This is a genomic window from Proteus sp. G2669 (assembly GCF_009915245.1).
Taxonomy (GTDB): domain Bacteria; phylum Pseudomonadota; class Gammaproteobacteria; order Enterobacterales; family Enterobacteriaceae; genus Proteus.
The window spans coordinates 57,672-173,014 of the sequence record NZ_JAABLX010000017.1 but is presented as its reverse complement, the minus strand read 5'-3'; the positions used below and the strand labels follow the sequence as shown (position 1 = coordinate 173,014).

Here is a 115,343-nt window from a genome sequence, read left to right as displayed (position 1 = left end):
CTGATGCCTGGTTTTCTGGTTGACTATAAATAATCAACGGCTCAGATTTTCCATTGATGACACCTTCATCAATAACAACTTTCTCTGCATTTTCAAATGAAGGAAGGTCATACATCGTATCAAGTAATGCAGCTTCAACAATTGAGCGTAAACCACGAGCACCTGTTTTACGCACCATGGCTTTTTTCGCGATTGCAGTCAGCGCTTCTTTACGGAATTCTAAATCCACTCCTTCTAACTTAAATAATGCCTGATATTGTTTTGTCAGTGCATTTTTAGGTTCTTGTAAGATTTGGATCAGTGCATCTTCGTTTAACTCACCTAATGTCGCAACAACAGGTAAACGTCCAATAAATTCGGGAATAAGTCCAAATTTAATCAGATCTTCTGGTTCAACTTGGGCTAATAATTCACCTTCGCTGGCTTTTTCTTTTTGGCTTTTGACTTCTGCACCAAAACCAATACCAGAGTGTGTATTTAAACGTTGTGCAACAACTTTATCAAGGCCAGCAAATGCACCACCACAAATAAAGAGGATTTTAGAGGTATCAACCTGTAAAAACTCTTGTTGTGGGTGCTTACGTCCACCTTGTGGAGGAACTGAAGCCACCGTTCCTTCAACTAGTTTCAATAATGCTTGCTGTACACCTTCACCAGACACATCGCGTGTGATTGATGGGTTTTCAGATTTACGAGTGATCTTGTCAATTTCATCAATATAAACAATACCACGTTGTGCTTTTTGCACATCGTAATCACATTTTTGTAGCAGTTTTTGAATAATGTTTTCAACATCTTCGCCCACATAGCCTGCTTCTGTCAGCGTAGTGGCATCTGCCATAGTAAAAGGAACATCTAGGTAGCGTGCTAATGTTTCTGCTAATAGCGTTTTACCACTACCAGTAGGTCCAATCAGCAAAATATTACTTTTTCCTAGCTCAACACCATTGGCTTTATCGCCATTACGCAGGCGTTTATAGTGATTATAAACGGCAACAGCCAGAACTTTTTTAGCCAATTCTTGACCGATAACATAGTCATCAAGGTGCTTACGAATTTCATGTGGCGTCGGCAATTCACTGCGTTCATGATGAGGCGCCAGTTCTTTTATTTCTTCACGAATGATATCGACACAAAGATCAACACATTCATCACAGATATAAACCGACGGACCAGCAATCAATTTCTTTACTTCATGCTGGCTTTTACCGCAGAAAGAGCAATACAGAAGCTTCCCTGAGCTATCTTTGCGCTTATCTGTCATCAGTCAACCTCACTTAGTTATTCTTCTTATCAGGTTATAAGAAGAAGAAAGACTTTTTTACATAGATATTGCTAGCCGTTTCCTTTGGATTAAAGGCTAACAAAGAAAACGTATTAATTCATTTGCTATTACAACGTGCTGTAATTAACTACGTTGTGTATAGACTTTGTCCACTAATCCGTATTCTAACGCTTCGTTAGCGGATAAGAAACGATCGCGCTCAGTGTCTCTTTCTATTTCTTCAATAGATTTACCCGTATGCTGAGCCATTAATTCATTCATACGCGATTTTACTTTCAAAATTTCTTGCGCATGAATTTGAATATCTGTTGCCTGACCTTGGTAACCACCTAATGGTTGGTGGATCATCACACGAGAGTTAGGTAAGCAAATACGTTTACCCTTTGCACCAGCTGATAATAAGAAAGCGCCCATTGAACACGCTTGTCCCATACAAATCGTGCTGACATCCGCTTTGATGTACTGCATGGTGTCATAGATGGACATACCCGCAGTAATCACACCACCTGGTGAATTAATATATAAATTGATGTCTTTTTCTGGGTTTTCTGCTTCTAAAAACAGCATTTGAGCGACGATCAGATTAGCCATGTGATCTTCAACTTGGCCAGTCAGGAAAATGATACGTTCTTTTAATAAACGTGAATAAATGTCGTAAGAACGCTCTCCTCGCGAAGTTTGCTCTATAACCATCGGCACCAGAGCCATATTAGGTGCGAATTGTTCCTGTGTGTCGTTAAATGACATGTCTGTCTCCTATTGCATTCTTATTGGTGCCAATGACAACAATTTTACTTGAGATAATTGATCATGACCATTTCTAATGATCTAATCTCTCACAAGACATTCAAGGCGCCTCGCGAGGAGTGATAAAGAGAATATAGAATTATCTGGAGATAATCGCTCAGATTTCAAGGCTAATTTTGATAAATATATACAAACTGAAAAAAACCCGTGGTAAAAACCACGGGTTTTTGCTTAAAACCGATATCGCGGTTAAAAATTAACCCATTTGAACTTCGTTCATCAGTTCAGTGAAGTTAGTCTCTTTTTCAGTTACTTTAGCATTTGCTAAGATTTTTTCTACCGCTTGCTCTTCTAATGCAAGATTACGGATGTTATTCATCAGTTGTTCGTTCTTGTTGTAGAACTCAACAACTTCTGATGGATCTTCGTAAGCTGAAGCCATTTCGTCGATCAGTGTATTAACACGCTCGTCTTCTGCTTTCAGTTCATTACTATTGATCACTTCACCTAACAATAATCCAACGATTACACGACGTTTAGCTTGTTCTTCGAACAGTTCACGTGGTAATTGCAGAGCTTGTTTCTCGTCGCCACCAAAGCGTTGAGCTGCTTGACGTTGCAGAACTTCAATTTCGCTGTCTACAGCGGCTGCTGGTACGTCAACTTCGTTTGCTTTAACTAAGCCATCAATAACTTGTGTTTTAACACGAGTACGGATTGCATTTTTCAGTTCACGTTCCATGTTTTTACGTACTTCTGCACGTAAACCATCAACAGAACCATCAGCAATACCAAAACGCTTGATGAACTCTTCAGTTAATTCTGGCAGTTCACGCTCTTCAACTTTTTTCAGGTTGATAGCGAATTGTGCTTTTTTACCTTTCAGGTTTTCAGCGTGGTAATCTTCTGGGAAAGTCACATCGACTGTGAATTCTTCGCCAGCTTTATGACCGATAACGCCTTCTTCAAAACCTGGGATCATACGACCTTGACCCATTGCCAGTACGAAATCTTCAGCTTTTCCGCCTTCGAATTCTTCACCGTCAATAGAACCATTGAAATCAACAGTTACACGATCTTCTGCTGCAACTTCGCCGTCTTTGTCTTTCCACTCTGCTTGTTGCTTACGCAGTGTTTCTAACATGTTATCAACGTCTTCGTCTTTAACTGTGACAACGGGTTTTACAACTTCAATGCTTTCCAGACCTTTCAGTTCGATTTCTGGGAAAACTTCGAATTCCACAGAGTAAACAAAGTCTTCACCTTCTTTGTATTGCTCTGGTTTGTAGTCAGGCGCGCCAACTGGGTTTACTTTGTTTTCGATGATAGCGTTAATGAAATTACGCGACATTAAATCACCAAGAACATCATTCAGTACAGACATACCGTAACGCTGTTTAACCATAGACATTGGAACGTGACCTTTACGGAAACCATCAATGCGAACAGTTTTAGCAGCTTTTTTCAGTTCACTGTCTACAGCAGTTTGGATATCAGCGGCTGGTACGGTGATTGTGACACGACGCCCTAGGCCTTGAGTCGTTTCAACAGAAACTTGCATCTTGTTACCTCAAAATAAGTTTTAGTGCTCGGTCTACTTTAAAGGAAACTAATATGACATTGGCATATTTAGATTTATTTTCCTTTCAGAACCGGGGCCGCCACATTTAAAAAAACGAGGATCCCTGATATCAGAAGCATCCCGAAACCTTACTGAAAATTAGACGCGACATTATAACGATCTAGAGGGGTTGAGTCGAGAAAGAGCCGTTTTATTCCTCAATTTTTTCATAAAATCGAGTAAGTCGCCCCTTTTTCCCTCTATAAAGAACAAAAAATACGCATCTTAGGATCTATTTATTCACGATTAACGATAACATTGTTAATCTTCTTGGCTCCCACCACGACATCCAGGAGAGCGTAATGCTTTATCCTGTTGTTCATTCCATTCACTCAACGTAAAAGTATGCAATGCGAGAGCATGAACACCATTTTCCATTTCATGAGCTAAGGTTTGATACACACCACGATGGCGTGAGACGCTGCGCTTGTCATTAAATTCATCACTAACAATAATGACTTTAAAGTGACTTTCAGAGCCTTCAGGCACATTATGGCGATGGCTTTCGTTTATTACTTGTAAAAAATGCGGTGAAAAGCGTGAAATCAGCTTATTCTCAATATCATCACGGATCATTTCTGCCCCTAATACTCTGCCTTTATATCATGGCGAACAAAAAATAAGTCGACCAGATTATATTGATTAAGTCTTTATCAATACAAAATGATGAACTCATTCTTTTTTATTTTGCTGATGATAATCGCTTATTTTTCATCTTGAGTAAAACCATTGGCCGAATATTGTCAAATTCACGAGCAAAAATGAGGTTAATTTGAAATAAAATCAATTGATAAAATCAGATAATTTCGTTCGTTAAAGGGATATTAGCAACTTATCAGCAGTGGTATGATAGGCTAAAGTTTGAAGCCTATTCTACTTGTTAACACAACAGACATATTTAACCGAGATTACCTCATGATTAAAAATTTACTCTGTGCTGTTTTTGCATTAACACTGCTTTCAGGTTGTGCAACTCCTAGTAATAAACTCTCTATTGAGCCTGTAATGTCAGTCCCTGCGGCCGATCCAACCATGCGCCCAATTTCACTGAATATTTCAAGCCAAGACAAACGTACATCCAAAAACCTAGCGGAGATTAACCGTAATGGAAAACTGGAAATACTTGTTCCAACTCGTGATATTGCATTTTTAATGCAAGAAGTATTGCAAAAACAAATGACAGCTCGTGGTTTTATGGTGGGTTCTCCTGCTAGCGCTGATGTAATTATTGTTATCAATAAACTCAACGCTGATGTAGGTGAAGGAAGTGTTCGCCATAATATTAGTGCGAAAGCAGATATCTCAGTTATTGTTACCTTGCCAAATGGCAGTTCTAATACCAAAACATTCCGTACTAGCTACAATGTTCAAGGGCCATTTGGTGCAACTAATGAGAAAATTGCGGCTGCAATTAATAATGTCTTAAGTGAGCTCGTTAGCGATATGGCAAAAGACGCTTCAGTCAGTCAATTTATCAAATCTAACGCCCGTTAATTTATTAGAATAAACGACCTGTTATCTTAAACAGGTCGTCGAAAGGAATTCTTGCATGGTTCAGCCTGCCTTCAAACAAACCACTTGGTACAAATCATTTATTTTACTGTTACTTGGCTTTACTTCTGGATTACCACTTGCATTAACCGCAGGTACATTACAAGCATGGATGACAGTAGAAAACATTGATTTAAAAACCATTGGTTTCTTCTCATTGGTGGGGCAAGCTTATGTCTTTAAATTCCTCTGGTCACCCTTTATGGATCGCTATACGCCCTCTTTTCTTGGGCGTCGTCGAGGATGGATGTTACTTACCCAAATAGGGTTGGTAATGGGTATTGCAGGAATGGGGTTTTTAAACCCTAATGATCATTTATGGTGGCTTGCTTCTTTAGCTGTCATTGTCGCTTTTTGTTCAGCTTCACAAGATATTGTCTTTGATGCTTATAAAACAGATATTTTAAAGGCCGATGAACGTGGTACTGGGGCGGCAGTTTCTGTATTAGGCTATCGCATTGCAATGCTTGTTTCTGGTGGTATGGCACTTTGGCTCGCTGATAAATATATTGGCTGGCAAAATATGTACTGGTTAATGGCTGCTTTAATGGGAATTGGTATTATTGCCACACTACTCGCCCAAGAGCCAGAAACTGCGGTAAAACCCCCTCGTACACTCTATGAAGCCGTAATTGAACCCTTAGCTGAATTCTTCTCTCGTAATAATGCTTGGCTTATTTTACTCCTCATTGTTCTCTATAAAATGGGCGATGCTTTTGCACTGAGTTTAAGTACCACATTCCTTATTCGTGGCGCAGGCTTTGATGCTGGAGAAGTTGGTTTAGTCAACAAAACATTAGGACTTGCTGCCACGATTATCGGTGCCTTATTAGGTGGCTTATTAATGCGCCGTTGGAGCTTATTTAAAGCACTAATGATTTTTGGAATAATGCAAGGTGGCTCAAATATTGGCTATTGGTATCTCGCTATCTCAGAACAAAACATTTATAGCATGGGTGCCGTAGTCGCTTTTGAGAATATCTGTGGAGGAATGGGTACGGCTGCATTCGTTGCACTTTTAATGACTCTTTGTCATCTTTCTTTTTCAGCAACACAATTCGCACTTCTTTCAGCGCTATCCGCCATTGGTCGTGTTTATGTAGGCCCTGTTGCGGGTTGGTATGTCGAAAGTCATGGCTGGGAGGCGTTTTATCTTTTCTCTATCGTAGCTTCAGTTCCTGGCCTTATTTTGCTGATGATTTCAAAAAATACGCTTATGTACACGCAAAAAACAGGCGAATTTCTGAGAAGAACACAATTTATAAAACAATACCGCTTTGCTCTCTATGGTTTGGTACTCGCCGTTTTCTTCTTTATTTGTAGCTTAATTCTCGTTATTACCAATTCATTATCTAGTTTAGAGATGTTCCAATCTATTGATTTTATTCAATCAATAAATAATAAATTATTAGGCCATTGGGCTTCATCACTGTTTTTATATGGTGTTGTTGTTGGTGCAATAAGCCTCGTTGTAGGCACAATATTAGATTATTTAGCACTCAGAATAACAACACATTAATTTTGTTATATTTAGTGCAGTTAACGAAAAAAGGACAGTCTAAACTGTCCTTTTTCTTTATATTTATATTAATTTTGGTATTAGTAAAAAAAGTTACTGATTATTTAAATTATCTAAATAGTCTGACTTTGACCGATTTACCTTTAATTTTACCTTGTTGTAACTGTTTCCAAGCTTGCTTAGCAATTGATTGTTTTACTGCAACATAAGCATGTGTCTGATTAATCATAATTTTGCCAATATCAGCACCATTAAGACCCATATCTCCGGTTAATGCGCCTAAAATATCGCCTGGGCGCATCTTGGCTTTTTTACCACCATCGATACATAATGTTGCCATCGTTGCTTCAAGTGGCGCAATTTGTAGACCTGTAGGAACAGGTAACCAATTTATCTTCATATGAAGCATTTCTTCTAAAGCATTAGCACGCTGAATTTCTTCTGGTGCGCAAAAGCTAATAGCCAACCCACTTTCACCCGCTCTAGCTGTTCGACCAATTCGGTGAACATGCACTTCAGGATCCCACGATAATTCGTAGTTAATCACCATTTCTAACGCTTTAATATCAAGTCCACGAGCCGCAACATCCGTTGCAACTAACACACGACAACTCCCATTAGAAAAACGAATTAAAGTTTGGTCACGTTCCCTTTGTTCCATATCACCATGTAAAGCAAGCACACTTTGATTGCTTTCTGTCAGTGTTTCATACACATCTTGGCAATCTCTTTTTGTATTGCAGAACACCACGCAGGAAGCTGGTTGTTCACGACTTAACAATTTTTGCAACAATCCGATCTTGCCATGACGAGATATTTCATAAAATTGCTGTTCAACAGCTGGGAGCTCATCAACTGAATTTATTTCAATAGTGATAGGGTTTTGCTGTATTTTACGACTGATTGCAGCGATTTCATTTGGCCATGTTGCGGAAAAAAGCAGAGTTTGGCGAATCGTTGGCATACGAGAAATAATATCATTGATATCATCAAAAAATCCCATATCCAGCATTCTGTCAGCTTCATCAAGCACTAACGTTTTTATATCATCTAAATTGACAGTCTCTTTTTTCAGATGATCAAGTAATCTACCTGGTGTTGCCACAATAATATGTGCAGCGTGAATTAATGAATCACGTTGAATACTAAAGGGAACTCCGCCACATAGAGTTAATACTTTAATATTAGGCAAATAACGAGCAAGGCGACGTAATTCATTTGCAACTTGATCGGCAAGCTCTCTTGTTGGGCATAAAATTAATGATTGGGTATTAAATTGTTTTGCATCAATATGTTGTAATACCCCCAAACCAAAAGCAGCCGTTTTACCACTACCTGTTTTTGCCTGAGCACGGACGTCTTTTCCTGCAAGAATAGCGGGTAAAGCGGCTTCTTGAACAGGAGTCATAGTTAAATAACCCAGTTCATTAAGGTTAGCGAGTTGTTCTGCAGGAAGGGCGTTAAGTTCAGCAAATGAGGTCACAATGAAAATTCCAAGTAAAGTAAAAACAAATATGGGCTAATGATACTATCCCTTTATTCTTGTGTCGTGAGGTATTTTTGCACTGTTTATATTACTTTTTCATCTAAGTGCCATTTTCTACCATTATCTCCTTAAATTTCCTCTTCTTATCAAAAATTTCTTTTTTATTTTTACTATTAACTCGAAAAAACAAATAAAAAATACAAAATTTCCTATTTTTTAAACTAATATCAAAATTCTAGAAATAGATCTTATTTAAAGCTCAAATTCCTACAAAATGGATTTTTATAGTTTATTATTCCAATAAAAAAGAAAAACTGAACATTCACCGCAACTATAATCGGCCATAAAACATCGAGATAATTTATGATCAAAAAACCATTTTTGTTTGTCATCGCAACTACATTCTCTTTATCTTCTCAAGCAACTTATTTAGGGGGATTTGCAAGCACAAGTATTAACTACTTGGATTGGACAACACATACAACACACAAAACAGGCAAAACTTCCCATAAAGATGACTTTGCCTATTTAGAACTTGAAGGTGCAGCTAATTTTTCATGGGGGGAGTTTTATGGCTTTTTCGATTTAGAGAATCCTTTTAATAAAAGAGAAACTCATCCGGGAGATAATCAACGCTATACCATTAAAAGTACTGCTCGTATTTATTTAGGCGAAAGTAACTTTAATTTATATGGACATGTTTATGGTACATGGTCTCTCCCCGGTAAAAAATATGGTGGTAACTTCCATGAAGTAAATACACTTTATGGCTTTGGCTATAACACACAAATTGCTAATTTATGGTTTAAACCTTTTATTGCCCTTCATTATGTCGATCAATCTAAATATTCAGGTAACAACGGTTATGTCGCTGGTTGGGTTGCTGGATATGATTTTAATATAAAAAATCAAAAATTTAGCCTAACAAACTGGCATGAAATGGAATTTCAACGACACAAGCGTTATGGCAATGGAGGTAAAAATGGCATTAATGGCGCTTTAGCCATTTGGTGGCATCCAACAACATCTATCACCACAGGAATTCAATATCGTTATGCTTATAAAAAGCTAGGAGAGAGTTTTCTGCAAGATGGCATTGTATATAGCTTGAAATATAACTTCTGATAGCAAATTGTTAATTTTTATTACAGCGGATCGATTTTTATCCGCTGTAATCCTTTTTTCTTGTTTTAATGAAAAAATTCTCATTGAATATAAATATTCAACAAATGATCTATTATCAACATTAAAAATCACATAGAAGGTAAATTAAGATATTAAACATCAGAATAAAAAGAATTTAGCTCATAAATTCTCCTCTGACCTCCCTACTGTCACTTTTTTAATCAAAATACGTTTTCTTACATTTTTTATTGCATTTTTATTTGTAAAAATATGTATTTATTTTAGAAATATGGTACTTTATGAAATTATCGTTAATATCCAACAATTAAATTAACAATTATTTAATACTTTAATTACTTGTGATCACATTAACACAAAAGAACAACCAATCACCCACTTACCATTACAATTGTTTACACTGTCGCAACCTTACCGTAAAATGTCCTTACTGATACTGATGAAACAACAATAGAACCTTTGTCATTTAGGTCGTTGGATGAGACTTATGAAATACATAAAAAGTATTGGGACACTCTCGCTATTAGCCGCCGCTCTCTTATTAAGTGGCTGTGACATGGCGTTAATGGATCCCAAAGGCGCTATCGGCGCTGAGCAAAAAACATTAATCCTTATTGCACTTGGTTTAATGTTAATTGTTGTGATACCGGTAATACTGATGGTGATTGTTTTCGCTTATCGCTACCGCGAATCCAATACAAAAGCCACCTACCGCCCAAACTGGGCTCACTCAAATAAAATTGAACTCGTTGTTTGGACCGTGCCAATTATCATTATTGTGATTTTGGCAAGCATCACATGGAAAACAACCCATGAGCTTGATCCTTACAAACCCTTAGAGTCCTCAGAAAAACCGGTCACCATTGAAGTTGTTTCAATGGATTGGAAATGGTTATTTATCTATCCAGAGCAAGGTATTGCGACAGTCAATGAATTGGCTTTCCCTGCTAATGTGCCTGTTAATTTCAAAATCACGTCTGACTCAGTCATGAACTCATTCTTTATCCCTCGTTTAGGTGGACAAATCTATGCGATGGCTGGAATGCAAACTAAGCTGCACTTAATTGCTAATGAACCTGGTGAATATCCTGGGATGTCAGCAAGTTATAGTGGACACGGTTTTTCTGATATGAAATTTACAGCGATTGCGACACCTGATCGCGCCGGTTTCGACGCATGGGTTGAAAAAGTCAAACAATCGTCAGATACGTTAAATACGACCGCTGCATTTAATGAACTTGCTAAACCAAGCCAAAAAAATCCAGTGACCTACTATTCAAGCGTGAAGCCAATGTTATTCCAAGAGACCATTTCTAAATTTGGTCACACAGGTCATGGCGCTCACACCAGTGGCAATCAGACAGCACATACTGATGCAACAATGAATATGAACATGAGCCATGCGGCGCATGCAGGAGCAGAGGAATAAAGGCATGTTCGGAAAATTAACTCTTGATGCAATCCCGTTACATGAACCTATTATCGTAGTAACTTTACTCGGTATCGTTCTGGGCGGACTTGCTGTTGTTGGCGCACTAACTTATTTTCGTAAATGGAAATGGTTATGGAGCGAATGGTTAACCAGTGTTGACCATAAAAAAATTGGTATTATGTATATCATCGTTGCAATGGTCATGATGTTCCGTGGCTTTGCCGATGCCATTATGATGAGAAGCCAACAGGCGCTAGCATCAGCAGGTGAAGCGGGCTTCTTACCTCCTCATCACTATGATCAGATTTTTACCGCACACGGCGTTATCATGATTTTCTTCATGGCAACCCCTTTCGTTGTGGGTCTGATGAACCTCGTTGTGCCTTTACAGATTGGTGCTCGTGATGTGGCCTTCCCTTTCCTAAACTCGCTGAGCTTCTGGTTCTTCGTCGTTGGTGTGATACTTATCAACCTTTCTTTAGGTATTGGTGAATTCGCACAAACAGGTTGGTTAGCTTACCCGCCACTTTCTGGCTTGGAATACAACCCAGGAGTCGGGGTCGATTATTGGATATGGAGTTTACAGATATCCGGTATTGGTACGCTTCTAACGGGAGTTAACTTCTTTGCGACTATCCTGCGTATGCGTGCGCCGGGTATGAGTATGATGAAAATGCCAGTATTCTCTTGGGCTGCTTTATGTACTAACGTCCTGATTATCGCTGCATTCCCAATTTTAACCGTTACGATTACATTGTTAACATTAGACCGCTATCTTGGTACGCATTTCTTTACCAATGATATGGGCGGTAACATGATGATGTACATCAACCTCGTATGGGCTTGGGGTCATCCAGAAGTTTATATCCTTGTTTTGCCTGTATTTGGTGTGTTCTCGGAAGTCACCGCAACATTCTCTAAAAAACGGTTATTTGGTTACACCTCATTAGTTGGTGCAACTGTTGTTATTACCGTATTGTCATTTATCGTTTGGTTACACCACTTCTTTACTATGGGTTCAGGGGCTAACGTAAACGCCTTCTTTGGTATCGCCACCATGATCATCGCCATACCGACAGGGGTTAAGATCTTTAACTGGCTGTTTACGATGTATCAAGGCCGTATCGAGTACAAAAGCCCAATGCTATGGACTATCGGTTTCCTGATCACTTTCTCTGTAGGGGGAATGACCGGGGTTCTGCTGGCAGTTCCGGGTGCTAACTTTGTTTTACATAACAGCTTATTCTTAATTGCTCACTTCCATAACGTTATTATCGGTGGTGTGGTATTTGGCTGTTTCGCAGGTATGACTTACTGGTTCCCTAAAGCATTCGGTTTCACACTGAATGAAAAATGGGGTATTCGTGCATTCTGGTTCTGGTTTATCGGCTTCTTTATGGCCTTTATGCCACTGTATATTCTTGGCTTTATGGGTATGACTCGTCGTTTAAGCCAAAATATCAATCCAGAGTTTAACCCAATGCTGCTAGTTGCCGCGGGCGGTGCTGCACTGATTGCTATCGGTATTGCTTGCCAAGTTATCCAAATTTACGTGAGTATTCGCGACCGTGACCAAAATCGTGATTTAACAGGCGATCCATGGGGCGGACGTACTCTCGAGTGGTCAATTTCTTCACCTGCACCTTTCTACAACTTCGCTGTTGAACCGAATGTTCAAACTCGTGATGAGTGGTGGGATCAGAAAGAAAAAGGCACTGCTTATCAGCGCCCAACCAAATACGAACCAATCCACATGCCTAAAAATACAGGCGCTGGTGTGATTATTTCAGCATTCAGTTTAGTCCTTGGTTTTGCCATGATCTGGCATATCTGGTGGTTAGCTATCGTTGGTTTCGCTGGCATGATTGTCACTTGGATCGTGAAAAGCTTTGATACAGATGTGGATTACTATGTCCAAGTACCTGAAATTGAAGCTCTCGAGAATAAGCATTATGAAGAACTGAAAAAAGCAGGTGTGAAATAATGTCTACTCAAACTGTAAATAACACAAACGCCCATGAGCATCATGGGCACCACGATGCAGGAGCGACGAAAGTTTTCGGCTTCTGGATCTACCTAATGAGCGACCTTATCCTGTTTGCCAGCTTATTCGCCACTTATGCGGTGCTTGTTAACGGGATTGCTGATGGTCCTTCTGGTAAAGAAATCTTTAGCTTACCTTTTGTTTTAGTTGAAACCTTCTTATTACTATTTAGTAGTATCACTTTTGGTTTCGCTATGCTGAGCATGAATAAAGGTAGCGTTAGCCAAGTTAATCTGTGGTTATTTGTTACTTTCTTATTCGGCTTAGGTTTCGTCATCATGGAAGTTTACGAATTCCATGAGCTAATCGCAGAAGGTTATGGCCCAGATCGCAGTGCATTCTTATCTGCATTCTTTGCTTTAGTGTCAACGCACGGTCTTCACGTAACAGCGGGTTTAATTTGGATTGTGATCCTAATGATCCAAGTATCACGCCGTGGTTTAACCGAAGTTAACCGTACTCGCTTAAGCTGTTTAAGTCTGTTCTGGCACTTCCTTGACGTTGTCTGGATTTGTGTGTTCACCGTAGTTTATCTGATGGGAGCGATGTAATGAGTCATCCAAATACTTCTCCTTCAGGCGCAAGCCACGGCAGCATGAAGTCTTACCTGATTGGCTTTATTCTGTCTGTTATCCTCACCGTTATTCCATTTTGGATGGTGATGGAAGGAACCGCGACACCAGCAACTATTCTATGGACTGTTGTCGGTATGGCAGTTGTGCAGATTGTTGTTCATTTAGTCTGCTTCTTACATATGAATACGTCATCAGAAGAGCGCTGGAACGTCGTTGCATTCCTGTTCACACTGCTTATTATCGGCATTGTTGTCGTAGGCTCGTTGTGGATTATGTACAACCTGAACATCAATATGATGATGGATTAAGAGTTGTCGCTATGATTAAGCAATACCTACAAGTCACCAAACCAGGAATTATTTTCGGAAATTTAATTTCTGTAATAGGTGGTTTCCTTCTCGCCTCCAAAGGTGAGATTGACTACCCCCTATTTGTCTCGACTCTACTTGGGGTGTCTCTGGTCGTTGCTTCTGGTTGTGTTTTTAACAACTATATTGACCGTGATATTGACCGTATCATGGAAAGAACGAAGAACCGCCCATTAGTTAAAGGATTAATTGACCCTCGAATTAGCCTGATTTATGCCTCAGTATTAGGTATTGCAGGTGTTGTGCTGCTCTATGTAGCAGCCAACCCGCTTGCAATGTTTATCGCTGTATTTGGTTTTATTATTTATGTTGGGGTTTATAGCCTCTATATGAAGCGTAAATCTGTTTATGGCACACTGATTGGAAGTTTATCTGGCTCTGCCCCTCCTGTTATCGGTTATTGTGCCGTTAGCGGTGAATTTGATGCGGGCGCGGCAATCCTATTACTTATCTTTAGTTTATGGCAGATGCCTCACTCTTATGCCATTGCTATTTTCCGTTTTAAAGACTATCAAGCTGCTAATATTCCGGTATTACCCGTTATTAAAGGGATCTCAGTCGCTAAACGCCATATCATTCTTTATATTCTGGCATTTATGATTGCAACCTTAATGCTGACGTTAGTTGGATATGCGGGCTATAAATATCTAATAGTTGCTTCTGCCGTCAGTATTTGGTGGTTGGGCATGGCTTTATCCGGTTATAAAGCAACCAATGATAAAGTGTGGGCACGAAAATTATTTATTTTCTCTATTGTGGCAATCACTTCATTAAGTGTAATGATGTCGGTTGATCCAACAAGCTCAACAGAAACTGTCTTTGCTTATTTAAGATAATGTATTTACTAAAGTAACCGAAAGACCAGTCAGTCTCCTGACTGGTCTTTTTTTATCCTGTTTTGCGACTAAAGAAGATATCAGTACAGTTTTGACTTTTTTGCATCCCATTTATTGATTAACCTCGTTATAAAATGCCATTACAATGGGGTATCAGTAATACGAGGTAATCCATGAATGATAATAAAATGACCCCATTAGAGCGCAAAGCAACATGGGGACTAGGCACTGTTTTTTCTCTTCGCATGCTTGGCATGTTTATGGTACTCCCTGTTTTAACCACTTATGGGCTTCAACTACAACATGCAACAGAATCTCTCATTGGATTAGCCATCGGTATTTATGGATTAACACAAGCGGTATTCCAAATTCCTTTTGGTATTTTCTCTGATAAGTTTGGTCGAAAACCTATGATTGTTTTCGGCCTAATAATTTTTATTGTCGGGAGCCTTATTGCAGCTCTTAGTGACAATATTTACGGCATTATTATTGGTCGAGCACTACAAGGTGCTGGAGCTATATCTGCCGCAGTTATGGCTTTACTCTCCGATCTAACTCGAGAGCAAAATAGAACAAAAGCAATGGCCTTTATTGGTATTAGCTTTGGGATAACCTTTGCTTTAGCCCTCGTTTTGGGGCCAGTCTTAACACATATTTTTGGTTTACATGGGCTCTTTTGGGGGATCGCCCTACTTGCCTTTGGTGGAATTATTATTACGCTTTTTACCGTTCCCAATAGTGAACATCATATTCTTAATCGAGAATCTGGTTTTGTCCGTGGCAGTGTAAAAAAAGTCTTATTTGATGCACAACTTCTTAAGTTGAATACGGGTATTTTTTCACTACATACTTTATTAATGGCGGCATTTGTTGCACTTCCTCTGGTTATGAGTAGCGCAGGTTTAGCAAAAGAAAAGCACTGGATTGTTTATCTTGTCACTATGCTTATCGCCTTTATTACCGTATTACCCTTTATTATCTACGCAGAAAAAAAACGTAAAATGAAACAGGTTTTCTTATTCTGTATCTTTTTACTGATTATCGCTCAAATTATTTTAATAAGCTCAGGCTCTAGTTTATGGCTGATTATTGCTGGCATTCAGGTCTTTTTTATTGGCTTTAATATTATGGAAGCACTACTACCTTCATTAATTAGTAAAGAAGCACCTGCTGGCTATAAAGGTACTGCAATGGGAATTTATTCCACTAGCCAATTTTTAGGTGTGGCATTAGGCGGTATTTTAGGTGGATGGCTTTATCAGCATTATGATGCACAAATCGTATTTCTGGGCTGTTTAGTGATTGGCATTATTTGGTTTTTGATTAGCTTAACTTTACGTCAACCCGCTTATGTGAGTAGTTTACGTATTGAATTACCATCTAATCTGTCTTTAGATCAGCAACAAAAACTACAACAAATATTTAAACAACAACCAGGTGTTAATGAAGTTGTGATTATTGCTGATGAGCAAAGCGCCTATATCAAAGTGGACACCAAACAAACACCGAGAGCAATATTAGAGTCTTTAATCCCTTCTGTTTAACTCACAATCAGTTTGCCTAATGAAAACAAAAATGCGCTGTTTATTCAGCGCATTTTTTATGACTAAATGAATAAATTGTTAGTCACGGAAGTTATTAAATTGGAATGGCTGTCCTAGCTCACCTTCTCGGACTAATTTCATTACAGCTTGTAAGTCATCACGGGATTTACCTGTAACACGAACTTGTTCGCCTTGAATTTGAGCTTGTACTTTTAATTTACTGTCTTTAATTAGCTTAACAATTTTCTTCGCTAATGCAGTATCAATCCCTTGTTTCAAGGTTGCTTCCACACTGTACATTTTTCCGCTGTGAGTCATTTCTTCAGGGATATTTAATACTGCACCATCGATCCCTCTTTTTGCCATTTTCTCACGCAGAATATCTAATAATTGCTGAACCTGAAATTCAGATACGCTGGTCGTTTTCACTGACTCTGCTTTTTCGTTTAATTCAAAACTGGCTTCGACATTACGAAAATCCCAACGAGTAGTCAGTTCACGTTGTGCGTTTTCAACCGCATTACGCACTTCATGTAAGTCAACTTCAGATACGATATCAAAAGATGGCATTCTTTCTTCCTCAATAAATAAATACAACCCAAATAATAGCTTCTTTTAAGGTTGCAAAAAAGCATTGCACATTCAATAACGGCTTTAACACTCAAATTCATACTGATAGTAAAGAGCAAACATACTTTAAACAGAGAAGCACAATCAATGTTATAATTTCAGAAAGATAGTCTAGTAACAGCAAGTCACCGCCTTACTCTATTACGATTTTCAAAAGAAGAGGCACAATGAAAATTACCGTTTTAGGATGTGGTTCAATAGGTAAACTTTGGATCGCCGCATTAACACTTCAAACTCATGAAGTACAAGGCTGGCTAAGAGTGCCACAACCTTTTTTAGATGTGAGTGTCGATAATATTAATGGTGAGCCTTTTTATCAGCGCATTATCGCGAATCAGCTTGAATGGTTAAAACAAAGCGAATTACTTATTGTTTGCTTAAAATCGTGGCAAGTCTCAGATGCTGTAAATGCACTTCTACCTTATTTATCTGCACAATGTCCTATCTTATTAATTCATAATGGTATGGGAACTGCTGATGAATTAACAGCAACACAACACTCTATCACTAGACCAATTTTGCAAGGCATTATTACTCACGGCGCTTATCAACAAGGCCAGAACGTTATTCATACAGCTACAGGTATAACACATATTGGCCCATTAAATGGTATTGCTCAGCAATATAGTCATTTAGCAGAAATACTGCATCATGCATTACCTGATGTTGCTTGGCACAATGATATTCATACCATTAGTTGGCTAAAATTAGCTGTAAATTGTGTTATTAATCCATTAACTGTTTATTATCAATGTCGTAATGGGGATTTATTGCGCTACCCTGAGCATATTCACAAAATTTGTGATGAAGTTTATCAAGTGATGGAGCGTGAAGGTGTTGTCCCTACATCTAAAACACATCTGCATGGCTACATTATTGATACCATAGAACAAACAGCAAATAATTATTCATCTATGTATCAAGATGTGAAATATCAACGCCACACAGAGATTGACTATATTACTGGTTATTTATTGCGTCGAGCGTCAGCACAAGGCCTTGTTTTACCAGAAAATAACCACCTTTTTCAATTTATCAAACAACAGGAAGGCAATTATGACCATATCAGCGATCATCTGCCTAGCTAATGGAAGTGAAGAAACCGAAGTCGTGACCACGGCAGATTTATTAGTTAGGGCCGGTATTCATGTTGTTCTTGCTAGTGCAGAAGATGATGTTGATGATCTTGTTATCACATGTTCTCGTGGTATTAAACTTGTCGCCGATGCGCCTCTAGTTCGTGTTGTTGATCATCACTATGACGTTATTATTCTCCCTGGTGGATTACAAGGTACTGAAACCTTAAGAGACAGCCCTTTAGTGGTTGAAAAAGTCCGCCGTATGCACAGTGAAAATAAACTTGTCGCAGCCATCTGTGCGGCACCTGCCATTATTCTTGAATCTCACAATATTTTCCCCATTGGCAATATGACGGGTTTTCCTGCATTAAAAGATAAAATATCACCGAAAAAATGGGTTGATTATCGAGTCTATTTTGATGAAAGAGTGAATTTAATTACTAGCCAAGCACCTGCAACATCTATCGATTTTGCACTAAAAATTATCGAGCGCTTAAAAGGCAAAGAAGTCGCTGCTGATGTTGCCAAACAACTCGTATTGCCACCCGGTATTTATAATTACCAAGATGAATTTACAGGCTTTGGGGATAGGTAATTTATTATAACCACTGATGTATATTTTTACTTTAGTGGTTATAAGTTACTAGTTAATCAATCTCAAGTATTGTTCTTTTTTTATAATAATTTGTAAGTGCCCTTTATATTCTTCTATCTTACCAAACCCGCATATTCTTTTATTCTTCAAAAAAAACAATGAACCAAATTTCTTATTAAAGATATTTAGATCACTATCCCAAATTAAAAAAGTAATATTTTGATTTGGATAATTATCATCTAAATTTATTATCACTCGTTTATTTAATTTTTTTATTTCTAAAGCAACACCACAAACTAACAATGATTCATTCAGATGAAACGGTGCTTTATTAGCATTAATAGATGAGCTAGCAAAAGCCATCGGTATTAATATAAAAAAAACAAGTGTTATTTTACAAAAACTCATATTATCTTATCCTCTTAACTGTTTTTTTTCTTTCAAAATAATTCTTGGGACTCCGTTATACTCACTAATAATACCATTAATACATATTGGTTTACCCAATTTCAAATTAATACCCATAAATTTCTTTGCATTATCATCCCATATAACCGCATTAAATAATATATTAGGGTAATGACTATCAATATTTAAAAAGGTCATTTTATTAAATGATTTTATTTGTTCTAACTTTCCACAAACTATTTTTTCTTCATCAATGTAATTATAGGCTTCACTCGCTGATATCGTCTCCTCTATTACTTTAGGAAGATATGTTTTTTTTTCGTCTATAACAATTTCTTGAGTTTCTTTGCCTTCAGAAAATAAAAAAGAATTCTTAATAGGTTCTATTTTATTTACTATATTTTTATTATCATAGAGGTATATTACAAAAACACTCACAATGAATAATGCTAAAAAAGAGAAAATAAGAGCTATTCTATTTTGTTTCAGTGATTTTTCTTTATTTTCATCTAATAACTTTATTATGTTATTTTTAATTTCATTGTTTTTTTCTTGACTTAACATGTCTAGCGCTTCTTTGGTTTCTATTCCTATTAGTTTGCCAAGAGCCACACTGGTTATTCTATCTTTTTCTATTTCACATGAAACTTCATTCCCTTCTATTAAATTAGTTATTTGATTAGTTGTTAAATACTGCTCTGTATCCATATTATTTAATTTATTTTTAAATAACGTTAAATCATGTAATATTTCCTCTCTTAATGACTGAGTCATTGAGGTGATTTTTTTCTGTTCTTCTAATTTTAACTTTAATTTATTATTAAAATTAAGTATTTTATTTTTCTCTATCAAAAGTTCATCTGTTTTTTCTTTATGTTCTTTTAATTTTGATACTTCTAATGTTTTTTCATTTAATTTTAATTCTAAATATGCCTTATAGTCTATTTCTTTAATTTTATCTTCCATTGATTTCGAAAAATCAATTTCTTGCTTTAATAGTTCATTTCTAATTTCATTAATAACAAAATTAGACTGATAACGCCATTGCTGATTTGAGTATCTTAATAACATACAACCTACATTTTTAAGCAATGCATTTTGCCTTTTTAATAAATCCCCCCAACTAGAATAATCAATTATATTATTATGTGACTGTATTTTGGATAATCCATCAATCTCAATAGCCAAACAAATTCCTTTGGTTTCATCTAAAACCATAAAATCTATTCGGCGAGATCGATTATCTTGGTCTTTAAATGGAAACTGTGCGTGTAAATAATAAGTATTTAGTTCTGGTATTTGGCTAAGAATTTTTTCTACAAATAAAACTTCATAGTTAGCAGGATGCGTCATTAAATGACTATTTTTATTAATCCATTCTTGCCATTCACTCGATATAGTCATATTTACATATTGCTCACATACTAAAATAATTTGTTAATTTTACTTATGTTGAATTTAAAGTCCACACCAATTAAATATTTTCAAAAATGACTAGTCCTAATATAAGTTGACAACTTTTCAGGCATAAAACGCCCAATGAACTTCATCGGGCGTTTTATAATTTAATCATAAGTGTAGTCGTTTTTTATTATAGAGCAGGATTGATTCTTCTACTAATTTTCTTGCTTGTTCGAGATTTCTCGGTTTTATCAGAAGATACTCCATTTTTAACATTTCATTAACTCATTCAGCTAAGACATTTTGATAACAATCATATCCATCAGCTATAGCGCATTGAATATTATGCTCTTTATGTATTTTCTGATATTCCTAAGAACAATACGGTATCCCTCTATTTGAATGATGGATTAACAAGATTGTCTAAGTTCGTTTTTTAAAGCCTAAACCAAAATGGTAGAGCGGCCTTGTATGCCATATTGATATTGAGCATGTTTATAGGTGAATTCATCTTTTTCTACTTGGTCAACAACCGCTAATTTAAAGGCAAGAAAATAATCTCATTGAATTCGTTTAGTGATTGGTTTCATTACACTCTCCAATTTCAGATTGGAAAGTGTCAACCTTATTTAGGACGGGTCACATCCTTGTATACCATAGTGATCTTGAGCTTGTTTATAGGTTAATTCGCCTTTTTCAACTTGGTCAACAAGCTGTAATTTAAAAGCGAGAGAATAATCGCGTTGAGTTCGTTTAGTGATTGGTTTCATTACATTCTCCAATTTCAGATTGGAAAAGTGTCAACCTTATTCAGGACGGGTCAGTATAATTAAAAAAAACCACTTTATAGTGGCTTTTTTATCAACAATATAAACGTTAAATATTATTTTTTACGGTAGACTTTAACGTTCTCAAAACCTTGTTCACGTAAATAAAGTGCTTGTAAACGGCTCATCATTCCGCGATCACAATAGAGCAAATAGGTTTTTGCTTTATCTAAATCACCAAACTGTGTGCTGAGTTTATAGAATGGTAATTCTTTAACATCAATGCCATCCATTTTTAATGGTGATGTTTCTTGCTCTTCGGGGGAGCGAATATCAAGAATAACGTCATTTGTACCGAATTCAGAGACCATTTCAACTTCTGTGACTTGCTGTACAGTTTCTTCGGCTATACGGCGAATATCCATATTCTTGGCATTTTCAACAACGTTATCAAGAATAGAAAAATCAAACTTCTCTTCTTCAGCTTCAATTTTCGCTTTAACGGCTTTCACTGTTGGGCTTTTTGAGATCACCCCACAGAATTCTGGCATTGTGCGAGCAAAATCTTCTGTGCCAATTTGACGAGCAATATTGATAATGTTCTCTTTATCATGAGTGATAAGAGGACGTAAAATTAACGTATCTGTCGCATTATCAATTAAACGCAAATTAGTTAAGGTCTGGCTAGAAACTTGGCCTAATGCTTCGCCCGTTACAATCGCTTGAACACCATAACGCTCTGCCACTCTTGATGCTGCGCGTACCATCATACGTTTTAGCACAACACCCATTTGCCCGTCATCGACCTTTTCTAAAATTTCTGCGACAACAGGTTCAAAATCAACTGCAACGAAATGCACTTTATGTGAACGGCCAAAACGGTTCCATAAATAATGTGCAACTTGTTTAACACCAATTTCGTGCGCAGAACCACCTAAGTTAAAGAAACAATAGTGAACTCGGCTACCTCGACGCATTAACATATAGCTTGATACACCTGAGTCATAGCCACCAGAGATCAGTGATAAGACATCTTCTTGTGTACCAATTGGAAAACCACCAATACCTTCATAGCGCGCATTGACTAAAATAAGTTTATCGTCTTCAATTTCTAAATTAATGGTGACATCAGGACGCGTTAACTTCACTTTTGCGCTTTCAACGTGTTGGTTAAAACCACCACCTACATAACGCTCAACTTCATTAGAAGTAAAACTGTGTTTACCACGACGTTTTGCACGAACACAGAATGTTTTGTTTTCAACTAAATGCTTAAATGCTGCAAAAGTTTGCTCAAAAATATTATGTAAGTCGGTATAAGGATGTTCTTCGACTTGTAAAAAGTGATGAATACCAGGAATACGTGTTAAAGCATCACATACAGCTTCGCTTTTACTTTCGTCTTTACTCACCACCACAATGTTATCCCAATTACGGACAACTGTGATTTCATCGCCTAATGTATTAAGTACATTACGAATATTGCTAGTGAGGATCTTGATAAAACGTATACGAACGGATTGGCTTTTGATCGTAATTTCAGGGAATAATTTAATAATAAACTTCATAGTCAATGGTCATAGGTTATTAAGTAGAAACATAAACTACAGTGATGTAAATTGACTGGAGTTTATAAAAGTCACAAAGTATATCACCAATATTTAGGGCTCACCCGCAAAAATCATCGACTGAATAAGAAATTTTCTTCTTAATTGTAGTAAGATGATCGCTATTATTCAGCGCTAACATGCTTTATTATCAAAAATATTATGGCTAAGAAAACGACACCAATTAACGAAGACATCGCACAAACACCAAGTTTCGAAGCATCTATGCAAGAACTTGAGCAAATCGTAAACCGTTTAGAATCCGGTGAACTCCCTTTAGAAGAAGCGCTTAATGAGTTTGAACATGGCGTTCGTCTAGCCCGTGTTGGACAAAAAACATTACAAGACGCAGAACAGCGTGTTCGTATTCTTCTTAAAGAAGATGATAATGCAACTCCTGATGATTTTATCCAAGAGGCAGAATAATTGAGTAACGCAACTTCAAGTACGGATGCGTTCCGTCATAAATTAGATTCCGCCCACCAGCGTGTTGATGATGCATTAAACCAAGCGCTATCCGCCTTACCATTTACTGACATGCCACTAGGTAAAGCCATGCATTATGGCGCCCTTTTAGGTGGAAAACGCTTACGCCCTTTCCTTGTTTATGCTGTTGGTGAAATGTTTAAAGTCCCTGCGCTAAACCTTGATGCTCCGGCAGCTGCTGTGGAATGTATTCATGCTTACTCCCTTATTCATGACGATTTACCTGCAATGGATGATGATGATCTGCGTCGCGGTAAACCAACATGTCATATCGAATTCGGTGAAGCCAACGCTATTTTAGCAGGTGATGCACTACAAACTCTGGCTTTTGAGATCTTAGCAAAAAATCCAATGCCTGATGTTTCTATGGCTGATCGCGTTGCAATGATTGCTGAATTAGCCACAGCGAGTGGTCTTTCAGGTATGTGTGGTGGTCAAGCACTTGATCTGGAAGCAGAAGATAAATCCATTGATCTCGCCTCTCTTGAAAAAATCCATTTACACAAAACAGGTGCATTAATTCGTGCAGCTGTTCGTTTAGGTGCATATAGTGCAGGCTCTAAAGGCCATGATGTATTACCTGCATTAGATAAATATGCTCACTCCATTGGCCTTGCCTTTCAAGTGCAAGATGACATTTTAGATGTCATCGGAAGTACCGAAGAAACTGGAAAACGCCAAGGTAGTGACCAAGAGTCAGGAAAAAGCACATATCCTGCACTCCTTGGATTAGAACAAGCTCAAAAGAAAGCACAGGAATTGTATAACGAAGCACTGGATGCCTTAGCGTTTCTTGAGCAATACGAGTACGATACGACCACGCTTAAACAATTAGCGAGTTTTATCGTCGAACGGAAAAACTAATAAAAAATAAAGAGAGCAGCTTACCTGTTCTTTCCCTATTACAAGTGATTAATTAATAGGCATCACATGAGCATTGATATCGAAAAATATCCCACATTGGCGTTGGTTGAAACACCAGAAGATTTGCGCCTATTACCAAAAGAGAGTTTACCTAAACTCTGTGATGAGCTAAGGCTATTTCTTCTTAACAGTGTCAGCCGCTCAAGTGGTCACTTCGCCTCAGGTTTAGGTGCTATTGAGTTAACGGTTGCTCTCCATTACGTCTATAAAACCCCTTTTGATAACCTTATATGGGATGTGGGGCATCAAGCCTATCCCCATAAAATCTTAACAGGTCGCCGTGACCGTATTGATACAATTCGCCAAAAAAATGGATTACATCCCTTCCCTTGGCGTGAAGAGAGCGAATACGACAAACTTTGTGTCGGTCACTCTTCAACCTCTATCAGTGCAGGTTTAGGTATGGCTGTTGCCGCTGAACAAGAAAAACTGAATAGAAAAACAGTTTGTGTCATTGGTGATGGTGCAATTACTGCGGGTATGGCTTTTGAAGCGATGAACCACGCAGGTGATATTGAACCAGATATGCTCGTTGTTCTTAATGATAACGAAATGTCGATTTCAGAAAACGTTGGTGCGTTGAATAATCATCTTGCACAATTGTTATCTGGCAAACTGTATACCACTTTGCGTGAAGGTGGAAAAAAGGTCTTTTCTGGTATTCCACCAATTAAAGAATTACTGAAAAAGACTGAAGAACATATCAAAGGCATGGTCGTTCCTGGCACCATGTTTGAAGAGTTAGGATTTAACTATATTGGTCCTGTTGATGGTCATGATGTTATTGCGTTAGTACAGACTCTCGCTAATATGCGTGATCTAAAAGGTCCTCAACTTCTGCATATTATGACCAAAAAAGGTCGTGGATATGCCCCTGCTGAACGTGATCCGATTAGCTGGCACGCTGTACCTAAATTTGATCCACAAGCAGGTACATTACCTAAAAGCCCTAATGCACGACCTACCTTTTCCAAAATTTTTGGTGACTGGCTATGTGAAGAAGCCTCAACCGATCCAAAATTGATGGCAATTACTCCAGCTATGCGTGAAGGCTCGGGTATGGTGCGCTTCTCAAAAGAATACCCATCACAATACTTTGATGTTGCTATCGCAGAACAACACGCCGTTACCTTTGCAGCAGGTTTAGCCATTGGTGGCTATAAGCCGATTGTTGCTATTTACTCAACATTCTTACAACGCGCTTATGACCAAGTGATCCACGATATTGCCATTCAAAAACTGCCTGTTTTATTTGCTATTGATCGTGGTGGTATTGTGGGAGCAGATGGTCAAACTCACCAAGGTGCTTTTGATCTCTCATTCTTACGCTGTATTCCTAATATGGTCATTATGGCGCCAAGTGACGAAAATGAGTGTCGCCAAATGCTTCACACCGGTTATCACTATCAAGATGGCCCTGTTGCTGTACGCTATCCAAGAGGCTCTAGTATTGGTGCGCAATTGCAACCACTTGATCCACTGCCTATGGGTAAAGGTATTATTCGTCGTCAAGGCAAAGGTATTGCTATTCTAAACTTTGGTACATTACTACCAGAAGCGTTAGAAGTCGCTGAAAAACTTGATGCAACGGTAGCCGATATGCGTTTTATCAAGCCTCTTGATAAATCACTTATCCTTTCTCTGGCTGAACAGCATGATATGTTGGTAACACTAGAAGAAAATGCCATTATGGGTGGCGCGGGCAGTGGTGTTAATGAATTACTCATGCAAGAGCGTTGCTTAGTACCTGTTTTAAATCTAGGCATTCCTGATTTGTTTGTACCACAAGGTGGACAAGAAGAGATCCGAGCAGACTTAGGACTTGATGCTGTTGGTATTGAGAAATCTATTACGGATTATCAAGCTAAATAACGTCTTAAATGCCCGTTTTAAACGGGCATTTTTCTATGCTAATCACTTACCAAAACGACTATTAAATCTTTGATTACTAATTCTTTTATTCATTTTTGAATTACAATTTGGGCATAAGTGTTGTTTTTTACCATCGATAGTCCATGTGTAATATTTCCTTTTAAAACTAAGGTTACAAACATCACAATGGCTAGGTTTAAAAATAGCGGACACCAAAGCAAAAAAAATAATAATACCAATTATCCATCCCATACAGCCCCCTTGCATAAGGAAAACTTAATAATAAATTAAACCTAGTACTATTATTACTCAAACTCCTCTATGTAATATGTCGTCTATAACTCATATTTTATGAAAATCACTGCAAATAAAACATTCTCTTATTGAATCCATTCAGCATTAATTTATTCAATCAGTTAGATTTTTCTTTCTTTTTGCTTGTCAACGAAACGTTTCGATCATGCTCACAATCTGAATAAATCAAACTTGTTTTCCCCCTTTTCTTTTCTACTATATAAGCAGCGAAACGTTTCGCTGAGGAGGAAATATGAAAAAAGGCGTATTACTAAATAGTCCTATTTCTAGCGTAATTTCACGTTTAGGACACACTGACAAAATCACTATTGCAGATGCCGGATTACCCATTCCCTCTTCTGTTGAACGTATTGATCTCGCTCTAACACAGGGTATTCCTGACTTTATGTCAGTATTGCAAACAATCACTCATGAAATGCAAGTTGAAGCAGTGATGCTGGCGGAAGAAATTAAGACCATTAATCCCCTCCTTTTTAATGAGATAGTCTCTTACCTCTATTTATTAGAGCAAGAACAGAAGAAACCCATTCAAATAATGTATGTTTCACATGAAGCATTCAAAAGACAACTTACTGAAAATAAAGCTGTTATTAGAACAGGTGAATGTACACCTTATGCCAATATTGTGTTGTTTTCTGGTGTGACTTTCTGAGGACAATATGAAACCTTTACTCGAACTTAAAGATATTGATAAGTCATTCCCGGGTGTAAAAGCACTATCAGGCGCTACATTGCGCATTTATCCCGGTCGAGTGATGGCCTTAGTGGGTGAAAATGGTGCTGGCAAATCAACGCTGATGAAAGTACTTACTGGCATTTATAAAAAAGATGCTGGCGAGGTAATTTATCAAGGTGAAAGTTGTGCTTTTAATGGCCCCAAATCTTCCCAAGAAGCAGGAATAGGCATTATTCACCAAGAGCTTAACCTTATTCCTGAATTAACCATTGCAGAAAATATCTTCCTAGGTCGTGAGTTTACGCGTGCTTTTGGCGCCATTGACTGGAAGAAAATGTATGCAGAGGCTGATAAGTTATTAGCCCGATTAAACCTTGCATACAGTAGTCACCGTTTAGTGTCTGAATTATCGATTGGTGATCAGCAAATGGTAGAAATTGCCAAGGTACTTAGTTTTGGTTCCAAAGTGATTATTATGGATGAGCCAACGGATGCATTAACTGACACCGAAACGGAATCGCTATTTAGTGTTATTCGAGAACTAAGAGATCAAGGTTGTGGCATTGTTTATATCTCACATCGCTTAAAAGAGATCTTTGAGATTTGCGATGACGTGACCGTACTTCGAGATGGTCAATTTATTGGTGAAAAACCCGTTAGCACATTACAAGAAGATACGCTCATTGAAATGATGGTTGGCCGTAAGTTAGAAGACCAATATCCTCGTATCAACATCCCCCAAGGCAAAACCAAACTCAATGTCATTAACCTCAGTGGTGAAGATGTTCACGATGTCAGTTTCTCATTACATGAAAGTGAAATTCTCGGTATTTCAGGTTTAATGGGTGCTGGTCGTACAGAATTAATGAAAATTATCTACGGCGCATTACCCAAAACCAATGGCACCGTAGAGCTAGATGGCAAACCCTGTCAAATCAAAAAACCGGTTGAAGGATTGGAACACGGCATTGTTTATATCTCTGAAGACAGAAAACGAGATGGCTTAGTGCTAGGTATGTCAGTGAAAGAAAATATGTCACTGACCGCACTTCGTTATTTTAGCCGTGGCATGGGAGTACTCAATCATAAAGAAGAGCAACTCACTGTCGGTGATTTTATTAAATTATTCAATATAAAAACCCCTTCAATGGATCAAACAATTGGCTTTTTATCAGGGGGAAATCAACAAAAAGTGGCTATCGCAAGAGGCCTGATGACTCGCCCTAAAGTGCTTATTCTTGATGAACCCACTCGTGGTGTAGACGTTGGTGCTAAAAAAGAAATTTATCAGCTAATTAATAAATTTAAACAAGAAGGATTAAGCATCATATTAATTTCTTCTGAAATGCCTGAGGTAATGGGAATGAGTGACCGTATTTTGGTGATGCATGAAGGTCGTATTAGCGGTGAGTTTTCAGCTCACAATGTCACACAAGAAATGCTAATGGCAGCCGCTGTTGGTAAACAATATGACGCTAAGGTAGGAGTTTGATATGAGCACGAATTCAATTCCAGCGTCAAAACGTTGGTTTTCAAAAGCATGGCTATTAGAGCAAAAATCACTGATAGCATTACTACTTCTGATTGTTGTCGTTTCCACACTCAGCCCTAATTTCTTTACCTTAAACAATATATTCAACATTCTTCAGCAAACATCGGTTAACGCCATTATGGCGGTTGGCATGACGCTGGTCATTTTAACCTCTGGTATCGACTTATCTGTTGGTTCATTGCTTGCATTAACCGGTGCTGTTGCTGCTTCTATGGTTGGCGCTGATATTAATGCCCTTGTTGCGGTTATCGGTGCATTAGCACTTGGTGCAGCTATTGGTGGTGTTACAGGGATTATCGTGGCAAAAGGTAAAGTTCAAGCCTTTATTGCTACATTAGTCATGATGTTATTACTGCGCGGTGTTACCCGTGTTTATACCGACGGCAGCCCAATTAATACTGGATTTAGCGATAATGCCGATCTCTTTAGCTGGTTTGGTATTGGTCGTCCATTTGGGATCCCAACTCCAATCTGGCTCATGATGATTGTCTTTTTAAGTGCATGGTATTTATTACATCACACCCGTTTAGGTCGTTATATTTATGCGCTTGGGGGAAATGAATCAGCAACACGTTTATCTGGTATTAGCGTCGATAAAATAAAAATTATTGTTTATGCACTGTGTGGTTTGTTAGCTGCCCTTGCTAGCGTAATTGAAGTTGCTCGCCTTTCATCAGCACAACCGATGGCTGGTAATGGTTATGAGTTAGATGCCATTGCTGCGGTTGTTCTGGGTGGTACCAGCCTTGCGGGTGGTAAAGGCCGTATTATCGGTACGTTAATTGGTGCACTTATTCTAGGCTTCTTAAATAACGCACTGAATTTATTAGGAATATCATCAAACTATCAAATGATAGTAAAAGCGGTGGTCATCTTACTTGCTGTTTTGGTAGATAACAAAAAATAACTCTCTATTCTCTTAATCCGAACCCCAACAGGAACTTATATTATGAAACTCAAAAAAATGGCGACACTTCTTTCTGTTGTTGCGTTAAGTGCCACAATCAGCGCTAACGCGTTTGCAAAAGAATCTATCGCACTTGTTATCTCTACACTCAATAATCCATTCTTTGTCACCATGAAAGACAGTGCACAGAAAGAAGCAAATCGTTTAGGTTACGATTTAGTTGTGCTTGACTCGATGGATAACCCAGCTAAAGAGCTTGCTAACGTGCAAGATTTAACCGTAAAAGGCACACGCTTAATGCTCATTAACCCAACAGACTCAGATGCTGTAGGTAATGCGGTTATTTTAGCGAATAAAGCTAAGATCCCAGTTATCACCTTAGATCGTGTTGCAAACAAAGGTGAAGTTGTCAGCCATGTTGCTTCTGATAACCGCCTTGGTGGTAAAATGGCGGGTGACTATATTGCTGAAAAAGTGGCCAATGATGCCAAAGTTATTCAACTAGAAGGGATCACTGGAACCTCTGCATCTCGTGAACGTGGTGAAGGTTTTAAACAAGCGGTTGATGCTCACAAACTGAATATACTTGCCAGCCAACCTGCTGATTTTGACCGCACAAAAGGTCTTAACGTGATGCAAAATCTATTAACTGCTTATCCTGCGGTTCAAGCTGTTTTTGCACAAAATGATGAAATGGCATTAGGTGCATTACGTGCATTGCAAACCGCGGGTCGTAGCGATGTATTAGTGATTGGTTTCGATGGTACAGATGATGGGATCAAAGCGGTAAACCGTGGCATGTTAGGCGCAACCATTGCTCAACGCCCAGACCAAATTGGTATTATCGGCATCCAAACTGCAGATAAAATTCTCAAAGGCGAAAAAGTGGATGCAACAATCCCAGTCGAACTTGAGTTAGTTATTAAAAAATAACAACAAATGCCACGGAGTGATGTTGCTCCGTGGTGGCTTTGATCATTAAAACACGTTTTCACAAGGATAAAGGCTATGACAACACCTCGCCTTGCTGTTCTAGGTAGCATTAATGTTGACCACATTATGAATATTTCAAAATTTCCAAAACCAGGTGAAACCATTATTGGTCATCAATACAAAATAGCCTTCGGTGGTAAAGGTGCAAACCAAGCTGTTGCTTGTGGTCGCAGTGGCGCCGATATTACCTTTATTGCTTGTGTCGGTGATGATGCGATTGGCAGTGAGATAATCTCACAATTTAAAACAGATAATATTCATATTGATGCAATTAGTATTATTCCGCAAACACCAACAGGTGTTGCGATGATCCTTGTTAATGAGCAAGGTGAAAACGTAATTAGCATCATTGCAGGTGCTAACGGCGCACTAACACCTATACATCTTGAGCAATATCATCATGTTATTGAACACGCTGATGCCTTATTAATGCAGTTAGAATCACCGTTAGATACCGTATTTGAAGCAGCTAAACTGGCAAAATCACATCATACAAAAGTTATTTTAAACCCAGCTCCAGCTCAACCTTTATCTGATGAATTTCTGAGTTTTATTGATGTTATCACCCCAAATGAGACAGAAGCCGAAATATTAACTGGCGTTTCTGTGCATGATGAAGCGGGTGCTGCAAAAGCAGCCGATATTTTACATCGTAAAGGTATCAAACAAGTGCTTATCACTTTAGGTAGCCGTGGTGTATGGTTTAGTGAGCAAGGAAAAGGGATGATAATTCCTGGATTTCGTGTCGATGCTGTTGATACCATTGCCGCAGGTGATACATTTAACGGTGCATTTGTCACAGCAATATTAGAAGGCAAACCTTCTGTTGAGGCTATTCGTTTTGCCCATGCAGCGGCTGCCATTGCAGTTACACGTCATGGTGCGCAATCTTCAGTCCCTTGGCGTCATGAAATCGAATCATTTTTAGCAGAGCGAGCATAGTACTTTGGCAACAATGAAAGATGTCGCCCGTTTAGCGGGCGTTTCAACATCAACTGTTTCTCACGTTATCAATAACAATCGCTATGTTAGCGAAGGTATTCGTAAAAAGGTTAACGATGCTATCGAAACCTTAAATTACGCACCTTCAGCTTTAGCGCGCAGTTTAAAAATGAACTGTACTCACACCATAGGTATGTTAGTAACAGCAAGTAGCAACCCTTTTTATGCCGAGGTTGTGCGGGGTGTTGAACGCAGTTGTTATGAAAAAGGCTATAGTTTGATTCTATGTAATACCGAAGGTGATTATGAACGCATGGATAGTAGCCTTGAAACCTTGCTACAAAAGCGTGTTGATGGCCTATTGTTGATGTGTACGGAAGCCAGAGCGCCCTCTCATGAAGTGCTAAATCGTTATCCTCGTTTGCCTATGGTCATGATGGATTGGTCCCCATTTGAATATGGTGGAGATATTATTCAAGATAACTCCCTGCTTGGGGGAGAAATTGCTACCAATTATCTGATTGAAAAAGGCTTTACTGAAATTGCCTGTATTGCAGGTCCACAAGATAAACTCCCAGCAAAACATCGTTTGCAAGGCTATTACAATGCGATGCAAAAAGCAGGACTCGCTATTCGAGAAGAGTTTGTGTTAACCAGTGATTTTGAATTTGCTGGTGGATTTAGCGCAATGCAAAAATTACTCTCACATTCTGTCTTACCACAAGCGGTTTTTACCTGTAATGACGCAATGGCAGTTGGTGCTTATCAAGCTATTTATCAAAAAGGTTTGCGTGTACCTGATGATATCTCAGTGATGGGCTATGATGATATAGATCTAGCCTCTTATATGATCCCTCCTCTTTCTACTATCCACCAACCCAAAGATGAATTGGGTAAACTGGCTGTCAGCCAATTATTACATCGTATGGAAAATATCGATGCTGATGACAATGTTTTGGTTCTTACTCCCAAACTTATAGAGCGTGGCTCGGTAATAGAAAATAAAAAATAATCTATTAACATTAATGAGTTAAAACTTTTCGTATAGATTTTATACAACTCATTTGGTATCCTTTCTAAACTGCTATATACTTATGCTATATAGCAGTTATTGAAAGGAGGCTATCATTATGATCCAGCATGGCAAAGTATTTATGAGCAATAGAACACAAAATGTTCGTTTACCTGCTGATACTCGTTTTCCTGATGATGTAAAAGACGTTGTGGTTCGTGTAAAAGGAAAAGAGAGAATTATTACACCGATACAGAATGCATGGGATAGCTTTTTCTTATCTGAAAAGTCTGTAACAGATGATTTTTTATCTGAAAGACCAGATCAAGTCACAAGCGAAAGAGAATCCTTTGATGATTAAATATCTGCTAGATACGAATATTGTTATATTTACAATTAAACGTAGACCTGAATTTCTGTTACCAAAATTTAATCAGTATGTTGAACAGCTAGCTATTTCAACAATAACACTTGCTGAACTACTATATGGTGCTGAAAAAAGCTCAAATTCAGCAAAAAATTTAGCTACTGTTAATGATTTCGTTTCTAGACTAAATGTTTTACCTTATGACGAACTTGCAGCCTTTCACTATGGTGATATAAGAGCAACTCTCGAAAAGCAAGGTAAACGCATTGGTGATAATGACTTGCATATAGCAGCACATGCCAGAAGCAAAGGATTAATCGTCGTTACAAATAATACCAAAGAGTTTGAGAGAGTTGATGGTTTAAGGATTGAAGATTGGACTCATCATTAACTCAAATACCAAACTTATAGAGCGTGGCTCGGTGAGTTATTTTGTAAAGTCATAACAAGAAGATTAACACTATTAATAATGATGCTCTCTTTTAAGATGAGGGCATTTATTTTTAGTTATATTTGTTAAATAATTACTTAAATATCATAAGATTAAGAAATATTTAAAACTACTTTTATTTATATTTATTTTCTATTTAACTCTCTATATCTAACCTACTTTTTCTCACTCCTCACGCCATAACCTATGAAAGGTGCAAATTTCCATCAAATCCATTATACTATCGCCCTTTCGCATTATCTGATGCCAGATCATTTAGGGCATTACTTTAAATTTTTCATGCTTAAACGATAATGTGTCCTTTAATTTATGGGGCAAGTGTTATCCTCATTTTGACGATTAATCACTTCCCATTTTGATAAAATTTGAGAGTATTATTATGTCATTACCTTCTTGTCCTAAGTGCAATTCAGAATACACCTATGAAGATGGTGCAATGTATGTTTGCCCTGAATGTGCGCACGAGTGGAACGATGCTGAACCTGTCGTTGATACCGATGAGCTAATCGTTAAAGATGCTAACGGCAATTTATTAGCTGATGGTGATTCAGTAACCGTGATTAAAGATCTAAAAGTTAAAGGTAGCTCAACCATGCTAAAAATCGGTACTAAAGTAAAAGGTATCCGTTTAGTGGAAGGCGACCATAATATTGATTGTAAAATTGATGGCTTTGGGCCAATGAAGTTGAAATCTGAATTTGTGAAAAAGAACTAAAATAAGAGATTATTAATAATCTTTTTAAATATAAATTTAGATATTATCAAGATCACCAAAGGCGCTAATAAAGCGCCTTTTGATTAAAGTAAGGTTACTCGTTAGCATCACTAAAGTGATCAAACCCTTTAAGATTAGGGTGTACATCTTTACCATCACGTAAGTAACGGATCCCTTCAGCAATCGGCATAATTTGCCCAATACAATGAAAATCGGCTCCAGTATGCGCTAATGCAATCTCTAGCGCGCCACGGTTGATTTCAGGTACCGTAAAGCATAATTCGTAATCTTCACCGCCACTTAATGCCCAAATCTCCGCTTGTTCTTCGCTTACTTCCGCTTTCATCGCTGGTGAGTAAGGTAATGCGTCTAAATTTAAGCGCGCACCACAACCACTTGCCGTAAGAATATGGTTCAAATCAGAAATAAGTCCATCAGAAATATCAATCGCAGATGTTGCTAAATGGCGCAATGCTTGGCCTTGTAATAAACGAGGCTGAGGACGCAAATGCCTTGCGACAAAATAATCGCTATGTTCTTTTTCTGCTGGTTGTAATCTATTTTGTAGGACGGCAAGCCCTGCTGCACTATCACCTAAAAATCCAGTAACGTAAATCCAATCACCTATTTTAGCACCTGAACGTAATAATGCCGTTCCTTGAGGAACTAGTCCTTGTATTGTGATTGTTAAACTTAAAGGTCCACGAGTCGTATCACCGCCAATTAACTGGATTGCATAATAATCTGCTAATGCAAAGAAAGAACGACTAAAAGCCTCAAGCCATTCACTGTTTGTATCAGGTAATGTTAATGCCAAAGATGCCCAAGAAGGATCAGCGCCCACAGCGGCTAAATCACTAATATTTACAGCCAGCGCTTTATAGGCTAAATCTTCAGGTGAGATAGAAGGAAGGAAGTGAATGCCACTGACTAAAGTATCGGTACTAATCGCAACTTGCTGCTTTTCGGGTACTGTCAATATTGCGCAGTCATCACCAATACCTGTACTTACGTCTTTTCGTTTTACAGGCTGTGACGTGAAATATTGTTTGATAAGGGAGAATTCACCACAAGGCATTATCAATTTCCTATTTAGCTGTGCCTACTAAACTCGTTTTATTAAACAAAAGGCCGGAAATACCGGCCTTGAATTATTTACCATAGAGGAAACGTGAAAAACGTTATTTTTTACGTCGTACTATTGGTGCTGCTTTATCAAGCACGCCATTAACAAACTTATGGCTATCATCAGCACCAAATACCTTAGCCAGTTCAATCGCTTCGTTAATCGCAACTTTGTAAGGAACATCTTCGCGGAAGCTGAGTTCAAACATTGCTAAACGTAAAATTGCTTTTTCAACTTGACCAAGTTCTTCAAGTTGGCGGGATAAATAAGGCTCCATTGCCTTATCTAAACGTGTTGCATTAATGGCAACACCCACTAAAAGCTCACGAAAATAAGCAATATCTACACCTTGGGTATCCTGCTCGGATAAAAACTCCAATTCCACATCCGCGATGTCATTTCCGGATAATTGCCATGAGTAGATAGCCTGAACAGCACACTCACGAGCACGACGACGAGCAGCAGGTTTCACAAAATTCCCCTTTAGTTAAAACAGATGATTAGCCTTTTATGGCTTTAAGTACATTGATCATTTCAAGTGCTGTCATTGCAGCTTCAGCACCTTTGTTGCCCGCTTTGGTTCCAGCGCGTTCAATAGCCTGCTCAATATTTTCAGTGGTTAAAACACCAAAAGTCACAGGGATCTCACTTTGCATTGCAACTTGAGATAAACCAGAGCTACATTCGCCAGCAACGTATTCAAAATGTGCGGTTCCACCACGGATAACAGTACCTAACGCGATAACTGCATCGTATTTGTCGCTTTCAGCTAAAGCTTTAACTGTTAACGGTAGCTCGTAAGCACCAGGAACCCAAACGACGGTAATATTTTCAGAGGAAACTTGTCCAATACGTTCTAATGCATCAACCGCACCTTCTAATAAGCTGTCGTTGATGAAATTATTAAAACGGGCAATTGCAATTGCTACGCGTGCGTTTGGCGCCGCGACAACACCTTTGATTACGTTCATAGGTTACCTTTTTCTCCTATCCGCGGGGCGCGGATTTTATCATATTCTTTCCCTTACTGCGCTCTGTTTTATTATTACACAGCAAAGGAGCCAAAAACCCTTGATAAATCAAGGCATTTAGTTGGCTGATAACGATGTCGTAACGACAGGAAATAACACACACGGCGCTATTTTACTACAAATAGCGCCGTAGACACACTTATTTGCGTCTATTAATAACGGGGTTTTAAACAAACTCTGATATCAGAGCCAATCTGTTGAAGAGAATCTACTGTAAATTCAGGTGCTTCGGATAATGATGAAAGGGGCGAAAGTGCAAATAAACCTCGTGCATCATTCCCTAAAATTTTAGGTGCGATATAGATAATAAGTTCATCAACAAGCCCAGCTTCTAATAATGCGCCAGCAAAATGTGCCCCACTTTCAACCCATACAGTATTGATATTGCGTTTACCCAATTGCATCATTAATAAAACTAAATCTACACCACTGTTTTTACCATTCGTTGGTAATAGAATTTCTGAAACATTGCCTTGCCAATCACTTGGCTGTGATTTTGTACGCGCTAACCAGCATTCGCCTTCGATTTGAGTAATTTTATGATTGTCTGTTACTCTATTTTGGCTATCAGTGACAATACGAATAGGTTGGCGTAATGTTTCTTTAGGATAAACAGCTTTGATTTCATCTGAAAGCTCATCCCAACGCACATTCATGGAGGGATCATCTGCTAATACTGTCGCACTAGTAGTCAAGATAGCACTTGCTTGTGCTCTGAAATTTTGTACATCACGGCGGGATGCTTTAGACGTTATCCATTGGCTTTCTCCCGATGCTAATGCTGTTTTACCATCTAAAGACGCGCCAAGTTTTAACTGAACGTAAGGAAAGCCGGTTCTCATTCGTTTGAAAAAACCAACATTCAGTTTTTCAGCTTCTTGCATTAATACGCCATGTGAGACATCAATTCCCGCTGATAGTAATTTGTGCAATCCACGACCTGCAACTTGAGGATTAGGATCTTGCATCGCAGCAACAACTCGTTTTACCCCGGCATTAATCAAAGCATCAGCGCAAGGTGGTGTTTTACCGAAATGGCTACAAGGCTCAAGCGTAACATAAGCTGTTGCCCCTTTTGCTTTATCACCAGCCATTTTCAACGCATTAACTTCTGCATGTGGGCCACCAGCATGATGATGATAACCTTCGCCAACAATGTCGCCTTCTTTAACAATCACACAGCCTACATTCGGATTAGGTGATGTTGTAAAGCGACCTAATGCAGCAAGCTCAATCGCTCGACGCATGTAGTATTCATCGTTCAGGCTTTCATTTTCGTGTTGGTTGTTGCTGTTGTTATTTGTCATAATAATTACATTTAATTTTATTATTTATCGTTATTTTTCAAATTATTAAATAAGGCACAGTATTAATATATTAATCCTGTAATTTTGCGATTTCTTCACCAAAATCACGGATATCCTCAAAACTACGATAAACAGAAGCAAAGCGAATGTAAGCCACTTTATCGAGTTTTTTTAGTTGTTCCATTACAAAATTGCCAATTTCTTTTGAAGGTATTTCCCTTTCACCTGTTGCTCTTAATTGTGATTTGATATGGCTTATCGCAGCTTCAACATCATCCGAACTAACAGGACGTTTTTCTAATGCTTTAAGCATACCTCGACGAAGTTTCTCTTCATCAAAAGGCTCACGAATTTCATCACTTTTCACAACACGAGGCATCACTAACTCTGCTACTTCAAAGGTAGTAAAACGTTCATGACAAACAAGACATTGGCGACGACGGCGCACTTGTGAACCATCACCAACAAGTCTGGAATCAATTACCTTGGTATCTACGGCTCCACAAAATGGGCAATGCATAGTTATTCCTACTTTTGACAATACTCATAAACAGTGTACCTGTTCAGTGAACAAAAAACACCCTGTCAGTATACACTGGCAGGGTGTTTGCGATGTTTTATCAGAAAAACGCTCTATTATGGTAAGAGAGTTGTCTGATCGGCACCCTCTTTTTCCACTTTCTGTACAATCAGGTGTTCACGTTTCATTCCCATTTTCAGGGCTAATGCAGAAGCCACATAAATGGAAGAAATAGTACCAATTGAAACACCGATCAACATGACTAAAGAGAAACCTTCTAGCATTGAACCACCAAAGATATACAGCATTAATACAACCAGTAATGTTGTTGCTGATGTCATGATGGTACGGCTTAATGTCTGTGTCAGAGAAACGTTCATAATTTCATATGATGTTCCTCGACGAATTTTACGGAAGTTCTCACGAATACGGTCTGATACAACGATACTATCATTCAGTGAGTAACCTATAACAGACATCAATGACGCTACAATGGTTAAGTCAACCTCTATGTGGAACAGTGAAAGAACACCTAGTGTTATCACCACGTCATGCGCAAGTGCGATAACAGCACCTAACGCCAAACGCCATTCAAAACGGAATCCAACATAGATAAGAATACAGATAAGTGCGGATAATAACGCCATTGCACCTGTTTGAGCCAATTCACTTCCCACACTTGGCCCAACAAATTCAATACGTTTTACCACAGCATCGTTATCAACTTTAGCATTGATAACATCGATAACTTTCTTACCTAATTCTTGACCAGCCTGTCCTTCAACAGGAGGCATACGCACCATAATATCGCGGCTGCTACCAAAGTTTTGTAACAGAGGGTCTTTAAAGCCCGCTGCATCTAGGCTATCACGCATTTTATCAAGGTCGGCTGGTTGACTGAGATTGATCTCAATTACTGTACCACCTGTAAAATCCAGTCCCCAGTTAAATCCTTTCACGGAAATGATAGCAATTGATGCTATCAAAAGCAGAAACGAAATACTAAAGGCGACGTTGTCCCAACGCATAAAGTCAATGACTCTACGACCATGGTTTAATTGTTCAACAGTATAATCCTGTGCCACAACGTGCTCCTTAAATAGACAGTTTCTTAACGCGTTTACCACCATACAGCAGGTTTACAATCGCACGAGTACCGACGATAGCGGTAAACATGGATGTTGCAACCCCGATTGCAGTTGTGATAGCAAAGCCTTTGATTGAGCCGGTACCGACTGCATAAAGGATCACCGCTGTAATTAATGTGGTTAAGTTCGCATCAATAATACTGGAGAAGGCACCTTTATAACCTTCATGGATTGCTTGTTGTACTGATCGACCATTACGTAACTCTTCTTTGATACGTTCGTTTATCAGTACGTTGGCATCGACGGCGACGGCAAGTGTTAATACGATACCCGCAATACCCGGCATGGTCAGTGTTGCACCCGGTAATAGTGACATTACCCCAACGATTAACACCAAGTTTGCCATTAATGCAGTACTCGCAATCACACCAAATTTACGATAATAAATTATCATAAAGGCAACTGACGCAATCAGACCCCATAAACACGCTTCTAAACCTTGGGTAATATTTTGCAGACCCAAAGTTGGACCAATCGTTCTTTCTTCAACGATTTGAATAGGTGCAATCAACGCACCAGCACGTAATAACAGTGATAATTGACGTGCTTCATTCGCATTTGAAATACCTGTAATACGGAAGCTATTCCCTAAACGACTTTGAATATTCGCAACGTTGATAACTTCTTCACTTTTAACCAATACAGCGCGATCGTTCTCATCACGTTTACCGCTGTCTTTATACTCTACAAAAAGAGTTGCCATCGGTTTACCGACGTTATCTTTTGTAAAGTTAGACATGATAGAACCACCCGCACTATCAAGTGAAATATTCACTTGAGGTTGACCATATTCATCAGCCTGAGAGGTTGAATCAGTAATGTGGTCACCGGTTAAAATAACGCGTTTATAAAGAATAGTTGGTCTACCTTCACGGGTATATTTCACTTCGGAGTCACCCGGAATACGGCCAGTCTCTAAAGCAGAAGGATCAACGGTAGTATTGACTAAGCGGAATTCTAATGTTGCTGTCGCACCTAAAATTTCTTTAGCACGTGCGGTATCTTGGATACCCGGTAATTCAACAACAATTCGGTCAGCGCCTTGGCGTTGAACTAATGGCTCAGCAACCCCTAACTGGTTAACACGATTACGTAAAATGGTAATGTTTTGCTGTACTGCATAAGTACGCGCATCACGTAAACGTTCATCAGTAAAAATAGCTCTTAATGAGTTATTAGCACCATCTCTAAAAATGAGATCTTGGTTACGACGAGTCAGGTAATCTGAAGCTTTAGAGCGATCATCCGAGTTACGGAAACGGATTTCAACGCCATAGTTATCCGTTTTACGAATAGAAGAATACGGAATGCCTTCGTCGCGTAATAATGTACGCAGACTTTCAACATTTTGTTCTTGAAGTTTACCTAGCGCAGTTTCCATATCAACTTCCATTAGGAAGTGAACACCACCACGTAAGTCTAACCCTAGTTTCATCGGTTCACCGCCAATGGCTTCTAGCCATTTAGGTGTTGCCGGTGCAAGGTTAAGCGCAACAATGAACTGGTCGCCTAATGCAGGCAACAACACTTCACGAGCACGTAATTGAATGTCAGGGTTACCGAAACGAGCCAAGATTGCACCATTTTCAAGTGCAATAGATTTCGCTTCAATTTTTTCTTTATCTAATAAAGATCGAACTTGATCCAGTGTTTGCTCATTGGCGGCGGTTCCCCGCGCGCCAGTGATTTGAACAGCCGGATCCTCACCATATAGGTTAGGAAGTGCGTAAAGCAGACCGATGAGGATAGCGGCTATCAACATCAGGTACTTCCACAAAGGATAACGGTTTAGCACGGCAGTTCCCTTTTCCCTTTGGGGAAATGTAATTAAATAGCTTTCATTGTGCCTTTAGGTAATACAGCGGCAACAAAGTCACGTTTGATAGTTACTTCAGTTGTTTCATTCAGAGCAACAACGATATAGCCGTTATCTGAAACCTTAACAACACGACCGATTAAACCACCCGTTGTTAAAACTTCATCACCTTTACCGATAGAATCCATCAGTTTACGATGTTCTTTAGTACGTTTTTGCTGTGGACGTAGGATCATAAAATAGAAAATCAGAATAAAGATCACTAACATCGGTAAAATAGACATAAAGCTAGCTTCAGGTGCTGCTTGTCCAGCAGAAGCTACAGCATCAGAAATGAAAAAACTCATTCACTTTTCCTCATTGTTGTCGATATCGACGATATTCAAGTTATAAGCCCAATATCATACACAGAATTGGGCTTTCTCGTATACATTAATCACACTTACTCGCACTGCCATTTAGCGGTGGTACGGGTTTTCCAATACGTTCGTAGAATTCATGTACAAACTCTTCAAAACGCGAGTCTTCAATAGACTGACGAATTTCAGCCATCAAACGCTGATAATAACGCAAGTTGTGGATAGTGTTCAGCCTTGCGCCTAAAATTTCGTTACAACGATCAAGGTGATGTAAATAAGCGCGGCTATAATTTTTACAAGTATAGCAATCACAATGTTCATCTAATGTTGATGTATCTGAACGATGTTTTGCATTACGAATTTTTATCACACCATCAGTTACAAATAGATGACCATTTCGTGCATTTCGTGTCGGCATAACGCAGTCAAACATATCAATACCGCGACGCACACCTTCAACTAAATCTTCTGGTTTACCAACCCCCATTAAATAACGCGGTTTATTCGCAGGAATTTGAGGGCAAACATGCTCTAAAATACGATGCATATCTTCTTTAGGTTCACCGACAGCAAGGCCGCCGACAGCGTAACCGTCAAAACCAATTTCGACTAGCCCTTTTACGGAGATATCACGTAAATCTTCGTAAACACCGCCTTGAATAATACCGAATAATGAATTTTTGTTATTGAGTTCATCAAAGCGTTCACGACTACGTTTAGCCCAACGTAATGACATTTCCATTGAATTTTTTGCGTAATCCCAGTCTGAAGGATATGGCGTACATTCATCAAAAATCATCACAATATCAGAACCTAAGTCGTATTGGATTTCCATTGATTTTTCTGGGCTTAAGAAAATCTTTTCACCGTTAATAGGGTTACGAAAGTGAACACCTTCTTCTTTAATTTTACGCATTGCGCCTAAACTAAAGACTTGGAAACCACCTGAATCCGTTAAGATAGGGCCTTGCCATTGCATGAAATCATGTAAATCACCATGTAATTTCATGATTTCTTGACCTGGGCGTAACCATAAGTGGAAGGTATTACCTAAAAGAATTTGCGCGCCTGTCGCTTTAACTTCTTCAGGCGTCATTCCTTTTACAGTACCGTAAGTACCCACTGGCATAAATGCAGGTGTTTCAACAACACCACGTTCAAAAATAAGGCGACCACGACGAGCATTACCGTCGGTTTTATCTAATTCGTATTTCACTCATCCTCCAAGCATCAGAAAAACAGTCCAATGCACAATAAAAAACAGCACATTCTAATCATTTGTTAGACGGCTGTATATGTTACTTCAACAAAAACCCATGCTTAGCCAAAGGGATTAAGCCATAAAATTGAAATAACACTTCATAAAATGAAGAAAATCGTTAAAAAGAATAATAAATCTTTATTCTTGTCCGACTTTTTCATTGATAGCTAAAGGATTACGCGTAATAAACATCGCATCACCATAGCTGAAAAAACGATACTCTTGCTCAACAGCTTCTTTATAAGCATTCATGGTATTTTTATACCCAGCAAAAGCAGAAACCAGCATGATTAATGTTGATTCTGGTAAATGGAAATTAGTAATCAACGCATCAATAACTTGGTATTGGTAACCAGGATAAATAAAGATTTGAGTATCATCAAAGAAAGGAGCAATTAACGCATCGTTTGTTGCTTTCGCTGCACTTTCTAATGAACGAACAGAAGTTGTGCCTACAGCAATCACACGATTACCGCGCGCTTTACACGCTAATACAGCATCAACCACGTCTTGTGGCACTTCTGCGTATTCAGAATGCATTGTGTGTTCTTCAATATTATCAACACGTACAGGTTGGAAAGTTCCTGCGCCAACATGCAGTGTGACAAATGCCATCTCAACCCCTTTTTCTTTTAAGGCTTGAAGTAATGGTTCATCAAAGTGCAATCCTGCAGTAGGTGCAGCAACGGCACCTGGGCGCTCGTTATAGACCGTTTGATAAAGCTCTTTATCCGATTCTTCATCAGGACGATCAATATAAGGAGGTAAAGGCATATGCCCAATACTATTCAGAATGGTGAGAATATCTCTTTCATCATCAAAGCGAATTTCAAAAAGCGTATCATGACGCGCAACCATAGTTGCTTGTACACTTTCATCCTCGCCTAACACAAGAACTGCACCTTCTTTCGGCGATTTAGAGGCTCTAACATGAGCAAGCACACGATGCTCATCGAGCATACGCTCAACTAACACTTCGATTTTACCGCCTGACGCTTTGCGGCCATAAATACGCGCAGGGATCACGCGAGTATTATTAAAAACCAGCAGATCACCAGCATTTATTTTATCTAACACATCGGTAAAAATACCGTGTGATAAAGCACCAGTCTCACCCTCTAAAGAGAGCAAACGACAACCGCTGCGTTGAGGTTGTGGATAGTGAGCAATCAAGGCTTCTGGCAATTCAAATGTAAAGTCTGATACACGCATAATTAAACGACTACTTTCATAAAAAACAGGCGGACTAGTCTAGTGCTGCCAGCTTATCAGTGCAACAAAGAAGCCCTTTTTTATTCAAAAAGCGCTATGATGATCCAATGAATTATCTCGCTCACCTACATCTGGCCTTTAGAGCAAAAAGCTCTCTATTAGGTAATATGATGGCAGATTACGTCAAAGGCACGCCTAGCTCTGATTACAGCCAAGCTGTTATTGAGGGCATTCGCATGCATAGACGCATCGATGTACTCACAGACACTCACCCGTTAGTTAAACAAGCTCGTTTGTTGTTCCCTGCTGAATATCGTCGAGTCGCCCCTATAACTTTAGATGTCTTTTGGGACCATTTTCTCTCCTTAAATTGGCCTCAATTCGAACCAAACATGTCTTTAACTGAATTCGTCACTAAAACACGAAATATTATTGAGCCAGATTTATGGCAAACACCTGAAAAATTTCAAGAACTCAACGAATATTTGTGGTCACAATCTTGGTTAATTCGTTACGCTGATAAAACGTATATAGCTCAAACATTAAAAGGAATGGCGAGAAGAAGGCCACGATTAAGTGCGCTAGCTGGCTCTTATATTGCACTTGAAACCCATTATGATGAATTAAGTGAGATTTTCTGGCAATTTTATCCACAATTGCTAGAAAGAGCACAACATCATCAACTGGATAACTGATACATTTAACCGCTATTTTGAGTTTCATCTTGTTGTCATATCGTAGGATTACATTTGTGATATCAAAGAGATGCTAAGTCAATTTATCATATTATTCGTAACGATTTGTTAACAAGCATAGTATTCATTTTCAAAGTTGATTAGAATGAATGGTTATACAAGGAGTCATAAATAATCCTACTTTGTTGTATTAAGTTGATAGTTATAATCTATCAAATAGATTGTTTTGTTTTACTTTATCAATAGCGATTGATTATTTATGCTGTAGTCATTATTTAAAAACAGGGTATACACCCTGAATTTGCTCTAAATAGTTCAAGATGTGGCTAGGCGACAAGTAAATGAGCCGCTAGGAGCATACAAAAGTATGTGACTAGTGCGACAAGTAAATGAGTCGCTAGGAGCATACAAAAGTATGTGACTAGTGCGAATGAACGTAGTCAACAACGCTACAACTTGAAATATGACGAGTATAAACTCTTTCAATTTACAGGAGTACATTATGGTTCTGGTTACTCGCAAAGCCCCTGATTTCACAGCTGCTGCCGTTTTAGGTAATGGCGAAATTGTTAACGATTTCAACCTGCATTCATTTATCAAAGGCAAACCTGCCGTTATTTTCTTCTGGCCAATGGATTTTACTTTTGTTTGCCCTTCAGAACTGATTGCATTTGATCACCGTTTTGAAGAATTCAAAAAACGCGGTGTTGAAATCATCGGTGTTTCTATGGACTCAGAATTCGTTCATAACGCATGGCGTAAAACTCCTATTGATGACGGTGGTATTGGTGAAGTTAAATATCCAATGGTTGCTGATATCAAACATGACATCATCAAAGCTTACGGTATTGAACACCCAGAAGCTGGCGTTGCACTGCGTGGTTCATTCCTGATTGACAAAGAAGGTATTGTTCGTCACCAAGTCGTTAACGATCTGCCATTAGGTCGTAACATTGATGAAATGATCCGTATGGTTGACGCTCTGCAATTCCACGAAGAACACGGCGAAGTTTGCCCTGCTCAGTGGGAAAAAGGTCAAGAAGGTATGGGCGCATCTCCAGACGGCGTTGCTAAATATCTAAAAGCAAACTCTGGCAAACTGTAATTTAACAGTAAGCTAAAGCATTTCTAAAAGCCTGTGAAAACAGGCTTTTTTTATTGTTTATCGCCACATTTAGCTATTCTTAGCTCATCCCCTTATTACCATTATTAATTATCCATAATCTTATTATTTTCCAGCTTAAAGAGAATTTTGTGATCATCACATCAAAAAAAATTCTCCTCAACAATAACCTCTCTCTATACTTATTGTTACGCAATTGTTAATTAATATTAATAACAGCGTATACCACTCCTATTTTATTTGTCTTTATTCAAGATAACTCACTGTTATTAATGGAGATAATAATGATTATTATAAAAAGAACTCACCTGCTGTTACTCACTACCCTTTTTTCACACTCACTTTATGCAGCCTATGAGCCTGCTGTTGAAGCACAACATGGTATGGTTGTCTCTTCTCAACATTTAGCATCCCAAGTAGGGAATGATATTTTACAAAAAGGAGGGAATGCCATTGATGCGGCTGTTGCTGTTGGTTATGCCCAAGCTGTAGTAAATGCCTGCTGTGGTAACATTGGTGGTGGTGGTTTTATGACCATACACCTTGCTGATGGCACAAATACCTTTATTAATTTTAGGGAAACAGCACCCACTGCGGCTTCTAAAAATATGTATTTAGATAAAGAAGGTAATTTAATTAAAGATGCCAGTTTATACGGTTATCTCGCATCAGGTGTACCTGGTACAGTCAAAGGTCTTGATTCTGCGTTAGAAAAATACGGTACACTTTCACGCAAAGATGTCATGGCGCCAGCCATTAAGCTTGCAAGAGAAGGCTATATTTTAACGCGTGCTGATATGGATGTATTAGAAACAACAACAGAACGCTTTAAGCAAGATCCTGAATCGGCAAAAATTTTCTTAAAACCAGATGGAACGCCATGGCAACCGGGTGATCGTCTCATTCAAACTGACTTAGCCAATACACTTGAACTAATTGCAAACCAAGGTGCTGATGCATTTTATCAAGGTGAAATCCCTAAAAAAGTTGAAGAAGCATCGAAACAACATAATGGCCTGTTAACTCAAGAAGATTTTGCTAACTTCACGATTACAGAAACCAAACCTATCACCTGCACTTATCGAGGTTATGAGTTTATTTCTGCACCACCGCCAAGTTCAGGGGGGGTCACTATCTGTCAAACGTTGAATATTTTAGAAGGTTACGATCTTAAATCGATGGGCTTTAACTCGGCTGAATATGTTCATACTCTGACAGAAGCAATGCGCCATGCTTATATGGACAGAAATACGTTTCTTGGTGACCCTCAATTTATTAAAAACCCAACAGAAAAGTTATTAAGTAAAGCTTACGCCACCGAACTTCGCCAACAAATTCAATCGAATAAAGCAACGCCATCAGAAAATGTACAACCCGGCATAGCTCCTCATGAAAGTCCTGAAACAACACACTACTCAGTAATGGATAAAGACGGCAATGCAGTTTCGACCACTTACACCATTAATGGTCGCTTTGGTGCCGTTGTTATTGCCCCTGGCACTGGCTTTTTCCTCAATAATGAGATGGATGATTTTACAACCAAAGTTGGTGAAAAAAATCTCTATGGTTTAGTGCAAGGTGAACGCAATAGTATTGCGCCATTAAAACGCCCACTATCATCAATGAGCCCAACAATTGTGACTAAAGAAGGCAAACCTTTCCTTATTTTAGGATCGCCAGGAGGTTCACGTATTATCTCGATCACCTTACAAACGGCACTTAATATCATTGAGTTTGGAATGCCCCCACAAGAAGCAGTTAATAGCCCTCGCATTCACCATCAATGGTTACCGGATGAGGTTTATTATGAGCAACGAGGATTATCAAAAGACACTTTAGAAAAACTCTCTGCCATGGGATATAAAATGGTAGAACAAACCCCATGGGGAGCCGCTGAACTCATTATGGTTGGGCTTCCTGGAGAAGAAGGTGTTATCCCTGCATCATCAGGCAATGATTCTGCTGTTTCTGGTGCAGTACGTGAAGGTTATCTTTATGGATCAAATGATGTTCGTCGCCCGGCGGGGAAAGCTGTAGGTTACTAGTCCCTAAACCACATAATGATATTAATATAAGAAACCTTCTCTCAATTAGAAAAGGTTTCTTTTTTTATAAAAATGATCTAGTCATGGTTTTACAATTTATTCATATATTATTCTATTAATAATAATCAATATCAATTTTTGACTAAATAAACAATTAATATCAAATATCAATTTATTATTAAAACAATAATATTAGATAGAATATAAGAGCAAATCACCTTTAATTTAATTTCAATAATAGAATATATATAAATGGTATTTATTCTCTTTCTTAATTACAGATAAAAATAATAATCATTTAATTAAATAAAATTAATAGTATGCGCTATTTTTATTTCTATGATAGCAGTCACAGTATTAATTTATTAATACCCACACTATCAAAGAGGATAATAAAAATACGTAAAAAATGGAGATAACACATTGTAAACACAAATATTTAACATTTCATCACAATGTATTTTTATCATAAAAGAGTTGAAATTTATAATATATCCCTTAACGATAGCGTTATTATATTTTTTATATAACGGTAAAGCAAGCGGATAAATAAATAATTTATCATCACAACTTATTTCTTATTAAATTAGTTAAGCGGAGATAAATATTAATGTCTGATACACATCATCGTCCAATATTAGATATTGGGCTATCAAGACTAGAGTTTCTGCGAATATCCGGTAAAGGGCTTGCAGGGATCACTATAGCACCCGCATTGCTTTCTCTTTTAGGTTGTAAGCAAGAAGAAATAGACAGCGGCATCATTCAATTAACCACAACACCTAAAGGCGTTTTAGTTACTAATCGAGCACGTTGCACTGGCTGTCACCGTTGTGAAACAGCATGTACAACATGGAACGATGGAAGTGTTGGTTCCTTCTTTTCTCGAACAAAAATTCATCGCCATTTCTATTTTGGTGATAAAGGTATTGGCTCCGGTGGTGGGCTTTATGGCGATTTAAACTTTACAACGGATACTTGTCGTCAATGTAAAGATCCAGAATGTATGAAGGTGTGTCCTGTAAAAGCTATCCGTTATCAAGAAGAGTTTGGTTGTATTGTCGTAGATACACGCCGCTGCATTGGTTGTGCTGCCTGTACAACGGCTTGCCCGTGGATGATGGCAACTGTCAATCCACAAACTAAAAAATCCGGCAAATGTAATTTATGTGGTGAGTGTGCATCTGCGTGCCCAACTGGTGCGTTGCAAATCATTGAATGGAAAGAAATTACTGTTTAATAAAATCCATACAATCACATCACTGAACCACATTTAGATTAGGAAGCAATATTATGATTAACGGCTGGACTGGAAATATTCTAAGAATCAATTTAACTACCGGTGCCATCACTCGTGAAAGCTCAAGTAAATTTAAATCCTTAATTGGTGGTATGGGCTTTGGTTATAAAATTATGTATGACGAAGTTGGTCCTGGAGTTAAACCTTTTGATGAAGAAAACAAAGTTGTCTTCGCTGTAGGGCCTTTAACTGGATCAGGCGCACCTTGTAGCTCTCGCGTCAATATCACTTCTCTTTCCACTTTTACTCGTGGCAATCTCGTTGTTGATGCTCATATGGGCGGTTTTTTTGCAGCATGGATGAAATTTGCAGGCTATGACTCTCTGATTATTGAAGGTAAATCAGATAAGCCTGTTTGGATCCATATTGATGATGACCAAGTATCTATTGAAGATGCCTCTTTCTTATGGGGTAAAGGCGTTCGCCAAACCACAGAAGAGTTATGTGCTCAAACAAGCCCTGAAGCTTGTGTTGCAACCATTGGCCCTGCTGGTGAAAACCTTGTACCTTTATCTGGCATTATTAATAGCCGTAACCACAGTGGTGGTGCTGGTGTCGGTGCCGTATTAGGTTCTAAAAAATTAAAAGCCATTGTGGTAGAAGGTAGCCGTGGCGTTAACGTTGCTGATCGTAAAGCATTAAAAGAGCTTAACGACTACATGATGACGCAATTAATTGGCTCCAATAACAACCACGTTGTACCAAGTACACCACAATCTTGGGCTGAGTATTCAGATCCTGGCTCTCGTTGGACTGCACGTAAAGGACTGTATTGGGGAGCTGCTGAAGGCGGCCCAATTGAAACTGGTGAGATTCCTCCTGGTGATATCAATACTGTCGGTTTCAGAACCATGAAATCCACCTTTGACTTAGGCCCTGAAGCAGAAGAATACACTGTCAAAATGGGGGGATGTCACTCTTGCCCTATTCGCTGTATGGCACAACTTAACGTTCCACAAGCGAAAAAATTTGGTGTACCACAAACAGGTGGTAATACTTGTGTTGCTAACTTTGTTCACACAACTATTTTCCCTAATGGCCCAAAAGATGTAGAGAAAAAAGGGGATGGTAACGTTGTTGGTAACTTAGTGGGTCTGAATATTTTTGATGATATGGGGTTATGGTGTAACTACGGCCAACTTCATCGTGACTTCACTTATTGCTACACCCATGGTGTCTTTAAACGCGTTCTTTCTGAAGAGGAATATAATGATATTCCTTGGGATAAGCTTGAAGAAGGTAATCCTGAATTTATCAAAGATTTCTATTATCGCTTAGCGCACCGTAAAGGTGAATTTAGTCACCTAGCTGATGGCTCTTACCTAATTGCACAACGATGGAATTTAGGTGAAGAGTATTGGGCGAACAAGAAAAATAAACTTTGGTCACCAATGGGCTTTCCTATTCACCACGCCAATGAAGCCTCTGCCCAAGTCGGTTCTATCGTTAACTGTATGTTTAACCGCGATGCGATGACACATACCCATATCAACTATATCGGTAGTGGTTTACCTCTGAAACTGCAAAAAGAGATTGCTGGTGAGCTATTTGGTTCTGGTGATGCTTTTGATGAAACCAAAAACTACACACCAATCAATAAAGCAAAAATTGCGTACACCAAATGGACAATTTTACGTAGTTGCTTACACGATGCAGTCACTTTATGTAACTGGGTTTGGCCAATGACGGTTTCACCTCATAAAAGCCGCAATTATCGTGGTGACTTAGAAATGGAAGCTAAATTCTTTACCGCTATTACAGGTGAACCAACAACCTCTAAAGATCTGGATTTGGCCTCAGAGCGTATCTTCACTTTACACCGTGCTTATACCGTAAAATTAATGAATACCATGGATATGCGTAACGAGCATGACCAAATTTGCTCATGGGTGTTCGATAAAGATCCTGATATTCCTGTCTTTACTGAAGGTACAGACAAAATGGATAGAGAAGATATGCAGCTTTCTCTCACCATGTTCTATGAAGAAATGGGCTGGGATCCGCAGTTAGGTTGCCCAACAAAAGAAACGTTGGTTCGCCTTGGATTGCAAGATATTGCTGACGATTTAGCGTCTCGTGGTTTATTACCAAGTTAATCGGTAAAAGAAGGAGATCATGATGATAGAACAAAATGCATCAGCTTCTATACCACCCGATATTGCTGATGATGCAGATATTGCGTTAGAGCAACCTGATATCTCTCGCCGCCGTTGGCTACTGCCACTATCAGAAACAGGTGTTGGACGCAGTACTAACACCACAACGGTACTTGAGGAAGAGCAAGTTGAAGAAATCGCAGAATTATCTGCTGAACAACATCTAGCGAATGCAATACGTCAATGTTCAAAAGAAGGTGAACTGCTAGCTATTTCAACGCTGTATGATGCGCCCTATTCTCTTACTCAAGAAGATATTGTGCAGTTAGAAACCGCGTTAAAAAGCGACGAGTTTATTGATATCGCCCATTTAAGTCTCAATGGTGAGGATTATTTTTACTCTGATGAATTTATGTCAGATAACTTCGCACAATTGCAATTATTAAATCGTCACGCTGATATTTGTACCGCAATTGCTGGTGTTGTTCGATTTGAGTGCGAAACCTATCCTCGTCCATTGAAACAAAGCATGTTGATGTCTGAACCCTTTCATTATACGGCTTCAGAGATCGAAGATGCACTGACACTGATGAAAGACCACCCTGACTTTCAAGATATTCAACAAGTTTTAGCGTCTAACGATGCCCCTTATCTCTTTAGCAATAGGTTAATGAGTTATGGCAAAGCACGAGGCTTAACTGAATGGATAGAGGTAGAACAACATGAAAATCCTTAACGTTCTATCTTATCCACGAAATGTCATGTGGGTATTACAACATCATCAGACTGAGGAGCAAAAATAATGCGTGTTTCTCGCCGTAAATTTGTAGCAGGCATGGGATCGGTCATTTTTTTCAGTGCGCCACTAGGAAGCGCACTTGCGGCAACCGCTGAAAAGAAACCAATCCGTTATGCCATGATCCATGATGAGACGCTTTGTAATGGTTGTAATATTTGTGCCACTGCATGCCGTCGATTAAATAAAGTTCCAACAGGAATGGCAAGAATGGATATTGCTCATATTCCATTAAGCCTAAAAGAAGACAACGATAAGTACCATTTCTTTAGACACTCTTGCCAGCAATGTGAAGACGCTCCTTGTATTCCTGTATGCCCTACAGGTGCATCTTGGCGTGATGAAACCAATGGTATTGTGCGTGTAGATAAAGAGAAATGTATTGGCTGTAGCTACTGTATATCAGCATGTCCATACCAAGTACGTTATCTTAACCCAGTGACACATGTTGCTGATAAATGTGATTTTTGTCTTGAGTCTCGATTACAAAAAGGTTTCCCACCAATTTGTGTGAGTGCTTGTCCACAAAATGCCTTGTTATTTGGTAGAGAAGACAGCCCTCAAATTCAAGAATGGCTTAAAACACACGATTATTATATTTATCAACTTGATGGTGTAGGAAAACCCCATCTCTATCGCCGTGTAGGGCCTCACGTTCAAGAGGAGGGTAAAGTATGAGTATCGTCAATACCATGCCAGACAGTGCCCAGTTCCAAGCTGCACTAAAAGAGTATGTTTTAATTTATACACCAGATTATTTACCGCTTTGGCTTATTGTTGCGGGTGTATTATTCGTTGGCATGCTACTCGTGCTCGCACTTCATGGTTTTTTACGCTATCGCTTTGCTACACCACATGGTCAATCACATAAAGAAGAGAAGCTCTACCTTTACTCTAAAGCCGTACGTTTATGGCATTGGAGTAACGCCTCTTTATTTATTTTATTGCTTCTTAGCGGTGGCATTAACCATTTCGCCCTACTTTCTGCTCACGATACAGCGTTATTAGTCAGTGTGCATGAAATCTGTGGTTATCTTCTCTTGGTGTGCTGGTTATCTTTTGTATTCATTAATCTTGTCGGCGGTAATGGTAAATTTTATCGCATTGATGGTAAAAACTGGTTTCAACGTGCTTTTATGCAAACCCGTTTTTATCTCTATGGAATTATTAAAGGAGAAGATCACCCTTTCCCAGCAACGCCAAATGTGAAATTTAACCCACTGCAACAAATGGCTTATTTAGGTGTGATGTATGCATTAGTTCCACTCCTTTTGATAACCGGTGTTTTACTTCAAAATCCAGCATTTATTCCTGCTGATGCCGTAATGTTTAAAGCTTGGTTATTAATCGCGCACCAAATATTAGCAGTATGTAGTGTCTTTTTTATTATTGGTCACCTTTATCTGTGTACAACAGGAAAAACACCATTCCAAACATTTCGCAGTATGGTTGACGGTTACCATAGACACTAATTAATACATGGATTAAGGAGCTTATATGTCAGTCCCTTCAAAGGAAAATATTAGATTAACAAAAGAAGACTTACGACAACTGCATGTTTCAACTTCGCTTTATCGTTGGTTTTTACGTTATTTTCCTGATGGAGGCACTTACGGTGCTATTCATAGTGAGTTAATAAAACAGCGCCGTACACAGTGGATAGAAAGCTTTATTCAATATATTTATTTACGTCATTTTAGTGAAGCCTCCTTTGCCAAACAGGAACAAGAAGTGATGGAAAACATCTTGTTCCTGCTCGGCAATGAACAACAGCAAGGCGTGACATTACAACGTCTGCCCTATCACAACACTTTGCCAGCTTCTGAAAATATTCAATTTTCTACCGAATGGCATCAATTGATCTTAAAAAGTCAGCAACTAAGCACTGATCTCGCTTTGTGTGGCAATAATAACATCGTGGCTTTTTCTGGTGATGAAAATAGCATTTCCAACACAGGTTATAGCAATCAATTGATGAATACTGGTTTTGCAGGGAAAGTGTGTAATACAGGAAATCAGTGTCGTATTGGTAGTTTAGGTGGACGCTCTCGTATTTGTAATAGTGGCAATGATGTCAAAATTTATGCCTCAGGTAATGGCGTTCATATCGCCAATAGCGGTATGCGTAATTTTATTACGGCCTCTCAAGATCGAGCAAAAGTCACCAATACAGGTGATTTAGCGCAAATCAATGTTACAGGAAATAACTCTGTAGCCATTAATACAGGTGATAACTGTAAAGTCACGGTATCTGGCGACGATAGTATTTGTATCTCAACAGGTGATCTCCATCAGTTCTGCTTAGGAAAAGGCGGTAGTGCAGTTATTGCTTATCATGACGGCAATCGTACTCGCTTTAAAATCTTCTATGAAGGTGAAGATGGGATCGTCGCTGGTATTCATTACTATTTAGATGAAGACCAGCATCCTGTTGCACAGAAAACAGAACTCGACTTCTGTTAATTAATACCTCAAATATATATCATTAAAAAAGGGAAACTTTCGTTTCCCTGTTTATTTTTACAATCAATATACTTTATTACTTATTAATGGCTTCAGTATGGATCACTTTTTTACTCTGTGAGCCTGCCACTTTATCGTAAATACCACAGACAACAATCGTCACTAATACTGGGATCAACCACGCTAAACCTTGCTCACTCAACGGTAGTTTTGTCGCCCATTCTGGTAATAAGTGTTTCAAATAATCAGATGCTTTAATGGCATCAAAAATGCCGAAAAACAAACTAACCGCCATTGCTGGTGCGATAATACGGCTTGGATTATTCCACAGGCGTAATGTGAAACTCATTAAAATAATCACAATACAAGGTGGATAAATCATAATCAGCACAGGGATAGAAAACGCGATCAGTTTGCTCAAGCCTAAGTTTGAAACAACAGCTGAGAATATCGCTAAAATCAACACTAATACACGATAAGAGATAGGCAAATAACGGCTAAAGAACTCTGCACATGCACAGGTTAAACCAACCGCGGTCACCATACAGGCTAAAAAGATCAAGACAGCTAAAAAGAAGCTACCAAAGTTACCGAACGTATATTGAACATAAGCATGTAGAATATCTGCACCATCTTGAGCGCCCGGAATAATGCTGCCACTGCTAGAGCCTAATTTAAATAAACTCAAATAAATTGCAGTTAATAATATACCTGCAATAATTCCCGCCCACATAGTATAACGCGTCAACAGTGATGAATTATCAATACCTCGAGAGCGAGCCGCATTAACAATCACGATACCAAAAACCATAGCCCCCAATGTATCCATGGTGAGGTAACCGTTAATAAAGCCCTGAGTTAATGCCATATCTCGATAAGCTTCTGTAGCAGGAATAGCACCACCAGCAGGCCAAAATATCGCGGCAACACCTAATACCGCCAATGCCAAAATTTTAATCGGTGCCAATATATGACCAACACTATCTAGTAATTTCCCCGGATAAAGCGAAATACCAATAACAATTAAAAAATAGACAATACTATAAATCAGCAATGACATTTCAGTATCACCCACTAAAGGAGCAATACCCACTTTAAAAGAGACGGTTGCAGTACGTGGTGTTGCGAAAAGAGGACCAACAGCGAGATAAGCAACAATTGCTAATAACAGCCCCATTGATTTACCAATAGGTGTACTTAATGCTTCAATGCCTCCACCAACTTTAGCTAATGCAACGATGGTTAATACAGGTAAACCAACACCAGTAATAAGAAAGCCGATTGCAGCTGTCCAAACAAATTCACCGGATTGTAAACCCACCATAGGAGGAAAAATAATGTTGCCAGCACCGACAAAAAGGGCAAAGGTCATAAACCCTAATGCCAGAATATCTCTGGAAGTTAATCTATGTGCCATAAGTTTTGTTAATATGTAGTTACAATAATGGTTAAATAACGCCAAGATGGCGCAACATAAAATCAACAATATCTATTTGAGCTCATATCATTATTATTCAGGATAATATCCACATATAATCATTTCATGCAGAGCAATTAGGTATCAAATAGAAAAAATTGCCGATAACTGGGCACAAGTAAAACTTTTATAATGAAAAAAGGCAATAGCCAATCCAAAAACCAGAATAATCATCTAAACTATTTTTCAGAGGTAGTTATAACTATCATATATCACCGAATATACATGATATGATTTGTGCATTTTATCACCAATAATATTGGTCATTAGCCATATTTAAAGTTCTTATTAATTAATAATATTAAAATTTAACGCTACGATATTAGTTTTTATTGACATCGAAAAGAGTGATAAAAAGACAAAAAGCCTTTATCACTAATTAAACATTAGATGATAAAGGCTTTAAATAGAAAAACTGATTAGTGTACTTTTTTAGCAGATAGTAAGGTTTGAGGCAGAATAAAAGAAAACGTACTTCCACTCCCAACTTTACTTTCAATATTCAATTGTGAATGATGATGAAGCAGTGATTTTTTCACAATTGCCAACCCTAATCCTGTACCACCAGAATGACGAGAGCGTGCCTTATCAACACGGTAAAAACGTTCTGTTAAACGTGTTAAGTGTTCAGCACTGATCCCTGAACCATTGTCGGAAACACTAAATAACATACCTTGAGGAATTTTCTTCCAGCTAACTTTTATTGTTGTGCCTTCTTCTGTGTGATTAATCGCGTTATAGACTAAGTTAGAAACGGCACTACGCAACTGCTCTTCATTACCACGTACAGCCCACTGTTCATCAATATCAAAGGTAATATGATGTTGGCCTTGGCTTAGTGAGTTTGCCTCTTGTTGCAATAAGGTTAAAATGGCGGGTATATCGACAATCTTATTTAAATCAATATGAGGAGCTGATTCAATACGGGAAAGTTGTAATAGCTGCTTTACTAACGTATCCATCCGTTTAGCTTGTTCCTGCATTGTCATTATCGCTTTATGTTCTGCCGGTTTTTCTGCACTATTTTCTTCCATCATTTCAAGATAGCCTTGAATAACGGTTAAAGGCGTTCTTAATTCGTGGCTCACGTTGGCAAAAAAATCACGTCGTGCATTTTCTAGTTTATTTTTTTCTGTCACATCTCGCGCTACCATTAGGCGCTGATCTTCGCTATATGGCATCACACGAAATTCCACAATAGAGCCATTATTAAGAGAAATCGTTAAAGGGTGACTAAAATCGCCTGCGGTAAAATAGTGCAAGAAATCTGGGTAACGTAATAAATTAAAAATATTTTGCCCGTTGTCTTCTGGCCAGCGAAAACCTAATAAATGTTGAGCTAAGCTGTTACACCAAAAAATATTACCTTCATTGGTCATCATTACAACCGCATCAGGTAGGCTTTCAGCCCCGCTTCTAAAACGCTTAATTAAATCACCTAATTCTCGACGTCGCTTACGATTACGTTGCTGTGTTTGTCGAATACCATAAAAAATAGGCTCCCATCCTCCTCTGCCTTCGGGGGGTAAGACTGAGCGATCGAGCCATAACCATTTAGACAATTTCATCAAATTATAAGCATGCCAAACCAAAGCACTAAGAAGTGATACCACCAGTAGCCAAGGAAGATGGCCAATAAAAAGCGATAATACAAAGGCAGGTAAGCAAAATAGACATAGCCCCCAGACGAGGGCTTTCCATGATAGTCGTTCTAACACCTGACGATTACTCCCATATTGACTTAGAAACGGGCAGAGAAGCGATATCCCGTTCCACGTACTGTTTGTATCATTCGGTCATGACCATCTTCTTCAATGGCTTTACGTAAACGACGAATATGCACATCCACAGTACGGTCTTCGACATAAACATTCGTTCCCCAAACATAGTTTAGCAGTTGTTCTCTGCTATATACGCGTTCAGGATGAGTCATAAAAAAGTGCAGGAGTTTAAATTCGGTAGGCCCCATATCAATCGGTTTATCTTGACTCGTTACTCGATGAGAAACAGGATCAAGCGATAATCCATTGAATTCAATGATATCTTCCGCTGACATCGGTGATAAACGTCGTAAAATTGCCTTCACACGGGCGACAAGCTCTTTAGGTGAAAAGGGCTTGATAACATAATCATCAGCTCCCGTTTCTAAGCCTTGGACTTTATCTTCTTCTTCCCCTTTTGCCGTTAACATAATAATAGGGATGTCACGAGTATTACTCTCTCGCTTCATCTGTTTTATTACCTGTAAACCGGAGCCTCCGGGGATCATCCAATCTAATAAAACCAGATCAGGGTAAGGATCGATAAGAAAACTCAATGCAGAATCATAATCTTCTGCTTCAATTGGTTGAAAACCATTTTGTTCTAAAACAAAACAGATCATCTCTCGAATTGCGGTTTCATCTTCAACAACAAGAATACGCCTTGCCATACTCTATCCTGTGTAATGTATATAGAGGGTCAAAATGATTATGATGCAGTTTTATGACAGATTTATGACTAACCTTAACATTACTGAAATACCATGGTGTTGTTAAGGTAAATAAATCATTTTTTGGTGAAAAATCGCTCAAAAAAAGGCTTACTGTTGAGTTTTCACTAAAAAAGCAAGGTGCGCTATACTCTGAGCAAATAAAAAAGAGGGATAGCAATGCGGATTATTCACACATCAGACTGGCATTTAGGGCAATATTTTTTTACTAAAACCCGCGCACAAGAACATCAACAATTTCTTGATTGGTTATTAGTACAAATTAAGGTTCATCAAGTTGATGCCCTAATTGTTGCTGGTGATATATTTGATACTGGCTCACCCCCAAGCTATGCCAGAGAGCTGTATAATCGCTTTGTTGTTGCAATGAGAGACACACAATGCCAATTAGTTATTTTAGGTGGCAATCACGATTCCGTCGCAACACTCAATGAATCTAAATCACTATTGGCATGTTTAAATACCACTGTTATTGCCAGTGTTCATACCGAAACGCCGCAAGCACCGTTAATTCTTCGTCAAAAAGATAACGCGCCAGGAGCATTACTGTGTGCGATCCCCTATCTACGCCCTAGAGATATGATAACTAGCCGAAGTGGGCAATCCGGTGCTAAAAAACAAAACGCGCTAAAAGAAGCGATTGCTGATTATTATCAAGTTCAATATCAAGCAGCTCTCGATTTACGTGAACAATTGAACGCCAAGATCCCTATTATTGCGACAGGCCATCTGACAACGATTGGTGCAAGTGTGAGCGATTCTGTACGTGAAATATATATCGGTACTTTAGAAGCCTTCTCTGCAACCCTATTTCCTGAATTTGATTATATTGCTCTTGGCCATATTCATCGCCCTCAAGTGGTGAATAAATCAGGACATATTCGTTACAGTGGTTCACCAATTCCTTTAAGTTTTGATGAGAGTGGACAACAAAAAAGTGTCTGCCTTATCGATTTTGAGCAAGATAAATTAGCTGAGCTTACGCTACTCCCTATCCCCGAATTCCAGCTATTGCGTACAATTGCAGGATCATTAAAAGAAATAGCCACACAGCTTGAAAATTTTAAAAACCAATATGCTGAAACAGAGACGACTATCTGGTTGGATATTGAAGTTTCTACACAAGATTATCTCAGTGATATACAAACTCGTATTCAAGAGTTAACTAACAACCCACTTTTTGATGTGGTTTTATTAAGAAGATCTAGAAAACAACGCCAAGTGCTCACTCAAAATGAAAAAGAAACACTGACAGAATTAACGGTCTATGATGTTTTTGAAAGACGTTTAGAACAACATGAGTTTGATTCAGAAGAAACTAAAACGCGATTAACCACATTATTTAAACAAGCAGTTGAAATGGCAGAACAAGAGGATAACGAAGTAAAATGAAAATCTTAAGTCTGCGCTTTAAAAATATTAACTCCTTAAAAGGTGAATGGAAAATCAACTTTAACCAAGAGCCTTTTGTTAGCAACGGATTGTTTGCGATTACAGGCCCTACCGGTGCGGGAAAAACCACCCTTTTAGATGCCATTAGTTTAGCGCTTTATCATAGAACCCCTCGATTAGATAAAGTAACACAATCTCAAAATGAATTAATGACGCGCCATACCGCAGAATGTTTAGCTGAAGTTGAATTTGAAGTCAAAGGTGTCGCTTATCGTGCTTTTTGGGAACAACGCCGTGCTAATTATAAAGAAGATGGCAATCTTCAGGCACCACAAGCTGAACTCGTCAAAATAAATATCACTGGGGGGGAAGACAAAATATTAGCGAGCAAGATAAGCCAAGTAAAAGAGATGATCATTAATATTACAGGGCTGGATTTTGACCGATTTACTAAATCAATGTTGCTTTCACAAGGACAATTTGCAGCATTTCTTAATGCAGATGACAAATCTCGCGCGGAGTTACTCGAAGAACTCACTGGTACAGATATTTATCGTCATATTTCCCAATCAATCTTTAAACATTGGCGAGAAGAAGAACAAACGTTAAAAACACTCAAGCAACAGGCTGAAATGATGGCATTATTAGATGAAAATGCCCGCCAAGCTTTATTAACGGAACAAACAGATCTTTTTGCTAAAGAGAGCCTCTTACAAAAAGAACAACAGGAATATCAAGTAGCAAAACAGTGGCAAGAAAAAGAGATTGAACTCAATAAAAACAAAACTTTTGCGCAAACTGAGGTTAATTTAGCACAAGAAGCATTAGTGGCAGCAAAACCTGATATTCAACGTCTTGAAAATAGTGAACCTGCAGAAAAAATTCGCCCGATTTATGATGAAAAAAATCGCCTATTAAAAGAACAAGCCTATATTGAGTCGCAACTCTTAGCATTAAAGGCCGAAAAACAGCTTATTGAGCAACAAAGCCAACCAATTAATCAGCATTTAACCGAAGCACGTAACACATTTAAACAACACGATGAGAAGAAACAGCAAATATTACAACTTATTCGTGAAAAAGTGGCGCCATTAGATAATCAATTAGCCTTGCTACAACAAGATATTTCAGCAAAAACACAACAAAAAAATGCATTCGAAAAAACACAATCAGAATATCTGGAAAAAATTCAATCAACAGCACACCAACTAACAACATCACAAAAACAAGCCAGTGAATTAAATGATTATTTAAACCAACATACGGCTTATGCTCAACTTGCTGAAAATCTACCTTTATGGCAACGCTATTTTGAGCAATATGATGAAATCACAGAAAAATATTTTGTGAGCAAAAAGAGTGAAAAAACAGAGCAAGAAAAAGAACACACTCTCAAACTCGGCTTAGAAAAAGCAACTAAAGCGCTAGAGCAACAACAGCACAGTCTTAATTTACAGCAACAGCAATTAAAGGAGTTGGAAACACAACTTGAGCAACAAAATAAAGCTGATGCCATTACAGCTATCCCTTCTCGTTTACAGCAAATATCACAACAAAGAAATGCCCTTGCTAAACTGATGGGATTACAAGCTCAATTACAACGAGCGATAAAAGCAGAACATCAGTACCAAAGAACTCTGTCAGATAATCAGCAAAAAATAGTTATGTTGACTGAGAGTATTCACAAAAATGACATTGTTTTAAAAGAGAAAGAACAGCATCTTAAAGATTTAAATGATAATTATCTTTTAATACGAAAGTTAGCAGAATATGAAGAAGAGAGACAACGTTTAGTTAAAGACACCCCATGTCCTGTTTGTGGTTCAACGGAACATCCTTATGTTGAAAAATATAAGGAAATTAAACCAGACGAAACAAAAACACGATTAGATCTTTTAACGCAACAAGTTCATACATTAACAATAGAGTTAGTGGAACAAAAAACACAATGCGCTAACTATCAAGCCCAAAACAAAAAACTCAATGAAGATAGTGAACAACTCACCCAAGATATAACGACATTAAAACAACAATGGCAAACCTTAGCCCAAACACACGCATTGCCTGATGTTGACTGCAAAGAAGATACTTTAACTCAATTAGATGCCAAGCTTGAAAAAGAAGATAATTTGCTGACGCAAAAACGAGTAAATTACCAAGCATTAGAAGCAAAACTTCAGCAAGAATACAAACTGTTATCTGATACCAAAGAGCTGTTTAATCAACAACAGCAAGCGATTCTTCATCAACAAAATCAATTTACTCAACAACAAAAAGAAGTCATCAATAAACAGCAACAAACAGCACAATATTTGCAACAACAGACACAATTAGCACAAGAGATACAATCTCGAGTTGAACAACAAGGTTATCAGTTATGCCAATTTGAAGAAAAAAACCAATGGCTTAATGCGCGTAAAACAGAGAGTCAACAATATCAATCGACATTAAAAGCACATCAGGAATTACTGCAAATAATTCGTGAATTGTCATTAACGCAAGAAGAGAGAAAACGCTATTTAGCTAAAACTCAAAAAGAACTTGAGCGTGTTTTAATCCACTTTAAACAACTACATCAACAACAAGAACAGTTGAAAGCACAACGCCAAGCGTTATTCGGGACACAAACCACAGAAGATGCGCGTAATGAGTTAGAACAAAAAAGTCAGTTATTACAAAAACAAATTGAGCAATATAGCGAAGAAAAAAACCAACTTGAAGTTCGTCTAAATCAACTTATTGGTCAATATCAGGAAAATGAAAAATCGTTACAACGGCTTCATACACTTTCACAAAGCATTATTGAGCAATATCACAATACGTTAAAAAACAGCCCCTTTGCTGACGAAAATGCATTTTTAGCATCCTTGTTATCAGTCGAAGAAAGAAACCGTTTACAAGAACAACAAAAACAACGGCTTGATAAACTACTACAAGAAAAAACACGTTTAGATACACAAGAAAAGACATATCAACAACATTTGTCACAACAGCCATTATTGGCAACACAGCAAAACATCGAACAAATTAATGCTCAATTATTGCTGTTAGAAACACAAATAACCCACTTACAAGAGACAAAATTTCGCATCCAAGAGCAACTACGCACTGATGAAGAAAAACGCAAAGAGCAACAAAGTCTATTGACCCATATTGCTAAACAGCAAGCTCAATTTGATGATTGGAGTTACTTAAACGAATTGGTGGGCTCTGCTTCAGGGGATAAATTTAGCCGTTTTGCTCAAGGATTAACTCTCGATCATTTGATTTATTTAGCTAACCACCGTTTAGAAAAACTACATGGACGTTATTTCTTACAACGTAAAACACCTGCAAGCCTTGAACTACAAATTGCAGACACATGGCAAGCAGATGCGTTGCGAGATACACGTACTCTCTCGGGAGGAGAAAGTTTCTTAGTCAGTTTATCGCTCGCTCTCGCACTTTCTGATTTGGTCAGTAATAAGACACAGATTGAGTCACTATTTCTAGATGAAGGTTTTGGCACACTCGATCCTGATACGCTAGATATCGCATTAGATGCACTCGATAGCCTTAATGCTTCTGGCAAAATTATTGGTGTGATTAGTCACGTAGAAGCCATGAAAGAACGCATTCCGGTACAGATCAAAGTGAAGAAAGCCGGTGGATTAGGTATTAGCCAGCTTGCTCCTGAGTTTAGATATGAAGATAAACAGAATCTAAATCAAGCAGTTAAAAACTAAGTCGAATATTTTGACGTAACTGATTAAATTTTTTATATATCAATAAATCACCAATAGCCCCTATAGTATGTCCATAGATTAGCCCAAGCTAAGACACGCTTTAAGCGCTTAAATTTATCAAGGAGACATCATGTCTAACGCATTTACTGATTTAATGAAAAAACGTAGAACAATTTATCATTTAGGTAATCAACTTCCAATTAGCGAAGACAGAGTCACGGCGATTATCAAAGAAGCGGTTAAAGAGAGTCCAACTGCATTTAACTCACAAACATCTCGTGTGGTTGTTCTGTTTGGTGAACAACATCAAAAACTGTGGGATATCGTTAAAAATACCCTGAAAAAATTAGTACCCGCAGAAGCATTCAGTGCAACTGAAGCAAAAATTAATAGCTTCGCCGCAGGTGCTGGTTCAATTTTGTATTTCGAAGATACTGATATCGTAAAAGGTCTGCAAGAGCAATTCCCACTGTATGCTGAGAACTTCCCTGTATGGTCAGAGCAAGCAAGTGGTATGGCACAACTTTCTGTTTGGACTGCATTAGCAGCAGAGAACGTAGGTGCTTCATTACAACACTACAACCCAATTATTGATGACGAAGTTCATGCAACTTGGGATCTGCCAAAAACATGGAAATTAAGAGCTCAAATGGTCTTTGGTTCAATTGAACAAGAGGCTGGTGAGAAGAATTATATGGAAGATGATTCACGCTTTAAAATCTTCAAATAAGTGTTAGAACAGACATCTGACAAAAGACCCTAAATAATACCCTCTTTTTTTACTTTCATTCCTTGCCCACAGCCACTGTGGGCTTTTTTTTATTATATGCCCACAAAGCAAGAATGGCAGCCTTATACCACCACTCTAAAAATTCCATAAAAAAAGAGCAAAGTGCGCAATGAATACAAAGGTAGGGATGGACCCTTTGTGTTCAACACTTTGCTCTCTTTATTTATTTACGCACCCCTTACCAAAGTAAAAGGTGCGATTTTCACAAGGCGTATGAAAATACGTTATTTACGTGTGATGTTATTCGCTTTTGGTTGAGCAATTGGAGACTGCTCAGCAAAGTATTTCACGACTGCATCAACATCTGGCACGCTGTAAACTGGATCTTTACCTTCTTTCAGTACAGAGAAGTTACTACCACCTGTTGCTAAGTATTCGTTAGCCACAACACGGTAAGATGCTTTCATATCCACTGGTTTGCCGTCAATTTTCATTGATTCAACGATAACACGGTTACCATTAGATGCTTTGCTATCCCATGTGTACTGGAAGTTACCTGAAATCGCTAACACTTGTGGACGTGAACGATCCCACTGTTGTTCTAACAGGCGCTTGATTTGCTCACCCGTTAATGTTTGAGTTAACAGTACGTTAGAGAATGGCTGTACAGTGTAGATTGCGTTATAAGAAACATCACCACCGGTCATATCAGCACGAATACCACCGCTGTTCATAAACGCGATTTGTGCGCCACCCATATCTTTTGGTTTAGCCGTATATAAATGTGCATCAGCAATCACTTGACCCAGTGCAGATTCACCCGCATCGTTAGTTTGCTTAGTTAAATTGCCTTCTAACTTACCGATAATGCGGTTAGCTAATGGGGTAGCAATTTTTTCGTAAGCTTCTAACAGTTTAGTGATTGCTGGATCTTTTTCGTATTTACGGTTATCAACCCAAATGTTACGAGCTTCGATATCAACAACATCTTTCGTTGTTTTATCTAATTTCAGGTCGATACGCGTTAACATTGCACCATTAGACTGTGCCGATGTCACTGATTTACCGTTGATAGTACAGTTGTAAGCTTGGTGAGTATGACCAGTAACAACGAAGTCGATAGCTGGATCTAATTGCTCAACAACACCCAGAACTTTACCTGTAATACCATTACATGCGTTGATATTAACTGGACCACCATCACGACGCTGTGCAGCACCTTCGTGGATCAGAACACCAATTGCTTGAACGCCTTTTGCTTTTAACTGAGGCACTAATGCGTTAATTGTTTTTGCTTCATTGTGGAAGCTTAAACCTTCGGTTCCTTTAGGTGTTACGATAGCCGCAGTACCTTCTAAAGTTAAACCGATGAATGCAACAGGAATACCGTTGAATTCTTTAATAACGTATTCTGGGAATAATGTTTTGCCAGTTTCGTTAACAATAACGTTAGCTGCTAAGTATTGGAAATCTGCGCCTTTAAACTCAGTTGGGCCTTGGCACCCCGTTACTGGGTGGCAACCACCGTTTTGTTTACGCAGTAATTCGCCCATGCCTTTATCAAATTCATGGTTACCCACAGAAGTTGCTTCTAAGCCTGCTAATGATAATGCTTCAATTGAAGGCTCATCATGGAACATTGAAGATAACAGTGGGCTTGCACCAACCATATCACCCGCCGCAACAACGATGTTGTTCGGGTTATCTTTCTTCATTTCTTTAATTAACGTAGCCATATGCTCAATGCCACCAGGTTTGTTTGGACCTGGCGCTTTTAGCGCACCGTGGAAGTCGTTCATTGCGATAACGCGCACATCAACAACATTAGCTTCGTCGTAGTTCTTTGCACAACCTGCTAATAAGACTGAGCTTACAGCAAGTGCAACGAGTTTATATTTATGGTTCATTTAAAATTTATCCCTAAGATCAAAATTCACGTTTCGGACAATCAATTACTTCGAAATCTTTGCTATAACAGATATAGAATTCATCTCGATTAATTTGAATTTCTTTATCCTTCAGTGATGGATTGTGTTCTTTTAAGAACTTAATCAATGCACTATTTGAAGGACGGCCTTCTGGTAATACTAACGCTTCATACAACTCTTTTTGTTTACCAAAGAATGCATCTGGTGTATCAAACGCACAAACACCATGTTTTTCCCATTCGCCTTGTAACAGATCGATACCCGGAGAATCACACAGATAAGGTTTGATAGCAGAGTATTCTAAAGGTGGTAAATCGCCTTTACATAAACGAGGATGCTTGCGTATGTCTTTCCAATCACGGCAGTCTTCCCATGATTTACCATCACAGGTTTCAGCCCACAGCCCATGAACAATCCAACCAAATTTATTATCTGAGAAGCATTGGATTTCAAATTTATCGTACTCACGTTTTGCACGATCTTTTTCATTATCGTTATTTAAACGTTTAATATTATTACTTTTATAATCACAAAAAGCCGGTGAGTAGTTAATCGCTAACTTAAAGTAATCTGTTGATGCTGTGCTGTTTTGACCATAGCGATCATTAGAAGCAATGTAGTCGTAAGGTGCTGTTGGAGCATCAGGTAAAATACAAGATACGCCTTCAACTAATTTAGCTTGAGGTTTTAATGGTTCTGTAATTTCAGGTGCTTGCGTTGCACATCCTGCTAACACTAACGCAAAAGCAGCAGGCAATAGCTTCATAAAGCGCATAAAATCCCCTTAAAGAGTCATAACACCACTCTTTTGGTTCAAAAAGGTAAGAAAAAACCTGCCCTGAACGGGCAGGTTTAATTGCTTATTTCTTCTCAGTTAAATCGATTTTGTAAATTGCAAAACCAATTTCATCATTTTCCACGAAGGTCATTGGATATTGAGCGAAATCTTTAATAAATGTAGCCGCTTTTTCACTTGGTGAAGTTTCAAAACGGACATCTAACGCTTTATCAGTCTTAATAGGTAAGAATGACCAGTTGTTAGCGGCTTTAGTCGCAACTTCACCTTTTTCTTTAGTTTGTTTAGCAATGTAAGAAGCTAAGATTGCACGGTTTTCATCTGGAGATGCAAACGCAATATTCGCTTCACCTGTACCAGCAAACTTACCGCCGTATCCACGGTAGTTATTTGTTGCGATCAGGAATGTTGCTTTAGGATCGATTGGTTTGCCTTCGTAAGTCACTTCTTTGATACGATTCGCATCTTTATTAACGACTTGGCAATCAACGTCATATTTAGCTGGTTGAGTTAAGTCAACTTTATAGTTCACACCACTAATGGTGTCGAAGTTATAAGTACGGAAACCATCCCAGTTGATCAGTTCTTGTGGTTTAGTTGAGTTAGGATCAACTTGGTTCCACATACCCGCTGAACATTCTAACCATTCAACAACATCCGCACCGGTCGCTTTAACAACCACTAATGTGTTTGGATACAGATATAAGTCTGCAGCGTTACGGAATGTTAAGTCACCTTTTTCAACTTCTACGAAGTCTGCTGGTGCATTTTTACGACCACCCGCTTTAAATGGCGCAGCTGCACCTAATACTGGTAAACCGTCTAAGTTCGGATCACCTTGAATAAAGTGTTTGGTGTAATCAACTTGTGCATCATTAACAATTTGTACAGTTGGATCACTTTGTACTAATGCTAAGAAGCTGTACATGTTGGCAGAAGCTTTACCAATGTGTTTACCCACGAAATCACGGGTACCTTGGTGTGCTTTTTCGATGATTTGAGCTAATTCAGCATCACGTTCAACTAATGCTTTTTTGTTTGCTTTATCAAAGATAGGACGCGCTTCACCTGTTGCTTCAGTCATCACCCATTTACCGCTGTCGTTATTGATAACCATATCAACAACACCTAAGTGATCACCCCATTGGCCAGGCATAACAGCAGGAACACCGTTTACAGTACCTTTCGCTGTATCTACGCCTTTAATACCTTCAAATTCTTTGCTTGGGAATACGCCGTGAGCGTGACCAAACATGATTGCATTGATGCCTTCAACTTCACTTAAATAATAAACAGAGTTTTCAGCCATTGCTTTGTACGGCTCTGACGCAAAACCAGAGTGAGGAATAGCCACAATCAGGTCAGCACCCTCTTTTTTCATTTGAGGGACGAATTTTTTCGCTGTTTCTGTAATATCGTTTACAACGACCTTACCATCCAGATTGGCTTTATCCCAGATTAAGATCTGTGGTGGTACGAAGCCGATATAACCAATCTTGATAGTGTGTTCTTTACCATCACGATCTTTTACTGGTGTATCAACAATGATATAAGGTGTGAAATAGTTTTTGCCTGTTTTCGCATCCATCACGTTGGCGTTGATGTAAGGGAATTTAGCACCAGCGATGGCTTTTTTCAGGTAATCTAAACCATAGTTAAATTCATGGTTACCAAAGTTACCGACTGTGTAGCCCATGGTGTTCATCAGCTGGTGAGCTGGATGAGATTCGCCTTTTTCTAAGCCTTTAGCTGCTTGGTAGTCAGCCAGTGGGCTACCTTGGATCAAGTCGCCGTTATCAACTAAAATCGCATTGGTTGCTTCAGCTTTTGCTGCTTTAATTAAATTAGCAGTACGGACATACCCAAACTGTTCTGTTGGTTTGTCTTTGAAGTAGTCAAAGTCGATTAAGTTACTGTGAACATCAGACGTCTCCATAATACGAAGATCGACTGTCGCAGCATTCACGTTGAATGCGACAAACATTGCTAATGTTGAAATTTTCAACACATTCTTAACCATTACACACCCCTTATATATTGGTTAACAGGAGAGCAAAATGGCTCTCCTTTCGTTACTTCTGTCAAACAGTCTCTTTGAAAGGACTAGAAGTACAGACGCATACCTGTTTCGAAGATATATTGTTTTTTATCTTCATACTTCACGTTATCGCTACGAGCATCATCGTATGCCATTTCAGCGAATAAACGTAAGTTGTTATATTTAGATACTGCAAAACGTTTATCTACACCCACAGTATAGGTTTCTTTTTTGTAGTTGAACGTGTTTGCATCACCATCACGCAGGTAGTAACCCGCATACATACCACTTTCGATACGATCCCAGTGCCATTTCACACCAACACCGTATAAGTCAGCTTTCCAGTCGCCTTTAACAGAACTCCAACTAGTCGGAGCTTGATTTGCTTCTAAAGCAAAACCGTTATTTTTACCACGAGATTGACCATAGTCTAAACCGATAGAAAATTCACGGCCAGGGAAGAAGTATTCCGCACCAAAAGCTAAAATACTATTCTCTGGGTTTTTACCTTTATTTGGACTATTTTTAGAGGTAGTTGCTTCACCAGTAGCTGAAGAGTAGCCAGCATCAAATTCTAAGCCAAAGGTTGATTTATAAAAACCAACGATAGAATATGCACGAGTAATATCACCCGCTACACGGCGACCATCTTCACCTGTTTTACCTGTCACTGTACCCGCTAATTTAAAGCCTTCATAACGGTTAGTTTCTAAGAAAATAGTTTGTGGTAAACGGGTCATAAAGTTGTTTTTACCAACACCTTTTCCATCAGCATAGCCATTGTGATAACCTACTGAACGACCTAATACATCGCTGAAGTAGAATACACCGGTGTTACCATAGCCGTAGCTTGATTTTTTCACCCAGTCGATCGGAATATAAGTACGACCAAACTGAATTTGACCATAATCACGATGAGAGAAACCGACATAACCTACACGGTTGTACATTTCAAAGTTTGATTTAGGGTTGTCACTGTTAGTTTTTTGAGTGTCTGAACCCCACTCTAATTTACCAAATACTTTGATATCGTTAGTCAGTTCGTGTGAACCAAAGAAACCGATACGGCTACCGTCATCATTCATTTTCATTTCATGATTTTGGCTAGTCACTTGTGTTTTTAAACGGAACTGACCGTTTACATCAAAACGTGTACCTTTATCGTTATACACGTTTACTGCGTTTGCAGATCCAGAAAGAACCAACAAACCAACCAGTGCTGCTAGAGGCTTCAAGCTTTTCATGATTAAAATACCCATCTATTTTCTATAGTTTTATGATTTCCTTTAAGGTCAAAAATAATACCGCCGTATATAGTTGACCTGAGATTCGGACAAAAGATCTCTGCCACGAATTTCGAAAAAGAAAATCGCTCTCACAATTGATAATTTTTATAGCTACTAATTATGACTCTACAAAATTTTCTTAAAGGTTTTAATTTCCTTGACACAGACGTAATCACCAATAAGACACAAAAATAATATCCTCATTATATTTAAATAAGGGCATTGCTTTTATTTCTGTTAGGAAAAGAAATAGGTCGTTGAGTTTTCGTTGGCATGTTACTCAAAAAAAAGCCCTTCTTTCGTGATGTAGCCCACAATTACACCAACATGCAATTTCACGGTTACATACCTAAGTGATAGGTATCACAATTAAAGGTAAAGATACGTGTTTTTTGAACTAAATCAACTTTTTAAAAATAACATTTTTTGATTTTTCTTTTAGATTTCATTTTGTTACAAGACTATTTTTTTTGCTAATAAAAAATTTATCCCCCTATTTAATATATTTAAAAGGAAGTATTAATTTTAACCACTAAATAAATAACACTAAAGATTTAAATATTGTTATCCCTAATTAATAATTTTTTATCTTTATATTTATTTCTTATTTAAATAAAAGCAAAATCACATTTAAATACAATTTAACTGGTGGTAACGAGTAACACTCACTCAAAAAAAGAATAATTAACTACAAATATTAAAAAGAGAAGCACAAGAATACCATTCAATCACAATATCTAATCAATACGTACAAGTAACAAAGAAACACAATAAAACATTACAAATTCTAAACTATAACCATAGTTAATATAAAAAGCCCAATTGTGCTATTTTGACAATATTTAAAAAACAAATATTCAATTTTGTGACATAGATCACCTAGATGTTTGTGAAAAATCACTCTTTATATTTTCCTATTTTTGTGACAATTATCACATGAGTCCGTCAAGAAGATTTTTGTTTTGTAAATTAATGCAGGGATAAATCTGAAAATGATTTCATATTGTAAACAAAAAATGGCTAAAAAATGAAATTATGTGATTATTGTCACATAAGAGCTTGTACTAAAAATCTCGTTATTTCAGTATTAATATTCTTCGTTAATTCAATATAAATAAGAATAAAACTCATTATCATAGAGTAGATTTACTAATTATTCGTTTCAGCTTTTTTTTCTTTTTTATTAAATAACATTATGGATATTTTCTTTTAAGGGATATTACCTTTTAGATACCCTAAACATTCAGTATCATAATGCGGTAAATAATGATTAAGGGGAATGTCAGATGCTGTGGTTTAAAAATATTTTGGTCTATCGCTTAAATAAAGAGATAGCACTGTCAATGGATGAGTTAGAACAACAGCTTGCTTCATTGGCATTCACACCTTGCAGTAGCCAAGATATGACCAGAACAGGTTGGGTTTCGCCTATGGGCGATCGTGGTGAAGCACTTATTCATGTTGCTGGTAAGCAAGTGATGATATGTGCACGAAAAGAAGACAAAATCTTACCTGCAACAGTGATTAAAAACGCCTTACAAGACAAAGTTGAAAAACTTGAAGGTGAACAAGGGCGCAAACTGAAAAAAACAGAAAAAGCGACCCTAAAAGATGAAGTAGTTCACACATTACTTCCTCGTGCTTTTAGCAAATTCTCACAAACTTTTATTTGGTTAGATTTAGAAAAACAATTAGTCATTGTTGATTCAGGCAGTGCAAAACGAGCTGAAGATAACTTAGCTTTGTTACGCAAAACCTTAGGTTCATTACCTGTTGTTCCTCTGAACTTTAATGAATCTGTTGAATTAAAAATGACTGAGTGGGTACGCTCTGGAGAACTTCCAGCCGGTTTTACCTTAATGGATGAAGCAGAGCTAAAAGCCGTACTAGAAGAAGGCGGTGTTATTCGTTGTAAGAAACAAGAATTAGTCTCTGATGAAATTGCGACACATATTGAAGCAGGCAAATTTGTCACCAAACTTTCTGTAGATTGGGAAGATCGCCTTCAATTTATGCTATGTGATGATGGCTCTATCAAACGCATTAAATTCAGTGAGACTTTACGTGAGCAAAATGATGATATCGATAAAGCCGATTTTGCCCAACGTTTTGATGCCGACTTTGTTTTAATGACCGGTGAATTAAGCGCTTTAATTGAACGAGTCACTGAAGTTTTAGGCGGCGAAGCAGAGTAACCCGTATAGAATGCAACAAGCAGATCAGCCATCCCGCTGATCTGCCCGCAATACTCTTCTACTCATTCATTGACTCTCTTACTCTCTTACTCTCTTATTCTTCTATTTTTTTCTTCTTCTACTCGTTATACCTTATTGAATACTCTAAATAATTCAAGATGTAGCTAGGCGACAAATGAACGAGTCGCTAGGAGCATACAATAGTATGTGACTAGTGCGAGTGAATGCCGTCAACAACGCTACAACTTGAAGTATGACGAGTATTGTTTGTGACTAGTGCGAATGAACACAGTCAACAACGCTACAACTTGAAGTATGACGAGTATTGTTATTACCAAGGCAACGCTCCCTTCTCCCCATTCGCATGCTCACCGTAATACAATGACGGCAAGAAACGAGAAAGATAAGTAAACTCGTTATAACAGTGCTGCAATAACCCAAAAGCTATCTCATCCGATAATTCCACTGCTGGATTTTCTAATGAGTGACCTAAATAAAAACGGCTTCTTAATACACATCCCCAATCCGTATCTCGCGTTAAATGCACCATTTTACCGTCGGTAGGATCACCATTTTCATCAATTTTCACATCAGAGCCAAAACCAATAGTGGCACATACAGCACCTGATAATGCCCCTGTTTTATAGGCTTCTTCTAACAATGCGTTATCAAAAAAATCTTTCGCATCATGGAATTTAAGTTGTGCTCCAACAGGTGGAATATCACCTAAGGACTCAACTGCCTTAATTGATGCGCCGATATAACTTTTTCCTTTGATCCATTTATCATCCCAACCATTGTGAGCAACATGATCATGGGGATGCCACCAACGAATATGTTGTGATGTTTCAAAAAAGGTAAACCACCACTCTAGCATCTTACCTTTACAACCATGCAAATCGGTACGTACTGCAACTGTTAAATGCCCAGCGTCATCCCTTTCAATTCCCATTTCTAAGCGTAATGGTGCGGGTGATAAAAGCTCGTTAATGTCATTTAAAGCCCAAGGTAAATGTAATGTTTGTTTTTTCATTTTTTCAACTCCGATAAATTAGGAAACTCAATTAGTTTCCTAATTGTTTTATCCCTATAGAGTGATAAAATCAACTAAAAAAGAGGCTAAAAAATGACAGATAGCAAAATTAATCAAAAACGAGGACGCCCTGCCCGCCCTCAAGATGAGATCCGCCAAGAAATATATGAAGCGACCATAAGTTTGCTTTTGGAGCAGGGTTACAGCGCAACAACCATTGATGCAATTGCAAAACAAGCAAGCATTGCCAAAAAAACGATTTATCGTTTTACCAAAGATAAAGAAGATTTAGTGGAACAAATTGTGTTGTCATGGACAGACAGTTTCGTCGCTATTTTTCATGATAAGGCCACTGATTTTGATGAGTTTATCCTGTTGTTATCACAACATTTAAATAGCATGGTTCAAACGGTACTTAATCATAAAGCCGTCGGTTTATATAAGTTATTACAAGAGAATTTTCCTAGCCGCGAAGTGCTTATGGAAAAATATCAACGCAGTGGGATATTAAGAGGACGCAGTTTACTCACGCAGTGGTTACAGCAACAAGAAAAAAACGGAATAATTAGATCTTACGACTATGCTACATTAAGTGATCTTTTATTAGCCATGGTGATCGCAGAGCCTTTACGACAAATTGCATTAGGGATCGTTCCACCGACACCAAAATCAAATTTTGATCTACGAATTCAGCAAGCGATACAACTCATTACACCAGTGTTAAAACCTTAGAAATAAAAACAGCAAGCCACCTTTTATTGATGCACTTGCTGCTTCTATTGCTAGTCTTTCAACAAAATAATCTGAAATTATTTTTGAATTAAATAACGGATCGTCGGACCATCTTGTTGAATATCTAATACGGTATATCCGTAATTTTTAGCATCAAGCGGAATATTGTTGATTGATTGAGGGCAATCACTCACCACTTCTAATATTTCGCCTTTTTTCAGTGATGGCATGGCTTCAAGTGTTGCCACCGCAGGATAAGGACAAGGTTCACCGACCATATCTAGACGATAATCAGGAATAATAGTGTCTTTCTGGCTCATGCGATTTCCTTATTAATCTGCGTTGAAATAGATTGTGCTTGTTGGGCTTTTTTACGGAAAAAGTGTTTTTCCCACCAAAGTAATAACACAAATGACACACCAAGCATTAGATACGTCACACCTAATCCCCCCACAGGGCCAAAGGTATCAAGTAAATTAATCTTGTCATAATCCGTTGCGATCACTGAGGCAAAATCATCCCAGTAGTAAGCTAATAATGTAGAACCGATAACGTTACCCAATCCAACCCACCAAAAGTGAATTTGACCTTCCACTGCACGATACATCCAGCCAGTTTCACATCCACCAGCAAGTACAATACCGAAACCAAAGAGTAAACCACCAATGACAGCATTCGGCCCTGCCCACATAATTTTAGGTGCAGCACCTAATTGGACATAGCTGAAGATCCCAATCGCGCTCACTGCCATACCAATAATAATCGCTTTTGCCATATGGGTTCTGCCCGTTATCCATAAATCACGGAAAGCAGAAGTAAAACAGATTTGCGCTCGTTCGATTAAAATACCAAAACCAATACCACCTAACATAGCAAAGCCTAGTTTTGGTGAATCAAAAAGAATAATTAAAGACCACGCAATCATGGCAAAAAAGATAACCATTCCCAATCTAAAGCGACGTTTTGCACGTTGTTTATCTTGAGTAATCGGTGAAGCTTGACTGACTTTTTGTAGTTTTACGGGAATACGAAACAGCGGCATCAATGAAAGCTTGGCACCAAAATAAGAACCGATTGCCGTTGCAACCGCAAAAAACCAAGCATGTAAAGAGAACTGAGGAATACCCGTAAAGAAAGCCGCAAGGTTACATCCCATTGCTAGACGAGCACCAAAACCAGCGATGATCCCGCCAAGCACAGCTTGAAAAATACGAATTTTATGTTGAGGATGGCGAAGTTTGACGTTGTTGGCCCAAAGAGCAGCCATAATACAACCTCCAAACATCCCGATAATCATCACACCATCAATACGCGTTAATGGCGTACCTTCAAGGCCGATAATTTTAAAATAACCCCATTCTTCAGGATGAGCACCAAACCATTGCATTACGTGGCCGCCCCAACGAGTAAATTCCCCCGTGACAGCCCAAAAAGTGCCGGTTAAACCAAAGTAGTAAGTTGATAAGATACCTGCCGCAATAACAGCTGGAAGAGGCTTCCAAAAACGGATCAGGTATTGAGATTTAAATTCTGACCAAGACATGTTTTTTCCTAGAGCTTACCTCTACGAGAGACCCTCTCCACGCAGTAGGACTGGCCGAACATGTTACTCCAATAATTTTTTTATCAAAGAGTCAGTATTCAGATAAATGAAGGAAATTTGCGTTATAACAAAGTTTTTGTAACAGATAGATAACTTATCCCACTTATAAATTCAGCATAATTTTTATTTATAAGTGGGGGAAGAAGTGCTTAGCAAATACGAGGTAAAGGCTCGTTATAAGGTAAATCAAGAATGCGACTCGTACCGAAAATCCCAGTTAAACGAATATAGTTATCCGTTGTCACTTCACCGATAGTACAAGCATCTTTACCTAAAGGGTGTTGATGTAAAGCGTCAATAACTTGTGCTTCAGCGTCAGGTGATACCACTAAAACAATTTTACCTTCGTTAGCAAAATTAAGTGCTTCTAGGCCTAATAATTCGCACACACCACGAACGGCTTGTTTCATTGGCAATTTGCTTTCATGTACATTCATGCCACAACCGCTGGCTTGGGCAAATTCATGCAAAATGGCCGTTACTCCACCTCGAGTTGCATCACGTAATGCCCGAATACCTTCAATTTGGCGTAAAGGTGCAATCATTGGTTCAAGCACAGCGCAGTCACTTTGTAGATCCGCTTCTAATCCTAAATTTTCACGAAGATTAAGGATTGTTGCACCATGATCACCAATTGTACCACTCACTAAGATCTTATCGCCGGCTTTGATATTACTTGCGGCCCAATTAATTTGAGTTGGAATAACGCCAATGCCCGCAGTATTGATAAAGATCTTATCTGCGGCACCACGAGGAACCACTTTGGTATCCCCTGTGACAATTTGTATTCCTGCTTGTGAAGCGGCTTTTGCCATCGCTAATACAAGCACTTCAAGGGTTTCAAATGGCAACCCTTCTTCAAGAATAAAACCACATGATAGATAACGAGGTACAGCACCACCGACGGAGAGATCGTTAGCTGTACCGCAAACAGATAATTTACCAATATTTCCACCGGGGAAAATAATGGGATCGATAACATAGCTGTCGGTACTAAAAGCAAGACGATCGCCAAGAGCCGTTAACTCATTTAACGCGATCCGCGCTTGATCTTCTTTTTCATTTAATAACGGATTATCGAACGCTTTTAAAAACAGGCCTTCGATCAGTTGTTGCATACCTTGCCCACCATTACCTTGGGCTAAGGTGATTTCATCAGGTTGTTTCATATATTACCTTCACGGCGATACTGATAATAAGCCGCACATGCCCCTTCTGATGACACCATTAAAGCACCTAATGCGGTTTCTGGTGTACAGCTTTTGCCAAATAGAGGGCAATCCGAAGGTTTGCATCGTCCTGTTAATACATCGCCACAGCGAGATTGTGGATTATCTGCCACTTTCTGCGGTGCAGGTGTAAAACGTAATTCAGCATCAAACTCAGAATAAGCTGGTGTTAATTGAATACCTGACATTGGGATCTCACCCAACCCACGCCATTCACTGGTTTCTTTTAACATAAACACTTCGCTAAGTGCTTTTTGAGCCAACTTATTACCTTCATTCGGTACAATGCGACTATATTGGTTTTCAATACTTAAAACATAATCTGTATTTTCTGCTTTTGCTTTAAGTTGTTTAATGACCATCAGTATAGCTTGCAATAAGTCTAATGGTTCAAATCCTGTCACCACAAAAGGCTTTTCAAATTCATCACATAGCGGTTGATATGGTGTACATCCAATCACCATACTCACATGTCCCGGTGCAATAAAGCCATCAATGCGAACATCGTCTTGCTCTAGTAAACAACGCAAAGTAGGTACGATAGTAATGTGCTGACAAAATAGAGAAAAGTTTTTAAGTCCACGCAATTTTGCTTGTTGTAGCGTCATTGCAGTACTTGGCATAGTTGTTTCAAAACCTAAACCGAAGAAAACAACTTGCTTATCTGGGTTATCTTGTGCAATTTTCAGTGAATCAAGCGGTGAGTAAACAATACGAATATCGCTGCCTCGACGACGCGCATCCAGCATTGAACCATTACGACCCGGCACACGCATTGCATCACCAAATGTGCAAAAAATCACGTCAGGACGTGCTGCAATTTCTAAACATGCATCAATTCGTCCCATCGGTAATACACAAACAGGACAACCTGGCCCGTGAACAAATTCAATTTTTTCTGGTAATAAGCGATCTAAACCAAATTTAAAAATGGCATGAGTATGCCCACCACACACTTCCATAATTTGTAATGGGCGTGTAATTGGCTGAGGCCATTGTGAAATGGTTTCACGAATTTGAGCTAATAAGGCTTTCGCAAGTTCGGGATCACGAAATTCATCAACGTACTGCATCATCAGCCTCTTCAAGGGTTACACCATAAACATGCTGTAATGCATCAAGAGTATCTTGCGCTTCTTGCTCATCAAGAATACTCATGGCAAATCCCACATGAATTAGCACCCATTTACCTAATAATTCATTTGGTTCGCCTTCACATACCATTGAAATATTAACAGCACGTTTAACGCCACTCACTTCGGCATAAGCGAGTTGGTGGACGTCTTCGCCCACCTCAACAATCTTAGCTGGAACACCTAAGCACATAAACGACTCTCCAACCAAGCTAACCACTCTTCCATGCCTTCGCCTGTTGTTGCTGATAACGCGATAATTTCAATATTTGGATTAACACGGCGAGCTGATTCAATGCAAGCTTGAACGTCGATATTCAGATGTGGCACTAAATCAATTTTGTTGATAATCATTAAATCAGCCGCAGCAAACATATGCGGATATTTCAGAGGCTTATCTTCACCTTCAGTGACAGAGAGAATAGCCACTTTATGCTTTTCACCCAGATCAAAACTGGCTGGGCACACTAAGTTACCCACGTTTTCAATAAAGAGAACGCTGTTATCTTGTAAGCCTAATTGGTGTGTCGCATCATGCACCATTTGTGCATCAAGATGACAACCTTTGCCTGTATTCACTTGGATCGCAGGTACACCTGTTTCACGGATACGATCAGCATCATTGGTGGTTTGTTGATCGCCTTCGATCACGGCACAAGGGACGCGTTGCGCTAACTGTTTTAACGTTTGTGTTAACAGTGTGGTTTTACCTGAACCGGGGCTTGAAACTAAATTCAATGCCAACACATTTTGTTGTTCAAAATGTTCACGGTTATGAACAGCAATTCGGTTATTTTTATCTAACACATCCATTTCAATTTTCAGCATACGCTTTTGGCTAATACCGGGAGCATGTGTTCCTGCTTCACCTTGGCCATAATGCATATTCTGATTTTCAATCACTGGGCTAAATTGCTCTTCGTGCTCGTGTTCATGATCGTGGTCATGTGCATGATCGTGATCGTGGCTGTGAGAATGGTGATGAGAATGTTCATGGCTATGATCATGAGCATGGTCGTGATCATGACTGTGAGAATGGTCATGACTATGAGAATGATCGTGTTCATGGTGATCGTCATGTCCATGATGATGCTCATGGACAACAGGGGTTTCGTTTAGCTGTGTATCGTTATGAAAATGGAGGTGAACATCACCACTGTTATGATAATAGTGATGATGAACAATGATAGGCTGACCATTGGTTTCGTAATTATGCTTATGCTTTTGTTCAGACTTATCAATATATTTATGAACAGTATTCGCTGGAGTAGCCTTGTGTTCATGATGGTGATCATGCCCATGATGGTCGTGATCATGATGATGACCGTGGTCGTGATGATCATGGTCGTGAGAGTGATGATGGTGGTGCTCATGTGAATGAGGCTCTACGCCTTCAATTCTGACATTGCCTTCGCCACAACCGCAAGTGCTACACATATTCTGACTCCTGTACTATTCAATAAGAAGAATGTGACTCTGTGTCGCGTAAAATTTCTACACTATGATCTTAACTGACCACGGAAGAGAGAACGACGACTTAAATCAACTTCTGCTACGGATTGTGTCTGAACAGGAAGAGAAAGTGCCATTTTTACACTATTTTCAACCAACTCAACAGCATGTTCACCTGTTAGGTGTCTATCAAGTGGTGACATTAATGAACAAGCAAGATATTGCATACCACCCGCAAGCTCACCCACAACAAACTTAATCTGTCCACAAGGTAATTCTAACCCGATACGATCACCCACTTTTCGATGTGGCCATTCTTGTGAAGGTCCCGGAAAGACGACAATCTCTAACATCCAAGGAGTAAGAACAGCTCCAATCCACTGATTTTCAAATAAAGTAAAGCCCCCTGCTTTTACGGGAATACCTTCGCGATAAAAAGGAAGCCCTCTCATCTCTTTTTCAGCAATTTCACTAAAACGTGTTTCAAGTTGCTCAACAGGCGGCTCGTCATATCCTAGAATATCCCAGCTTAATTCACTCATGCTGTTACCTCTTTAGGTGTGACAGGAATACCGTATTCACGCAAAATATTAACCACATGCTCTAATGCAATTTCCATTGATTTTTCACCAATGTCAGACAATGACATGCTTGGCTCTAATGATGCAGGTTCAATACCCACTAAAATAAGCTTACGAGGAAATTCATCCGTCATACGTAAAGCCATTAATACATCAGATAAACCTAATTGATGAGGAGAAATTTTCTGCGTAAAAAGTGCCGGAACATCATCATCATGTAAGATAAAAATACTACCCGGTTCATGATTACTTCTTACCGCATCGGCAACAATCAGGAGGTCTCTTGCTGCAATATCTTGCAAAATTTCCATACCTGATGTGCCACCATCAATAACATCGACGTTCTCTGGTAAAGAGAAGCGCTCTTCGAGCGCCTCTACTATACGAACACCAATGCCTTCATCGCTTAGTAATAAATTACCAATACCTAAGACGAGAGTTCGCATTATAATACCTTCACCTTACTTAGCTCTTTACCTGTTAAATCAACCATATGCACAGCACATGCCATACATGGGTCAAAGGAGTGGATCGTTCTTACCACTTCTAACGGTTTTTTCGGATCAGCAACAGGTGTACCCACTAGTGATAACTCATAAGGGCCTGGTTCATCATTAAAGTTACGAGGACCCGCATTCCATGTTGATGGAACAACGGCCTGATAGTTAGTGATTTTTCCGTCTTTAAACACAATCCAGTGAGATAACATACCACGAGAGGCTTCTTCGAAACCGACACCACGATACTCTTTACCTGGTTCAAACTCTGGTTTAATAAAGGCAGCTGTATCACCACGGCCGATATTATCAACCAGTGATTGCCATAAAGAGGCCAGAGATTCTTGTAACACACATGCATGGACAGTACGTCCAATAATACGACCCCACGTAGACTCTAACTGCTCTGTAACCAGTGTTTCATTGGTTAATTGAGTATAGATCTTGTTGATGTCGTTGTAGTTTCTAACCGTTCCTTCGTGCTTACCGGCTAAACCACACACTAACCATGCTAACGTACCGACTTCTACAGGCTTGCCGTAGAATGTAGGGGATTTAACCCATGAGTATTTATTGTTCTCATCCCAACCAGTGTATTTAGGACGAGTTAACCCTTCCCATGGTTTTAAAGGTTCATCATCTTCATACCATGCGTGTTTACCACTTTCTTCGATACCGTCTTTCAGGTTCTGATCTTTCCAGTCTTTAATTGGACGGTAGGTCGAGAAATCAACCCCTTCCATATAACCACCAGACAGTAAGAATTCCGTGTTATTACCATTAATTGGTAATTCAGGTACAGACAGATAGTAGTTTGCACCTTTACCGATTTTTAACCATTCAGGGTAATAAGCGGCGAAAATAGCAGTATCCACTTTATAAACTTGGTTAACGAAATCACCCAGCTTATCGATAAAGCTTTTCACGTACATTAAACGTTCTAGGTTGAGAACATTTGGTGCATCAAGGTTAATCGGGTTAGCCACACCACCCACGGCCAAGTTTTGGATATGAGGTGTTTTACCGCCCAAAATAGCCACAATACGGTTTGCATCACGTTGGCACTCAAGTGCTTGTAGGTAGTGGGCAACCGCAATTAGGTTAACTTCTGGTGGCAATTTCATGGCTGAGTGACCCCAGTAGCCATTAGCAAAAATACCTAACTGGCCGCTGTCCACTAAACCTTGGATTTTTTTCTGTACTTTTCTGAATTCTTCAGCAGAGTTCAGATGCCATTCAGAAACCCCTTTTAACATCGCTGATGCTTTTTCAGGATCAGCTTGTAATGCAGATGTGATATCAACCCAGTCCATCGCAGAAAGCTGATAGAAGTGAACGATATGGTCATGGATGATATGTGAACCTAAAATCAAGTTACGGATATACTGCGCATTCACAGGAATATCCATACCTAAAGCGTCTTCTACAGCACGTACTGAGGCAATTGCGTGAACTGTCGTACAAACACCACAAATACGTTGCACGATAATCCATGCATCACGAGGATCGCTTCCTTTTAGGATCTCCTCCATTCCGCGCCACATGGTACCGGAAGACCAAGCCTTAACAACTTTTCCGTTATCAATTTCACAATCGACGCGTAAATGCCCTTCAATACGGGTAATAGGATCAATAGTAATGCGTTGGCTCATGATTTAACCTCAGCCTTTTTTAATTGTATATTTGAGTCTGTTTGTGCAGGTAAAACCGGCAGTAAACGGATAATAAGAATGTAAGCTGTTACTTCAAATGCAACGAAACCAATAGAAATCAGCAATTCACTTGCTGTTGGGAAATAGTGGTAACCATTGCCTGGATTGTAAGCAACTAAAGAGTAGTTCATACGCCACATCGCTGCGCCGATTAAGATAAAGACAGCACAGACAAACAGCATTCTTGGACTACGGCGGTTATTATTTAAATGCATCAAAATAAGAGGAAGTAATAACAATGCACTTTCAGCAATAAATAACCATGAGAACATATCCCCATTTCCGATATAACTCAGTTTACCGTTCCAAATAACTTCACCCCAGCGACAGACCAAGAACGCAATCAGTAACACTTCGATTACGCGTGTTAACTTGGTAAATAACGGTGTTTCATCATCATTCATGGTACGGCTTGCTTTTAGCAAAGAGCCTTCAAAAATAACGATAGTGAAACCAAGGAGGAAAGCCGTTAACAGAGAAAACAGCGGTAACATCTCATAAGATTGCCACAGTGGATGTACTTTCCAACCCGCTGAAATCATTAATGATCCCATTGAAGATTGGTGCATGGTTGGCAGTAAAGCACCAAGGCCAATAATAAAGAACATCGCTTTATTAAGACGTTTCAACGACACTTTCCAGCCTAAACGCTCTAATAACGCAGGTAAGAATTCTAATGCCATCACCATAATATAGATGGTCATACAGGTCGCTGTTTCAAACAACACTGAGTTAACGTTAAAGTATTGCGGCATAAAAAAGTGAGGCATGTTCCAATAACGACCAATATCAATAGCAATGGATAAACCACCTAATGAATAGCCGAACAAGCTCGCTAATAATGCAGGACGCACTAATGGGTGAAACTCGCCTTTATTAAAGACATAAACAGCCCATGCAAGTGCCCAACCGCCACATGCAAAGCCAGTTCCTATCAATAAGTCAAAAGCAATCCAAATACCCCAAGGATATCCCCCATTCAGGTCAGAGACATCACCTAGACCTAATACCAAACGCTTACCAATAAGAATAAAACCGAGCACAGCAAGCGGTAAAAACACTCTTACAGCGAGAGTAAATAACTTACCGCCAAGTGGACGAGGATCATGACTCGACATCGTTATCCTCCTTGTGGTGTTCTTGCTCTTGTTTTTTACTATTACGGTTAACCAAATAGGTGATCCCTGCTAGGGCCGCTATTGGTAATACCATGCCTTTATAAAGCGTGTGTTGAATATGTTCAGAACGCGCACCTGTAGATAATGGTGCTACTTCTGGCATACCTAAATTGTCAAAAGGTACCGCTGAAAGTACCATAACTTGCGTACCGCCACCTTCAAACTCACCATAGATATGATCTTGATATTCAGGAATTTTATGCAGATATGTATCGCCACCACTAATGGTTTGACGTGGGTAATGGTATTCCTCACCCGCTTTTTTCGCTAAACGACGTTTTGCTTCTTCAAGCAATTCTTCTCGTGTACCGAAAATAACCGCACCTGTTGGACATACTTCAACACAACCTGGTAATAAGCCTTTGTCTAAACGCTCAACACCTTTTTGGTTACAAAGCTCACATTTATAGAGCTTACCAAATGGATCGTCATAGTCGTATTTTGGAATGTTATAAGGGCATCCCACCATACAGTAACGACAACCTGTACAGATATCTGCGTGATAATGGACAATACCCGTTTTTGGATCTTTGGTTAACGCAGAAACAGGACAAACAGAAACGCAGTTTGCATCAACACAATGCATACATTGTTTCTTAATAAAGGCATAACCGTTTTCCAGTTGGTCTTTATTTTCACCAGTACCATCACGCCAAATTTGAATAATGTTATTTGTGTAAGGACTTAATTTGTCATTGTTTGACCAAATCGGATCACCATTGGCGTAAGTATCACCACGCTCCATTGGCTCCGGGTGATTGATTTCCTGACATTTTGTGACACATGCTTGACAGCCTACACATAATGTAGAGTCATAGAGCATACCGAGAGACCCAGGAATTGGGGGACGGTTCTGCGCCGCAGCATGACTCGCAGTGGGAGCCATTCCCGCAAGGAGAACCCCACCTGATGCCAGCTTAAAGAAATGACGCCTATTCACCGTTTATCCTCCTGTGAGGCTCCTGTGGCATTCTTGTCACGGCCTAATTGACGCACAGCCATCACACTGACACCGGCGACAGCACCTACGACAGCACCGAGCAAGCCCGCAGCACCATAAGACACACCACCACCTTCTTTCGCATTAACATCAGGCACTTGCGCTTTTGGTGTTGGCTGATAAACATTCGCTAATTGGAAAATACCTTTAGTAAAGCCAATCCCTTCTTCGTTACATCCGTAACAAGGATGACCGATACCCACAGGCCAAATTCCACCACCGACATCACAGAATTCCAATGTTGGGCAGTTACCATAGGTTTCAGGGCCTTTACAGCCTAAATGGTATAAACACCAACCTTGACGATGACCTTCATCACCAAATTCTTTAGCAAAACGACCCGCATCAAAATGAGGGCGACGTTCACAGTTTTCGTGAATTAAACGCTCATAAGCAAAAAGCGGTCTGTTTTTGCTATCTAACTTAGGCAATTTGTTGAAAGTAATAATATGTGCAACAGTTGCTAAGAAGTTATGTGGATTTGGTGGACATCCTGGAATATTAATAACAGTTTTACCCGGTAAAATTGCTTCCAATGATTTAGCACCTGTTGGGTTACCCCCAGTTGCTGGCACACCACCCCATGCAGAACATGAACCAATTGCAATAATCGCAGCAGCCCCTTCAGCGGCTTCTTTGATATGCTCAAGAATAGGTTTTCCTGCAACCATACAGTAAACACCGCCATCTTTGTCTGGGATTGAACCATCGACAACGAGAACGTACTTACCTTTATATTTCTCCATCGCATTGTGTTTATTTTCTTCAGCTTGATCACCAAAAGCTGAAGAAAGCACTTCATGATATTCAAGTGCGATAACATCAAGCACTAGGTTTTCCAGAGTCGGGTGAGTTGCACGTAATAAAGACTCCGTACACCCTGTACACTCCTGAGCACCAATCCAGATAACGGGTGGGCGTTCAGATGACGCCATTGCTTCTGACATTTCTGCGGCTGCTTTGCCGCTTAATCCCATGGTAGCTGACAACGCAGCACACAATTTCATAAAATCGCGTCGGTTAATACCATGATGGGAAAAAACATTATTCCCCAAGGCCATATATCTCTCCTGATATGATGATTTTTAATTGGAATAATTTTAAAACACCGCCTTTTTAACACTCCGACACAATAATGACTTGATCATTATCAAGCGATAATTCATTAAAAAATAAATTATTCTTTTATGTGAGTAAAAACGTTTCAGCAATATAAGGTTTAATGTCTATTTTTTATATATTTCGTCATTTTAAAATTATTAAAATGCTATTTAATAATGATAATTTAAGTAGAAATAATTCTCATTATCTCAATAATCATGGGGGTGTAAAATTATTAATCATTATAAATCAGTAAGATATAAATCCATTAAAAAACACCCAATTTATAAGACAATATATTTAAAATAATACAAAATTAATAATTAATATTTTCAATTTTCTGGAAAATTTTATTAAAAATAAGTTTTAATATATTTTTTAATTATAATGATGACTCTTGTTTTCATATTATCAACCTTTATATTACATCATAAATAATGTTAAAAATTGCATTTCATAAACAAGAAATCATTACATTAATATATTTAATTTCAGCCTATTTTAATTACTAATTTATCCAATCTTCATTTGTTATTATTTTTTAATCATTATTACTCTGTTTACTTTTCAATCAAAAATTAACCTATTTTTCTTATCATTTTTCATATAGTTATATGTATATTCGTTTTTGGAATAAGCTAATACCCTAGCGCAAAATCGCTATAAAATTAAATACATATCGATATGCAGTAACATTCAAAAGATAAGATCATTAATAATTACTAATTAGTAATCATTGGTTATAATTACATTTAGTTATTTTATAACATATCGAATTTATAATGAAATTAACCTAAATAAATTTTCATGTTAAATCCATGTTGTTATTGTGGATAAAAAAAGCACAAATTATCGATAAAAAATCCCCAAATAAAGCATATTTCGTTTTTTTGTGAGAATAGATAAAAAAAGTGGTCATAAACCTAAAAAATAGAAAAGCTCTTTGTTAACTGTTTGTAGTTTTCAATCAGACAAAGATCTTATAAAGAATAGGAGATAAACCAAAAGAAAAAGATAAAAGCAAAGCACATCCCCTATTTAGGAACGATAGGAACGATAGGAACGGATAGGAATAATGATAACAACCGAATCAGTCAATAAAATAAAAAGCCATAACACCGAAATGTTATGGCCTTTAAATTTATTAAAATAATAAAATGCTATGTGTAGTTCTCTGCCTTTCACGTTTTATTTTACTCACCGCTTATCAAAAATAAGAAGTGGTTTGAATAAGTAAATAAAATCTACTTACCAGAAATTGGAATGACTGAAAACAACGGTCTACCTGGTGCAATAAAAAAATAAGTATCCAAATACGGATAACTTAGATAATAAACAAATTAGGCGTTCTTGCACGTTACAAAATGTTTCAATTTGTAACGTGGGTGCATTATATCCAATAAGATTTTTTGCGCAAGCATTTTTACACTTAAATCAAATTCACATAAAAACATTACCAATCATATGGTTATAGAAAAATTTAACTTAAAAAATAAAATATCAACAAATCAAAAAGTGAAAAAAAATGAAGAGTTAATGAATATTAATGTAAGGTAAGTTGAAATAATAATATCTACTTAGCATTAATTGATTCAGCACGGTATTACCAAGTAAACTTAATTAATTATTTATTCTTAAAGTTAACCTACCTATTATTAATATTATTTAAGACTAAAGCTAAATTTTATTCTAACTCAATTTTATTAATTATCTCATTAATAACAAAAAACAATAAAAAAATATAAGTATGATTTTTTGCACAATAAAAAAGCACCTTATTCATCATTTTACAACGACAAATAAAGTGCTTTTAAAATAGCGTAATAATACTTAGTTGAATAGCGTATTTCTAAACTTTAACCGCCTGTAGAGACTGTTTCCATCCCTACTAATCCAACTTTGAGATACCCTGCCTTTCTTAACGAATCCATTGCAGCCATTAACGTTTCATAATCAACGCTTTTATCTGCTTGGAAAAAGATGGTGGTCTCTTTATTTGCTTGTGTCATCGTATCTAACACATTAGCCATCGTTTCATGCGTGACCATTTCTTCACCAATGAAAATTTGCTTATCAGACTTAATGGTCAAATAAACAGGCTTTTCAGGGCGTGGCTGTGGTTTTGCACTTGAAGCGGGTAAATTTACTTTTATATCAACGGTAGCTAAAGGCGCGGCTACCATAAAGATAATGAGCAGAACCAACATGACATCAATAAAAGGCGTCACATTGATATCATGTAATTCATTATCATCACCTGAATCATCACCAAGACGCATTGCCATAATTCATTACCTTGCTTTGCTGTTTTCGATATCTAAGTCACGGCTAACTAATGTCACCACACCTGTTGCAATATCACCAATTTCACCACGATAACCTGCGATCATACGAGCAAAAATATTATAAATGATAACTGCTGGGATAGCGGCAATCAGACCAATCGCAGTCGCTAATAAGGCTTCTGCAATCCCCGGAGCAACAACCGCTAAGTTAGTCGTTTGAGAATGTGCAATACCAATAAAGCTGTTCATAATTCCCCAAACCGTACCAAAAAGACCGATAAATGGAGAAATTGCACCGATAGTGGCTAAGTAGCCATTACCACGGCCTAATTCACGAACAATGGCAGCAACTCGACGTTCCATACGCATTTCAACACGTTCTTTAATGCCTGATGCTACTTTACTTTCTTGAGAGTAAGTACGCTCTAATTCAGCATCATTAAAGAAATCAGCAGTCGCGCTCTTATTACCAAATTTTTTGCTAATGGTTAAAGCATCATTAAGTGATTTAGCATCAACTAATTGCGCTGTTTCATTTCTTAATCGACGACGTAATGAGAGTAAATAGCTTCCTTTGGCGAAAAATAACGCCCACGTCACAATAGAAGCTAACAGTAAGCCAATCATGACACTTTTAACGACTAAATCGGCATTACGATACATGCCCATTACAGATAAATCTTCTGCAAATCCACCACCAGCAACCATTTCTGGCTCTACTGCTGGTGATGTATTTTCTGTCGCAGACGGGGTATTTTCCGTGTTTTCTGCGTTTTCAACCGTTGCAGGTAAAGTATTTTCACCCTCAGGCTTAGCAGGTTCAGAACCTGGTACTTTAGCCTCATTGCTGGTATTCGCAGATGAGCCTGTTGTTGGTGTTGCGGTTGTAGCAGTTCCCTGTGTAGAAGCTGTTGAAGAAACGGCAGCAGTAGTTGGCTGTTCAGTTGGTGTGGCAGGAGTCGTATCCGCAAAAGCAGAGCCTGTCAGACCGATTGCCAATAGAATAGAAGCTGTCAAATTACGCATCAGTTGGCCTTTTACTCTCTTTTTTATCTATTTATTTATTCAGCAATGACGTTTTCCGTCACTACTTACCCAAAATCGTTCGCTTACAATCATCCTGTTTGCCATCAGGAAAGAGAAAACGCTCAAATGATATCAAACATGAAGCATTTTGATAGTAATTATCATTACTATTTGGCTATTTTTTTTTCATTTGTCGATTTTTAAGACAAATTATCGTTATTTCACGTAACGTGAAATTTTATCAACTACATCGATCGCCTTTTGTACTTATCCAAAAAATGAATTAACGTGAAGTAAACACACCATCAATTAAAAGAAGGTATTAAGGATGACGCTAAAAAAACAAGAAACCTCACTCCTCCTTTCTGGACGAGCTAAAAAATATTCCCTCGGCGCAGTAAATCCAATTATACAACGTACTTCATCTGTTATTTTTGATTCAGTTGCACAAAAACGTGAAGCAACTAAAAAACGTGCTGAGGGTACACTTTTTTATGGGCGTCGAGGTACTACCACTCATTTTGCCTTACAAGAAGCCCTAACTGAATTAGAACAAGGTGCAGGTTGTGCACTTTTTCCTTCAGGTGCAGCAGCTATTACGCAGTCTATACTCGCGTTTGTTGAGCAAGACTCTCATATTCTTGTGACTGGATCAGCTTACGATCCAACGCAAAACTTTTGTGATCACCTCTTACGTAAGTTTTCAGTCACAACAACCTATTTTGATCCATTAATAGGTAAAAACATCAGTCAACTACTGCGACCTGAAACAAAAATTGTTTTTCTTGAATCCCCCGGTTCAATTACGATGGAAATTCAAGATCTACAAGGAATAGTCAGCTCCGTTCGCCAATATAATCCTGAAATCATTATTATGATTGATAACACTTGGGCGGCAGGATTGCTGCTTAAACCACTTACTTTTGGTGTCGATATTTCAATCCAATCTGCCACAAAATATATTAATGGCCACTCTGATGGCATGTTAGGCTTTGCTGTAGCGAATGAACGTTGTTGGGAACAGTTACGAGAAAATGCCTATCTATTAGGTCAATGTGTTGATCCTGATACTGCTTATATGGCAGCAAGAGGATTAAGAACATTACCAGTGAGAATGAAGCAACATGAACAAAGTGCATTGGAAGTTGCTCGTTGGCTAAAACAACATCCATTAGTTGATAACGTTTATCACCCTGCGCTAGCCTCTTGTCCAGGACATGAATATTTCCAGCGTGATTTCACAGGCAGTAACGGATTATTCTCTTTTAGTTTGAAGAAAGCTCTCTCACCTGAAGAATTTGCGATTTTTTTAGATAATTTTTCATTATTTAAAATGGCTTTCTCATGGGGAGGATTTGAATCTTTAATTTTAGGCTATCAACCTAATGACATTAAAGCGATGCGCCAATATGAAACACAACCTACATTTACTGGCACATTATTCCGTGTTCATATTGGATTAGAAAATGTAGATGATTTAATTGAAGATCTTGAACACGCATTTTTACGTATTTCTTAATTAATCATTAAATTTTTATAAAAAAAAATCTATCCCTGTGGTTCCACAGGGATTAAATCAAACTGTTGTCTTTATTTTGCGTTAGAATAACGAACATAAAGTTCTTTTTAATGCGAGTTCGCTAATGGGTACATTAAAAGAGATAATTCACGCATTAATGCAACACGATTATATGGTGTTGGCTAATCCTAATGTGTTATGGGTTATCTATATTGTTCTTTTTGTTATTATTATGCTGGAAAATGGGGTATTACCCGCAGCATTTTTACCAGGAGATACACTGCTTATTCTTTGTGGTGCCTTAATTGCAAAAGACGTTTTACACTTCTTTCCGACAATCATTATCTTAGGTACTGCCGCCAGTATTGGGAGTTGGCTTGGATTTTTACAAGGCCGCTGGTTAAGTGACACAAAAATCGTTAAACGTTGGATGGCTCAATTACCTGAGCAATATCACCATAAGGCAAATGATCTTTTCCATCGCCAAGGTTTGTATGCACTATTAATTGGTCGCTTTATTGGTTTTGTACGAACATTATTACCAACGTTAGCAGGCTTATCTGAATTACAACAACGTCGCTTTCAAATATTTAACTGGTTAAGTGGCTTTTTGTGGGTAGGTATTATTGTGTCACTAGGTTATGTATTGAATTTAATTCCCTTTATTCAAAAGCATGAAACACTAGTGATGAATATTTTGATGACATTGCCTGTATTGCTCTTAAGCGCAGGTTTAATTGGCTCTATCGTAATGTATATTCGCCATCGTAAAAATAGCACCAGTAATAAGTAATTCAAAAAAAACGCCATTATTTTAAACATCATAATGGCGTTTTTAATCCTCTAAGACTTCAAAAGTTCAGTTGTTCATTGTTTTATCTCCTAACCTATTAATATCTGACTAAAAATCCATTTATATTAATTACAATCATGGTCTTTTTACTCTATTTATCTTTAAAGCTTAATCGCTTTTGAAGCAAGGAATGTAGGAATATAGCTATCAACGAGAAAACGAGCATGAGGAGCAAAATCTTCAACAAAATCTTGTAATAGAAAACCTGCCGCTAATTGTCCACCAATAAGATCAGTTAAAGAATGACCAAATACAAGCCCATCACCTTTTGCCACTTTTTCTTGCAGAATATCTGAAGGTAATGAACCTTGATCACTATACGGTAAGCGGTAAGTGGGTCTCATTAATCCCTGAGAGCGTAATTGCGGATCTCTATCATCAACAAATACAACTGGGTTATAAAAACTCGCCATCAATACACCGCCTTTCTTCAAAACACGGTAGCATTCTTGCCAAACAAGATTTACATCTGGTACATATAAATTGGAAATAGGATGAAAAATAATATCAAAACTTTCATCAGCAAATGCGGTTAGATCTGCCATATCACCTTGAACTGCGACCAAATCTAACTGATGCTTTTGCGCCAATTGGCTATCTTTACTTAATTGCCCTTCTGATAAATCAAATACTGTCACAATGCCACCAGCAGCCGCTAAAATAGGCGCTTGTTGCCCACCTGCAGACGCTAAACAGAGTATTTTTTTACCTTTAATATCTGTTAGCCACTCACTCTTAACTGGGTTAGGCGTTAAATGGACTTTCCAGTCGCCTTGCTTTGCAGCAATAATTTCTTCATCGCTTACAGGCTTAGACCACTGATTTTCCATCGCAGCTTGTTTATCCCAATGTTCTTGGTTTAATGTTAAATAATGACTTTTCATATTACTCCTTATAAATTAACTACAATATGAACTGTTGTTGTTATTAAGAAATTTAATTCAACGCTCATTTTTACAACCTTACAGTTATAGTTATGTCATGCAATTTCGTCTAGATACAGTGAAAAAAACTTTCCTGATTAATTGTCATACTGCAGAACATTAAATTATGGTGGAAACAAAATGCAAAACTTTACTTATTACTCACCGACTCGTCTTCATTTTGGTCAAGGCCAAATAGAAAAATTACGTTCTGAAATAGGCAAAAATGAACGTATCTTATTAACTTATGGCGGCGGTAGTATTAAACGCAATGGCGTATTAGACGAAATTTATACTGCACTTCCCGGCCATCAAATTCATGAATTTGGTGGTATTGAACCCAATCCTTCTTATGAAACACTGATGAAAGCTGTCTCTTATGCAAGATATCACGGTATCACGCATTTATTAGCCGTAGGGGGCGGGTCGGTTATTGATGGGACAAAATTTATTGCAGCTGCTGTACCCTATCAAGGTGAGCCATGGGAAATTGTCACTAGTCGCGGTAAAGTCATTGAAAAAGCACTACCTTTAAGTTGCGTATTAACGCTTCCAGCAACTGGCACAGAAACAAATAGTTTTTCAGTTATCAGTAAAAAACAGACAAAGGATAAACAAAGTTTTGCCAGCCCTCATGTCTATCCTCATTGCGCCATTTTAGATCCAACAACTACCTATTCTTTACCCCCAAGACAAACGGCTAATGGGGTTGTAGATGCTTTTATTCATATATTAGAGCAATATCTCACTTATCCTGTGAATGCTCGTGTACAAGATGAATATGCAGAAGGCCTTTTACGTATTTTGATTGATCAAGGGCCAAAAGCGCTGACATCACCTACAGACTATGATATCCGTGCTAATATAATGTGGACAGCATCACAAGCCCTTAATGGCATCCTTGGTGTTGGTGTTCCTCAAGATTGGGCTACACATGCATTAGGTCACGAACTCACGGCTTTACACGGGCTTGATCATGCACAAACTCTCGCCATCGTTTTACCTGCCTTATTAAATGAAAAACGACAGGCTAAATACGAGAAGTTAATCCAATATGCACAAAAAGTCTGGGGTATAAACCAAGGTTCTGACGCTTTTAAAATTGAAACTGCGATTAATGAAACTCGAAAATTCTTTGAATTAATGGGACTTAGAACTCGACTGGCTGATTTCAAAATTACTGAAGAAGATATACCTGCTTTAGTGCGTAAATTGGAAGAACATGGACAAACCGCACTAGGCGAGCATCAAGATATCACATTAGAAGTCAGCCAACGTATTTATACAGCGGCACTCTAAGTTCTTTAATGCGACTTTGGAGACAGAAATGGATAAACCTAAACTGATCAAGTTATCTGATGGAAATGCTATCCCACAACTTGGGCTTGGTGTTTGGCAAGCAGATAATCATCAAGTTGTTAACGCAATTCATCACGCTCTTGATACAGGCTATCGCCTTTTCGATACCGCAGCGATTTACCACAATGAAGAAGGTGTCGGTAAAGCGCTAAAACAGACCACGGTTCCTCGTGATGAACTCTTTATCACTACAAAATTATGGAATAACGATCAGACCCATGCCCGTGGTGCCGTATTAGAAAGCCTCCAGCGTTTGCAACTTGATTATATTGATCTCTATTTAATGCATTGGCCTGTACCTTCACGCGAACTTTATGTTGAAGCGTGGAAGCAAATGATTATTCTGCAAAAAGAAGGGTTAGTAAAAAGCATAGGTGTCTGTAATTTCAAAGAAGAGCATCTTGAACGTATCATTACTGAAACCGGTGTTACCCCTGTTATTAATCAGATTGAAATTCATCCATTAATGCAACAAGCACCATTAAGAGCATGGAACACGACTCACAATATTGTGACTGAATCTTGGAGCCCATTAGCCCAAGGTGGAGAAGGCGTATTTGATCAACCAATTATTCAAAAACTGGCTGAAAAATACCATAAAACACCCGCTCAAATTGTATTACGTTGGCATTTAGATAGTGGACTGGTGGTTATTCCAAAATCTGTCACTCCTTCTCGTATCGAAGAAAACTTTCACATTTTTGATTTTAAATTAGAAAAAGAGGAAGTTGCGGAGATAACAACACTCGACAAGAAAAAACGTTTAGGGCCTGATCCTGATATTTTTGTTGATATCTAATTTCTTCATATTTATCCTAAAGCCAATATAAATGAACATATTGGCTTTTTATTTATCAATTAAAACACTTAAAATCCCCCTCTTTTTTTATAAAACAACCTGTCATTTTTTCAATTACCTTATTTTTATATATTTATGTTTCCTTTTTGATATCGAAAGTTTATATAAATCAGAAAATCTCATCACTATTTATTTATTGCGATGAGTTTTAAAAATGAAAACACAAAAACGGGATTTCACCCTCCCCATATCTTCTATTACAAAAAAAGTAACTTGGATAAATATTTTTATTCAAATAGCTTTCCCTGTATCAGCTACACTTCCTTATTCTGCTTTTGCACAAGATAATCAAACCAAAAATCAAATTAACAGTTCTAATAATGGGCACTTTCTCCCTATAACAGAAGAACATTCAAAATTAGCGCAACTTATTGTAAATAACAAAGATTTATTAAATAAAGAAACCAATGCAACACAATATGCTGTCAATCAAGTTACCAATAAAGCCAGCACTAAAATAGAGCAATGGTTAAATCAATTCGGAAATGCACGTATCTCTCTTGCAACGGATAATAAATTCACATTAGAAAATAGTGCTGCTGATTTTTTAATCCCTTTATACGAATACAATCAGAATATTGTTTTTTCTCAAACCAGTTATCACCGTAAAGATTCACGTAGCCAGATAAATCAAGGCTTAGGATATCGTTACTTTACGGATAGATTTATGCTCGGTATTAATGCTTTTTATGATCATGATTTAACTCGTCATCATCGCCGCATTGGTATTGGTGCTGAACTATGGCGTGATTATTTGAAATTCAGTGCAAATCATTATTATCGGATATCAAATTGGCGTACTTCAAAGAGTTTAGAAAATTATGATGAGCGCCCTGCAAATGGCTGGGATTTAAGAGCTGAAGGATATCTTCCAGCTTATCCTCAACTCGGTGCAAAACTTATTTTTGAACAATATTATGGTAAAGAGGTTGGGCTATTTAATACAGATAGTCGACAAGAAAACCCCCATGCCTATACTGCAGGATTAACCTATACCCCAATTCCTTTAATAACGTTAAGTGCAGATCGTCGAATGGGTTTACATGATAATAGTGATAATACATTCGGTGTTAATTTTCAATACCGTTTAGGTGAATCACTCGCTTCACAATTTGATCCTGATAACGTACGTGCTATGCGTTTATTGTCAGGAAATCGTTATGATTTTGTCGATAGAAATAACGATATTGTTTTAGAATATAAGAAAAAAGCAACTATTTCATTTTCCTTTTCGCCCAATATCACTGGCTCTTCAAAAGAAGAAAAAGCACTTGATATTAAAATTAACTCAACTTATCCCATTAAAAATATAGAATGGTCTGCAAGTACATTTTTATCAAATGGCGGTAAAATAAATCATAAACAAGGTTTAAATTATTCGCTCACATTGCCAACATATATATCAGGCACACCAAAACAAAACACATATGTTATTAATGCTATTGCGATTGATGAAAAAGGCAATCGCTCTGAGTCTGTCCAAGGAGAAATTATTGTTAATCAAAGTGGAATTAACATAAACAATAGTCAATTTGGATCTGATAGACAAATATTGATAGCGAATGGTCACTCTACTCAAGAGCTAATTTTAACAATACGAGATAATGATAATTTACCTTTTGATGTTGAACCTGAAAAAATATTATTAGAAAAAAAATCAAATAATAAAGTAAGCTCAAGTCAATTAACCTCATTTTCTCGACTAGAAAAAGGAAAATATAAAGCAATAATAACCGCAGGAACATCCCCTGAAATTGTGAATATTACTCCTAGTTACCAAAATAATATATTTAATCCTATTGATATTCAATTTATTGCTGCTGCTGATAATGCCACTATTTTAAAGGGTAATTTGTCAGTAATAAAAAATAATGCATTAGCTGATGGTAAAGATAAAAACCAATTAAAACTGATTGTAACTGATAAAGAAAATCATCCTATTAATAATTTTATTGTTAATTTTACGGCTGACAATGGCGCTTTCATTCAACCTACGGGTTATACTTCATTAACGGGTGAAATCATTGTCCCTATTACCAATACACATCCAGGAAATACTACCATTAAGGTAAAAGTAAAAGAGATGGAATATCCTATTTCTGTTAATTTCACACCTGTTATTGATAAAGATAGCGCCCATATTCCACGTTCCTATTTAACCATTACCCCTGAAATTTCACCGGCAGATAATGTCACAGAAAAAACCATCAATTTGACTGTGGTTGACAAGAGCCTACTCCCTATTCCTAACGTAGAAGTTATTTTAAGGACTTTAGATCAGGCCACCTTTAAAAACGCAATTCTGACTACAGATAAAGATGGTAAAGCCAGTACAACAATGATCAGCAATGTTGCGGGTAAAGTCGTTGTAAAAGCAGAGGTGACTTCCACACATAACGTCACGGAAGGATCAACATTCTTTGCAAAGACCAAGGTAGATGGGAATATTACTTCAATTATTCCAGCTCAATCACTTTACATTGCAGATGGACAAACTCGTGTTCTTTTTACCGCTGTTGTTGAAGATCAAAACCATAATCCACTTCCAAATGTAGAGGTAAATTGGTTTACCAATCAAGATAAAAACATCGTCAATATTGATAATGAAATATCAATAACTAATGATAAAGGTATTGCAGTTACCTCTATCTCAAGCACAGATCCTCTTGATGTTATTGTCACTGCAACTATAGATAATGATTCTTTGTCAGCTCAACCTATTACATTTGAATCAAAAGTAGCCAGTGAAGCACTCTCTCAAATTACTTTATCTCCAACAGATATCGATTCAGATGGTATAGATAAAGCTTTTTTATCATTAGAACTTAAAGATCAATGGGGAAATCCATTGCCTAACCAAAAAGTCATAGCCGTTTCTGATAAAGCGATCGTTAAATTTAGTGAAACAAAACAAGTTGCTCCAGGCCATTATGTTATTGAAGTAACAAGTACCACTTCAGGTAGGGTAAATTTATCTCTTAGCGTTAATGGCAAGAATTTTAAAATTCAAAAAGCATTACATATTAGTAATAATTCAGTTATCCAACCCGAAGTAGATTAAGCTCTATTTAGTTTTAATAAAACCTATAGCCCAAAAATACCCTTGTATCTTTGGGCTATCACTTAAAATACCTTACATTTTTCCTGATAACGGACATTAGCAATAGTCACTAACAATGCACCTAATGCAATGACAGCGGCTAGCCCAAAGCCACCACTGTATCCAATAACGCTCGTTAAACTTACTAACATCATGGCACACGCCATTTCCCCTATATCGCGCATACTTTGTACAGCCGTCATATCTGTACCAGCTTGATTATCCGTTGACGCAAAATGCATACCTGCGGTCATAATAGCTACAGAAGTGATCCCTGATGATAAAGAGCCTAATACAATACATACAGCAACTATTGAAAGACTGATAGAGCCTGTTGATTGTGAAAGCCATAATAATGAGGAACCTAAAGCACACAGCAATCCTGCAGAAAAAGCACGCCACACACCAATTTTATTAATCAACCAAGCACCACCTCCACAGCCAAAGAAAAGGGTTACCATGCCACCCATCATGCCCATTTTCCCGATCTCTGCTAAAGACCAACCGCTGTCACTTAAAAAGAGTTTTGCTAAACCAAAGCCCGAAACTGCGGTTACTGCTGAAAGCAATGTCAGTGTTAATAGTCTTACCGCACCTTTTCTACGTACCGTTTTTAATAGGCTTGCATTAGGTGAATCACCATTTTCACCCTCATCATATTTTGCTTTTTGACGAAATAACGTAATAAAAAATAAACTGATAGCGGGCACTGAGGCAAATAACAGTAATGCGGTATGTTGACCTAATTTATCAGTGAGGATCATCATACCTGCTCCTCCTAAGAAAAAGCCCCCCATCACACCTGCAATTTGAACAGCATTTATTTTCGATAATAACGTGCCACTCGCATGCTCAGCGGCCATACCATCTGTTGCAATATCCTGTGTAGCACTGGCTAATGAAGCGATAGCTAATAAAGTGACGCCCCATTTTGCCGTTTCGATAGAAATACCAATGATTGCTAATAATAATAAACAGAACGTCACTATGACTTGCATGGGAATAATCCAGCTACGGCGACGACCTAAAGATTTAAACCAATAATTATCAACCACTGGCGCCCATAAAAATTTTAATACCCATGGCAATCCGACTAATGGAATAAATGCGATTGCACTTAAAGCTGAACCTTCTTGGCGTAATAATGTAGGCAATGCATCCATCGCAATTCCCATCGGAATACCTTGTGCTAAATAAAGTAAACCTAGCGTTACCACTAATTGCCGATGTTTTAATAATTCTTGCATAACAGACTCCAATTACTGTCTTTTAAGTAGAAAAAGACCCATCAAAAAATAGAAAACGGCACTGATCAACAAGGCACAACTTACCCACCACAAAGCAGCATGAGTTATAAATAAGTGACTAAAGACACTGATAAATAAAACCACACTACTTATAGTTAAAATAAGAAAAGTAAGTTTGATCACTTGCGGATAAAACAAATAAAAAAGAAGCGTTATCAACCAAACACTAAAAAAAGGCAGTATCGGTGATAACGCGGAGAAAATAGCGATAGGAAGTAAACATATACTGGCAAAAATTAAACCAGAACAACTTCCTAACACTAAACGGGAACTGATATTAATGGGCTTTTTTAATACCCAAATTATTAATCCACTAAAGGTTAATACACAGGCCATCATTCCCATTAGGCAATGAAGTACCGATAAACTAAAGTTTGCTGAACCTGTCCATAAATATTGGCCATAATGCAAAGGTTGAATGGCAATAAAAGCACGCGTCCAAAATTGCTGAGACACAGCACTTTTTTCCGCAATCCAATGATTATCTAAGCCAGAAAAAAATAACTGCTCAAAATTAGCGGTGCTGGGTAAATATAAATTAATACCACTCACCGTAATTTGCTGTTCAGCATTACCTCTATTTTTCCAATTAATAGTTTCAGGAATAAAGTCTGCTTTTTCTTGTGAAAGTTGAATTAACAATGAGCTCGGAGAAGATGCAATAAACTCAGATGAAACGGGTGTTGATTGTCCCATTAATTTCATCATGACTTGTGCTGGTGCTTCTGGCTCCACATATTTTGCGAGCATTAATGTACCGAATGCCCCTAATCCTGATAATGCCCCCGTTAATGCAAACATTACGAGCCACGGATAACTCCATAATCCAATGACATTATGTAAATCAAAGAAAAACAGCCTACGCCCTTGATTAAAACGGAGTCGAAATAATTGATAGACTTTACGGTGATGAATAACAATGCCAGTTATTAGTAATAGCGCAAAAACAAAACCAAATAAGCTAATAAATAATCGTCCAGAAAACCCCATAAATAGATTTTTATGTAAATTAACAATAGGAGAGATAACGTCTCTTACTGTAATTTCTTCACCCGTTTGTGCATTTAATTGCAGTGAACAATCGCCTATTCCTTGGCAAAAAGTGATAATTGGATGATCTATAGAGGGTAATTTCACACTATTAAAGCCATTTTCACCTAAGAAGTATTCACCTTTGGCTAATAACTGATCTAATGGTAATAATTCTTTATTTAAAGGCTTAAATTGAACCCATATATTTAAATTTTCATGCGCTAGTGACCATATTCCCGTCAATAGAATAATAAATAATAGAATGCCAAATAAAGAACCTACTTGGCGATGAAGTTGTAAAAATTGGCGCTTTAATATTGCTTTCATAGAATAAATTCCAACAATATTAAAGGTAATGGCCACCAGCTCCATGCTCGCCAAAATACCTGTTTTCCATTCAGTGAGAATAAGCTAAAACAGAGCAATCCACATAAACAGATAACAGGTAAAAAGACGGCTGCATACAGGCAATTAAGAGGATCAGTGCTGGGATAAAATGTTGCTATCAGTAGTGACAGCGTAATACTTCCTATTACGCTGCCTAAAACTGCACAACTGATCAGCAATGCCTTTTGCATTAGAAATCAGCCTTGATATTCAACATAACGTTACGAGGTTCGCCATAACGGTTATTCCATTGAGGTGAGAAAAGGCTTGAGTAATAACGTTTATCAAAGACGTTATTAATATTTAATGCCGCAGACCAATGTTCATTAATTTGGTAACCTAAACGCGAATTAAATACCGCATAGCCACCTTGACGTAACGTAACTTCACCGTTTGTTTTGCTATATTCACTTTGCGCTTGAATACCACCGCCCACACTCCACTTACGCGCATCCCAAGGTAACTGATAATTTGTCCACACTCTTACCATGTGGCGAGGAACTAATGAGTTAAAGCTATTACCTTTATTCAGTGTGTCTTCTTTATATTCCGTATCGGTATAGGTATAACCGACAGAGAGATCCCAAAATGGCGATAAGTACCCCATTCCTTCAATATCAAAACCTTGACTAACAACTTTGCCGCCACTAATAAGATAGGTATTAAATCCCCCTCCAGGATGGGCCGGATCTTCTTGTGGATTATTTTTCATATCAATACGGAAAACAGCGGCGGAGACGTTAAGTCCACCATTCATCAAAGCGCCTTTGATCCCGGTTTCAACGGTTTGTCCTTCCACTGGTTTCAACATTTCACCACTCCAAGTTTTCCCTGTTTGTGGTTGATAAACCGTAGAATAACTGCTGTACCATGACCATTGAGGTGCAAAGTCCCAAATCAAACCACCATAAGGGGTGATTTTTCCATTTTCAGTAAACTTAGCTTGGGGTTTTGTCACTTCCCACCAGCTCGCTCTCGCCCCTGCAATCAATGTTACTGGCTCAATAAGTTTGATCCGCCCCATTCCATAGATGCCAGTTTGTTCCGTTTTTGTCGCACCTTGAGAGGAATAGCCCGTTATTTGTGGTTTCGGTACACTGTGAGGATCCCAGCGATAAATATTCACAGGTACATTGAGAGGATCTTTAAATTGACCAGTGTGCTGTTCTTCACTGGCCTTTGAGTAACTCATTCCCACTATCACGTCATGTTGTAAGCCCCAACCATTAATTTTTCCTGTGACATTGGTATCAAGACTGGTTTGATAGTTATGGAACTTGTATGCCCCTCCCATTAGCATGGCTCCATCACCAGTTTCAGGATCAATATTTCCCCATGCCCCTGCATACAATAAACGTGCTTTAGCATATTGATAATCGCCGTTGATTTTAAACAGCCAATCATCATTAATTTGATGTTCAATTCCGGTAAATAAACGAGTGGTATCCCATTTGAATTTATCCCAGTCAGCATCTAAATAGGTTTTACGAGAAAGGTGCAAATCGCTACCATCTTTTCCCATTGGCACACCTGCCATATTGGTGATGGAGTCTATTGTTTGATATTGAATACCTGTACGTAATAGTGTGTTAGCCGTTAAGTCCGCATCCACTGTGGCATAAATCAAGCGAGTCTTTTGATCTGAGATATCATAGAAAAAATCTTTATCTTCCCACGCCATTACGACTCGACCGCGCACACTGCCTTCTTGATTTAAACGCCCGCCCACATCGACTTCACCGCGATAACGGTTCCAACTTCCAGCCGTAAATGTTGCTTTTAGTTGATCGTCTAAAGGTGCGTGTTTACGTACCATATTGACGGTTGCCGCAGGATTTCCCATTCCATGCATTAATCCGTTAGAGCCTTTTAAGATCTCAACACGTTCATAAACAGCCATATCTTGTGGCGAACTTGCCATATTTCCCATTAAAGCAGGAACACCATCAAGCTCAAAAGAGTTAATTTGAAAGCCACGAGCGTAATAAGCCGTTGTTAATAAAACAAAAGGTGCGCTAGTAACCCCATTAGCACGAGTCATTACTTCATCAAGGGTATTTAGGTTTTGAGTTTCTATTTGCTCTCTGTCTATCACAGAGACAGTTTGTGGGATCTCTCTGGGCTTAAGCGCCATTTTACTTAATGTACTAACGCCGGGAGCAAGGCTATCGCGATGTTGTGCCGTGCTTTCCGTTACCACCAAAACATCGACTGCTTTATTATTTTCTGTTGCTGTATTTGCGATAGCAGAAAGTGAAAATAAAGCGGTAGAACACAAAATAGCGCATTGTGTTAATGCCAATTTATTTTGTGTACGTTGATTTAATACTGGTGATAATTTCTGTGTTTTATCTAAGTCAGCTAAAGAAGAAATGTAAACCATACCTATCCCAAAATATTCAAATGATAATGGTTATCACTCTATCAATTTTGGGATTAGGGTATTTTCGATTGCCAAATTATCTCTTTCGATTGCCAATCGATATTACTCAACAACTAATGAAGATCGAAAAACTCAATATGATCCACAAAAACGTGAGAACCATGTTGAAGATAACAACAATGCATCAGGAGAACCTTCTTCAATGACTTTTCCATCATCAAGCACAATGACATGATCCGCTCGTTTAGCAATATCCGGATCATGGGTGATCACGACTCGAGTGGATGTTAGGTTTTCAAGATAAAGAGCCACTTTTTCACGACTGACTGTATCAAGGCTTGCCGTAGGTTCATCTAAAAATAAGATCTTAGGATCGGCTAATAATGAACGCGCTAAACATAGTCGCTGTTTTTGTCCACCAGAATAACGATCTCCCTGATCGCCCACATCTTCATCTAAATCAGTTTGAGTCACCGATAAATTCAATCCATTAAGTAGATGTAAAATATCATTATCGCTGACAGTTGAGTTCTCATCTTGTAATAATGACCAACGCAATGAGCCTCTAATTAATTGGTTATGCTGAAATACGATTTGTCTTGTTCGCGCTAATACACTCTCAGATAAATCATTAACTTTTTTATCTCCATAAAAAACTTGTCCTTTATCTGCATCAATAAGACGCGCTAAAACACGTAGTAATGTTGTTTTACCTGCACCAGAACTGCCGACAATTGCCGTCATTTTTTTATCGGGACATAGCGCTGTTATGTTAGAAAGGATCGGCGTACCTAAACTATTATTCACATCCAGTTTTTCACAACGAATGTCATTGCTTTTAGGAGTATCACTTTGTTTTGGACTTTGTAATGTGGGAGCATCCAACGCATTTTTTATTAAAGTAAGTGATTGTTTACTCTGTCTTAATGCCTGATCAATATGAGAAAGCTGAAATAACGGTTCAATAAAACGAGCAATTAATACTACGACCGCCAACCACTGCGTTAAAGTAAGAGTATTAGCATCAACATTCATTGCACCAATAACTAAAACGGCAATAAAAATAACCTGAATACAGAAAGAAAAAATCAGATGATAGGGTAAACTTCTTTGTAATAACTGCACTTGTTGGTGATGTTGTGCCAATAAATCTTGCTGTAACTGCTGCGAGAACAGCGTATTTTGCCCACTTTTTCGCAATAATGCCTGATGTTGTGCAAAATCAGCCAATGTTTTAGCCGCCACAGCCTCTGCTGTTTGCAGTGTCACTTCTTGTCTATACAGCCCTTTGGCACTGATCCGCATCACTGCAACAAGTAATAATGCAGCCACGATAAAAATAAAAGCAAAAGTGGCGTTATAAAATAAAAGGCCAATAATTACAGTTAATGGTGTCACTACAACACTGATAACAGGAGCCAGTAAATGAGCAGGAATGCTCATTGCACTCATTGCAGCACCTGAGCATAACGTTTGTGCTTGAGGCGGTGGTGTTAAACTACGCGGTAAATGGCGGATCAACGCTTGAACTAAGATCCTCATCACCGTTGTACCTGCCAGAAAACCTTTTAATGTTGCAATATACTGAAAAACCAGAGTAACGAATGTTAATCCTGCCAATATCCATAAATATAGGCTAGCATCCTGATCCCAATAGATAATAATAGGCAATAATAATAAACCACATAACCCTTCTAAAATGGCACTAAAAACCATAAAACTAAGGGGAAATTTTAAAGATAAGAGTAATGAAACAAAGGGATTAGTCTTCATTTTGCTCTCCTTGTTTCTGAACAAAATCACTATAGCGCTCACAATTGAGTAGTAAATCATCATGATTTCCCATTGCGACTAACCTTCCATCAACCATAAATATCACTCTGTTAGCTTGTTGTGCCAAAACCAGTGAATGTGTGACGACTATCCGTGTCATGGTTTTATTTTTTAGCGCATTAAAAATATGTTGCGCATTATCAGGATCAAGCGCTGAAGAAGGTTCATCAGCCAATAACAAAGGACTATTGGCAATGAATGCACGGGCTATCGCCAAACGTTGAGCTTCACCACCAGAAAGTGGTGTTTCATCATTGATGATCGTTGATAAACCTTGAGGTAGAAGTTCAATGACTTGAGCAAAATGCGTTTCATTAATTGCCGATTGCAATTGCTCTTCGCTACAATGTGGATTAAATAACAACAAGTTATCTTTAATGGAGTAAGGTAGTGGTTGGCTGTTTTGCATCACCACTGTGGTAATTTGGTTTAATGCATGACGTGAATATGCTTGTAAACGCTTATTCTCAATCATGATCTCACCTGATGTTGCATCCATAAATCGAGCAATAAGTTGTAATAAAGAGCTTTTACCTGCGCCGGAAGGCCCTACAATGGCAATAAACTCTCCTTTTTTAATTTCAAAATTAATATTATCAAGGATCTCTTTATCACCATACGAAAGGCAAACAGAATCTGCCGTTAACGCAACAGCATGAGATATCGTGTTTGTCGATAAATCACCATATTGCATTTCAGGTTGATTTAATAATTGTTGGATCCGCTGCGCTGATTTTTTCGCTCCACGTAAGGCGTCACCACCATGCCCCATAGCCATGACAGGCTCTGCAATACGTCTTAATAATAAAATAAACAGGAGTAAATCGGCCAATGGTAACGCTTGTTCAAAAATAGTAGCACCCAGTAATAGCCATCCCGTTAATAATGTTGCACTCAATAATAACTGGGTAAGTGATCCTAATAATCCGACTCTTTTAACCCAATTTTGAAAATGATAAACAAAATTAAATAATGCTTTCTCTGTTCTATCAACAATACCTTTATGCGGAAATTGACGTGCTACAAGTGGGTTTTCAGCAAGAAGTTGATAATCTTCAAAGAGCGTTTTCATTGCCTTATCACGTTGTTCACAATAAGTTTGATAACGTGAAGATTGAGTTTGTTTAAAACAAAAGTAAGCAATGATTAAAGGAATGAGAGAGAAAACCAATAAAAAAAGATTTACGGTTGATAACACGATAATGGCAATAATAGGAACAACCATTAATTGCACGATATCAGCGGGTGCATGAGCAATTAATTGATGTAGAGCTTTAATATCGCGCTGAACATATTGGTTAACACCATTTTTCCCTTGGCTAATAAACCAATTCAACGGTAATTTTTGCATTTTTTCTGATAATGCTAACCGTAATTGATAAGTTAATTTAGCATCCATTAAATGCGTTAAATGAAAGGCAATTGTCTGTGAAATAAGCCATACAACGCCACCAATAACCGCAATGGTTAACCAAAACGTATTAGCTGAAGGGAAAGAAATAATAAGTTGATAGAGTGCCAGCCAAGGTACTAAAGAGCTAAAACCAGCAACAGTTTGTAGTAACAGCGCACTTATTAATAAAGTGCGATAAGGACGCAACAACGCCCATAATTCATTATGCATAATAATCTCCACAACATCTTGTGGCACTATAGCGAAAAGGGTATTTACCCTCTAGCAACAAGACTTTAGATTGCGTGACTATTACTTTCGATTTAGAAGCATTTTGCTTATTTATTAAGCAAGGTGGGAAAGATAGAATTAATTAAGTGTTTAATAGATGGTAAATCAAGCGAAGAAGATAATAAATATACCGATAAACCTAATAAAATCAATTAAGGCGTGAAATGCCCTTTGCGTACATCTCCCGGCAATATACCAAAACGTTTGCGAAATGCGACAGAAAAATGAGCCGGTGTATACCCTACATAATAGGCAACACTTGAGATGGATTCTCCTTCATTTAGCAACATGTTATATGCGGTTTGTAAGCGATACTCTTGTAGCCAACCATAAACAGAATTACCAAATAATTGACGAAAACCTTGAGTGAGTTTTCGTGTATTTAATCCCACGCGTGCCGCTAATATTTCAAGTTTCGGTGGTGTTTCCATTTCAGCAATTAAAATCTCTTTCGCCTGTTTTAAGCTGTTTTTTTCACGCTGACTTAGTGGTCGATTCGCAGGCTCTTGCGCATGACATAAATATTGCAAACTTAATGAAGCAAACTCACACGCTTTGCCAGAATAATAAAGTGGTTTTAAAGAGTCGTGAACTGGATTTTGAAATAACTGCATGGTTAACGCTAAAAAAGTGTTATCCATAGTCAGATGATGCAACATGAGTGATTGGTTTTGTTGCAGTATGGGGGGCAATAAAATATGTTGTTGCTCAAGCCACTGAGATGATAATTGCAATAATGTATATCTTAGGGGATCGCCCGATTTAAACTGATTCAATAAAGAATAGCGTTCAACACTATTAGCAATAAAAATACTCGGTGTCGCTATCTCTATTTTCTGCCCATTGACACTTTCACTAATCACACTTCCACTATGAACAGCCACTAAATTAAAGCCGGCTTGATAAGTCTCTTCAATCTGCAGATCTTCCGTGGTTTCCAATACACCTTGGCGCAATAGAATTTGGTCTTGAAAGCGATATTCTTCAACCTGCTGATGCTTAGGTTGATAACCAATGTATGAATAGAATGAAGAGTGTTGAGACATAATAGAAAGATATCAGCAGAGTAAATAATCACCTATGTTGTCAAACATTTGACGAAATAGCAATCATTATCATTTATGCCGAATAATCTATTTTAAAGACAGGGTGCTTGTACCACAAATCTAACAACTTGAAGAAAAATTGAGGGGAGAAAACCGCCCCCCACCAAACTATTTATTGAACATCAAAATAGCTTGAACTACTGTGTCCCTATCACCAATGTTAAGAGAACCTAATTATTCACCAACAATCATAGTGAATGAAAGAACGGTCGCACAAATAACATTAATTCCAAATAAGGTTATTTTAGTCAATTTTATTGACTCCTTACTTGAAAAAAAAGATCCGCACCCACCTCTTTGTTTTGCAATCGCCCCAAATAAATTTATTTGGGGCTTTCTTTTTCTGCAAACTTTTCTTTTTTTAAATAGTGATAGAAAAATAAAAAATCCCGAATACAAGTTTCCTCATATTCAGGATCATTATTACGGCAACAAATAAACTTAAGCTTTATTTATCTTTCTGTGCATTTCTTGAACTGAAATAACACTGGACGTCGGATCCGCCGTTAATGACAGTGTTGTTGCAAATCCGCCATTTAACGTCGTGTCATAATGGACTTTATATCTTAATGCACTGCGGCGAATAATTTTAGAGTCTTCAATGGCTTGACGACCAGATGTGGTATTAACAATATAGTCATATTCACCATTTTTAATTCTATCTTCAATATGTGGTCGACCTTCATGCACTTTATTGACTAAGCGTGGATTTATTCCCGCTTCACCTAATACAATGGCTGTACCATGTGTAGCATCTAATTCAAATCCACTTTTTAGTAATTTCGTCGCCAAATCAACAACACGCTTTTTGTCACCTTCACGCACAGAAAGAAGGGCTCTACCTTTTTTCTTCATGGTAGAACTGCTGCCTAACATCGCTTTAGCAAAGGCTTGTGCAAAGGTTGCACCAACGCCCATCACTTCACCTGTTGAACGCATTTCAGGTCCTAAAATCGGATCAACGCCTGCAAACTTATTGAAAGGTAAAACCACTTCTTTTACCGAGTAATAAGGCGGAATAACTTCTTTTGTTACGCCCTGATCTTCAAGACTTTGACCAATCATGACACGCGCGGCGACCTTGGCTAATGGTACGCCTGTGGCTTTTGACACAAAAGGGACGGTACGAGCTGCACGAGGATTAACTTCAATAAGATAAACATCATCACCTTTCACCGCGAATTGTGCATTCATCAACCCTTTTACACCTAATTCAAAAGCGAGCTCACGAACTTGTTTACGCATCACATCTTGAATTTCTTTGCTTAGGGTATAAGCAGGTAATGAGCAAGCCGAGTCACCAGAGTGAACACCCGCTTGTTCGATATGCTCCATAATGCCACCAATCACGACTTGTTTACCGTCACAAATCGCATCAATATCGACTTCAATCGCATCATCAAGAAAACGGTCTAATAATACAGGGGCATCGTTTGACACACTGACAGCAGTTTGGAAATAACGACGTAAATCAACTTCGTCATAAACAATTTCCATTGCGCGTCCACCAAGGACATAAGAAGGGCGAACAACCAGCGGATAACCAATCAATTGTGCTTTTTCTACCGCTTCTTCTAAAGCAGTTACAGTGGCATTTTCAGGCTGTTTTAACCCTAACTTATCAACCGCTTTTTGGAAACGTTCACGATCTTCAGCTTTATCGATAGCATCTGGCGTTGTCCCAATGACAGGCACACCTTCTGCTTCTAGCGCTCTGGCTAATTTTAATGGTGTCTGTCCACCATATTGCACGATCACCCCTTTCGGTTTTTCGATACGTACAATTTCAAGCACATCTTCTAACGTAACAGGTTCAAAATAGAGTCTGTCAGAGGTGTCATAATCCGTTGAAACCGTTTCAGGGTTACAGTTCACCATGATGGTTTCATAACCGTCCTCACGTAACGCAAGCGCCGCATGAACACAGCAATAATCAAATTCAATCCCTTGACCTATACGATTGGGCCCACCACCTAAGATCATTACTTTAGGTTTGTTTTGATGTGGATTTGCCTCACACTCTTCTTCATAAGTCGAATACATGTAAGCCGTATCAGTAGCAAACTCTGCCGCACAAGTATCAACACGTTTATAGACTGGATGTAGCTGATATTGCTCTCTTAATTGGCGAATAGCGTGCTCTTTAATGTTAAGTATTTTAGCTAAACGCGCATCAGCAAAGCCTTTACGTTTTAACTGACGTAAGAAATCAGCACTCAACCCATTGATACCTATTTCACCGACTTTTTCTTCAAGACGAACAATTTCTTCAATTTGAACTAGGAACCAACGATCAATATTAGTGAGATTAAAGACGCCATCAATGGATAATCCCGCGCGAAAAGCATCTGCGATATACCAAATTCGGTCTGAACCCGCTTCTTTTAGTTCACGGCGAATTTTAGTTAATGCTTCGGGATCATCTAAATCAACTTTAGGATCAAAACCAGTCGCTCCAACTTCAAGGCCTCGTAACGCTTTTTGCATAGATTCTTGTAGCGTTCTACCAATTGCCATCACTTCACCAACAGATTTCATTTGCGTAGTTAATCTGTCATTTGTTCCTGCAAATTTTTCAAAGTTAAAGCGAGGAATTTTTGTCACAACATAATCAATAGAAGGCTCGAAAGAAGCTGGTGTTCTTCCTCCTGTGATGTCATTCATCAGCTCATCAAGGGTATAACCTACCGCTAATTTTGCGGCAACTTTAGCAATTGGAAAACCTGTTGCTTTGGATGCCAAGGCTGAAGAGCGAGACACACGAGGATTCATTTCAATAACAATCAAACGCCCTGTTTTAGGATCAACCGCAAACTGAACGTTAGAGCCACCCGTTTCAACACCTATTTCACGCAATACCGCCATCGAGGCGTTACGCATAATTTGATATTCTTTGTCGGTAAGTGTTTGTGCTGGCGCAACAGTAATGGAATCCCCCGTATGAATTCCCATTGCATCAAAGTTTTCGATAGAACAGACGATAATACAGTTGTCGTTTTTATCGCGCACAACTTCCATTTCGTACTCTTTCCAACCAATCAGTGATTCATCAATTAATAGTTCATTGGTTGGCGATAAATCTAAACCTCGAGTACAAATTTCTTCAAACTCTTCACGATTATAAGCAATACCACCACCGGTTCCCCCCATCGTGAATGAAGGGCGAATAATACAAGGAAAACCAACTTGTTCAGCAACAGCAAAAGCTTCATCAAGGTTATGTGCAATACCTGAACGAGCTGTATCTAAGCCGATTTTTTTCATCGCTTTATCAAAGCGTTGTCTATCTTCTGCTTTATCAATCGCATCAGCTGTTGCCCCAATCATGGTGACACCAAACTCAGCTAAAACACCTTGGCGCTCCAATTCTAAAGCGCAGTTCAGTGCTGTCTGCCCGCCCATTGTCGGTAATACAGCATCAGGGCGCTCTTTTTCAATAATCTTTCTCACAACTTGCCAGTGAATAGGCTCAATGTACGTTGCATCAGCCATTTCAGGATCGGTCATAATGGTTGCAGGATTTGAATTTACCAAAACAACTCGATATCCCTCTTCACGTAGAGCTTTACATGCTTGAGCGCCTGAATAATCAAATTCACACGCTTGTCCGATTACGATCGGCCCAGCACCTAAAATCAGGATTGTTTTGATATCTGTTCTTTTAGCCATTTTCTTTCGCTCCTGATTTATTTTGTTGTCACTGATTGCAGGTTTTGACGATATTGCGCGATAAGTTCGATAAAGTGATCAAAAAGAGGTGTGGCATCATGTGGCCCTGGGCTGGCTTCTGGATGGCCTTGGAAACTGAACGCTGGTTTATCTGTACGATGAATACCTTGCAAAGAACCATCAAATAGAGATTTATGTGTCACACGTAAATTGGCAGGAAGTGAAGTTTCATCAACGGCAAATCCATGATTCTGTGCTGTGATCATCACAGTATTTTTATCTAAATCTTTTACAGGATGGTTACCACCATGATGCCCAAATTTCATTTTGATGGTTTTTGCACCGCTGGCTAACGCTAAAAGCTGATGACCTAAACAGATACCAAAGAGAGGAATATCGGTTGTTAAAAACGTTTGAATGGCGTTAATGGCATATTCACAGGGCTCTGGATCCCCGGGGCCATTTGAAAGAAAAATACCATCAGGTGAAAGTGCTAAAACATCTTGCGCTGGTGTTTGTGCTGGTACAATGGTAACTCGACACCCTCTATCCACCAGCATACGTAAAATATTACGTTTCACACCAAAATCATATGCCACAATATGCAATGGCAATTCATTCGCTGATTTAGCTTTAGGTAATTCACTCTCTAGTGTCCAACTTCCTTGAGTCCACTGATAAGGTTGTTTAACGGTTACTGTTTTGGCTAAATCCATTCCTTTTAAACCCGGAAATGATTTAGCCTTTTCGAGCGCAACATGGGTATCTAGGCGTTCCCCTGCGATAATACAGCCATTTTGTGCGCCTTTTTCTCTCAATAAACGCGTTAGCTTGCGTGTATCAATATCTGCAATTGCAACTATATTATGACGTTTAAGATAATCAGATAATGTTTCTTGTGCACGATAGTTGCTCATCAGTAATGGCAAATCACGAATAATTAAGCCTTGAGCATGGATGGTTTCTGATTCTTCGTCTGAATGATTAACGCCAGTGTTGCCAATGTGGGGATAGGTGAGAGTAACAATTTGTTGGGAGTAAGACGGGTCGGTTAGTATTTCTTGATAACCAGTCATTGAAGTATTAAAAACGACTTCACCGATGGCGGCGCCTTCTGCGCCAATCGACTTGCCGTGGAATTCGGTCCCATCTTCTAGAACCAGTATAGCTGATTTAATCAAAACGCCCTCCAGAGAATAATAAATCACATTTTATGCATATTAATTCAGATTTAAGACTCTAAATCAATGCCAAAAACATAAAATTGGGCAAATTTTTGGCAAATTGGGCGCATTCTAAAGATCGAATAGGCAGATGTCTAGAAAAAACACCTTTTTAATTAAAAAAACATCAATCATTAGCAATTTAATTAACCAAGTGACAATTAACATAACAAATCTTACAGATTTAACCGTTTGCTTACCAAGATAATTTAAAATTTAGATTTCAAGAGGAAATAAAACAGAATCCTGTCCATTTCTAGAAAAAAAACAGAAAAAACAAGAGATAAATGATATAAACAAGAGGAAAGAGAATAAATACAACAAATAAAATAAAAAAAACCCATAATTAAACAAATAATCATGAGTTTTCAAATAATTACAAATAACAACTTATCATAATTCTTCTAAAGAAAGCACATCTTTCATGTTATATAGACCTGATTTTTTAGATCTTAGCCAAATAGCCGCCTTTACTGCACCATTTGCAAATGTCATTCGACTAGAAGCCTTGTGGCTTATCTCTACCCTCTCGCCAATGTCGGCAAAAATCGCAGTATGTTCACCCACAATATCCCCTGCACGAATAGTAGCAAAACCAATACTTTGAGGGTCACGCTCTCCCGTATGCCCTACTCGCTCATAAACAGCACACTTTTTAAGATCACGACCTAATGCATCTGCAATAGATTCCCCCATTGCTAATGCAGTACCTGATGGCGCATCAACCTTATGACGATGGTGCGCCTCTACAATTTCAATATCACTGTAAGATCCCATCACTTTAGCGGCTTTTTCGAGTAACTTAAGCACCAAATTAACACCAACACTAAAGTTGGCTGCAAACACAATAGGGATGATTTTTGCTGCATCATCTATGGCTTTTTTGCCTTCATCATCAAAGCCTGTCGTACCAATAATCATGCCTTTTTGTTGTTCTACACAAAATTCAATATGTGAAAGCGTGCCTTCTGGACGTGTAAAATCAATTAATACATCAAATGCATTAGCTTGTGCTAATAAGTTATCAGTTACTATGACACCGATATGACCAATACCAGCTAACTCACCCGCATCTGAGCCAATTAATGAAGAATTTGTACGTTCAAAAGCAGCACCTAGCACAGTTCCTTCTTGTTGAGAAATTGCCTGAATTAATTGGCGTCCCATGCGTCCACCCGCACCAACAACAGCAAGACGAAGTTCTTTTGCAGACATAACTAAATTTCTCCTTAACAATGCTTATGATCTCTATTTATTGTTTACAGATTAGCGATGTCATCCGTTTGATGCCAGCATTTAACGTTCTAGATAAGAAAAACACACCAAACAGAGCTAATTATCAGTAAAAGAGATGAACAGCATGATTATTCATTTAACTTTAGGTATAAAAAAAGCAGAGATTTAAACTCTGCTTTTAAAAATTACGCTTTCTAGATGCCTTATTCGATAACTTTATAATCAAGTCGAAGTTCTTTTGGCACTTCAAAAACAATATTTTCTTCACGCCCAGATAGTTCGATCACTTCATCAGCACCAAAGCTTTTTAGACGCTCTAACACCTGCTGTACTAAAATATCAGGGGCTGAAGCGCCTGCAGTCACTCCGACAATATTGACATTAGTCACCCATGACTCATCAATATCTTCAAAGCTATCGATAAGATAAGAAGGTTTTCCTGCACGCTGTGCCAATTCTGCTAAGCGGTTTGAATTTGATGAATTCTTAGAGCCAACAACAAAAACAACATCTGCTTTTTCAGCAAGCTCTCTCGCTGCTTCTTGGCGATTGGTTGTTGCATAACAAATATCGTCTTTACGGGGGCCAATAATTTTGGGAAAACGTGCATTTAAAGCATCAATAACTTCAGATGTATCATCAACAGAAAGTGTTGTTTGAGTCATAAAGCAAAGATTGTCTTCATCTTTGACTTTTAGTTTCCAGACATCCGCAGGTGACTCAACTAAATACATTCCCCCTTCAGGGTTGTTGTATTGCCCCATTGTACCTTCAACTTCAGGATGTCCTGCATGACCGATTAGAATCGCCTCTTTGCCTTTACGGCTAGCTCTAGCCACTTCCATATGAACTTTAGTCACTAATGGGCAAGTCGCATCATAAAGCATCGTTAAATTACGTGAACGAGCTTCTTGACGAATAGCTTGAGAAACACCATGAGCCGAAAAAATTAAAATCGCGTTATCGGGTACTTCTGAAATTTCTTCAATAAAGATAGCGCCACGTTCGCGTAAGTCGTTAACTACATAACGGTTATGAACCACTTCGTGACGAACATAAATAGGTGCGCCATAGATTTCCAGAGCGCGGTCAACAATGCTGATAGCTCGGTCAACACCCGCACAAAAGCCTCGTGGGTTAGCCAGCAGTATTTGCATGTGTTGTTTCCTCCTCAGGATTGATGCTGACAACTTCAATATCAAATGTCACTTCTTCTGACGCTAATGGGTGATTAAAATCAACCGTAACAGAATCTTCAGTGACATTTTTTACAATGCCTGGCATTTCACTGCCATTCATTGCTGTAAATAGCATGATAGTACCAGTTTCTGGCACTCCAGACTCTGCAAAGTCAGAAGGCATAAAGTATTGGATCAAGTCAGGGTTATATTTACCAAAAAGATGTTCGCCAGCAAGCGTAAAAGTTTTTTTATCTCCCGTTGATAACCCCAATAATTCAGCTTCTAAGGCTGGCGATAAACTTTCATCACCTAAACGAAAAAGGGCGGGTTTACCATGTGCTTGCGTAGATTCAGCAACAGAGCCATCGGCTAACTTTAAAGTGAAATTCAACAATACCGCGCTGTTGTTGAGTACCTGCATAACCATACTAATACCTTCTATTAAGCGTAACCCCCGCCATAAGGCAGGGGTTATTTTAGTTAACTCATTGTCTGATTACTTTTGCTTTTTTGTATCTTGCGGACTGGCATTTTTATCAGGGAAAAAGCTTTCAATGATAATTAGCCCAGCACCAATACAAATACCCATATCAGCAATATTAAAAGTGGGCCAATGCCAATCTCCGACATAAACATCAAGAAAATCGATAACAAACCCGTGGATCAGACGATCAGAAAGATTACCCAATGCTCCGCCAATAATAAGCGCATAAGCAATGTTACTTAGTTTGGCATTCGCTTTATTTTTATACATCATTACTAATAAAGTAATGCAGATTGCTAATGCAATCAGTGCAAAAAACCAACGTTGCCATCCCCCTTTATCCGCTAAAAAGCTAAAGGCAGCACCATAGTTATGTGCGTAAGTGAAATTGAAAAAAGGCATCACAGCAACAGATTCATACAGACGAAATGTCTGCA

General features: G+C 38.4%; 97 protein-coding genes and 2 pseudogenes (2 of these 99 cut by a window edge). 42 read left to right on the top strand and 57 right to left on the bottom strand.

The annotated features are described in order from the left end of the window. The 4 genes from clpX to bolA form a co-directional block, all read right to left on the bottom strand. Positions 1-1,264, bottom strand: partial view of an ATP-dependent protease ATP-binding subunit ClpX gene (gene clpX / locus GWI68_RS04375; RefSeq protein ID WP_036932880.1) — the 5' portion only. The gene continues 8 nt to the left of window position 1, outside the view; 1,264 of the gene's 1,272 nt are visible here — the first part of the coding sequence; the start codon lies at positions 1,262-1,264; the stop codon falls past the left edge of the window. Positions 1,265-1,408: 144 nt separating this feature from the next. Next, positions 1,409-2,032 (bottom strand): ATP-dependent Clp endopeptidase proteolytic subunit ClpP, encoded by a 624-nt coding sequence (clpP, locus tag GWI68_RS04370; protein ID WP_004245088.1) that lies wholly within the window; start codon positions 2,030-2,032, stop codon positions 1,409-1,411. Positions 2,033-2,288: 256 nt separating this feature from the next. Then, a complete protein-coding gene (gene tig, locus GWI68_RS04365; protein WP_166539491.1) occupies positions 2,289-3,593 on the bottom strand; it encodes a trigger factor in 1,305 nt (434 codons plus the stop codon). A 321-nt stretch (positions 3,594-3,914) separates the two neighbouring features. Next, the gene (gene bolA / locus GWI68_RS04360; protein WP_109407982.1) at positions 3,915-4,229 is read right to left on the bottom strand and encodes a transcriptional regulator BolA; all 315 of its coding nucleotides are present in this window, start codon (positions 4,227-4,229) and stop codon (positions 3,915-3,917) included. Between the two features lie 339 nt (positions 4,230-4,568). Here bolA and GWI68_RS04355 point away from each other — a divergent pair, with 339 nt between their 5' ends. Continuing rightward, positions 4,569-5,147, top strand: a complete 579-nt coding sequence (locus GWI68_RS04355) for a YajG family lipoprotein (protein WP_109407983.1) — start codon at positions 4,569-4,571, stop codon at positions 5,145-5,147. A gap of 55 nt (positions 5,148-5,202) precedes the next feature. Then, positions 5,203-6,723: a muropeptide MFS transporter AmpG gene (gene ampG / locus GWI68_RS04350; RefSeq protein ID WP_166539490.1), complete on the top strand. Its 1,521-nt coding sequence runs from the start codon at positions 5,203-5,205 to the stop codon at positions 6,721-6,723. Positions 6,724-6,832: 109 nt separating this feature from the next. On the opposite strand, the gene dbpA is transcribed toward ampG, so the two are convergent. Continuing rightward, positions 6,833-8,206 (bottom strand): ATP-dependent RNA helicase DbpA, encoded by a 1,374-nt coding sequence (gene dbpA, locus GWI68_RS04345; RefSeq protein WP_166539489.1) that lies wholly within the window; start codon positions 8,204-8,206, stop codon positions 6,833-6,835. Between the two features lie 366 nt (positions 8,207-8,572). On the opposite strand from dbpA, the gene GWI68_RS04340 reads away from it, so the two are divergent. The 7 genes from GWI68_RS04340 to GWI68_RS04310 all read left to right on the top strand — a co-directional run bounded on the left by GWI68_RS04340 (position 8,573) and on the right by GWI68_RS04310 (position 16,151). Next, on the top strand, positions 8,573-9,334 hold the full coding sequence (locus tag GWI68_RS04340) for an outer membrane protein OmpK (RefSeq protein ID WP_109407986.1): 762 nt from the start codon (positions 8,573-8,575) through the stop codon (positions 9,332-9,334). A gap of 496 nt (positions 9,335-9,830) precedes the next feature. Then, positions 9,831-10,781, top strand: a complete 951-nt coding sequence (cyoA, locus tag GWI68_RS04335) for a cytochrome o ubiquinol oxidase subunit II (protein WP_166539488.1) — start codon at positions 9,831-9,833, stop codon at positions 10,779-10,781. A gap of 4 nt (positions 10,782-10,785) precedes the next feature. Next, positions 10,786-12,768 carry a cytochrome o ubiquinol oxidase subunit I gene (gene cyoB / locus GWI68_RS04330; RefSeq protein ID WP_166539487.1) on the top strand — a complete coding sequence of 661 codons (1,983 nt, stop codon included), beginning with the start codon at positions 10,786-10,788 and terminating at the stop codon, positions 12,766-12,768. Continuing rightward, complete coding sequence (locus GWI68_RS04325; protein WP_072069390.1) at positions 12,768-13,379, top strand: cytochrome o ubiquinol oxidase subunit III; 612 nt, start codon at positions 12,768-12,770, stop codon at positions 13,377-13,379. Before cyoB ends, GWI68_RS04325 begins: the two co-directional genes overlap by 1 nt. Further along, complete coding sequence (locus GWI68_RS04320; protein WP_006535101.1) at positions 13,379-13,711, top strand: cytochrome o ubiquinol oxidase subunit IV; 333 nt, start codon at positions 13,379-13,381, stop codon at positions 13,709-13,711. Before GWI68_RS04325 ends, GWI68_RS04320 begins: the two co-directional genes overlap by 1 nt. A gap of 11 nt (positions 13,712-13,722) precedes the next feature. Further along, positions 13,723-14,607 carry a heme o synthase gene (gene cyoE / locus GWI68_RS04315; RefSeq protein ID WP_166539549.1) on the top strand — a complete coding sequence of 295 codons (885 nt, stop codon included), beginning with the start codon at positions 13,723-13,725 and terminating at the stop codon, positions 14,605-14,607. A gap of 173 nt (positions 14,608-14,780) precedes the next feature. Further along, positions 14,781-16,151 carry an MFS transporter gene (locus GWI68_RS04310; protein ID WP_166539486.1) on the top strand — a complete coding sequence of 457 codons (1,371 nt, stop codon included), beginning with the start codon at positions 14,781-14,783 and terminating at the stop codon, positions 16,149-16,151. A gap of 78 nt (positions 16,152-16,229) precedes the next feature. On the opposite strand, the gene GWI68_RS04305 is transcribed toward GWI68_RS04310, so the two are convergent. Further along, a complete protein-coding gene (locus tag GWI68_RS04305; RefSeq protein ID WP_072063676.1) occupies positions 16,230-16,721 on the bottom strand; it encodes a YajQ family cyclic di-GMP-binding protein in 492 nt (163 codons plus the stop codon). A 227-nt stretch (positions 16,722-16,948) separates the two neighbouring features. On the opposite strand from GWI68_RS04305, the gene panE reads away from it, so the two are divergent. After that, entirely contained in the window at positions 16,949-17,869 is a 921-nt protein-coding gene (gene panE / locus GWI68_RS04300) for a 2-dehydropantoate 2-reductase (protein WP_166539485.1), read from the top strand. Then, on the top strand, positions 17,838-18,455 hold the full coding sequence (yajL, locus tag GWI68_RS04295) for a protein deglycase YajL (RefSeq protein WP_109407991.1): 618 nt from the start codon (positions 17,838-17,840) through the stop codon (positions 18,453-18,455). The genes panE and yajL overlap by 32 nt, the downstream gene beginning before the upstream one ends. Positions 18,456-18,503: 48 nt before the next feature. Here yajL and GWI68_RS04290 read toward each other — a convergent pair whose 3' ends face one another. From GWI68_RS04290 to thiI, 5 genes and pseudogenes are all read right to left on the bottom strand, one after another. Continuing rightward, positions 18,504-18,863, bottom strand: a complete 360-nt coding sequence (locus GWI68_RS04290; protein WP_109407992.1) for a hypothetical protein — start codon at positions 18,861-18,863, stop codon at positions 18,504-18,506. Between the two features lie 6 nt (positions 18,864-18,869). Then, on the bottom strand, positions 18,870-20,267 hold the full coding sequence (locus GWI68_RS04285) for a hypothetical protein (RefSeq protein ID WP_166539484.1): 1,398 nt from the start codon (positions 20,265-20,267) through the stop codon (positions 18,870-18,872). 165 nt (positions 20,268-20,432) lie between these two features. Beyond that, positions 20,433-20,678: pseudogene (locus GWI68_RS20225) on the bottom strand (integrase core domain-containing protein); the annotation flags it as partial. Positions 20,679-20,908: 230 nt separating this feature from the next. Continuing rightward, positions 20,909-21,034, bottom strand: a pseudogene (locus GWI68_RS04280) (IS3 family transposase); the annotation flags it as partial. A gap of 113 nt (positions 21,035-21,147) precedes the next feature. After that, on the bottom strand, positions 21,148-22,599 hold the full coding sequence (thiI, locus tag GWI68_RS04275) for a tRNA uracil 4-sulfurtransferase ThiI (protein ID WP_166539483.1): 1,452 nt from the start codon (positions 22,597-22,599) through the stop codon (positions 21,148-21,150). Between the two features lie 201 nt (positions 22,600-22,800). On the opposite strand from thiI, the gene xseB reads away from it, so the two are divergent. From xseB to GWI68_RS04215, 12 genes are all read left to right on the top strand, one after another. Continuing rightward, on the top strand, positions 22,801-23,064 hold the full coding sequence (gene xseB, locus GWI68_RS04270) for an exodeoxyribonuclease VII small subunit (RefSeq protein WP_109393245.1): 264 nt from the start codon (positions 22,801-22,803) through the stop codon (positions 23,062-23,064). Further along, on the top strand, positions 23,065-23,988 hold the full coding sequence (ispA, locus tag GWI68_RS04265; protein ID WP_166539482.1) for a (2E,6E)-farnesyl diphosphate synthase: 924 nt from the start codon (positions 23,065-23,067) through the stop codon (positions 23,986-23,988). It begins immediately after the preceding gene. Between the two features lie 66 nt (positions 23,989-24,054). Then, complete coding sequence (dxs, locus tag GWI68_RS04260) at positions 24,055-25,920, top strand: 1-deoxy-D-xylulose-5-phosphate synthase (protein WP_109407997.1); 1,866 nt, start codon at positions 24,055-24,057, stop codon at positions 25,918-25,920. 547 nt (positions 25,921-26,467) lie between these two features. Next, entirely contained in the window at positions 26,468-26,887 is a 420-nt protein-coding gene (gene rbsD / locus GWI68_RS04255) for a D-ribose pyranase (protein WP_166539481.1), read from the top strand. Between the two features lie 7 nt (positions 26,888-26,894). After that, positions 26,895-28,403 carry a ribose ABC transporter ATP-binding protein RbsA gene (gene rbsA / locus GWI68_RS04250; protein WP_166539480.1) on the top strand — a complete coding sequence of 503 codons (1,509 nt, stop codon included), beginning with the start codon at positions 26,895-26,897 and terminating at the stop codon, positions 28,401-28,403. Between the two features lies 1 nt (position 28,404). Next, positions 28,405-29,370, top strand: coding sequence for a ribose ABC transporter permease (gene rbsC / locus GWI68_RS04245; protein ID WP_166539479.1), 966 nt, complete (start codon positions 28,405-28,407; stop codon positions 29,368-29,370). A 42-nt stretch (positions 29,371-29,412) separates the two neighbouring features. Continuing rightward, positions 29,413-30,303: a ribose ABC transporter substrate-binding protein RbsB gene (gene rbsB / locus GWI68_RS04240; protein WP_166539478.1), complete on the top strand. Its 891-nt coding sequence runs from the start codon at positions 29,413-29,415 to the stop codon at positions 30,301-30,303. Positions 30,304-30,378: 75 nt separating this feature from the next. Further along, entirely contained in the window at positions 30,379-31,305 is a 927-nt protein-coding gene (rbsK, locus tag GWI68_RS04235) for a ribokinase (RefSeq protein ID WP_166539477.1), read from the top strand. A gap of 13 nt (positions 31,306-31,318) precedes the next feature. Beyond that, positions 31,319-32,317 carry a ribose operon transcriptional repressor RbsR gene (gene rbsR / locus GWI68_RS04230; protein ID WP_166539548.1) on the top strand — a complete coding sequence of 333 codons (999 nt, stop codon included), beginning with the start codon at positions 31,319-31,321 and terminating at the stop codon, positions 32,315-32,317. A gap of 118 nt (positions 32,318-32,435) precedes the next feature. Further along, a complete protein-coding gene (gene vapB, locus GWI68_RS04225; protein ID WP_088493701.1) occupies positions 32,436-32,678 on the top strand; it encodes a type II toxin-antitoxin system VapB family antitoxin in 243 nt (80 codons plus the stop codon). Beyond that, the gene (locus tag GWI68_RS04220; protein ID WP_166539476.1) at positions 32,671-33,075 is read left to right on the top strand and encodes a type II toxin-antitoxin system VapC family toxin; all 405 of its coding nucleotides are present in this window, start codon (positions 32,671-32,673) and stop codon (positions 33,073-33,075) included. The genes vapB and GWI68_RS04220 overlap by 8 nt, the downstream gene beginning before the upstream one ends. A gap of 439 nt (positions 33,076-33,514) precedes the next feature. After that, entirely contained in the window at positions 33,515-33,850 is a 336-nt protein-coding gene (locus GWI68_RS04215; RefSeq protein ID WP_166539475.1) for a zinc ribbon domain-containing protein YjdM, read from the top strand. A gap of 94 nt (positions 33,851-33,944) precedes the next feature. Here the strand turns inward: GWI68_RS04215 and thiL are convergent, their stop codons facing one another. The 10 genes from thiL to queA form a co-directional block, all read right to left on the bottom strand. Continuing rightward, entirely contained in the window at positions 33,945-34,928 is a 984-nt protein-coding gene (thiL, locus tag GWI68_RS04210) for a thiamine-phosphate kinase (protein ID WP_109408008.1), read from the bottom strand. Positions 34,929-35,031: 103 nt separating this feature from the next. Beyond that, a complete protein-coding gene (gene nusB, locus GWI68_RS04205) occupies positions 35,032-35,448 on the bottom strand; it encodes a transcription antitermination factor NusB (RefSeq protein WP_109408009.1) in 417 nt (138 codons plus the stop codon). A gap of 28 nt (positions 35,449-35,476) precedes the next feature. Continuing rightward, entirely contained in the window at positions 35,477-35,947 is a 471-nt protein-coding gene (ribE, locus tag GWI68_RS04200) for a 6,7-dimethyl-8-ribityllumazine synthase (protein WP_036932916.1), read from the bottom strand. Positions 35,948-36,159: 212 nt separating this feature from the next. After that, a complete protein-coding gene (gene ribD, locus GWI68_RS04195) occupies positions 36,160-37,314 on the bottom strand; it encodes a bifunctional diaminohydroxyphosphoribosylaminopyrimidine deaminase/5-amino-6-(5-phosphoribosylamino)uracil reductase RibD (protein WP_166539474.1) in 1,155 nt (384 codons plus the stop codon). 70 nt (positions 37,315-37,384) lie between these two features. Next, positions 37,385-37,834, bottom strand: coding sequence for a transcriptional regulator NrdR (nrdR, locus tag GWI68_RS04190; RefSeq protein WP_006535128.1), 450 nt, complete (start codon positions 37,832-37,834; stop codon positions 37,385-37,387). Positions 37,835-37,950: 116 nt separating this feature from the next. Beyond that, on the bottom strand, positions 37,951-38,919 hold the full coding sequence (gene secF / locus GWI68_RS04185) for a protein translocase subunit SecF (RefSeq protein ID WP_166539473.1): 969 nt from the start codon (positions 38,917-38,919) through the stop codon (positions 37,951-37,953). Positions 38,920-38,929: 10 nt separating this feature from the next. Then, complete coding sequence (gene secD / locus GWI68_RS04180) at positions 38,930-40,777, bottom strand: protein translocase subunit SecD (protein WP_075672033.1); 1,848 nt, start codon at positions 40,775-40,777, stop codon at positions 38,930-38,932. Positions 40,778-40,809: 32 nt separating this feature from the next. Continuing rightward, entirely contained in the window at positions 40,810-41,145 is a 336-nt protein-coding gene (yajC, locus tag GWI68_RS04175) for a preprotein translocase subunit YajC (protein ID WP_006535133.1), read from the bottom strand. 85 nt (positions 41,146-41,230) lie between these two features. Then, positions 41,231-42,373, bottom strand: a complete 1,143-nt coding sequence (gene tgt / locus GWI68_RS04170; RefSeq protein ID WP_109408011.1) for a tRNA guanosine(34) transglycosylase Tgt — start codon at positions 42,371-42,373, stop codon at positions 41,231-41,233. Between the two features lie 183 nt (positions 42,374-42,556). After that, the gene (gene queA / locus GWI68_RS04165; protein ID WP_109408012.1) at positions 42,557-43,630 is read right to left on the bottom strand and encodes a tRNA preQ1(34) S-adenosylmethionine ribosyltransferase-isomerase QueA; all 1,074 of its coding nucleotides are present in this window, start codon (positions 43,628-43,630) and stop codon (positions 42,557-42,559) included. Between the two features lie 107 nt (positions 43,631-43,737). On the opposite strand from queA, the gene GWI68_RS04160 reads away from it, so the two are divergent. From GWI68_RS04160 to ydhT, 9 genes are all read left to right on the top strand, one after another. Then, on the top strand, positions 43,738-44,325 hold the full coding sequence (locus tag GWI68_RS04160) for an ACP phosphodiesterase (RefSeq protein WP_166539472.1): 588 nt from the start codon (positions 43,738-43,740) through the stop codon (positions 44,323-44,325). Positions 44,326-44,827: 502 nt separating this feature from the next. Further along, positions 44,828-45,430, top strand: coding sequence for a peroxiredoxin C (locus GWI68_RS04155; protein WP_109408013.1), 603 nt, complete (start codon positions 44,828-44,830; stop codon positions 45,428-45,430). 302 nt (positions 45,431-45,732) lie between these two features. Then, the gene (ggt, locus tag GWI68_RS04150; RefSeq protein ID WP_166539471.1) at positions 45,733-47,493 is read left to right on the top strand and encodes a gamma-glutamyltransferase; all 1,761 of its coding nucleotides are present in this window, start codon (positions 45,733-45,735) and stop codon (positions 47,491-47,493) included. 610 nt (positions 47,494-48,103) lie between these two features. Then, complete coding sequence (locus GWI68_RS04145) at positions 48,104-48,733, top strand: ferredoxin-like protein (protein ID WP_006535141.1); 630 nt, start codon at positions 48,104-48,106, stop codon at positions 48,731-48,733. 53 nt (positions 48,734-48,786) lie between these two features. Further along, the gene (locus tag GWI68_RS04140) at positions 48,787-50,889 is read left to right on the top strand and encodes an aldehyde ferredoxin oxidoreductase (protein WP_109408015.1); all 2,103 of its coding nucleotides are present in this window, start codon (positions 48,787-48,789) and stop codon (positions 50,887-50,889) included. A gap of 22 nt (positions 50,890-50,911) precedes the next feature. Continuing rightward, positions 50,912-51,625, top strand: a complete 714-nt coding sequence (locus GWI68_RS04135) for a YdhW family putative oxidoreductase system protein (protein ID WP_227336436.1) — start codon at positions 50,912-50,914, stop codon at positions 51,623-51,625. A gap of 66 nt (positions 51,626-51,691) precedes the next feature. Continuing rightward, positions 51,692-52,363 (top strand): 4Fe-4S dicluster domain-containing protein, encoded by a 672-nt coding sequence (locus GWI68_RS04130; protein WP_109408017.1) that lies wholly within the window; start codon positions 51,692-51,694, stop codon positions 52,361-52,363. Continuing rightward, the gene (gene phsC / locus GWI68_RS04125; protein ID WP_166539470.1) at positions 52,360-53,157 is read left to right on the top strand and encodes a thiosulfate reductase cytochrome B subunit; all 798 of its coding nucleotides are present in this window, start codon (positions 52,360-52,362) and stop codon (positions 53,155-53,157) included. Before GWI68_RS04130 ends, phsC begins: the two co-directional genes overlap by 4 nt. Positions 53,158-53,182: 25 nt before the next feature. Then, positions 53,183-54,148, top strand: coding sequence for a protein YdhT (ydhT, locus tag GWI68_RS04120; protein WP_166539469.1), 966 nt, complete (start codon positions 53,183-53,185; stop codon positions 54,146-54,148). 76 nt (positions 54,149-54,224) lie between these two features. Here ydhT and brnQ read toward each other — a convergent pair whose 3' ends face one another. The 3 genes from brnQ to phoB all read right to left on the bottom strand — a co-directional run bounded on the left by brnQ (position 54,225) and on the right by phoB (position 58,056). Next, a complete protein-coding gene (brnQ, locus tag GWI68_RS04115) occupies positions 54,225-55,565 on the bottom strand; it encodes a branched-chain amino acid transport system II carrier protein (RefSeq protein WP_109408020.1) in 1,341 nt (446 codons plus the stop codon). A gap of 479 nt (positions 55,566-56,044) precedes the next feature. Beyond that, complete coding sequence (phoR, locus tag GWI68_RS04110; protein ID WP_109408021.1) at positions 56,045-57,343, bottom strand: phosphate regulon sensor histidine kinase PhoR; 1,299 nt, start codon at positions 57,341-57,343, stop codon at positions 56,045-56,047. Between the two features lie 23 nt (positions 57,344-57,366). Continuing rightward, positions 57,367-58,056, bottom strand: coding sequence for a phosphate regulon transcriptional regulator PhoB (gene phoB / locus GWI68_RS04105; protein WP_072069424.1), 690 nt, complete (start codon positions 58,054-58,056; stop codon positions 57,367-57,369). A 219-nt stretch (positions 58,057-58,275) separates the two neighbouring features. Here phoB and sbcD point away from each other — a divergent pair, with 219 nt between their 5' ends. From sbcD to GWI68_RS04090, 3 genes are all read left to right on the top strand, one after another. After that, positions 58,276-59,508: an exonuclease subunit SbcD gene (gene sbcD / locus GWI68_RS04100; RefSeq protein WP_166539468.1), complete on the top strand. Its 1,233-nt coding sequence runs from the start codon at positions 58,276-58,278 to the stop codon at positions 59,506-59,508. Further along, positions 59,505-63,233, top strand: coding sequence for an AAA family ATPase (locus GWI68_RS04095; RefSeq protein WP_166539467.1), 3,729 nt, complete (start codon positions 59,505-59,507; stop codon positions 63,231-63,233). The genes sbcD and GWI68_RS04095 overlap by 4 nt, the downstream gene beginning before the upstream one ends. A gap of 130 nt (positions 63,234-63,363) precedes the next feature. Continuing rightward, entirely contained in the window at positions 63,364-63,963 is a 600-nt protein-coding gene (locus tag GWI68_RS04090; protein WP_109408025.1) for a nitroreductase family protein, read from the top strand. Positions 63,964-64,247: 284 nt separating this feature from the next. Here GWI68_RS04090 and GWI68_RS04085 read toward each other — a convergent pair whose 3' ends face one another. The 4 genes from GWI68_RS04085 to GWI68_RS04070 form a co-directional block, all read right to left on the bottom strand. Further along, positions 64,248-65,870, bottom strand: coding sequence for a bifunctional metallophosphatase/5'-nucleotidase (locus tag GWI68_RS04085; protein ID WP_166539466.1), 1,623 nt, complete (start codon positions 65,868-65,870; stop codon positions 64,248-64,250). A 19-nt stretch (positions 65,871-65,889) separates the two neighbouring features. Continuing rightward, the gene (locus tag GWI68_RS04080) at positions 65,890-66,666 is read right to left on the bottom strand and encodes a ribonuclease (protein WP_109408027.1); all 777 of its coding nucleotides are present in this window, start codon (positions 66,664-66,666) and stop codon (positions 65,890-65,892) included. A gap of 85 nt (positions 66,667-66,751) precedes the next feature. Next, positions 66,752-68,707 carry a bifunctional 2',3'-cyclic-nucleotide 2'-phosphodiesterase/3'-nucleotidase gene (locus tag GWI68_RS04075; protein WP_166539465.1) on the bottom strand — a complete coding sequence of 652 codons (1,956 nt, stop codon included), beginning with the start codon at positions 68,705-68,707 and terminating at the stop codon, positions 66,752-66,754. 83 nt (positions 68,708-68,790) lie between these two features. Beyond that, positions 68,791-69,969, bottom strand: coding sequence for a porin (locus GWI68_RS04070; protein WP_227336432.1), 1,179 nt, complete (start codon positions 69,967-69,969; stop codon positions 68,791-68,793). A gap of 1,328 nt (positions 69,970-71,297) precedes the next feature. On the opposite strand from GWI68_RS04070, the gene rdgC reads away from it, so the two are divergent. Further along, positions 71,298-72,206 (top strand): recombination-associated protein RdgC, encoded by a 909-nt coding sequence (rdgC, locus tag GWI68_RS04065; RefSeq protein WP_109408029.1) that lies wholly within the window; start codon positions 71,298-71,300, stop codon positions 72,204-72,206. Positions 72,207-72,537: 331 nt separating this feature from the next. On the opposite strand, the gene GWI68_RS04060 is transcribed toward rdgC, so the two are convergent. Next, positions 72,538-73,239, bottom strand: a complete 702-nt coding sequence (locus tag GWI68_RS04060) for a hydrolase (protein WP_166539463.1) — start codon at positions 73,237-73,239, stop codon at positions 72,538-72,540. 93 nt (positions 73,240-73,332) lie between these two features. On the opposite strand from GWI68_RS04060, the gene GWI68_RS04055 reads away from it, so the two are divergent. Further along, positions 73,333-73,971, top strand: a complete 639-nt coding sequence (locus GWI68_RS04055) for a TetR/AcrR family transcriptional regulator (RefSeq protein WP_166539462.1) — start codon at positions 73,333-73,335, stop codon at positions 73,969-73,971. A 77-nt stretch (positions 73,972-74,048) separates the two neighbouring features. Here the strand turns inward: GWI68_RS04055 and yedF are convergent, their stop codons facing one another. From yedF to exbB, 14 genes are all read right to left on the bottom strand, one after another. Next, positions 74,049-74,291: a sulfurtransferase-like selenium metabolism protein YedF gene (yedF, locus tag GWI68_RS04050; protein ID WP_006535172.1), complete on the bottom strand. Its 243-nt coding sequence runs from the start codon at positions 74,289-74,291 to the stop codon at positions 74,049-74,051. Further along, on the bottom strand, positions 74,288-75,514 hold the full coding sequence (gene yedE, locus GWI68_RS04045) for a selenium metabolism membrane protein YedE/FdhT (RefSeq protein WP_166539461.1): 1,227 nt from the start codon (positions 75,512-75,514) through the stop codon (positions 74,288-74,290). The genes yedF and yedE overlap by 4 nt, the downstream gene beginning before the upstream one ends. A gap of 209 nt (positions 75,515-75,723) precedes the next feature. Then, positions 75,724-76,743 (bottom strand): hydrogenase expression/formation protein HypE, encoded by a 1,020-nt coding sequence (hypE, locus tag GWI68_RS04040; protein WP_166539460.1) that lies wholly within the window; start codon positions 76,741-76,743, stop codon positions 75,724-75,726. Next, the gene (gene hypD / locus GWI68_RS04035; RefSeq protein WP_166539547.1) at positions 76,740-77,876 is read right to left on the bottom strand and encodes a hydrogenase formation protein HypD; all 1,137 of its coding nucleotides are present in this window, start codon (positions 77,874-77,876) and stop codon (positions 76,740-76,742) included. Before hypD ends, hypE begins: the two co-directional genes overlap by 4 nt. Then, a complete protein-coding gene (hybG, locus tag GWI68_RS04030) occupies positions 77,863-78,129 on the bottom strand; it encodes a hydrogenase maturation factor HybG (RefSeq protein ID WP_072069437.1) in 267 nt (88 codons plus the stop codon). The genes hypD and hybG overlap by 14 nt, the downstream gene beginning before the upstream one ends. Continuing rightward, the gene (gene hypB, locus GWI68_RS04025) at positions 78,120-79,373 is read right to left on the bottom strand and encodes a hydrogenase nickel incorporation protein HypB (RefSeq protein WP_166539459.1); all 1,254 of its coding nucleotides are present in this window, start codon (positions 79,371-79,373) and stop codon (positions 78,120-78,122) included. Before hypB ends, hybG begins: the two co-directional genes overlap by 10 nt. A gap of 62 nt (positions 79,374-79,435) precedes the next feature. Then, complete coding sequence (gene hybE / locus GWI68_RS04020) at positions 79,436-79,930, bottom strand: hydrogenase-2 assembly chaperone (protein WP_166539458.1); 495 nt, start codon at positions 79,928-79,930, stop codon at positions 79,436-79,438. Continuing rightward, on the bottom strand, positions 79,927-80,415 hold the full coding sequence (locus GWI68_RS04015) for a HyaD/HybD family hydrogenase maturation endopeptidase (RefSeq protein ID WP_109408036.1): 489 nt from the start codon (positions 80,413-80,415) through the stop codon (positions 79,927-79,929). The genes hybE and GWI68_RS04015 overlap by 4 nt, the downstream gene beginning before the upstream one ends. Beyond that, complete coding sequence (gene hybC / locus GWI68_RS04010; RefSeq protein ID WP_166539457.1) at positions 80,415-82,118, bottom strand: hydrogenase 2 large subunit; 1,704 nt, start codon at positions 82,116-82,118, stop codon at positions 80,415-80,417. Before hybC ends, GWI68_RS04015 begins: the two co-directional genes overlap by 1 nt. Continuing rightward, complete coding sequence (gene hybB / locus GWI68_RS04005) at positions 82,115-83,296, bottom strand: Ni/Fe-hydrogenase cytochrome b subunit (protein WP_109408038.1); 1,182 nt, start codon at positions 83,294-83,296, stop codon at positions 82,115-82,117. The genes hybC and hybB overlap by 4 nt, the downstream gene beginning before the upstream one ends. Beyond that, on the bottom strand, positions 83,283-84,296 hold the full coding sequence (gene hybA, locus GWI68_RS04000) for a hydrogenase 2 operon protein HybA (RefSeq protein WP_036911746.1): 1,014 nt from the start codon (positions 84,294-84,296) through the stop codon (positions 83,283-83,285). Before hybA ends, hybB begins: the two co-directional genes overlap by 14 nt. Then, entirely contained in the window at positions 84,293-85,417 is a 1,125-nt protein-coding gene (gene hybO / locus GWI68_RS03995) for a hydrogenase 2 small subunit (protein WP_072069443.1), read from the bottom strand. The genes hybA and hybO overlap by 4 nt, the downstream gene beginning before the upstream one ends. A 1,896-nt stretch (positions 85,418-87,313) precedes the next feature. After that, entirely contained in the window at positions 87,314-87,742 is a 429-nt protein-coding gene (gene exbD / locus GWI68_RS03990; RefSeq protein WP_072069444.1) for a TonB system transport protein ExbD, read from the bottom strand. 6 nt (positions 87,743-87,748) lie between these two features. Next, on the bottom strand, positions 87,749-88,768 hold the full coding sequence (gene exbB / locus GWI68_RS03985; RefSeq protein ID WP_166539456.1) for a tonB-system energizer ExbB: 1,020 nt from the start codon (positions 88,766-88,768) through the stop codon (positions 87,749-87,751). Positions 88,769-89,096: 328 nt separating this feature from the next. Between exbB and metC the strand changes: the two genes are divergently transcribed. Together metC and GWI68_RS03975 are read left to right on the top strand one after the other, a co-directional pair. Next, a complete protein-coding gene (gene metC, locus GWI68_RS03980) occupies positions 89,097-90,287 on the top strand; it encodes a cystathionine beta-lyase (protein ID WP_166539455.1) in 1,191 nt (396 codons plus the stop codon). Between the two features lie 124 nt (positions 90,288-90,411). Next, complete coding sequence (locus GWI68_RS03975; RefSeq protein WP_109408041.1) at positions 90,412-91,080, top strand: DedA family protein; 669 nt, start codon at positions 90,412-90,414, stop codon at positions 91,078-91,080. Positions 91,081-91,241: 161 nt separating this feature from the next. Here GWI68_RS03975 and GWI68_RS03970 read toward each other — a convergent pair whose 3' ends face one another. After that, positions 91,242-92,024: a class I SAM-dependent methyltransferase gene (locus tag GWI68_RS03970; RefSeq protein ID WP_166539454.1), complete on the bottom strand. Its 783-nt coding sequence runs from the start codon at positions 92,022-92,024 to the stop codon at positions 91,242-91,244. A 180-nt stretch (positions 92,025-92,204) separates the two neighbouring features. Here GWI68_RS03970 and GWI68_RS03965 point away from each other — a divergent pair, with 180 nt between their 5' ends. From GWI68_RS03965 to GWI68_RS03955, 3 genes are all read left to right on the top strand, one after another. Next, positions 92,205-93,362, top strand: a complete 1,158-nt coding sequence (locus GWI68_RS03965) for an iron-containing alcohol dehydrogenase (protein WP_109408043.1) — start codon at positions 92,205-92,207, stop codon at positions 93,360-93,362. Between the two features lie 28 nt (positions 93,363-93,390). Further along, the gene (gene dkgA, locus GWI68_RS03960; protein WP_109408044.1) at positions 93,391-94,221 is read left to right on the top strand and encodes a 2,5-didehydrogluconate reductase DkgA; all 831 of its coding nucleotides are present in this window, start codon (positions 93,391-93,393) and stop codon (positions 94,219-94,221) included. A 214-nt stretch (positions 94,222-94,435) separates the two neighbouring features. Next, a complete protein-coding gene (locus GWI68_RS03955) occupies positions 94,436-97,342 on the top strand; it encodes an inverse autotransporter beta domain-containing protein (RefSeq protein WP_166539453.1) in 2,907 nt (968 codons plus the stop codon). Positions 97,343-97,404: 62 nt separating this feature from the next. On the opposite strand, the gene GWI68_RS03950 is transcribed toward GWI68_RS03955, so the two are convergent. The 13 genes from GWI68_RS03950 to lspA form a co-directional block, all read right to left on the bottom strand. After that, positions 97,405-98,628 carry a RhtX/FptX family siderophore transporter gene (locus GWI68_RS03950; RefSeq protein WP_109408046.1) on the bottom strand — a complete coding sequence of 408 codons (1,224 nt, stop codon included), beginning with the start codon at positions 98,626-98,628 and terminating at the stop codon, positions 97,405-97,407. Positions 98,629-98,640: 12 nt separating this feature from the next. Then, positions 98,641-100,047 carry a PepSY-associated TM helix domain-containing protein gene (locus tag GWI68_RS03945; RefSeq protein ID WP_166539452.1) on the bottom strand — a complete coding sequence of 469 codons (1,407 nt, stop codon included), beginning with the start codon at positions 100,045-100,047 and terminating at the stop codon, positions 98,641-98,643. Further along, positions 100,044-100,298 carry a hypothetical protein gene (locus GWI68_RS03940; RefSeq protein WP_109408048.1) on the bottom strand — a complete coding sequence of 85 codons (255 nt, stop codon included), beginning with the start codon at positions 100,296-100,298 and terminating at the stop codon, positions 100,044-100,046. Before GWI68_RS03940 ends, GWI68_RS03945 begins: the two co-directional genes overlap by 4 nt. Next, entirely contained in the window at positions 100,298-102,490 is a 2,193-nt protein-coding gene (locus GWI68_RS03935; protein ID WP_166539451.1) for a TonB-dependent siderophore receptor, read from the bottom strand. The genes GWI68_RS03940 and GWI68_RS03935 overlap by 1 nt, the downstream gene beginning before the upstream one ends. Positions 102,491-102,622: 132 nt before the next feature. Continuing rightward, positions 102,623-104,263 (bottom strand): ABC transporter ATP-binding protein, encoded by a 1,641-nt coding sequence (locus GWI68_RS03930; protein ID WP_166539450.1) that lies wholly within the window; start codon positions 104,261-104,263, stop codon positions 102,623-102,625. Then, entirely contained in the window at positions 104,253-105,947 is a 1,695-nt protein-coding gene (locus tag GWI68_RS03925; protein WP_166539449.1) for an ABC transporter ATP-binding protein, read from the bottom strand. The genes GWI68_RS03930 and GWI68_RS03925 overlap by 11 nt, the downstream gene beginning before the upstream one ends. 212 nt (positions 105,948-106,159) lie before the next feature. Continuing rightward, a complete protein-coding gene (locus GWI68_RS03920; protein WP_109393200.1) occupies positions 106,160-107,053 on the bottom strand; it encodes an AraC family transcriptional regulator in 894 nt (297 codons plus the stop codon). A gap of 501 nt (positions 107,054-107,554) precedes the next feature. Further along, entirely contained in the window at positions 107,555-110,782 is a 3,228-nt protein-coding gene (gene carB / locus GWI68_RS03915) for a carbamoyl-phosphate synthase large subunit (protein ID WP_166539448.1), read from the bottom strand. 17 nt (positions 110,783-110,799) lie between these two features. Continuing rightward, positions 110,800-111,963 (bottom strand): glutamine-hydrolyzing carbamoyl-phosphate synthase small subunit, encoded by a 1,164-nt coding sequence (carA, locus tag GWI68_RS03910; RefSeq protein ID WP_166539447.1) that lies wholly within the window; start codon positions 111,961-111,963, stop codon positions 110,800-110,802. Positions 111,964-112,398: 435 nt separating this feature from the next. Then, entirely contained in the window at positions 112,399-113,220 is an 822-nt protein-coding gene (gene dapB / locus GWI68_RS03905; protein WP_166539446.1) for a 4-hydroxy-tetrahydrodipicolinate reductase, read from the bottom strand. Positions 113,221-113,444: 224 nt separating this feature from the next. Then, positions 113,445-114,398: a 4-hydroxy-3-methylbut-2-enyl diphosphate reductase gene (gene ispH, locus GWI68_RS03900; protein WP_109408056.1), complete on the bottom strand. Its 954-nt coding sequence runs from the start codon at positions 114,396-114,398 to the stop codon at positions 113,445-113,447. Continuing rightward, on the bottom strand, positions 114,379-114,849 hold the full coding sequence (gene fkpB, locus GWI68_RS03895) for an FKBP-type peptidyl-prolyl cis-trans isomerase (RefSeq protein WP_166539445.1): 471 nt from the start codon (positions 114,847-114,849) through the stop codon (positions 114,379-114,381). Before fkpB ends, ispH begins: the two co-directional genes overlap by 20 nt. A gap of 69 nt (positions 114,850-114,918) precedes the next feature. Further along, positions 114,919-115,343 carry the 3' portion of a signal peptidase II gene (gene lspA, locus GWI68_RS03890; RefSeq protein WP_072069464.1) on the bottom strand. 91 nt of this gene lie beyond the right edge of the window, so the window shows 425 of its 516 coding nt (coding positions 92-516); its start codon lies beyond the right edge, outside the window; the stop codon is at positions 114,919-114,921.

Excerpts from the sequence above, each read along its gene's own strand:
- clpP (WP_004245088.1), bottom strand. The coding sequence starts at position 2,032 with ATGTCATTTAACGACACACAGGAACAATTCGCACCTAATATGGCTCTG.
- tig (WP_166539491.1), bottom strand. The coding sequence starts at position 3,593 with ATGCAAGTTTCTGTTGAAACGACTCAAGGCCTAGGGCGTCGTGTCACA.
- bolA (WP_109407982.1), bottom strand. The coding sequence starts at position 4,229 with ATGATCCGTGATGATATTGAGAATAAGCTGATTTCACGCTTTTCACCG.
- GWI68_RS04355 (WP_109407983.1), top strand. The coding sequence starts at position 4,569 with ATGATTAAAAATTTACTCTGTGCTGTTTTTGCATTAACACTGCTTTCA.
- ampG (WP_166539490.1), top strand. The coding sequence starts at position 5,203 with ATGGTTCAGCCTGCCTTCAAACAAACCACTTGGTACAAATCATTTATT.
- GWI68_RS04340 (WP_109407986.1), top strand. The coding sequence starts at position 8,573 with ATGATCAAAAAACCATTTTTGTTTGTCATCGCAACTACATTCTCTTTA.
- cyoA (WP_166539488.1), top strand. The coding sequence starts at position 9,831 with ATGAGACTTATGAAATACATAAAAAGTATTGGGACACTCTCGCTATTA.
- cyoB (WP_166539487.1), top strand. The coding sequence starts at position 10,786 with ATGTTCGGAAAATTAACTCTTGATGCAATCCCGTTACATGAACCTATT.
- GWI68_RS04325 (WP_072069390.1), top strand. The coding sequence starts at position 12,768 with ATGTCTACTCAAACTGTAAATAACACAAACGCCCATGAGCATCATGGG.
- GWI68_RS04320 (WP_006535101.1), top strand. The coding sequence starts at position 13,379 with ATGAGTCATCCAAATACTTCTCCTTCAGGCGCAAGCCACGGCAGCATG.
- cyoE (WP_166539549.1), top strand. The coding sequence starts at position 13,723 with ATGATTAAGCAATACCTACAAGTCACCAAACCAGGAATTATTTTCGGA.
- GWI68_RS04310 (WP_166539486.1), top strand. The coding sequence starts at position 14,781 with ATGAATGATAATAAAATGACCCCATTAGAGCGCAAAGCAACATGGGGA.
- GWI68_RS04305 (WP_072063676.1), bottom strand. The coding sequence starts at position 16,721 with ATGCCATCTTTTGATATCGTATCTGAAGTTGACTTACATGAAGTGCGT.
- panE (WP_166539485.1), top strand. The coding sequence starts at position 16,949 with ATGAAAATTACCGTTTTAGGATGTGGTTCAATAGGTAAACTTTGGATC.
- yajL (WP_109407991.1), top strand. The coding sequence starts at position 17,838 with ATGACCATATCAGCGATCATCTGCCTAGCTAATGGAAGTGAAGAAACC.
- GWI68_RS04290 (WP_109407992.1), bottom strand. The coding sequence starts at position 18,863 with ATGAGTTTTTGTAAAATAACACTTGTTTTTTTTATATTAATACCGATG.
- GWI68_RS04285 (WP_166539484.1), bottom strand. The coding sequence starts at position 20,267 with ATGACTATATCGAGTGAATGGCAAGAATGGATTAATAAAAATAGTCAT.
- thiI (WP_166539483.1), bottom strand. The coding sequence starts at position 22,599 with ATGAAGTTTATTATTAAATTATTCCCTGAAATTACGATCAAAAGCCAA.
- xseB (WP_109393245.1), top strand. The coding sequence starts at position 22,801 with ATGGCTAAGAAAACGACACCAATTAACGAAGACATCGCACAAACACCA.
- dxs (WP_109407997.1), top strand. The coding sequence starts at position 24,055 with ATGAGCATTGATATCGAAAAATATCCCACATTGGCGTTGGTTGAAACA.
- rbsD (WP_166539481.1), top strand. The coding sequence starts at position 26,468 with ATGAAAAAAGGCGTATTACTAAATAGTCCTATTTCTAGCGTAATTTCA.
- rbsA (WP_166539480.1), top strand. The coding sequence starts at position 26,895 with ATGAAACCTTTACTCGAACTTAAAGATATTGATAAGTCATTCCCGGGT.
- rbsC (WP_166539479.1), top strand. The coding sequence starts at position 28,405 with ATGAGCACGAATTCAATTCCAGCGTCAAAACGTTGGTTTTCAAAAGCA.
- rbsB (WP_166539478.1), top strand. The coding sequence starts at position 29,413 with ATGAAACTCAAAAAAATGGCGACACTTCTTTCTGTTGTTGCGTTAAGT.
- rbsK (WP_166539477.1), top strand. The coding sequence starts at position 30,379 with ATGACAACACCTCGCCTTGCTGTTCTAGGTAGCATTAATGTTGACCAC.
- rbsR (WP_166539548.1), top strand. The coding sequence starts at position 31,319 with ATGAAAGATGTCGCCCGTTTAGCGGGCGTTTCAACATCAACTGTTTCT.
- vapB (WP_088493701.1), top strand. The coding sequence starts at position 32,436 with ATGATCCAGCATGGCAAAGTATTTATGAGCAATAGAACACAAAATGTT.
- GWI68_RS04220 (WP_166539476.1), top strand. The coding sequence starts at position 32,671 with ATGATTAAATATCTGCTAGATACGAATATTGTTATATTTACAATTAAA.
- GWI68_RS04215 (WP_166539475.1), top strand. The coding sequence starts at position 33,515 with ATGTCATTACCTTCTTGTCCTAAGTGCAATTCAGAATACACCTATGAA.
- thiL (WP_109408008.1), bottom strand. The coding sequence starts at position 34,928 with ATGCCTTGTGGTGAATTCTCCCTTATCAAACAATATTTCACGTCACAG.
- ribE (WP_036932916.1), bottom strand. The coding sequence starts at position 35,947 with ATGAACGTAATCAAAGGTGTTGTCGCGGCGCCAAACGCACGCGTAGCA.
- ribD (WP_166539474.1), bottom strand. The coding sequence starts at position 37,314 with ATGACAAATAACAACAGCAACAACCAACACGAAAATGAAAGCCTGAAC.
- nrdR (WP_006535128.1), bottom strand. The coding sequence starts at position 37,834 with ATGCATTGCCCATTTTGTGGAGCCGTAGATACCAAGGTAATTGATTCC.
- yajC (WP_006535133.1), bottom strand. The coding sequence starts at position 41,145 with ATGAGTTTTTTCATTTCTGATGCTGTAGCTTCTGCTGGACAAGCAGCA.
- queA (WP_109408012.1), bottom strand. The coding sequence starts at position 43,630 with ATGCGTGTATCAGACTTTACATTTGAATTGCCAGAAGCCTTGATTGCT.
- GWI68_RS04160 (WP_166539472.1), top strand. The coding sequence starts at position 43,738 with ATGAATTATCTCGCTCACCTACATCTGGCCTTTAGAGCAAAAAGCTCT.
- GWI68_RS04155 (WP_109408013.1), top strand. The coding sequence starts at position 44,828 with ATGGTTCTGGTTACTCGCAAAGCCCCTGATTTCACAGCTGCTGCCGTT.
- ggt (WP_166539471.1), top strand. The coding sequence starts at position 45,733 with ATGATTATTATAAAAAGAACTCACCTGCTGTTACTCACTACCCTTTTT.
- GWI68_RS04145 (WP_006535141.1), top strand. The coding sequence starts at position 48,104 with ATGTCTGATACACATCATCGTCCAATATTAGATATTGGGCTATCAAGA.
- GWI68_RS04140 (WP_109408015.1), top strand. The coding sequence starts at position 48,787 with ATGATTAACGGCTGGACTGGAAATATTCTAAGAATCAATTTAACTACC.
- GWI68_RS04135 (WP_227336436.1), top strand. The coding sequence starts at position 50,912 with ATGATAGAACAAAATGCATCAGCTTCTATACCACCCGATATTGCTGAT.
- GWI68_RS04130 (WP_109408017.1), top strand. The coding sequence starts at position 51,692 with ATGCGTGTTTCTCGCCGTAAATTTGTAGCAGGCATGGGATCGGTCATT.
- phsC (WP_166539470.1), top strand. The coding sequence starts at position 52,360 with ATGAGTATCGTCAATACCATGCCAGACAGTGCCCAGTTCCAAGCTGCA.
- ydhT (WP_166539469.1), top strand. The coding sequence starts at position 53,183 with ATGTCAGTCCCTTCAAAGGAAAATATTAGATTAACAAAAGAAGACTTA.
- brnQ (WP_109408020.1), bottom strand. The coding sequence starts at position 55,565 with ATGGCACATAGATTAACTTCCAGAGATATTCTGGCATTAGGGTTTATG.
- phoB (WP_072069424.1), bottom strand. The coding sequence starts at position 58,056 with ATGGCAAGGCGTATTCTTGTTGTTGAAGATGAAACCGCAATTCGAGAG.
- sbcD (WP_166539468.1), top strand. The coding sequence starts at position 58,276 with ATGCGGATTATTCACACATCAGACTGGCATTTAGGGCAATATTTTTTT.
- GWI68_RS04095 (WP_166539467.1), top strand. The coding sequence starts at position 59,505 with ATGAAAATCTTAAGTCTGCGCTTTAAAAATATTAACTCCTTAAAAGGT.
- GWI68_RS04090 (WP_109408025.1), top strand. The coding sequence starts at position 63,364 with ATGTCTAACGCATTTACTGATTTAATGAAAAAACGTAGAACAATTTAT.
- GWI68_RS04085 (WP_166539466.1), bottom strand. The coding sequence starts at position 65,870 with ATGAACCATAAATATAAACTCGTTGCACTTGCTGTAAGCTCAGTCTTA.
- GWI68_RS04080 (WP_109408027.1), bottom strand. The coding sequence starts at position 66,666 with ATGCGCTTTATGAAGCTATTGCCTGCTGCTTTTGCGTTAGTGTTAGCA.
- GWI68_RS04075 (WP_166539465.1), bottom strand. The coding sequence starts at position 68,707 with ATGGTTAAGAATGTGTTGAAAATTTCAACATTAGCAATGTTTGTCGCA.
- GWI68_RS04070 (WP_227336432.1), bottom strand. The coding sequence starts at position 69,969 with ATGAAAAGCTTGAAGCCTCTAGCAGCACTGGTTGGTTTGTTGGTTCTT.
- rdgC (WP_109408029.1), top strand. The coding sequence starts at position 71,298 with ATGCTGTGGTTTAAAAATATTTTGGTCTATCGCTTAAATAAAGAGATA.
- GWI68_RS04060 (WP_166539463.1), bottom strand. The coding sequence starts at position 73,239 with ATGAAAAAACAAACATTACATTTACCTTGGGCTTTAAATGACATTAAC.
- GWI68_RS04055 (WP_166539462.1), top strand. The coding sequence starts at position 73,333 with ATGACAGATAGCAAAATTAATCAAAAACGAGGACGCCCTGCCCGCCCT.
- yedF (WP_006535172.1), bottom strand. The coding sequence starts at position 74,291 with ATGAGCCAGAAAGACACTATTATTCCTGATTATCGTCTAGATATGGTC.
- yedE (WP_166539461.1), bottom strand. The coding sequence starts at position 75,514 with ATGTCTTGGTCAGAATTTAAATCTCAATACCTGATCCGTTTTTGGAAG.
- hypE (WP_166539460.1), bottom strand. The coding sequence starts at position 76,743 with ATGAAACAACCTGATGAAATCACCTTAGCCCAAGGTAATGGTGGGCAA.
- hypD (WP_166539547.1), bottom strand. The coding sequence starts at position 77,876 with ATGCAGTACGTTGATGAATTTCGTGATCCCGAACTTGCGAAAGCCTTA.
- hybG (WP_072069437.1), bottom strand. The coding sequence starts at position 78,129 with ATGTGCTTAGGTGTTCCAGCTAAGATTGTTGAGGTGGGCGAAGACGTC.
- hypB (WP_166539459.1), bottom strand. The coding sequence starts at position 79,373 with ATGTGTAGCACTTGCGGTTGTGGCGAAGGCAATGTCAGAATTGAAGGC.
- hybE (WP_166539458.1), bottom strand. The coding sequence starts at position 79,930 with ATGAGTGAATTAAGCTGGGATATTCTAGGATATGACGAGCCGCCTGTT.
- GWI68_RS04015 (WP_109408036.1), bottom strand. The coding sequence starts at position 80,415 with ATGCGAACTCTCGTCTTAGGTATTGGTAATTTATTACTAAGCGATGAA.
- hybC (WP_166539457.1), bottom strand. The coding sequence starts at position 82,118 with ATGAGCCAACGCATTACTATTGATCCTATTACCCGTATTGAAGGGCAT.
- hybB (WP_109408038.1), bottom strand. The coding sequence starts at position 83,296 with ATGTCGAGTCATGATCCTCGTCCACTTGGCGGTAAGTTATTTACTCTC.
- hybO (WP_072069443.1), bottom strand. The coding sequence starts at position 85,417 with ATGGCCTTGGGGAATAATGTTTTTTCCCATCATGGTATTAACCGACGC.
- exbD (WP_072069444.1), bottom strand. The coding sequence starts at position 87,742 with ATGGCAATGCGTCTTGGTGATGATTCAGGTGATGATAATGAATTACAT.
- exbB (WP_166539456.1), bottom strand. The coding sequence starts at position 88,768 with ATGCGTAATTTGACAGCTTCTATTCTATTGGCAATCGGTCTGACAGGC.
- metC (WP_166539455.1), top strand. The coding sequence starts at position 89,097 with ATGACGCTAAAAAAACAAGAAACCTCACTCCTCCTTTCTGGACGAGCT.
- GWI68_RS03975 (WP_109408041.1), top strand. The coding sequence starts at position 90,412 with ATGGGTACATTAAAAGAGATAATTCACGCATTAATGCAACACGATTAT.
- GWI68_RS03970 (WP_166539454.1), bottom strand. The coding sequence starts at position 92,024 with ATGAAAAGTCATTATTTAACATTAAACCAAGAACATTGGGATAAACAA.
- GWI68_RS03965 (WP_109408043.1), top strand. The coding sequence starts at position 92,205 with ATGCAAAACTTTACTTATTACTCACCGACTCGTCTTCATTTTGGTCAA.
- dkgA (WP_109408044.1), top strand. The coding sequence starts at position 93,391 with ATGGATAAACCTAAACTGATCAAGTTATCTGATGGAAATGCTATCCCA.
- GWI68_RS03955 (WP_166539453.1), top strand. The coding sequence starts at position 94,436 with ATGAAAACACAAAAACGGGATTTCACCCTCCCCATATCTTCTATTACA.
- GWI68_RS03950 (WP_109408046.1), bottom strand. The coding sequence starts at position 98,628 with ATGCAAGAATTATTAAAACATCGGCAATTAGTGGTAACGCTAGGTTTA.
- GWI68_RS03945 (WP_166539452.1), bottom strand. The coding sequence starts at position 100,047 with ATGAAAGCAATATTAAAGCGCCAATTTTTACAACTTCATCGCCAAGTA.
- GWI68_RS03940 (WP_109408048.1), bottom strand. The coding sequence starts at position 100,298 with ATGCAAAAGGCATTGCTGATCAGTTGTGCAGTTTTAGGCAGCGTAATA.
- GWI68_RS03935 (WP_166539451.1), bottom strand. The coding sequence starts at position 102,490 with ATGGTTTACATTTCTTCTTTAGCTGACTTAGATAAAACACAGAAATTA.
- GWI68_RS03930 (WP_166539450.1), bottom strand. The coding sequence starts at position 104,263 with ATGAAGACTAATCCCTTTGTTTCATTACTCTTATCTTTAAAATTTCCC.
- GWI68_RS03925 (WP_166539449.1), bottom strand. The coding sequence starts at position 105,947 with ATGCATAATGAATTATGGGCGTTGTTGCGTCCTTATCGCACTTTATTA.
- GWI68_RS03920 (WP_109393200.1), bottom strand. The coding sequence starts at position 107,053 with ATGTCTCAACACTCTTCATTCTATTCATACATTGGTTATCAACCTAAG.
- carB (WP_166539448.1), bottom strand. The coding sequence starts at position 110,782 with ATGGCTAAAAGAACAGATATCAAAACAATCCTGATTTTAGGTGCTGGG.
- dapB (WP_166539446.1), bottom strand. The coding sequence starts at position 113,220 with ATGTCTGCAAAAGAACTTCGTCTTGCTGTTGTTGGTGCGGGTGGACGC.
- ispH (WP_109408056.1), bottom strand. The coding sequence starts at position 114,398 with ATGCAAATACTGCTGGCTAACCCACGAGGCTTTTGTGCGGGTGTTGAC.
- fkpB (WP_166539445.1), bottom strand. The coding sequence starts at position 114,849 with ATGGTTATGCAGGTACTCAACAACAGCGCGGTATTGTTGAATTTCACT.